The organism is Candidatus Borrelia fainii (assembly GCF_027925085.1).
Classification (GTDB): Bacteria; Spirochaetota; Spirochaetia; order Borreliales; family Borreliaceae; genus Borrelia; species Borrelia turicatae.
In genome coordinates this window covers 173,014-288,356 of record NZ_AP027070.1, presented here as the reverse complement: position 1 = coordinate 288,356, position 115,343 = coordinate 173,014, and the positions used below count along the sequence as shown (strand labels likewise).

Sequence of the window (115,343 nt, the reverse complement as noted above, 5' to 3'; positions counted from 1 at the left end):
TATGCAATTGGTGCTAGTAAGAAATATGTTAAAAATCCTGATATTAGTACTGAGAAAAGCGGGTAGGTTAAAACGGGATTAATACCACTTATTTTTGGTGGTATTATTTTTTTACTTATTGATTTTATTGCTAAAGTTACGTATCCTGCGATAAATCCTGCTAGGATCCCTCCTAAGAATCCTGCATTTCCTTTGCTCATCATTAATCCTGTAATCATTCCAGGTGCAAGTCCTGGACGTTCTGCTATGCTAAATGAAATATATCCAGCAAGTATTGGAAGCATTAGGAAAAAAGCATTATCACCGCCTATTTGCATTAAAATATCTGCTATCTTATTATAGCTTGGATCGTTTGGATCAAAAGCTTTAATGCCAAACATGAATGATATTGCAATAATTATTCCCCCAGACACTACGAATGGGAGCATGAAAGATACACCGTTCATTAAATGTTTATATGCACCACCTGGTTTTCGGATTGTTTTGCTTTCTCCTTGTACTGTTTTGCTCTTATAAATTTTTGCTTTGTTATCAAGAATATTTTGAATGAGTTCTTTTGCTTTGTGTATGCCATCTTTTACACCAACTTCAATTAGTGGTTTACCATTAAACCTGTCTTTATCGACAGTTTTGCCTGCTGCAATAATTATGCCTTTTGCTCTTTCTATCTCCTCTTCTTCTATTAGATTGTCAACACCACTAGAGCCATTAGTTTCTACTTTAAGCTCTACGTTTAGTTCAGCTGCTGCTCGTTTTAGGCTTTCAGCTGCCATGTATGTATGGGCAATTCCTGTAGGGCAAGCAGTTACTGCTAGAATGAAATTTTTGGAACTAGTGTCATTCATGATTATATCTTTGTTGCTATTTAAAAGAATTTCTAAAAATTTATTTGTATCATTTGTACTCATAATTTCTTGTCTTAAAATTTCATTATTAAATATATTATTAAGGTAAGATATTGTTTTAATATGAGTATTACCTGTAGTTTTTTCAGGTACAGCTATCATGAAAAATAGTTTTGAAGGTTGTAAGTCGGAAGCTTTAAAATCAAAGCCTTCTCCTTTAATTCGTAATATAGCTATTCCATGTTTTTTAACAAAATTACCTTTTGCATGTGGCATTGCAATATATTCTTCAAGACCTGTTCCACTTATTTCTTCTCGTTTTTTAATTTCTTTTATAAAATCTTCTTTGTTGTTCAAATATTTATTTTCATTGAGCATATCAGCCATTTTTTCAATTACATCATCTTTACTTTTGGCTTCATAGTTTAATAATATTAGTTTTTTGGAAAATAAATCTTGCATAGGAAACTCCTTGCTATACTATAGTATCCATATTATAATTATTATAAATATAATATGTAATGATTATAACATATAATAATTATATTATTTAATTATTATACTTAATTATAAAGGAGATTGGCTTGGTATATACGCTTACTCTTAATCCTGCTATTGATTATAAAATAGTTGTGGAGGGTTTTCATACAGGATGTCTTAATCATGTTGTTAGGAATAATTTTTTTGCTGGTGGGAAAGGAATAAATGTAAGTAATGTACTTAAGAATTTTGAAACTGAAAGTGTTGCTCTTGGATTTTTGGGTGGATTTACAGGTGATTATATAAGGTCTTATCTTGATTTGATGGGTATAAGACATGATTTTGTTAGCATATCTGATAATACTAGAATCAATATTAAAATGATGTCAGATGGAAAAGAAACAGAGATTAATGGAAAATCACCCGTAATTCTTGAGAGTGATTTTCAGTTTTTGATTTTGAAATTAAAAAATTTAGATAAAGATATGTTAATCATGTCTGGTAGTGTTCCAAGCTCGCTTGGGTATCAGGCTTATAATGAAATAGCCAAGAGTCTTACTAGTAATGTTAAGTTAATTATTGATACTAGTGGTCCTGCCTTGCAAGAGATTATAGGTCTTAGACCTTTTTTAATAAAGCCAAATATTAATGAACTTAAAGAACTTTTGGGTATGAATTTGACTTCTATTAGGGATCTAATTAGTGCTGGGTGTAAGCTTATGGAAAGGGGCGTGCAAAATATTATAGTCTCAATGGGAAATGAAGGGGCTGTTTTTATAAATAATAAAGATGCTTGTCTAGCTAGTGTCCCGCAAATTAATTCTTTAAGTACTATTGGTGCAGGAGATTCTGTAGTTGCTGGATTTGTATATGCTTATCAAAATGGGAATTCTCTTCTTGATTCTTTTAGGTTTGGAGTTGCGTCAGGTACCGCAACGGCACTTAGAGGGCAACTTTGTAGTCTTGATGATGTTAAAGATATTTTTGATAAAGTAAAACTTGAACATCTTTCTTTAATATAATTTGAACATTTATAAATATTAATAAATTTTCTGTTTTAGTGAGTTTTTTTGAAGATTTTTGTTTTATAACGCAACTTTAATAATAACTTTAATATGTTTTACAATTGATTTATGCTTTCATAATTACTTTTGAAATAAGATAAATACAAATAAAAAATTCTTGACTTTAAAGATTACTATCGGGAGAGACGGGACTCGAACCCGCGACCTCCTGCGTGACAGGCAGGCGTTCTAACCATCTGAACTACACCCCCAAATGCAATACCTTAAAATTATATTGTTTTTCTTTTTGTTTGTCAATTTATTTTAATGCATCTATATGATCTGAGATTTTTGAATCTCTCTTTATTGTTTTTAGGATGACATTTTTAATGATATCTTTGCTTGATATTATTTTTATGCTTTCCTTAGCTCTTGTTATTGCAGTGTAGAGTAGTTCTTTTGTTAAAAATGAGTGATCTTCTATGATTATTTGTACATGTTGATATTCAGAGCCTTGGCTTTTATGTATTGTTGTTGCAAAACTAAGTTCATATTTGTTTATTAAATTAAAGTTTATTCTTTTGTATTTTTCATCTTCTCTTTTAAATAAAGCGTAAATTTTAGAGTTTTCTCTAAAGAGAATACCCTTTTCTCCATTAAATAGATCGTTTTTATAATCATTTTGAGTAATTAAAATTATTTGTCCAAGTAAATTGCCATTGATTTTTTTCAAATGTGATTTTATTATTTCATTTATTATTTTTGTTCCAAATTTTCCAAAATTTTTTGAGCATAAAATAACATTGTTAAGTAAAGCATTAATTATTGATTCAATTTCTTTGTTGTTTAGTGAATTGAGATCAAAATTAGAGATATTTTTATATAAATCTTTTGTGTAATTTAATAATTCATTTTCAATATTGACTTTATTTATATCCTTTAAAATTATATTTTTGTTGGCATTAAGTTGAATATCAATTAGATTTATGTCTTCTTGATATATTGCTTTGGTTAATGAATGTATCTCATCGTTACTTCTGAAATTCTTTTTAAGTATTTCTACATTTTCATCACTTATTTCTTTTATTTGTGTCAGACTTGAATATACATTGCCTCCAGCTATTGATGGAAGTTGGTTTTTGTCCCCTGTTATTATGAGTTTTGTGCTTGTCTTGATTGCCTTTAACAATTTTAAGAAAGTGCTTGAATCTATCATAGATGCTTCATCAATTATTATTATTTCAAATTCTAGGGGGTTGGCTTCATCATATTTATTACTTTTATTGATAAATGACATTTTTAATAATTTTTGTACTGTGCTGTATTCTATTTTAAGATTTTTAAATGATTCTTTTAAACTTGATTTTAGTTTTTGACTTGCTTTTCCAGTTGGTGCTACAAGGGCTACCTTTTGTTTGACATTTAAGTGCATATCAATTGCTTTTAAAATATAATTTATAGTTGTTGTTTTGCCTGTGCCTGGACCACCACTGAGTATAAAGAAATTATTTTTTAAAGATTTTTTGATTGAATTGATTTGTTCTTCACTTAGGTCCTTAGTGTTTAAATTGTTCATGATATTTTGTATTCTTTGAATAGTTATTTCACTTTTGTTATCCTTAAGTCTTTGCTCTATTTTTTTTATTAGTTCTTCTTCTTCTCTAAAGTTTTTTTGAGTATAGATGTGAATATTATTTTCTAATATTAAAGGAGTTATGATTCTTTCATTTTGATTAAAATCTTTCATTATATTATTTTCTTTTAAATGTAAGATTATTTTGTGTATTTTTGTTGCTTGTGTAAGCTTTTCAAGTTCTTCTAGTATGTTGATTGATTTTTGGTAAAATTGATCTTTGTTTTCTATTCCAAGGAAAGCACAGTTGATTGTATTTTGAATATCTTTGATTAATAAATTAATATTAGCTCTTAAATGTCCTTTAGAGAAATAATTAAATAAAAATATTAAAAACATAGTAATTTCTTCATACTTTTCATCTTTGATTTTTTTTGTGAGTAAATGTGCTTTGTAGTAATTTTCTATGTTTATGTTTAAAGTTTCTATTATTTCATAAATTTTGAGTTCTGGATTCAAATAGTTTCTTTTGTGATCTTTTAAAAATTCTCTTAAGACTAAAAAATTTCTCATATTTTCCTTTTAATATTTTCATTGTAAATATATTTGTTCTAAATCTAATTCTTTGAAATTTGGTGTGGTGAAATAAATCCCATTTTGTGTTTTAGATTGTTTTTTAATATTTTTTTGAAATGCTCTTGTAAAGAGATATATTACTCCTCCAAAATATTTATTATATTCTTCTGGATTTTTAAAGAGTATTTTTTTTATTCCTAGTGCGTAAATTTTATATTGTAAGTCATATTTTTCTTGTTTTATCTTCTTTTTTAAGTTCGTTAAATTATAATCTTTTAAATTTTCTCCAAGATAATTTGTTTTATAGTCTAAAATATATACTTTATTATTTATCTTAAATATAAGATCAATGATTCCCTTTATATATCCGTCATTGAATGTTAAATCCAACTTGTCGTAATTTTTAAATAGAGATTGTTGTTTATAAATTTTTGTATCTATCTTGATTAAAAATTCCATTTCTTTTTGTAATTCTTGAATATCACACAGTCTTGCGTCAATAAATCTGATTTTTGTATTTAATATGTTATAAATCATTTTTATTAACATTTCTTGTATCTTTAGTGTATTTAGTTTTGAATTGAAATATTCGATTCTTTTTTGTATAAGATCAATATTAATTTTTTGAAAATTGTTGAAATTATCTTTTGCGTCGTTAAAATTTATATCTTTCATTATGGCATGTAAAATATTACCAATATCTTTACCCTTTGGGAGTGTTTCTTCAGTACAATTAGCATCATTGTCATAAGTTTCATCATCTCTTGTTTCTTGATTTGCATGGTAAGTAGATTTATAACTTGATGCAAGACTTGTGTAGCTATGTGTATATTCTTTTCTAAATAAATTTTTGTTTATTGGTGGTGGAGGGATTAATTTTATTTCTTTGTTATCATTTTTCTCTAATTTATTGAATTTATGGGTTTTAATTAGATTGTATACATTAAAGTCTAAGTTTATTTCATCGATTGTTTCTATTTTTGCTAGCTTGAACATTTCATTTATTATTGTGCCTTTATTGATAATAAATAGTGCGAATCTTGCTCGTGTTGTTCCTACATAAAAAATATTTTTCTCTTCATTTAAAGCCTTATTTTTGGCATATTTTTGATTTTCTTTTAATCTTAAAAAATCATATTCTATCTTATTTTCTAAGCAAAATTTATAAAATGTATCTGACTGTTTCGGTAAGCTACTATTTATGAGAAATACGATATTAACACTTAGTCCTTTTGATTTATGAATTGTCAGTATTTCTATAGATTGATCATCTTGGGTAGTGATTTGATCTTCATTTTGTTCAGTATCTTTATTGACTATTAGATCTTCTAGAGTGCATATTAATGATTCTATGTTTTTATCTTCATAGTAAATTTTGGAAATAAAGTCTAAACTTGTTTCGTAGTTTTTAAGTTCCTCAAATTTTTCCTCATTTATTAGGGTTTCCCTGTAGCTTTTTTTTGATTGTGCAAATTCAGTAAAAATAGTATTATTAAAAATTTTTGCCAAATTGAGCCATAAATCTTTCTTTGATATGATTTCGTCTATTGCTTTTATTAATGTTATTTCTTGATTTTCAAGTAAATATATTATGTCACTAATAGCTTCTTCTATGTATTTTATTTCATTTTTTTCAAGTAAGTTTAGGTATAACTCCCACGGAAGGTTTATTATTTTGCTAGTTAAGATATAGTTTAGAGTTTGAAAATTTTGTTTCCTGTCGAAACCTTTTATAAGGTAAAATATTTCGCTAAATTCTTTCGTTTCAAATAATGATTCTTCGATCTTATTCGTTTTTATATTTTGATTTTTAAGTTCCTTAGCTATTAAATCTATTTCACTCCTTTTTTTGCAAAGCACTTTTATGTCTGATTCTTTAATTTGTCTGAGTTTATTGTTATCATAAATTTTTCCGTTTGTTAGTAGATATTTTATTGTTATAGCTGTTTTTTGGAAAATATTTTCATCTTCTTCAGTTTTTATTATGTTTATTGCTTCTATTTCTTGATCATTTATAAAAATTTTATTTTCGTCATTCTTAGAGTCTGTTTTTGACTTGGTAAATTCTATTTGTTCGATTTTAGCTGTAGGGTTTTTATTATAGATATTATCAAACATAATATTTAAAGGTTCAACTAATTTTTTATTTGATCTATAATTTGTTAGTAAGGTTATTTTTGCGTCATCTTTTATTTGATCTTTTATGCCTTGGTTATAATATGATATATCAGCATTTCTAAACATATAAATTATTTGCTTAGGATCGGCTATAAATATTAGCTTTATTCCACAAGAGTTAAGTATTTTAAATATTTCTATTTGTATTAGGTCTAAATCTTGTGCTTCATCTATTAATATTATTTTATATTTGCTTTTTATTGAATTTAATAGTTTGTTATCACGAGATTCCAGGTGTTTTTTGAAGTTTAATATTATATGCTTTTGGTCTATTGTGTTTGTTGTATTAATGGTATTTTCAAGTTCTTTTTCTATATATTTAAGTATTTTATATTTGACTTTTAGGATAATAAATCTTTTAAGTGTGCTTTCGTCTTCTTCATCTGTATTTGTTTCATTGCTAAGGTTTCTTAAGTCGTCTTGTATTTTTTGTTCCTTAGGTAGGAGAGTAACATTTTTTTTAATATTAGATTTTATTATCTTCGAAAGAAATTTGTTGTTTACAAGTATTTCTGTTATTTTTACTATATCTTTTTCATTACTATATTTTATTTCTGATATTTTAATTCCTTGATTATATTTATTTAGGAAAGTTCTTTTTTCTTCCATAGTCATTTTGTTTAATGCTTCGACTATTAAGTTATACTTATGAATTAAGCTATCTTGATTTGTAAGCATTTCTTTAAAAATTGTTTGAGTTTTTATCCAATCTCCAAGTTCTTGTGTCTTGTCTATTTTATACCATTCTTTTATATCTTGAATCATTTCTTTTGTAGTTTTAAATTTAGACTTAAAGATTTCAAATTCATCATCTTTGATTGCTAATTCTTTTTTTAATGAATCTGCTTTTCTTAAAAATTCATAAACTATTTCGTCTATTTCTGATGTAAAATTTTCTTTTACACTGTATTTGACAAAGTTTTCTGTCTCAATTTGAAAATTGTTTAGGGACTGTAGTGCAAATTTGTTTATGGTTGATATAAATATTTTATTTGATTGTTCGTAAAAATTTTTTAAAGATTTATCTGTTTGTGAGTTTTGATATGCATTTTCAATTGATTTCAATATTCTAATATGCATCTCTTCTGTTGCTTTTTTTGTGAATGTTAGCACTAAAATTTCGCTTGGAGAGTACGTTTTATTTATGAGTAAGTTTGTAATAATATTTTCAAGTATGTAGGTCTTTCCAGTTCCTGCTGAAGACTCAATTAATATTTTTTCATTGTATTTGATTTTATCTATTATTTCTCTCATAGGATTAACTTTTTACCTTTATGAATTTAGCATAAAAATCTTGAAGTAATTTTTCTAAGTTGTCGTTTAAATCTAAATCGTGAGTGTCTTTAAATCTGTTATAATATGGACACCATGCTATGTCTTTTTGTTGAAAAATGAATTCCATACTTTTTTTAATATTAGTGTTTTTTTTTTGATATTTTATTTGTGTTTTTAGTACTGTTGGAAATTCGTTTATGTCTTTTATTTTATTTAAACTTTTTTGTATTAGATCCTTATAAATGGGAGTAGGATAGCTTGAAATATATGCTATTTGTTTTAATAAATTTGTAAGGTCTGTGTAATTTATCGTTTCATTTGTATATTGATTTTCAAGTGATAATTTAGAAGTTTCGTAAATTATTCTTATTTCTTGAATTGATTCTATATTTTCAATTGAGCTTTTTAACATTAATCCTATTATGTATAGGTTAATTTTTCTGATAATTTTGTCTTGACTATAATCTTCTTTCTCTAAATTGACGTAAAAATATCGATTATTTATTTTATATATGTTTTTGAGTTTTCCATTTAACTTAAATTCTATTGTTTCGCCTTCGAAGTTAATGAATATGCTTTTATTTAATGTGATGTCAATTTCCTGCATTTTGAAAAATTCCTGAAAATTGGTAACAATATTATTTTTGATTTCATTGAATTTTTCTATGAATTCTTCTTTGATGATTGTTTTTGGGATGTTCATGGGAATTATTCCCTTTTGAATCTGATTTTCAATTATATTATCTATTTTCTCTAATATATGTTCATTAGTTTCATTTTTTATATATTCATGTATTGGTATAAGATTATTCATTAGCTTATAATTAAAATTATCAATGTTGATAATCTGTTCTTCTTGTTTGTTCTTAATATCATTAATTTGGTTTATATCTTTAATGTATACATTTAATATTTCTTCATAAAAATATTTGTAAGGATTAGTTATAGCTTTATTTATGTCTTCTATCTTTAGTGTGATTTGTTTTTTTAATTTAAGTCTTTTCTGTTTAAAGTTTGGATGTTTGCCTTGTTGTAGTGATTTTGCAATATTAAAGGCTTCTGTATCATAGTTAATTAGGTAATTGACTTTTTTGTATTTGAAATATTCAAAATCGTAATTTTCACTTGGGTGTATTTCAATTTTTATTTCTTGTCCCATATCTTTTATGTAATTTATTATCTTATTTATTACTTTAGGTTTATTGATATCTAGATTTAGAGATTCGCTTAGTGAGTAATAGAAATAGAATTTGTTTGATGCTGCAAAGATTATTCTAATTAAATTTGAAATGTTATCTTGTTCCAGATTGACATAGTCATAATATTCATTTAATAAATTCATGTTATCAAAATGAATATTTGAGTTTAATTGATGAATTCCTAAAAAGTGAATTTCAGATTTTTTTAAATATTCTATTTTATCAAAGCTTGTAACAAGTATACCTGTATTTTGATTGTTTAATTGATATGCTTTTTGTTCGATACTCTCTTCAAACATTATTTTGAAAAGAGCAAATTCAACTTTTCTGTCTTTAATTTTTGCCATGTAATCTTTGTGAAAATTTTCATTAAGATCTTTTGAAAAGTTTTTAAAGTATTGTATTCTTGTGTTTATATATTCATCAATTTTGTTGTTATCTTCAAGCTTGATATATTTATCTATGAAAATATCTATTATTTCTGCCCATTCATATATTGTATATTTTTGTTCTTTAAAATACATTATGTCTTCATATAGGCTTTTTATTATGCTTATTAGTCTTACTATTGAATCTGGATCTTGAAAATTTATGCTCTCTAGACAATTATTGCATTCATATTTTTCATTAAACATTGTAGATGTTAGAAATCTATCAAAGCCATTTTCCCATGAATTTAAAAAATTCTTGTCATAAGATAAGCTTTCTTTATGAGTGTCATTCATTCCAAAATAAATATTTACTGCATCATTAAATTTTATTAGGTATTCTAATTCACTTATTGAGATGTTGAATTTATTCATTACTTTTGTGTTACTTAGAAATTCAATTATTTCTTTTCTATTAAAATTACTAATCGTTCCTTTGTTTGAAATGAAGAGTTTCATTAATTGATTTAATGCTATTGCACTTTTACTTTTTAAGACATCTTTATTAAAATCTAAAATAGTAAATTCAAGTTCATATTTATTTAAAAATTCATCTATGTATGGTAAGTATATGTCCATATCTTTTGGTAAGTAAGTTATTACAATATCGTTTATTTTTAGATGATTATTTTGTGTTGAATGTAAAATATTGTTTACTAGAATTTCTACCTCTCGTTTTTTTGTTTTTGCCTCTATTATTTTGAAACTGTTATCTAAGTTTGATAGAGGAGTACCTTTTATAATATTGTTTTTAAAACTTGCTAAAAAATTTTTCTCTTCAAATAATTGAATATCAGTTTCTTCTTCTATTTGTGTACTTGAATTATATTTTTTGATTTTTACTGGTACTAGTTCATCTATTAATGCAGATTTGATTTGAGTTATATCTTCAAGTATTAATTCGTATACTGTAATGTCGAAAATTTTTTGCAAACAATGTAAAATCTTTCTGTCAATTTCTCTAGTCTCTCCAATTATTATTATTCTTTTTGTTTCAATGCTTTGCTTAGTATCTGTTATTTCTTGTTCGATTTTTTCGTTCAAGTTAAAAAGGCTGATTTGATTTTCAAATAGTTTTTCAAACATTTCCTTTTGCATAGATTCGTAGTGAATTTTATTTTGATCTTCAAATAAAAATTTATTTTGTCTCCAATGATCAATCAAATTTGGAAACTTAAAGTAGTATTTGTGAAATAAAGTTATTATCTTTGATGCAAAGATATATCTGTTTTTTGTCGATTTAAATTGCTTGATATTTTTTATTTTATTGTCTTTTAATATGTGATACAAAATAAATTTTTCTGTTTCTGAGTCAAGAATCAATGTATTGTTTTTTAGAAATTTTTTTATATTGTTATTTTCCATTGAGAGATTATATATCGTTTTTATTATGTTTTGTTTTATATTGAGATTATATGAGACTTCATTTAGGGTTGCTAAATATTTTTTAATTTCTTCGCTTAAAATGTTACTTTTTGAAATGATGAAGGTTTCTTTTTTAAATATGTCATCATTTTTAATTAACTCTTTAATTTTATTATAAATCTTGCTTACTTTATTTGTTTTATATATCTTATACATATAATACACATATTATACATAGTGTTATGGTTTTTTGTTTTCTTTAATGAGTTTATTTCTTAAATTTTTTAATTTCTCTGTAATGCTTACTTTATATATGTGTGGATTTATGAGCCTTTTATGTGTATGATCGATCTTTTTAAGATCACTTTGAACCCTTGATCTTATATGTTCGAGACTTGGTTCGCAGGTTTGACAAATTTTGTTGTTTTCAAAAACTGTATTTATTAAGAATTCAAAACTTTCATATGTTTTTATTTCTTTGAATGTATTGTCTTGTATGGGGTGGAAAATTGTAAATTCCTTTTTTAAGTTTAACATTTTTTTTATTTCTTCTTCTTCTTCTTTTAAAAAAATTAGATCAAAAATCATTTGTTCATTTGAGTATATTCTGACAACTCCTTTTTGAGAGGGTAGTGTTGCTTTATTAATGTTATTTGACATTTTCATTTTAGGAATAAATTTGCCGTTTTGTTGAATTGATGTCATTTTGTACACTCCTGAGAGATTAGATTCTCCTTTTGCAGTAACTAGATTGGTTCCTACCCCCCAAAAGTCGATAGGCGCATGAATTGAGTTTAGGTACATAATAATTTCTTCATCAAGTTCGTTTGATATAATAATTTTTACTTCAGATAGCCCATTCTCATTAAGTGTTTTTCTAACTTGTTTGCTTAAGTATTCAAGATCACCACTATCAATTCTAACGGAAAAATTTTTGCTTCCTTTGTTTTTTAGTGCTTTGAAAACTTTTATTGCATTTTTAAGACCACTGTTAAGTGTATCATAAGTGTCAATTAACAAACTTACGTTATTTGGATATATTTTCGCATATTCCCAAAAGGCCTCTTCTTCATTTTTAAAACTCATTATCCAGCTGTGAGCCATTGTGCCAATGACAGGAATATTGTATTTATATCCTGCAAGTACATTGCTTGTAAAATTAGCACCTCCTATGTAAGCAGCTTTACTTGCTGAGAGTGCGCCATTAATTCCTTGCGCTCTTCTAAGACCAAATTCTGCTAGATTTTTAGCCCCGGCTTCTTTAATTCTTGCTGTTTTAGTTGCAATTAAGCTTTCAAAATTTATTGTATTTAGTACCAGGCCTTCTATGAGTAAAAGTTCAATTAAATTTCCTTCAATGATTAGTATGGGTTCATAAGGGAAAACGATTCTTCCTTCTTCTATTGAGCTTATTTTTATGTTTAATCTAAATGTCTTTAAGTATTTTAAAAATTTTTTGTCAAAATGCTGTAATTTGTCTAGATAGTTAATCTCTTCGTCTTTGAAATGTAATTCTTTTAAAGCATTAATTAATGTATGAATTCCTGCTAAAATTATGTATCCATTTTTAAATGGCGTTTTTCTGAAAAACATTTCAAATTTAACTTTTGGATTCATACTTTTTATGAAGTAAGCATTCATCATTGAAAGTTCATAAAAGTCTGTAAATAGTGATAAATTTTTCATTTTTATATATTATACACTATACTAATTATAACATTATATTTGTATTTAATTTTTAGAAATTTTGTGGCATTCGTTTTAAATCGTCATTGTTGTAATTAATTGTTGTGATTAAATTTAATGTAGGTATAGCTGTTATTTATAAAAGGATATTATGTCATAGTTTTTGATGCGACAATAATAGTATAATTATCTGTCGGAGATATTTTATGAGTGAAAAGAATGTATCTAATTTCGATGTTGTAATATTTGGTGTTACTGGCAATTTGTCTAGAAGAAAACTTATTCCTTCTCTTTTTAATTTGTATAAGGATGGTCATATTAATAATTTTAGAATTATTGGGTTTGCTAGAAAAATTTTTACTGATGATGAACTTAAGGTTTATATTAAAGATTCTTTGTGGCAAGAAGAGTCTACTGCTTTGGTTGATGATTTTTTGAAATTTTTTGTTTATTTATCAGGAGATTTTAGGGAAAGGGATACTTATGTAAAATTGTCATCTCTTTTAGATAATAGAGAGAGGATATATTATCTTTCAACATCACCTGAGTTTTATGAGGCAATAATTGAAAATTTAAAGCCATATTCATTTAGTGATACTTCTTATTTGTCTAAAATAATTCTTGAAAAGCCTTTTGGTAGTAGTCTTGATACAGCTAGGTGTTTAAACACTCTTCTTTATTCTGTGTTTAGGGAAGAACAAGTCTATAGGATTGATCATTATTTGGGCAAAGAAACCGTTCAAAATATTTTTACATTTAGGTTTGGGAATTCTATTTTTGAAAATATTTGGAACAATCGTTATGTGGATTTTATTCAAATTACCGTAGCAGAAGAGGCAGGTATTGATGGTAGGGCTGAGTATTATGATTCTGTTGGGGCTTTAAGAGATATGGTTCAAAATCATATCTTACAACTTTTAAGTTTAATTGCAATGGAACCTCCTATTGGATTTAGTGCTGACTTTATTCATGATGAAAAGGTTAAGGTTTTAAAAAGTTTAAGAAAATTAAGTAAAGAGACTATACAAAATCATATTGTCAAAGGACAATATATGTGTTCTCAGGTACAAGGGATTTTGAAAAAAGGATATAGAGAAGAAGCTAACTTTTTAAGTACTTCAGATACTGAAACTTATTTGGCTATGAAATTGTTTATTGATAACTGGCGTTGGTCTGGGGTACCTTTTTATATTAGGACGGGAAAAGCGCTTGTGAGGAAATTTTCAGAAATATATATTCAATTTAAAAAGCCTAATTTCACTATTTTTAATACTGGGTCGATTAATCTTTCAAATGCTTTGATTTTTAGAATTCAACCAAGAGATGGCATTGAAATTAAGTTTAATACTAAGCGACCGGGATATAATTATGATATTCAGGAAGCTAATATGGAATTTTCTTATCATGCTTCATTTGACAAATTTTTTAGTGAGTCTTATGAGAGATTACTTTTTGATGCTTTTTTGGGTGATAAAACTTTGTATGCTCGCAATGATGAGATTGATAATTCTTGGGAATTTGTATCGGATATTCTTGATAAATGGGAAAACATTAAAAATTGGGATTATGATTATGGATCAGAAGGACCAGTTGAAGCAAATATGATTTTAGAAAAGGACCATTTTTGGCGTAAGATGTAGTAGGTATTTAGGATATTAAATTTATATTTGTTAAGTTAATTAAGATAAAATTTATACTTATTTTATTTGTTGTTATAGGTCTTTACACTGTTTTAAGTGATTTTCTTATTTTATCTTGGTTAATTTAAGCAGAGTATTGTTTCATAGTTTTATTACAAAGTAATTATATGTAAGTTATTATTGCTTTAGAAAAATAATCTTTGTGTAATTTATAATTTTTTCTTTTTTATTCAATTTGAATTTATTTTTTTTAATAAAATTTTTAAAGATTGTATTTTGTGATATAATATTAAAGATACATATCCATATTTTAGACTTATAATTAATTAAGGTAATTTAGTTTACTGTTTTTTGTCTGTGGAATTTTGGTGAAAAATGTAATGAGTGTGAGATTAAATTTGATTTTGTTGTATTTTGCCCTTTATTGTTTCTTTACTGACAAGAGTTTTTTCTGTTTTTTGTAAAAGGATAAGTAATTTTGAAATCAGTTCAAGTATTAGTCTTAAAGTATGTTATTTTTGTATGAATTGTTTTTCATGAATATTATATATATTATGATAATATTCCTTCTCATAGAAGTTATTTGCTTATAGATATGTTTATTTGCGTTTTGGCAGGTCTTTAGGATGTAAGAGTATTGTTCCTTCCATAGGTAGTTATAGTTTTAATTTATTAACTATTTTTCTATTTTTTGTCTATGGTTAGCCTTGGTATAAAGGGATTTTTTAGATTATTGCTAAAAATAAATTGATTTGAGATTTCTTAAGTTAAATAAGAAAGCTAAGTAAATTAACTTATAAATGCGTGAATTGTAAGGGGGTTTAAAATGAACAAAGGTCATATACAGCCAAATTTTTTAGGGCTTGTTCCTTTTCTTGTTTTTATTGTTGTTTATGTAGGAACAGGAGTGATTTTAGAGATTCAAGGTATAGAGATGGCTTTTTATCAAATGCCACCAATAATTGCTATGTTATTAGCTGTTGTTACGGCATTCCTTTTATTTAAGGGTTCGTTTATAGATAAGATGAATGACTTTATTGAAGGAAGTTCACAGACTGATATTATATTTATATCTTTCATCTTTATGATTTCAGGTGCTTTTTCAGCTGTTTGTAAAGAAATAGGTAGCATTGAAGCCGTAGCAACTATTGGACTTAGGTATATACCCGCTAATTTGTTGATAGCAGGCATATTTTTAATATGCCTTTTTCTATCTACTGCAACTGGCAGTTTTCTTGGAACCGTTGTGGCTATTACTCCAATTGGATTTGAAATAGCAGGTAAAAGTGGTATCCCATTGCCAATAGTTGCAGGAGCTGTGCTTGGAGGTGGCGCTTTTGGTGATAGCATGTCTTTAATATCAGATACAACTATTATTGCAAGTCGTACGCAAGGAGTTAAAATTATAGATGTTTTTAGAAATGGTGCTTTTTTTACATTTCCTGCATCTATTTTATCAACTATAGCATTTGCTGTTTTAGGCTCTTATATTGGTGGTATTGGAGTTAATGTTGAGCTTGGTGAGATAAGTTATTTAAAGGTGATTCCTTACCTTTTTGTTATAATTTTTGCGTTTTTAGGAGTAGATGTATTTTTAGTTTTATTTTTTGGAATATTGATTGCCGGTGGTATTGGCATTTTTAATGGTGATTTGACTTTGCTTTTGATGTTTAAAAATATTAATGCTGGACTTTTAGATTTAAGTGAGATGTTTATTCTTGTTATTTTTACAGGAGGCGTTTCTTATATGACTATTAGGCATGGGGGTTTTGAGTGGATTTTAACTAAGTTGAAGTATTTTGCTAAGTGCAGAAGGAGTGCCGAGTTTACAATTACTTTTTTGATAATTATGGTGACAGGTTTTCTTTCAAATAGCGGTCTTGCAATTTTAGTTAATGGGACTGTTACTAAAGGTATATCTGAGGCAAACTCTGTATGTCCTAAGCGTTGTGCGGCATTGCTTTCAATTTCTTCGTGCGCGTTAATTGGTGCTTTGCCATATGGTATGCATATGATAAGTTTAATAAATATTGCAAAAGGTACCATATCTCCACTTGATATCATGCCATTTTTGTTTTATCAAGTATTTTTAGGCGTTATTATTATTTTGTCCATAGCTTTTTTTGGGTTAAAAAATCAGTTTTTAAATTCTGGTAAAGTTTGATTAAGATAAGGCACCTTTTATTTAAAAGGTGCCTTAGATTTTGGTTAAGATGATAATTCTACATATATTCTCATTTGTTCTTCTTTAACTTCTTTAGGTACTGTTTTAAATACTTCGTAGTTTGAAAAGTTTGTTGGAAAAAATTTTTCTTCTAAGTATATATTTATTTCAGGATTTTCCTTTGCTTCTTCCTGTAATCGATTCAATACATTTTTGTTTGGTGAATTATATTTTGTTTCTTTAAAGTTCGCATAAGATGCCTCATTTTCATAAAGAAAGTTTATGAATTTATAAGCAAGTTCTTTATGAGGTGCGTCTGATGGAATTGCCATGACATCAATCCAGATATTTGTACTATTAGGTACATAAAAGTCTAAATTTGGATCTTTAAGCATTGCATCTAGTGCTTCTCCGCTCCATGTTAGTTGGATTGATGATTCACCATTTAGTATTAGTGATTTTGCAGCAATATCTGAAAAATAACCTATTACCAAGGGAGATTGCTTTTTGAGTAGTTCTTCGGCTTCTTTGATTATTGATATATTGTGTTCATTAAAGGAATAACCAAGTTTTTTAAGTGCAACTCCAATATTTTCTTTTGGCGAGTCTAACATTGCGATTTCTTGTTTATATTTTTCGTTAAATAGTATATCAAATTCATTCATGTCGTTTATGTCAACTTTGGTTTTGTTGTAAAGTATTCCCATTACTCCCCAAAAGAGAGGTATAGAGTAAAAATTACCAAGGTCATGTTCTAGATTGTAAAATCTATCTAATATATTATTTTTTACATTTTGCAATTTTGAATAATCTAGCTTTTCAATTTTGTTTTCACTTATTAATTCTTCAATCAAATATTCTGATGGAACTATGATGTCATAATAACCTTTTGTGTTATTAAATTTTGCCATCATTTCTTCATTGTTATTGAAAGATTCATAATTGATTTTTACATTATTTTCTCTTTCAAATTGAGCTAATAATTTTTCATCAATATATTCTGCCCAGTTAAGGACATTAAGACTAATTTGTTTGTTTTGATTAAAACAAGAGGTGACTATTAAAATTATTGTTAATATTAAAAATTTTTTCAAAATTAAACTCCTTATTATTAAAATTATTAAATTTCTGTGTCTACTGTTAATTTTTTAATTCCTACACATTTATTTATAATAAATAGAAGGCTAAGTATTACAAAAAATAATATAGAAGAAATGGCGTTTATTATAGGTTTTATTCCTCTTTTAGTTAAAGAGTTTATGAGTATTGATAAATTATTAAATCCTTGGCCTGTTGTGAAAAATGATATTAAAAAATCGTCAACCGATAATGTAAATGCAATGAGGCCTCCTGTTACCACACTTCCAATTATTTCTGGACATATTATGTTTTTAAAAATTTGTATTTCTGATGCTCCAAGATCTCGAGCCGCATCAATAATGTTTTCTGAAAGAGAATATAATTTAGGCAAAATTATTATTATTATGTAAGGTGTTGAAAAAATTATGTGCGACATTAGCATTGTAGAAAAACCCAGCTGTATTTTTATCAAAGAAAAAAATGTCATTAAACTAATTCCTGTTACAATGTCAGGATTAATTATTGGTATTTTATTGATTGATAACAAGATGGTTTTTATTTTTTTGTTTTTTGTTTTGTAAATACTGTAAGCTCCAAGAACACCAATTACAATAGAAATTAAGGATGATACTATTGCTACTAATAAAGTATTATATATGACTATTTTTATTTGCTGTGATGCAAAGACTTCCTTATACCATTTTAGGCTAAATCCTTGAAAAAAAAATCCATTGTTCCCTGCATTAAAAGAATAAATTATTAAAATTAATATGGGTGCATAAACAAATCCAAGTGTTAGAAATAAAAAAGTATTTTTTAGTATTTTAAGCATATTAATATCCTTATTTTACGTTGTTTTTTTGCATTAATTTAAATATTATTAAGTTGAATATCAATATTACTATCATTACAATAAATGAAATAGCAGCTCCAGTATGCCAATCTTCTGCGAATAAGAATTGTTTTTCAATTAAATTGCCGATTAAAATTTGTTTAGCGCCACCTAATAGATCTGATATAATCAACACTGTGATTGAGGGTATGAATACCATTATTATTCCTGTGGCAAGATATGATAATGTTAATGGTAGTTTTATGTATAATAATATTTGCCACATTCTTGCACCAAGATCCCTTGCAGCTTCAATATATTCATATTTTATTTTTGAAAGTCCTATATATATTGGTAAGACCATAAATGGTAAAAAATTATATACCATACCAATTATTACAGCTTTTTCATTGTAGAGCAGTTCTATCGTTTTAAATCCCATGGCTTTAAGCAAGTTATTAATAATTCCATTTTTTCCTAATATTCTAATCCAAGCATAAGTTCTAAGTAAGGTATTGGTCCACATAGGGAGTATTATCATTATTATGAGCATATTTTGAACGCTTTTTTTTGACATGGATATAAACCATGCGGTGGGATATCCAATTAATGTACAAAATATGGTTGTAATTAAGGCAAAGTTCATGCTTCTTGAAAAAATTCTTAAGTAGCTTGGTTCTAATAATCTTATGAAATTTGCAAATGTGAGTTCATTTTGCTCATTGAAAAATCCTAAACCTATTATTATTACTAATGGAAAGATAATAAAGATTGATAAGAATAGAGTATATAGTATTAAAATTATTCTATTCATATTTACTATTCCTTGGACATTACATGAATATCATCAGGGCCTAATGAGATATCAACTTCTTCACCAACTTTTGTCAATTTTGTACTTTGAACTAACCAATTAGATTGTTGAATTTCTAGTGTCATTTCGTAGTGTACGCCCTGGAATACTGCTGAAGTAATTATTCCAGTTAAATGACCTTGACCTTTTGGTGATATTTTTACGTCTTCTGGTCGTATTACAAGGTCAACGGCTTCTTTATTTTTAAATCCTTTGTCAAGACATTTGAAATCTTTACCAAACATTTTAACTACAAATTCTTTTTCATACGTTCCTTCAAAAATATTGCTCTCACCAATAAAACTAGCTACAAATCTTGTTTTGGGTTCATTGTAGATTTCTTCTGGTGTTCCAATTTGAAGGATTATTCCTTCATTCATTACTACTATTCTGTCGCTCATTGTTAATGCTTCTTCTTGATCGTGTGTGACATAGATAAATGTTATTCCAAGCTTTCTTTGTATTTTTTTAAGTTCTTTTTGCATTTCTTGTCTCATCTTTAAGTCAAGAGCTGAAAGCGGTTCATCTAATAATAAAAGTTTAGGTTCCATAATTATTGCTCTTGCAATTGCGACTCTTTGTTTTTGTCCACCTGATAGTTCATTAATATTTCTGTAAGCATATTTTTGCATGCCAATTAAGGAAAGTGCGGCTTTTACTTTTTCTTGAATTAAATTTTTGTTTATCTTTTTCATTCTAAGTCCAAATGAGATATTGTCGAAAACATTCATGTGTGGGAAGAGAGCATAGTTTTGAAATACAGTGTTAATTTCTCTTTTATTAGGTGTAATTTTTGAAATCTCTTTTGATAGGAAATGAATTTTTCCTTTGTTTTGATTTAAAAAACCCCCTATTATTTTTATTAGTGTTGTTTTACCACATCCTGATGGACCAAGTAGGGTAATAAATTCATTTTTTTTAATTTTTAAATTAATTGTATCTAGAGTTTTATTATTACTATCAGTATAATAATGACTTAAGTCTTTAATCTCTAGGATGTAACTATTCAACTAATGGGACCTCCCTTTTTACATGTGTTGATTGAACCACATGAAACTAGATTATACTTTATATTAATGCTTATGTAAATGACTTGTATTTATTGTTATTATGACGTTTTATGTCAAGTATGATTTTTCCAAATTTTCCTTCCCTATATTCTTTTATTAATATTTTTGATGCCCGTTCAATGTCTAGTATATGTTTTTTATTTATAAATCCCCTTATTTTTGCAAATTCTTCTAAAATTTCAAGTGAATTTGTTGATAATATATTATATTTGTTTAGTAATTTGGTTTTGTTATTTATGTGCATTTCTTTAAGTAGATATAGCGCAAGTTCTGTATTATCTATTATTTCATTTTTTATCATGTCTAGTATTGCAAGTTTTTTTGCAATTTCTTGATCTTCTAAGTTGTGCCATAAGATTCCCGGCATGTCAAAGATATTAATTTTTTCGTTTATTTTTAATATTTGTATATTTTTTGTGTGTCCTGGTTTATTTGCAACACTTGTGCTTTTTTTTCCTACTAGTAGGTTAATTATTGATGATTTTCCAACATTTGGCACCCCTATTACTAATACTTTTATTTTTTCTTCGTAAGTTTTAATTTTTTTCACATTAGCTATTTTTATTATGTTGTCTATTATTTGTTTTCTCATCCCTTTTTTGTATATGTTTGTGATTAGTACATTATTTCCAAGTATTTTAAAATATTCTCTCCATTTCAGAATTTCTCCTTCTTGTGCAAGATCTGATTTGTTTAAAAGTATTATTTTATTCATATTTGGGTTTTTAATTATTTTTTCAGTTAGTGGATTTTTGCTACTAAGTGGAGCTCTAGCGTCAAGTATTTCTAATACAATATTTGTTCTTTGAAAATTTGCTTGGATTAAGTTTAATGCCCTTTTCATATGACCAGGGAACCAGTTAATTTTATTTGACATTGTTAAATTATAGCTTAATTTAAGCAGATATTAAATTTATGTTTTATGCACTTAATTTTGTGATGAATTGCATCTTTTTTAAAAATGGTATAGTTTGTAATTTTAAGATTGCTTTAAACGATTAAATCATAGGAGGTTTTATATCATTGAAAAAATTAAAAAAGGTCTAATTGTATCTTGCCAAGCTCTTGAGGAAGAGCCTCTACATAGTAGTTTTATTATGTCTAAGATGGCCTTAGCAGCAAAGATGGGTGGGGCAGTTGGAATTAGGGCCAATAGTGTTTTAGATATTCATCAAATCAAATCAGAAGTTGATTTGCCCATAATAGGTATTATTAAGAGAGTTTATAATGATTCTCCTGTTTTTATTACACCTACTATTAAAGAAGTCGATGAACTTTGTAGTGAAGGAGTTGATGTGATTGCTCTTGATGCTACTTTTAGAAAGCGTCCTGATGGTCTTTTGTTGTCTGAGTTTTTTAATAAGATTAAAGAAAAATATCCAAGTCAGCTCTTGATGGCAGATATTGCTTCTTTAGAAGAAGCTGTTAATGCAGATAAACTTGGATTTGAGTTTATTGGTACGACTTTACATGGATATACCAAGGATACTAAAGGGTGCAATATTGCAGATAATGATTTTGCCTTTTTAAAAAATTTACTTAAGTGTAATTTCAAATCAAAGTTAATAGTTGAAGGAAAAATTGATACTCCTCTTAAGGCTAAGAGAAGTTTTGAACTTGGGGTTTCTTTAGTTGTTGTAGGTGGAGCTATTACACGGCCTATGGAAATTACAAAAAAATTTGTTGATAAAATAAATGAGGTTAAAGAAATTTGAGAGTGTTTATAATATTTAATGTATTTTTTTTATAGACGTATAGGAGGGTTTTATGGGAAAATTTTTTGAAAGTGCCCAAAAATTTGGACGTTCTTTTATGTTGCCTATTGCTATTCTTCCTGTAGCAGGATTATTTTTGGGTATTGGAGGTGCTTTGTCTAATCCGGCAACTGTCAACGCATATTCTTTTTTAAATGTATTTTTTCTTCAGTCAGTGTTTAATATAATGCGTACCTCCGGTGCTATTATTTTTGTTAATTTGCCACCGATATTTGCAATTGGAGTTGCCGTTGGACTTGCAAAATCAGACAAGGGAACAGCAGGACTTGCTGCCTTTGTTGGATATCTTGTCTTGAATTCTACTATTGGTATTTTAGTTGATATGTTTGGTAACTCTGAAGAGATTTCAAAAGGATCTGTTGGATTAATACTTGGAATTAGGACTTTAGAAACAGGTGTTTTTGGAGGAGTTATTGTTGGTATTTTAACTTATTATCTTCATAATAAATTTAATAAAATTGAATTTCCAAAAGTTCTTGGATTTTTTTCAGGTTCTAGGTTTATACCAATAATAGTTTCTTTTTCAAATATTCTTCTTGCTGTATGTATGTTTATATTTTGGCCATTCATGCAAGCTGGGATTAGCAAAATGGGTGTATTAGTGGATGCAACAGGATACGTTGGTACCCTTATTTATGGAATTTTTTTACGAATGCTTGGTCCTTTTGGACTGCATCATATATTTTATTTGCCTTTCTGGACAACAGGTCTTGGTGGTTCTGAAATTATTAATGGTAAGTTAGTTGAAGGAACTCAGAATATCTTTTTTGCTGAACTTGCCTCTCATAGTACTGATAAATTTTTTATTGGAACTAGTCGTTTTATGAGTGGAAGATTTATTACTATGATGTTTGGGTTGCCAGGTGCTGCTCTTGCACTTTATCGTCTTGCAAAACCTAATCAAAAGACAAAGGTTTTTGGTCTTTTATTCTCATCAGCTTTAACTTCTTTTTTGACAGGAATTACAGAACCTCTTGAGTTTTCTTTTCTCTTTGTAGCACCAGTTCTTTATGTAATTCATGCAGTATTTGATGGTTTTTCATTTATGTTTGCTCATATTTTACAAATCACAATAGGACAGACTTTTTCTGGCGGATTTATTGATTTTATTCTTTTTGGAATTTTGCAGGGAAATGCAAGAACAAATTGGGTTTTAGTTCCATTGGTAGGTGTTTTTTGGTTTTTCCTGTATTATTTTAGTTTTGTTTTTTTAATATCTAAATTTAACTATAAAACTCCTGGAAGAGAAGATACTATAGATTCTAATGACACATTTCTTTCTGATGCAAATATCAAGAGAGATGATGCTGCATCTCAAGTAATTATGGGGCTTGGGGGTGGTGATAATATTATTGAACTTGATTGTTGTGCTACAAGGCTTAGAGTTACTGTGAAAGATTCTCTTAAAGTTTTAAAAAATACCTTAGAGGATACAGGAGCAAAGGGAATCCTTATCAAGGATAGTGGCGTGCAAGTGATTTATGGTCCTGGTGTTAGTGTGCTTAAGAATGAAATTGAAGAAATTCTTGGTAATTAATTCCAGGTTGAATTTTTTAAGCAAGTGTATGTATTTGTATATCACTTGCTTTTTATATTTTTGATAAAATCAACCGCATATTTTGTTAAATAAGATGTATTTTGAGCACTCCTGTAACTATGATTGCCTACAGGAACATGAGAGTGAATGCTTTCAACAAGGATCATTGATATTGTTTTTTTATATCCCCCATATTCACTTATGAATTTATTTATTGTTTGAGAATTTACTATAGGGTCATTTGGGGAATAAGCTATTGTTAGTGGAGTTTTTATTTCATTGAAACCATTATTATTAATTAATTTGACAAGACCCATCATTGCAATTATTGAATCGACTTGTCGTATTGGTGAATGGAATGGTGTGACTTCTTCATGTTCTATTCTTTTATTTTGTCTTATTTCAAGTTCATTATATCCACCTGTTATAAGGTAAGCAATTTGACGTCCCCAAGGATAGTAAATTAAACTTGTTCTTTTATCTTTAGGATAAATATTAGGTGATATTAAAACTGCAGAATATATTTTGTCTGGGTAGTTTTTTAATGCCCAAATAGCACAAGTTCCACCATTTGAGGTGCCAATGAGTATTAATTTTTCTCCTATTGATTGTCCAATTTGAATGGCTTCATCAATATCTCTTAACCAGTCTTTAGTTTTGACGTCTTTAAATGCGTTTTTGTCGTTAATTCCGTGTCCTTTGAGTCTTGTAAAAAAAATATTTGCGTTTAATGCTTTTGCTATGTTATTTGGGATAGGATAAATCTCATTTTTAGAAGCTCCAAATCCGTGAATATATATCACTGCGTATTCTGTTCTTTTTTGATCCCCGTTCCATGTGATTTCTTTTTTTGTATTTGCTTCTAAATTGAACTTGGATTCTTCAATTAGTAAGTATTGATCAATTTCTCCAAGTTTATTGGGAATTTTGGTTTTTTCAAATTCATTTTTAAATTTAATTCTTGGTCCTACTACGATTAAAAGAAGTAAGAATATCAAGATAAAAATTGTATTTTTTATATTCATATGTTGCTTTCCTTTAATTATTTTCATAATCAATATTAGATTTTTCTTTTTTAGATTGTTGATGACAATTGTTACATGATCCTGAGTAAATAATTTCAATAGATTTGGTTTTCCATTCTTCTCCAAGTTTGTCTTTCAGAATATCTTTAATGTCATCAAGTTGGATGGGATAGACTTGATTGCATTTGTTGCATTTAAAGTGAGCTATTGTAGAAGTCAAACTTAGATAGAATCTTGTTTCTTTTTGATCGGTTGTTTTTATATTTTTAAGAATATTACGTTCTTTTAAGATGTTTAATGTATTATACACTGTTGCTTTTGATAAACTTGGTATTTCTTTTATTAATTTATTGTAAATCTCTTTTGCTGTAAAATACTCTTTTGGATTTGAGGCAATGTGTAGAATGATTCTATTTCTTGAATGTGAGGCTTTCATGCCCAACTCTGTTGTTAATGATTTTAGCAAGATAGGGTCATTAGTAATTCCGACTTTTTCTAAAGTGGAATGTACCTCTATTGTATTGTTGTTCATATATAATACCCTTTATTATTTAAGATTAAGTACTTTAATGTCCTTATAGAAATAATTTTATAACGGTTTATTAATATTTTGCTACTGATAGCTATTTATTTTCATTTTTTTTTATATTTGGGTAAAAAAGTAAGGTTTTTATTTTTGAATTTATCTTGATTTTATTATCGAAATTGTTATTCATTGGGAGTAATAGCAAATTTAAACTCAAAGAATAATTTTTCAAATCTTCAGCTTTTATTGTATTGTAAGATCCTCCTATATTTAAGATAAACCATCTTTTAAAACCTCTTTTTGCGATTTTATAATTAATCGTGTATATAATATGTTTTTCGATATTTAAAAAACTTATGAAAAAATTACTGTTTTGATCGTTTCCCTTAGATATTAAGAATTCTGTACCATTAATGTATCCTTTTATGTCTTTTTTTGTTTCAATAATTTTTTCATAAGTATCAAAATCATTGTATTTTGCAGTAATTTTTAAATTTGTTCCTTTTTCAACTTCGAAAATGGGTATCTCTAAACTTGAATATTCAAGTAAATAATTTGTATTACTGAGCTTTAAGTTTTTATTATTACAAGTTATAACAGAAGGCCATGCTATTTTAATTGATATAAAAAAGCTTGCAAGGTTTTCGTCCAGGAAGAAATCAATTATTGATTTTTCTTTTGTATTGAAAGTTAAGTATTGCCTAATTCCTACAATTTTTTCATTTGAAAATGAAAATGAACTTTCAATAGTTGGTTCTATAATTATATCTTTTTGTGATAAGAGCTTAATGTAAGTTCTGCAAGAATCTAAAAATTCAGTTTTTCTCTCTTTATATTTGATTTTATTTAGTTTTCCTTCTTCAAACTTTACATGATATTTTTCATGAGATAGTGTAAAATTGCCTTCCATGTTATATTCAATATTTTTACTTGTAATAGGTTCTAGATTAGTTGAATGATATTCAAAATTTTTATTAACTAAAAATTTTTTTAAAGAAATTTCATTTATTTGATATTCTTTTAATCTTTTGTTTTGAAATTGTAGTATTATTTCTTGTTCTTTTAATGAGTTAAATTCTGGGATTTCTAAAAGCTCTGTGGTTATTTTTTTGCCTTCTAAATTTTGTATTTTAATACTGTAAAAATTTGCATCTAGTTCTTTTAAAGATAGTAAAAAGTTCTTTAATTCTTGATTGTTATAGATGTCTTTAATTTCATAAAAGTAAATAAGCGTATCAATATTTTGTTTTTGTGTTTCAGGTTCTTGAATTTCTGATAAAAATTGACAGTTATTTTTATAGAAAACTAAATATTTTTTATTATTTTTTGCAATTCTTATTCCTTCTATATAGTTAAAATTAAGCTTCCTATATAGTTCAAGTACTCTCTTTCTTAATTTTTCCATGTTGTATACGTAAAATGTATGTGGATTATCCTTAAATAAGTCTTTATATCCACTTTTAAATGGGTTTTTTAAAGCCCAGTATAGATCTACGTGTATTTCATCATGTAACATGTATTCATGGGGACTGCCGCTGTATGTACTTGGAATATAAATATCTTCATTATTTTTAAGTCTATTAAAGAACCATTCGTCTAATTCCGGATTTAATTTTAAAATTTCAAAAAAATATGTTGGGAAGGTCCAATGTATCTTATAGCTGAGATTTTTGTTTTCAATTAAATATTTAGTGTTTGATAAAATGGAATATAATTTGCTTTCAGCAAATGCAGTTATTGAAATGATAACAATATAAGTTCTTGAATTTCTAAATTTTCTAAACATCATAAAAAATCTTTACATAAGTATATATTAGATTAGTATAACTGGTATTGATTTTACAGTAAATTGCTGCAAAAAGGTTTCTTGATTTTTATGTTATTTTGTCTTGATTAATGAGTAAAAAAAATTTATATTTTTATAGTGATATGTATGAAGTTCATACTCACATTTATGATGTGATATTTAATTTAACTTTAAATTTTATGCTTAAAAGGAGTCAAATTTATGGCTAAGGACATATATTTTAATGAAGATGCTAGAAAAAGTTTATTAAGCGGTATTGAAAAGCTATCAAATGCTGTGAAAGTAACCCTTGGTCCTAAAGGGAGAAATGTTTTAATTGATAAAAAATTTGGGTCTCCTACTGTTACAAAAGATGGAGTAAGTGTTGCTCGTGAAATTGAGCTTGATAATGCGCTTGAAAATATGGGAGCACAACTTTTAAAAGAGGTTGCAATTAAAACAAATGATCTAGCTGGAGATGGGACTACTACTGCTACTGTACTTGCTTATGCAATTGCAAGAGAGGGACTTAAGAATGTTTCTTCTGGGATTAATCCGATTGGAATAAAAAAAGGGATAGAGCATGCTGTGGCTTTAGCTTCTGAAAAAATTCGTAAATCAGCTAAAAAAATCACTACTAAGGAAGAAATTGCTCAGGTAGCATCTATTTCTGCAAACAATGATACTTCCATAGGTGAAAAAATTGCTGAAGCAATGAACAAAGTTGGAAAAGATGGAGTTATTACTGTTGAGGAGTCAAAGACTTTTGATACTACGATCTCTTATGTTGAGGGCATGCAATTTGATAGAGGATATTTGTCTCCTTATTTTTCTACAAATAAAGAAAATATGAGTGTAAGCTTTGATGATGCTTATATCTTAATATGTGAAAAGAAGATTAGTACGATTAAAGAACTTTTGCCAGTGCTAGAAAAAGTTTTAAATACAAATAAGCCTTTGTTAATTATTGCTGAAGATATTGAGGGAGATGCTCTTGCTGCACTTGTTCTAAATAGTGTTCGCGGGGCTTTGAAGGTTTGTGCAATTAAAGCTCCTGGATTTGGTGATAGACGTAAGGCAATGCTTGAAGACATTGCAATACTTACTGGGGGAGTTTTTGTTAGTGAAGAATTGGGACTTACTCTTGAGAATGTTGAACTTGAGCAACTTGGTCAGGCTAAATCAGTAAAAGTTGATAAAGATAATACTACAATTATTAATACTGGAAATAAAGAGCAAATCAAAGAGCGTGCAGAGCTTATTAAAAAACAAATTGAAGAGACAAGTTCTGAATATGATAAAGAAAAACTCCAAGAACGTCTTGCAAAACTTGTTGGTGGAGTTGCTGTTATTAATGTTGGTGCTGTTACTGAGCTGGAACTTAAAGAAAAAAAACATAGAGTTGAGGATGCTTTATCTGCAACTCGTGCTGCTGTTGAAGAAGGTGTTGTTCCTGGTGGTGGGTCAACTCTTATTGAAGTTGCTATGTATCTTGATACAGTTGATACAAGTAAACTTAGTTATGAGGAGAAACAAGGTTTTGAGATTGTGAAGAGAAGTCTTGAAGAACCAATGAGACAAATAATTGCTAATGCTGGATTTGAGAGTTCTATTTATATTCATCAGATTAAAACTGACAAAAAAGGACTTGGTTTTGATGCAGCGAGTTTTAAATGGGTAAATATGATTGAGAGTGGTATAATTGACCCTGCTAAGGTTACAAGAAGTGCTCTTCAAAACGCGGCTTCAATTGCAGGATTGCTTTTGACAACAGAGTGTGCTATTACTGAAGTTAAAGAAGAAAAGAGTAATGCTGGTGGCGGCGGGTATCCTATGGATCCTGGAATGGGAATGATGTAAATTAGTTTTACACGAATTTTTCCTTGATTAGGATGTCTATTGCAGTAAGGAGCTAGATTTGAGTGAAAATGAGTTTGTCTTTTGTATAGGTTATGATGGTTCTAAGGCAATAGTAGATAAAGAGCTTTTAAGTCAGCATAAAGATAAAAGTGTAGAGGAGCTTTGCGAGCTTGGGTTTTATAGAAGTGCCTTTAGCAAGGCTCTTTATAAAAATGATGACACTCTTATTGAGTATTTAATTGACAGGTATAATAAGATTAGCAAATCTAGTTATAGTAAAAGAGAGGAGCTTGAGCTCCTCTTTGGGGTAGTTTATTCAGGTAATATTGCTAGTATAAAAGTTATTTATGTTTAAAAGTTAGGAAAGTTTATGTTTTTATTGCAAGATTTTAGCCATAGTAGTAGTTTTTTTAAGAGTTTATTGGTTTTTATTCCCGTGATTGCTATATTTTGGTTTTTAGTAATATCGCCTCAACGTAAAGAAGAGAAGAAAAAAAAGGATATGATCAAAAACCTTAAAAAGGGTGATAAGGTCTTAACTATAGGTGGAATTCTTGGTATTGTTAAAAAGGTTAATGATTCTGAAGTTGTGCTTGAACTTAGTCCAACTTCAGAGGTAAAGTTTATAAAAAATTCAGTTGAAAGAGTTATTTTTGACGAAATTAAAGATAAAAATTAAGGAATTAGAAGCGATTTAATATATAAGTATTAATTTGAATTTTCATTTAGCATGATATTTAAGTTAAATTAATGTAATAAGGGTGTTATTTATGAATAAAGTCTCTAAATTTATATTAATAGTATGTGTGACATCATTTGCTTATCTTTTAATATTTCCTACTTTAAAGTGGTATTTTTTTATTAATGATGAGGATAAAAAAATTAGTTCATATTCAAAAGAGGCTTTAAGGGATTATTCTAAAAATAAGGCATTGAATTCACTTATTGAACTTAAAAAGTTGTATCAAAAAAATCCTAATGCTCAAATTCCAGATGATTTGAAGTATTTAATTCCAATTGCTCAAAATAACTATAAAATTTATGGAAAAGAATTTCCCAAATCTTTTGATAATGTAAAAGTTTTAAGAGATGGGTTTTTAACAGATGCTGATATTGAAGAACTTAATCTTGAAATTTATAGGTATTATGAAGAGATAAAGAGGAATAAAAATAGAATAATACAACTTGGACTTGATTTGTCTGGAGGAATGAGTGTTACTATTTCTCTTGATTATTCAGGTCTTGAACAAAAATTGGGGAGAACTTTGAGTTTTCAAGAAAAGGAAGAAGCTTTTGAACGTACAATGCAAATACTTAAAGAGAGAGTAGACACCTTTGGGCTTACAGAGCCTAAGATTACAAGAGAAGCAAGTGGAAATAAGATTTTCTTAGATGTTCCAGGAGAAAGGGATGAAAAGCGTGTTGATTCTCTTTTAAGTGGTAGAGGAAATTTGATTTTTTATGTGGTTGATAATGAGGCTACTTCTATTCTTAATACTAAAATACTAGAAGCTGGATCTCTTTACTCAATTTCTGATATTAAAAATAGCATGATACTTGGAGATAATAAGAAAATTTTTCCTTGGTATGTTAAGGATTCTTATGGTATTGATGATGAATCTACAGTTCGTTATTATGTTGTTGATTCTAGTGTTGAGAGTTCGTTTGATGGTTCCCATATTAGTGATGCTGGGGTGTTAAACGATCACAAAACAGGTAGAGATATGGTTACATTTAATCTAGATAATGAGGGAAGTGAAAAATTTTTTGAATTTACCAAAAAAAATATTGGTAAGGCTTTAGCTGTAGTTATGGAAGGAAAAATTAAATCAGTGGCTAATATTAGTCATGCTATTGCTGGTGGAAATGTTTCGATTCAGGGGGATTCTTTTGATAAGCGCGAAGCTAGTGAGCTCGCACTTGTTTTTAAAACAGCAGCTTTTCCAGTTGAAATAAAAATAGATGATTTAAGAGTTATTGGACCTACTATTGGAGAGAAAACAGTTAAACTTGGAATAAAAGCATCTCTTTTTGCGCTTGTTTTGGTTTTCTTATTTATGTTGGTATATTATAAGATAAGTGGTTTTGTTGCGGGTTTTTCATTGGTTATTTATAATTTATTTTTAATATTGGCGATTTTATCAGCATTTAACTTTACTTTGACTCTTACAAGTATTGCAGGTCTTGTATTAACGATGGGTATGGCTGTTGATATTAACATAATTATTTATGAGCGGATTAAGGAAGAGATTAGAAATGGTCGAAAATTTGAAAGAGCATTTGATGATGGATTTAAAAAAGCTTTTTGGGCAATAATGGATTCAAATGTCACAACGTTTATTGCTGTGTTTTTTTTAACTCTTCTTGGAACCGGAACTATTCAAGGTTTTGCTTGGACTTTATCTATAGGAATTGTAGCATCACTTTTTAGTAGTTTGATCTTTTCAAGGTTTATTTTGGAACTTATGATGTCTTTTAGTAAAAGCAAATGTTTAGGTATATTTTGGAGTTCAAATTATGCAAAAGGTATTTAATTTTTTAAAAAATGGAAATAAAGTTATTATAGTTAGTTTTTGTATGATTTTATCAGGCTTTATTTATACTTTTATGTATCATGGTGGTTATAATTGGGGAATAGACTTTTCTTCAGGAGTTAATATTCATTTTGTAATAGATAAATCAGGTATTAAAGATTATGATATACAAAGAATACTCTCTTCAGTTTATAAAACATTTGATGTTAATAAAATTATTTCAAGTGATGAATCTAAGAGTCAGTTCTCTATTATAGTGAAGTCAGACGTTACTGATTATGCTTTAAAAAAAGAGATTCATAGTACATTAATTGATAAATTAAATATTGAATTTGGTGCTAATGTTGAAATTCTTGATTCTTATTTTATTGATTCAAATTTTTCATCTATTTTAAGGACAAAATCAATATTATTGGTTTGTTTAACATTTACATTTATTTTATTTTATGTGGCGTTGAGATTTAGGTTGAGTTATGCTGTTGCATCAATATTTGCAACGATACATGATATACTTTTTGTAGTTGCTTTTTTAGGGATATTTAGGATAGAAATAAATAGTTCAATAATCGTTTCTATATTGACAATTATTGGGTATTCTTTAAATGACACGATAATTATTTTTGATAGAATTAGGGAAAATTCTAGGAATATGGCAGATGCTTTATTTTTAAATATTTTAAATGTAAGTATTAAGCAAACTTTATCAAGAACTATTTTGACATCTATGACGACATTTGTTGCTGTGTTATCTATTTATGTGTTTACTGAGGGAGCTATTAAAGATTTTTCTTTAATATTTATGGTAGGTGTTGTTGTTGGTACTTATTCTTCAATTTTTATAGCTTCTCCTATTCTTTTAAGTTGTTATAAAAAAATTAAATAGATGTTTTGTTATAATATTATGATATGAAGTTTCTTGATTTTGGTTCATTAGGGTTTTATAGGTTTTTTGATTTTCAAAAACATTTAAATTTTAGTATTTTTAGATATAGTTTAATAAATTATTATTCTTATAAAGAACAGTCAAGTCTTATTAATGATGCTAATTTACTTAAAAGTAAGATTATTTTTTTAGATAAAGTTTATAAAGATATTGCTAAAGTTGTTAGTACTTCTTCAAAGTTGAATGATAGTTTAAATGTTAATAAGAAAATATTTTGTGATGCTTTGGTCACTATTAAAAATTTGATAAAAAAATATTATCCGTCATCAGAATTTCTAAATTTAGAATGTGCTGGACTTTTGAGTAATGAAGATGCTTTTAATAAATTTTTAGATAAACTTAGATATTTGAATTTTAGGGTAGATCTCAAGAAAAAGATTGAGGAATTTGATAAAAAAAATCAAACCCCATACTCTTGCATAAAAATTGCCACTTTTTTTATTAAAGAAGAGTTTTTGGAAAGATTGGCAAATACGATTGATTTCTTTTCTAATGAGGCTAATAATAATAGTCTTGATTTGATCAATAAGGAAATTGATGAGTATTGTGAAAAGGTGGAACAGGTTAAGGTAAGCGAGTATATTAAAGATACACATAAAAAATTTGTTATAGAGTATGCAAAAGAAAGAATATCAAGAATTATGAAAGATCATAGTCTTGATGTATCTAAGTTGCTTGTTAAAATTTCTTTATTAGATATTATTATTCAGTGTTTTGAGAGTTATTATTTGAATTTATTAGAGACTCTTAATATCCTTTTGTCTATAAGTAATATTATTGAGATTGGTCTAGGTGAATTGCCAGGTGCTATTTTTAATGAGTGGAATGAGTTTATTTATTTGCGTAGAAAAGAGTTTCAGAAACTTGTTTTAATATCAGATTGTGTTTTTCAGAAAAGGATAATATCTATTATAAATTCTGGATCTTGGAAGTTTACTTTCTTTAGTCTTTCTCCTCGTCAAGGTGATATTATTCAATTTTCAATAGATGTTAATAAAAGTTTTAATAATATTGAAGATGGAATTAAGGAATATGAATTTAAAATAGACAAACTTAATGATTTTAGGCTTGACTGGGAAAAAAGCTTGAAAAATTTTGAGCATTTATTTGTTTAAGATTTCTAATTATATATTTCTTTTAGTCGTTCATATATTTTTTTTACTTCATCGTTAATGATTTTAGGAACATCTACTATTAGTTTAACTCTAAGATTCCCTTTACTGGTATTTCCAAGTGCGGGCATGCCAAGACCTTTTAAACTTAGTATTTCTTCATTTTTTGTATCTTTTGGAATTTTTATCTTTATTTTTTTCCCTTCAATTGTTTCAAAGACTTTTTCACTACCCAAAGCCATTTCCCATGGATATACATTAATTTTTGTTTCTAAATTTCGTTCCTTTAAAGTAAAATTTTTATAACTTGATATTTCAAATTTGATAATTAAGTTACTTCTTTTCCCAGAAATTGGATTTATGTTTCCCTTGCCATTGAACTTTAATTTAGTAGTCTCAATTGTTCCCTTTGGAATATTAATGTCAATTTTTTCGTTGTTTATTAATATTGATTTCTTACCCCCCATATAAGCGTCATATAGTGAAATTTTAATAGTTATCTCTGTATCTTTAAGTGTGCCTCTTGTAGCTCCTCCAAAAATATCAGAAAATAAATCGAAACTTTCAAAATTATGAAAGTCAGTATTCTTAAATCCTTTACTAAACCCTTCTGTGTTGAAATTATTATTAAAATTTGCACTTCCAAAATTATCATAATTGGCTTTTTTTTGAGGAGATGAGAGAATTTCATAAGCCTCATTTATTTCTTTAAATTTTTCTTCGGCAAATTTGTTTCCTTTATTTTTGTCAGGGTGGTATTTTATGGCTAGTTTTTTATAGGCTTTTTTGATTTCTTCTGTTGTAGCGTTTTTGTGTATTCCAAGTATGTTGTAATAGTCTTTAGACATTCAACCCCCTTGTTTTTATTTTTAGTGTTATATTGAAGCTATTTAAATTCATTATAATTGATGCTATCATTATATATATTATAATTAAACTTAAATTTTTTAAAGGCTGTTTATAAAGTAGTGAATTTTTTGCGTTTAACGGATTTAAGTATTTATATTGATCTTACCAAGTGTTTTAGTTATGTTTTTTTTGATAAAATATTGCATGAGTTGTCTTATTATTTAAAGGTTTTGGGTTTTCCACAAATTAGGACTCTTTATGTTAAATACAAAACTTCAGGGCTTGGTAATAATTCTAATTTAGAATCTTTTTTAACTTCTCTATCTAAAAATTTTGATTTTGGTACATTGAATGAATTTACCTTTGAATTACATCCTTTAGAGATTACACCTTCACTGTTAGCAATTTTAAATGATTTTTCTGTTAGTAGGATTAGTCTTGATATAAAGAGTTTTTCTTCAAATTTTTTAAAAGTGATGGGTGTTTATGAGATATCTGTAGCTGAAATAAATGAGGCAGTAAATGGTATTCGTAAATTTGATTTTGATTTGAATATTGATTTAAATGTTAATATTCCTTATCAAGAAAAAATGCATCTTAGGAATGATTTAATAAAGTTAATTTCATATTCTCCTGAACATATTTGTCTTTCAGAAATTCTAGTTGATGAGGGGAATTGCATTATTGATCTTTTTAAAAATGTTTCTTTCAATTATAATGAGGCTAAGGCTGAAGATTTTTGGTTTTATGCTTTTGATTTTTTGGAATCTAATGGCTATATGAATTATGAGATTTCAAATTTTGCCTTAAGGGGACATAAGAGTGAACATAATTTGCGATATTGGGAACTTAAACCATATTTGGGTCTTGGAATAAATTCTGTTAGTTTGTTTGTTATTTCCAAAGGTGATGGTCTTCAGGCTGTAATTAGGATAGATGATAATTTTTTAGGTGGTGAAAAATCTACAGCAGCTTTTGAGATTTTGAGTGATTTGGATTTTTTTATTTGTCATTTTATTACAAATCTTGGGACTAAGAAGGGTCTTGATGTTTCTGTTTTAAAGCGTAGGTTTATATATAATCAGGAAGATTTTTGTAATTTTATTAATTATCTCTTGAGATTAAGTAAAGGAGTTGTTTTTAGCAATGATATTCTTTACTTGAATGGACATGAAAGATTTAAATTGGATTTTTATCTTCGGTTAATTAGAGAATATTTAGTTAGCAATTCTTTTAAAGTGAATTTTAAGTTTCTTTAATCTGTCCATTTTGATAGTATATGATCTTAGTGTTTTGATGGTTAAAAATACCAATTTCAAGTATTCCTGGGAGTAATTTAAAGTATTTTTCAGTCCCTTTAGGGTTTTCGATATTCATTTTTATATCTAAGATGTAGTTATTATTATCAGTTATTATTGGTCCTGCTTTAGACTTACAAGTCCTTAAAACAGGATTGAAATTCATGTCTTCTAGGTTTGCTGTAATAAATGCAAGAGCATCTGGAACAATTTCAATTGGTACAGATGTTCTTGTTCCTAAAGTTTGTACAATTTTTGTTTCATCTGTAATAATCAATAATTGATGAGAATTGTATGCCACTATTTTTTCCATTAGATGAGCTGATCCACCACCTTTTATTAGGGCTTTTGTTTCTAATAAAATTTCATCAGCTCCGTCTATTGTTATGTCTATATTTTTGCTTAGTTTTGTAAATTTGGACTCATATGTAATATTTTCTCTTGCAAGCAAATATTTTGTATCACTACTTGTTGGGTAAAGTTTTAGGTTTTTTAAGTCCCCAGATTTTATTTTTTCGCTTAAATATTTAATTGCATAAAAAACCGTTGTTCCTGTTCCAATTCCAAGGTGCATGTCGCTTTTTACATAATGATCAATTGCGTATTGTGAAACTAACTTTTTTTGTTCTTCCATTATGTATTATCCTTAATCATATAGATTTACTTATAGACTTATAGGGTAAATTATATCATTAAGAATAATATCATCAATAGTGTTATTTAGTAAAGTTTTTTAATGACTTATTGTATTTATGGCTGTGAGGGAATTTTTGAGTATTAACATTAGTTAAATTTTGTGTTAATTTATAATTGATAAAGTGTTATTAAAGTAATAAAAACATTTCTTAGGAGATTTTATGTATAAATTAGTTTTAGTGCGTCATGGTGAGAGTGAATGGAATAGGGAAAATCTTTTTACAGGCTGGACTGATGTTAAGCTTTCTGAGAAGGGTATTTCTGAAGCTTTAGAGGGCGGTAGAGTTCTTAAACAAGAAGGTTATTCTTTTGATATTGCTTTTAGCTCGGTATTGGTAAGAGCTAATGATACTTTAAATATTATTTTGCGTGAGTTGGGTCAATCTTATATTGATGTAGAGAAATCTTGGCGACTCAATGAAAGGCATTATGGAGCTTTGCAAGGATTAAATAAGGCTGAAACAGCTGAAAAATATGGAGAGGATAAGGTTTTAATGTGGAGACGTAGTTATGATATCCCTCCTATGCCTTTAGAAGAGTCTGATAAACGTCATCCAATGCATGACTTGAGATATAGAGGAATTCCTAAAAGTGAACTTCCTTCAACGGAATGTTTAAAGGATACTGTTGCAAGAGTTATACCGTACTGGACAGATAAGATTGCTAGAGCTATTATTGAGGGAAAAAAGGTTATTATTGCAGCTCATGGAAATTCTTTAAGAGCTCTTGTTAAATATCTTGATAATATGAGTGATGATGATATTTTAAAGCTTAATATTCCTACTGGTATTCCTTTAGTTTATGAACTTGATAGGGATTTAAGACCTGTTAGACATTACTACTTAGGTGATGAGGATAAGATTAAAGCAGCTATGGAATCTGTTGCTAATCAAGGAAAGAAAAAATAAAGAAGTTATAAAATACTATTGATAAAAAGAGATTGTTTAAATTAATAATCTCTTTTTATTTTATTTATAAGTCATTTATTATTAAAGCTCAATATAGTGTTTTACAATTTCTTCAAATTTTTGAATACCAATTGCTTTGATAAATCCTGCTAATTTTGGTCCTTTGTCTTTATTAATTAATATATTGTAAATTTGTTTAAAGAATAATGGGGGTTCAATGTTATTGTTTCTTGCGATATTATAAATTTCATCTTGAATTTCTTTTTCAGTTATATTGTTGAAATTTTTTTTTAAAAAATCTAGTAATTGTGTTACTCCTTGTTTGTTGCTACCCTTTAAGGGTTCAGTGTTATCGAATGTGGTTCTTAGTGAAAATTTAAATTCTTCAGGTGCAAATTTTTTGATCCAGTTAATGCAACACTCAATTTTGTTTATAAGTTTTTCTTTTTGGTTTTCTTTTACATCCTTTAAAAGTTTAAAAATTTTATCTTTGTCCCCTTCAAAAATTTGACAAATTACGCTTAAATGTCTAAAACCAATTTGATATGGAATTTCTTTATCTGGTGATTTTGGTTGAGAGAGTTCATAGATTCTTTTAAAAGCTTCTTTTTTATTTGCTTTAATATCGTCAATTCCATAATATACTCTTTCAAATTTATCGTAATCTTCATAAATTTTTATTACATCAAGATCGAATGATATTGAAAATTCTGTGTTGGGTTTTGTTGATGCAAATAAGAACCTTGTAACCTCAGGTGTGTATATTTCAAGGACATCTTTTAATGACACGACATCTCCAGATGATGAAGATATTTTTCCACCACGTCCTTTTATTGATATGAAATCATACTGAAATGTTATGGGCGGAATTCCTCCGAAAATTTTTACAATTTCTATTGAGGTGTCAAAACTTCCCCCACTACTATGATGATCTTTTCCAGCAGGTTCAAAATCAACATTTTCGTATTTCCATCGCATTGGCCAGTCGATTCTCCATGGAAGTTTTGCAGCCCATGTTTTTCTTAAATCGAGTGATTCCTTATTACCGCATTCGCAATGGTATTCAATGGAATAGCAATGATTATAATTTTTTACTGTTGTAGTATCTCTGTTGCATTTGGTGCAAAAAATGCTAATAGGGTACCAGTTGTCAGAGAGTTTTGTTGTTCTATATTGATTTAGGACTTTTGCTATTTCATCTTTATGATCTAGTGCAAACTTAATTTGATTTGAGTAATCGCTTGACATATATTTTAGACTTTGATTTATAAATTCTGGCTTAATACCTACAATAGTTAGATATTTTTCGAATTCCACTTCATTTGCTCTTGCATAGCTTGATTGATTAGTTTTGGTGTCAGGAACCCTTGTGATTGCTTTTCTTAAATGAGTTGTTAGTAATTCTTGATCAGGCATGTTTTTAGGTACTTTTCTAAATACATCATAGTTATCCCATGAGTATATAAATCTTACATTTTTGTTTGCATCTTTTAATGCTCTTGCTACAAGGTCGACGGAAATTACTTCTCTAAAGTTTCCAATATGCACAGTGCCTGATGGAGTAATGCCTGATGCAACTGTATATTGTTCCTTTTCACCTTTTTCTTCTATGATTTTCTTTGCATAAAAATCTGCCCAGTGTGTTGTTTTCATAAATATTACCCCTATTTAAAACTTGATTGTAGCATCCTATGTTTTTTGTTTCAAGATTTTAAAGAGATGTTTTAAGATGTTGTTGTGTTAATTGATTAAATTTTTAATTAGTTTAGGGTTTTTGTTCCAATTTTTTCTTGATTTTACTTGTAAGAATAAATCGCATTTTTTTTCGAATATTTCTGATATTATCTTTCTTGCTTCTTCTCCAATTGTTTTTATTCCTTTGCCTCCTTTGCCGACTATTATGCCTTTTTGACTCTCTACGGCTACTATAATATTTGCTTTAATAAAAAGTTTGTTCTTTCTATCTTCTAAGATTTCGATCTCTATATATAAAGAATATGGTAGTTCTTCTTTGAGGTTTTTAATCGTTACGCCTCTAATTATTTCACTAGTTCTTAAGTTCATTTCTTGATCTGTATAATATTCTTCTGGGTAATAAAGAGGTCCTTCTTGGAGATTTTCATAAATCTTATCTTTAATTTCTTCAATATTGATTTTTTGTTCAGCAGAAATTTTTATAATATTGTCTTTTTTTATTCCTTTTTCTTCTAAAAATATCATTATTTCTCTTTCTTTTGTTTTTTGAATATCAATTTTGTTGATGACTACTAAGAAATTAATTTTGGATTTACTGATAATTGTTAATATTTCATTCTCTTCAATGCCAGGTTCATCTTGAATATCAATTACATAAAGGATTAATTCTGTTTCTTTCATTGCAGAATGTACATTATGCATCAGTGCTATATTGAATTGCTTTTTACTTAAGTGAAAGCCCGGTGTATCTATGAAAATAATTTGCCCTCTTTTATCTGTAAATATTCCTTTTATTTTGTTTCTAGTTGTTTGTGGTATGGAGGAAATAATTGATATTTGGTGTTCACATATTGAATTTAAAAGTGTAGATTTCCCTGTTGAAGGTCTGCCTATTATTGATACAAATCCTGATTTCATTTTAGTCTTCCTATTTAAATATATTAATATATTTTATATGATAATTAATATATACAATGTTTAAGTATTGTGTTTAAAGGATTATAGTTTGAAAAAAGTTAATTTTGAGGTTTTTTGTGAACATTGTGGGGGGAAGGTTGAGCTTAATAAGTCTGTGTGTTTAAATTGTCACTCTAAACTAGGTGATCTTGAATGTCCAAATTGTGGATATGTAGGTATTGTTTCTGCATTTGAGAATGGTTGTCCAAAATGTGGTTATAGTCCTTTCGAAGAACAGTCTCAAGAGCATACTTTTAGAATGAGACAGGGATCAAGATTTAAGAGAGCTAGAACTAATAATGATTTTTTAAAGTCGAGATTTTATTTTGGATTTAATGTTAGTGTCATGCTTTATTTATTTGTGAGTTTTTTAATAGTTTTACTTTTTGTTTACATGCTGTTTTTCTAAGGATGAATTCATATGGGAATTACAGTTTTTTATTTGTTTTCTGTTTTTTTATCTTTTAAGCTTGGTGAAAATGTTAAATTTGTTGAGGATAATGTTCGTAAAACCTCTATTTTGTATTCTGATATTGAAGAAGTTGAATTTCCTTATGCTAAAACACAAATTTTAAAATTTAAAGGTAAAACTCCTATAAGGTATGCTTATTTTAGTTTTGATAACGATAGGCTTTATTCATATACTTTTGTTTTTGATAGAAAGTTGATTTCTCAATACTCTATTGTTCTTAGTGTTAGGGAAAAATTTGGCGATGCTACTGTTGTAACTCCTTTCAATTATATTTGGGATGTTGGTGATTTTATTATTGCTTTAAATAGTAATATTTTAAGGATGACATTAAAGCCTTATATTAATAAGGAGCGTTGATCTTGAGAGCTCTTTTTTCATTAATTTTTTATATATCGTGTGCCAATCATGTATATGATAAAGAAATTATTATTAATGATACTAATTTCTTTGTTAAGCTTGCACTTGATGAAGTTACTAGATCTAAAGGGTATATGGGAACTGAGAGTATAAATGAAAATAATGGTATGCTTTTTATTTTTAAAGAAGAAAAGCATTTATCTTTTTGGATGAAAGATACCCCTGTACCACTTGAGATTGCTTATATTAATTCTGTAGGTGTTATTAAGGAAATTTACAGTTTAGTTCCTTTTTCGCAAAGGGTTGTAAGTTCTAGGTATAAGGTCAAGTATGCTCTTGAGGTTCTGGAAGGTTCTTTTTCTAAATTTAAAATTAAGGTAGGTGATAGAGTGAAATTTAATTTTGATGTTAATTCTTTAAATGTGGAATAGTTACTCGGCTTTTATTTTTTGAAGCTCTTCTTCTGCATGATCTTTCATTTTTTCTTCATTATGTAAGCTATCATTATCAATTTCATTAGATTTATTTTTAATATTTACTTTTATCTCATTACCCTTTATTACCTTCTTGAAGATGGATATTGTTGCTGCGACTTCTTCAAGAGCATCTAGTAGAAAAGTTTCTTTTGCATTTTCTTCAGCTTTTACAATATATACTAAAGAATTGTTGCCTCTTTCAGGATCATGAATGATTTCCCATGATCCTAAAACTCGGTTATTGTAGCTATCACTCATTAGAGATTCTGATATTTCTTGAATTTTATTTGAATTAACATCAAATATTTCTACAATTCCAAATATTTCTCTTGTTTTTGAATTTTGATATGAATTTAGTTTTGATCTAACTATTATTTCTGTTTTTGTGTCATTGATGATTTTCAATACAATAAAATCATTTTCTTTGTCTATTTTGTATTCAATTTTGTTATTATCAAGTATTTTTTTTATTCTTTTGTCGTAGGTTACATTTTTATCTTTGCAACTTATCAATGTTATGAGTATTAAAACGACAATAACTATGTTATATTTTAGTTGATCGATGTTTAAAATACTTATTTTTAACATTTTAAAGCTTATCATATAGTTATTATAGTTTAATTATAAGGATTTTTGAAGTAAGTTTATGTATTTTAAGAGTAATGATTATTCTTATACAGTTATTCAGTCTAAAAGTAATTATGTACAAAGGTCAACTTTTGGAATTTCTTTTGTAATTTTAAATAGGGGTACAAAAATTTTTAGAGAAGATTTATTTGCTTCTCTTTCTAATTTTGATTTTATCAGAGAAATTATTTCTATTGAAAAGCAAAGTAATAGAAGTTCTCTTCAATTTATTTCAGAGAGTTATGATAAATTGAAATTTATTTTACTTTCTGATGATTTAAATTCTGGCGAGAAGGTCAATTTAGCTATGAAAGAATCTATTTGTAGTTTTGTTTTTGTGTTGCAAAGTGATATGTATTTGTTAAATCCTTTTTGGATTCCTAATATATTTGATGAAATAGTTAAAAAGAATGTTCTTCTTGTTGGTGGAGAGTTTTTTGACAAGGAAGAGGAAGTTGTTCCATCAGTCTTTATTCCCACTATTGATAAACAGCAGAAATTGAAGGTAATTTTGATAAATTCTGAGAGGGATTATGAGAAAAGTTTAATTACTATGGATTATTGTGGTCTTTACTCTAAAGAGAGGTTTGTTCAACTAGGGGGGTTTGATAGAAGAATTAAAAATGAATATTTTCAAAGACTAGATTTTGGACTTAGGGCTATTTATTTCGGGGAAAGTATCCATATCTATAGGAAACTTCGCATACAATATACCGTTTTAAATGTTCCAGAAGATTTGACAAAAAATAGAAGTTTTTTGATCTTTTTGCTTAAAAATTATGTTCCTATTTTTGTTGGAAATGGAATAAAATTTTCATTCTTTAGATTTTTGAAACTATGCTTAAGATATGGCATTAACCCTTTTAAATTTGGCAGGGAATTTAAAGAAATCAAACATGAAATTGCTAAAAATAGTTTAAGGTTTAAAGGTGACTTAAAAAGTGCAATTGAGCTTTGGGAAAATAATATTATTGATTAATTTAATCTCTGTCTATCTGTTTTTAGAAGCTCAGGAAATTGATTACATTAATATTCTGGATTCACTTGATAGTAAATTTTTTAAGTTTAACTTTAATATTGCAAATGATATTCTTACAATTGAGCATGAGAAGGGACATCTTAAGCTTAAAGTAGGCTTTGAATATGGTCTTTCATCTGTTGGTTATTATATTTATGTAGATCCTATCCTTTTAAAGAACGGAGAGATTTTGATAACCAAGAGGACTTTGATGCGGATTGAAAATCATTTTAAAGCTTTGCAAAACTACAGTAAGCCACGAATAACGTCTATAGTAATTGATCCTGGTCATGGTGGACATGATATAGGAGCTGTTGTAACTCATAAAATCAATGAACATGATATTACTCTTTTAGAGAAAGATTTTGCTTTAACTTATTCTGTTCATTTATATAAAATCTTGAGTAATTATTTTTTAGACAGAAACGTTTTATTAACACGTGTAGATGATGTTTTTGTGCCATTAAAAGATAGGTCTGAGCTTGCGAATGCAATTAAACCAGATTTTCCACATAATGTTATATTTTTATCAATACATGTAAATAATGCGCCAGATCCTGAAGCTAGGGGAATTGAATTTTGGTATCTTCCCCAAAATTCCAAAAGAGAAGTTGTAAAAAATTTTAAAGGATATGATATTAGAGGTAATAGATACTTGAAGGAGCTTAATGATATACTAGATATTAAGTATAAATATGAGTCAAAAAAATTAGCTGAGATTTTATATGAGACTTTTATTGATGTTTTATGTGAGACCAAAATTCGATCAATTAAAGAAGAACAGTGGTTTGTGATTAAAAATAGTAGTATGCCTGCTGTGTTAATTGAACTTGGGTTTTTATCTAACATTGCTGATGCTATGTTAATTTTGGATTACAATTATATGAATAAGATAAATATATTAGTACTTAAATCTTTAATTAGGTTTATTGAATTTTATGAAAAATAATTCTATTTATTGTAGTTTTTTTAGTCGTAATGGAGCAAAATATTCATTTGAGATATTAATTGCACTTTTATTGTTAAGTTTTCTATTTTCTTTATGTATGATTTTTTTAAATTATGAGAATATCTTCTTTAGGAAAGTTTTTTATTTTTATTGTGAAAATGAATTGATTGTTGATTTAAGATATTTAAAGGAGAAAAAAACTCTTAAAGAGAATTTGGATTTTTTAGTTAAAGATTTTCTATTGGGTAATAGTAAGGGTTTTTCTTTGCAATTTGACACAAAGAACGTAAAATTTTTGTATTCTTTTATAAGTAATGATGTATATTTTATAAATCTCTCAAAAGAGTTTTATAATTCTTTTAAAAATGGTGTTTATAATGACTCTGATAAACTGAGAGTAAATTTATTTGTTAAATCTTTAAAAGAAACGATTGATTTTAACTATCCTGGAAATGTTAGAAAAATTGTTATTTTTATTGAGGGATATGTTCTAAATGTTTAAGGCATTTTTAGGCAATCTCGGGTATACTGTAAGTAAAAATTAAAAATAAAAGCTATAAATTATTTTATAGAAGGAGTTAATTTTTATGTCTAAAGTAAAAAATATTGTTTTTGTTTTATTTTTTCTTATTTTCTTAAGTTCTCTTTTCGGACAAGAAGTGCCTGGAGCATCATCAGGTAATAATGTTGTGAAAAATGAACCTGGTGAGTTAGTTCTTGATTTTGCAGAACTTGCAAGAGATTCAAGCCCAACTAAGCTTGATCTTACAGATTATATTGAACTTGTGTATTCTGGGGCTTCAAATATTGTGAAGGCAGAAGATATGATCTTAGATCTTGGAATAAGTAATTGGACTGTTCTTTTAACCCCTTCATCTAGGATGCAGGCTTATGTAAAAAATTCTGTTGTTGCTCCAGCTGTTGTTAAGGGCGAATCTAAAAGATATGCGGGAGATACAATCTTAGGTGTAAGAGTATTATTTCCAAGTTATTCTCAATCTTCTGCAATGATTTTACCTCCATTTAAGATTCCTTTTTATGCTGGAGAAGACGGCAATCAATTTTTAGGTAAAGGTTTAATTGATAATGTTAAAACTATGAAAGAAGTTAAGGTTACTGTTTACAGTTTGGGTCATGAAGTCGATCTTGAAGTTTTGTTTGAAGATATGAGCAAGATGGAATATGTTTATCCTTTAGGTACCTTAAGATTTAAAGGTTGGGCAGATTTGGTGTGGTCAAATCCTAATTATCTTCCAGGCATAAGTGCTATGACAGGTAAAGATAATATTCCTAACTATCCTCTTCCTTCAAGTAAGATGAGATTTAAGGCATTTAGAGTTTCAAAGTCTCATAGCTCAAAAGATCAAAATTTGATTTTTTATGTTAAAGATGTAAGAGTTATTTATGATAAGTTAAGTGTTTCCTTGGATTCTGATATTGATAATGAATCTGTATTTAAGATTTATGAGACACGTGGAGCAGAATCACTTCGAAAATTAAAAGCACAGGAAGCTCTTAAGAAAGTTTTAAAAGTTAAAGAAAATGTGTCAATGCCAGATGAGTCTTTTCAAGATTTCTTAAAAAAAGGTAGTAATGATGAATCTGGAGCACGTACTAAAGAACAATAAATTTAATTCTTTAATAGGGCTGAATCTTTAAGATTTAGCCTCTATTAAGATAAAGTAGGAAAAATAAGCTAATGCTAGATTCAGAAAACAAAGAGCTTTTAGAGATTTTTTTTGAAGAAGCTCAGAATCTTGTAGATACTCTTGAAGAGAATATTATGTCATTAGAGGATGACCCTAATAATGCAGAGACTATTGATGAGATATTTAGGGCGGCACATACTCTTAAGGGCGGCTCAGCTTCTGTTGATATGATGGAACTTTCAGGTTTTACCCATGTTGTTGAAGATGTATTTGATGCTATTAGAGATAACAAATTAAAGATATGTAATGACCTTGTTGATTTACTTTTAAATGCACTTGATGTAATAAAATGCATGCTTGATACACGTCTTAATGGAGATGTTTATTTACAAGATGTAAGCGATCTTAAAAATAAATTAAGAAGGTTCTTAAGAGATGATCCTAAGACAGTTCCCGAGATATCTTTAGAGAATATAAATGATGATGAATTTTTGCTTTCTTCCCGTGACCTTAGTAATATGCGCGAAGTTGTTGGACTTGGGCAAAAAGTTTTAAAAGTTAGTATTTATTTTGATAAAGATAATCCTATGGCTGCAATTGCTGGTATACAGATGTTTCAGGCTTTAAAAGATTTAGGACCAATTTTGTATACGGTTCCTAATTATGAACAGCTTATTGAAGATAAATTTTTAAGAAGAGTAGATTATTATTTAATATCATTAAATAATGATAATATTGAGAAAAAAATCAAATTGTCTGATGTTGCTTTAAGTTATGCAATTGATGAATTTGATATTGATAATGAGTTGGCAAAAACAGAGGCAATTGAGAGAAATACTGTTGTTCATGATACTCTGTTTGAAGGAAAAATTCGACTTTCTAATGATGAGCTTATAAGTTTAAGGGAGCGTATTGGTGATGCTAAGTTATTTGAGGTAAAGTTAAATTTCAATAAAGATAATCCTATGTCAACAATTTCTGGATTTCAGATGTTACAGGCATTAAAAAGTTTAGGAGAAGTTTATAAATCTATTCCTGAAGATTTATTAGCTGATAAATTTTTTGATTTTATTGTATATTATTTAATATCAAATACCTCAGTAGATAGTATTTCTAAAAAGGTGGATTTGTCAGATGTTGTTATTAATTTTGATATTAACGAAATTGATTTAAAAAATATTAAAGATATAAATTTAAATACCGAAGTTGGTAGTTGTGCCTCTTTTAAGGAATCTAAAAAGACAGCTGTAAATGTTAATTTGATTAGAATTGATAGTAAAAGAATAGATTCCATATTAAACCTTGTAAGTGAAGCCGTTATAAGTAAGTCAACTTATAATCAAATAAATTCTGATATGATATCTTTTCTATATAGTTTTAATTATTTTTATGATTATCAAGAAAGTTTTCGCAATAGTTTTTTGGTAGATTTAAAGATGATTTTTAAGGATATGGATTTGGAATTGGAAAGATCTCTTGAGGACCAAATAGCAAATTTGGTGGAACATAAGCTTGATAGAACTTTACAGGATATGTTAGGTTTAAGAGATTTACTATTGAAAATTCTTCAAGATTTTAGATTTGCCTCTAATAGACTCTCTAGGATAATTACTGATTTGCATGAGAGTGTTTTAAAGACAAGAATGTTACCGGTCTCTAGTATCTTTTCAAGATTTGCAAGAGTGGTAAGAGACCTTTCAAAAAAGTTAGGCAAAATTGTAGAGCTTACTACTGAAGGAGAAGATACGGAAGTTGATAAATCTGTTATAGATGATCTTGTAGATCCTTTAATGCATTGTGTTAGAAATTCTATGGATCATGGTCTTGAAACTGCTGATGAGAGACTTAGCAAGGGTAAAGATAAAGCTGGTCATATAATTTTGCGTGCCAAGAATGAAGGTAATGTGATATCAATTGAAATTGAGGATGATGGAAGAGGTATAGATCCAGATATTATTAGGCAAAAATCAATTGAGAAAGGTTTAATAAAAGAAGATACAGTTTTATCTGAGAGTGAAATTTTGAACTTAATTTTTGAACCAGGATTTTCAACCGCTAGTCAAATTACAGATGTTTCTGGCAGAGGTGTAGGACTTGATGTTGTTAAAAATAATATTAAGAAATTAAATGGAACTATTGTTATAGATTCAAAAGTTAATGTTGGTACTACCTTTAAAATAAAGCTTCCTTTAACATTAGTGATTGTGCAAGGTCTTCTTGTAAAGTCAGGCAGTGAGATTTATGTTGTTCCTTTAAATAGTGTTCTTGAAACACATAGAGTTATTGAAGAAAATATTAAGCTTCTTGAAAATGATCATGAAGTTTATAATTTAAGGGAGGAAGTTATATCTGTACTTAGACTTGATGAGCTTTTTAATATAAAGAACGATCAAAACCTGTATGAGAAGTTTTTAATAGTCATTAACGTTAATGATAAAAAGGCTGGGATAGTTGTGGATTCTATTCTTGGAGAAGAAGATTTTGTTGTGAAACCTATTAAAGATAAATATGCTTCAAGTCCCGGAATAGTTGGAGCTACTACACTTGGGAATGGTAAGGTTGTCTTAATTATTGATGTGTTTAGGCTTTTTGACCTGAAAGATATTAAAGGATAGTCTTATGATGGAAATAAAAGAGATATGTTTAGGTGAGTATAATGTAATTAATCAGATTAAAGGATCTATTCCTGTTAATTTAGATTTAAAAGTAGTTTCTTTTAATATTGGAAATGATAGTTATCTTATAGATATTATGCAAGTTAAGGAAATTAGGAAATCTAGTAATTTTACATATGTCCCAAATGCTAAAAAATATGTGGTTGGTCTTGATAATTTAAGAGGAGAAATAATCTCTATTATTGATTTGAGGATAATGTTTAATTTGGAAGTCCGTAAGAGAGAGCTTGAAGATATTATGGTTCTTAGGAATGGTGATTTATTAATAGGAGTTATTGTTGATAAGGTTAATAATGTTTTTTCAATTGATTCTTCTTTAATTCAAGATCCTCATCCTGTTTTGTCTCAAGAAACACTTATACGTTACATAAAGGGAGTAGTTGAGTATGGTGAAAAATTGTATATTCTTCTTGATGTTGATAGGATTTTTGATTATGATAGGGAAGAAAAAATTTTATTGGAAGATAGTAGTAATGATGATGAGATAGATGCTTCTGGGAATGAGGATAAGTCATTGTCTGATAGCAATAATTTTTTAGAATTGTTAGAATCATCTGTTAGTGATTTTGCAACATCGTCTAAGGGTGATTTAGATGATTTAAAGGTTATTAAAGAAAATCTTTTTAAATATTCTTTCAATGCGTCTTTAGTAAATGATGAATTTTTAAAGAAAATTGGTATGCAATTAGATATTGCAAATATTAATGATTTGTCTTATGATAATTTTTTAGGGAAATTTTATTCAAAATCATCAGGATGCTTATGGGATGACAGATTTTTAAAGAAATTTCAGGATGAAATTGTTAAGCCATATGTTAATGATATGAGTGGTGTTGGTACTATTTTAAATATTTTTGAGATTGGATGTGGTGATGGAAAGGAGACAATATCTTTTGTGAATGTTTTATATGAGTTTTATAAAAATCCTTTTAAGGTAACAGCTATTGATAATAATTTAGTTAAAGTAATTGGCACTTCTAATTTAATTTTTTCAGAGTCTGATATTAATTTAAGCGAGATTTATAGAAAAAATTCCTTTGAGCAAAGTCCAGGAGTTTATAAATTCAAGCCAGAGATTATGAATAATATTTTATTTGAATATTCAGATGCTATTTTATCGGAATTTCCAGAAAATTTGGGAATTGTTTTTTTAAGGGATATTTTATGTTACTTGAATGATAATGAGCAAAATTTAATTCTGGATGCCATTGCAGAAAAATCTGTTAGCGGTGCTCTTTTAATTTTAGGAGATAATGAAGACCTTAAGAACAATGATATTTTTGTGAAAGATAGATCTGTTAAATATTTTAATTTGTATAAAAGGATCTAAAGGAGAAATTAATGAGAATAGATTATATAGAGCCATTTTTAGATGCTGCTTCTTCAGTTTTAAGAGATATGTTGCTTGTTGAAGATATTCATATGGGCAGCCCTGGACTTAAGTCAATAAATCAAAAAATAAAAGGGGTGTCTGTAATTGTAGGACTTGCAGGTTCTGTTGAAGGTAGTATTATTATTGATATGGATATTGATACTGCGCTTTTTGTTGCTTCAAAGTTGAATTTTGAGGAGTATGTTGATTTTGATGATGAAGAGACTAAAGAGATGGTAGCAGCAACTCTTACGGAAGTTGGTAATATTATTGCTGGTAATTTTGTTACTACTTTGCATGCTAAGGGTTTTGTATTTGATATAACCCCACCAGCTTTTATTTATGGAGAAAATATGAAAATAAGTAATAAAGGTTCTGAAGCATTAATAGTTCCCTTTACTTTACCAGATGGTAAAATTATCGAAGTTAATATTGCAATAAGAGAGAGGGTTTGATATGATTATGAAGTTGAAAGTACTTATTATGAAAGAAGAGGGTTTAGTATGATCCAGAAAACTACAATTGCTGTGGATTCTTCAAATAAACCAAAGGGGATCAATTATGACACTGGAGTTCCTTTTAATGTTTTGATTGTGGATGATTCAGTTTTTACTGTAAAGCAACTTACACAAATTTTTACTTCTGAAGGATTCAATATTATTGATACTGCTGCTGATGGTGAGGAAGCTGTGATTAAATATAAAAACCATTATCCTAATATTGATGTTGTTACTCTTGATATTACTATGCCCAAGATGGACGGGATAACTTGTCTTTCTAATATTATGGAATTTGATAAAAATGCTAAAGTAATAATGATTTCTGCTTTAGGAAAAGAACAGTTGGTGAAGGATTGTTTAATTAAAGGTGCAAAGACATTTATTGTAAAGCCTCTTGATAGAGCTAAGGTTCTTCAAAGAGTGATGTCTGTGTTTGTTAAATGAAATAGTATGTGCTTAATAGTTTAGTATTTTTTGTAAAAAATCATTGCATTACTTATTTCATTTAATTGTTTTGTGAAATATGACATGTTAAGATTAAAAATTTCTAATTTATTTTTATTATTGTTACCTATATGTAGCTCTAGCTTATAAAATCCCTTTTTGGTATATATTAGTGCTGAGGTTTTAAAAATTGAATTTATGGCTTTGATTTTGAATATTTTATATTTTGAAAAATCTTTGTCAACAATTTCACTTTGTAGTAAATATTTGTTGGCTTCTTTATAAGTTGGAGTTAATGCTTTGTAGTTAATTTTATCTTTTAAAATGCTCTTTATAAAATTTTCTGTTAATTCATATATTTGCATTTCATGTGTGTCTTTTGGATGTTTGGTATAATATTCTTCTTCTATTATTAAATTAAAAGCAGAATATTTTTTCATTGCTTCTGATGATCTTTTTTTAATTGAAGTTGTTATTAATCTTGAGTAAATTGATGTGTTAATAATTAATAACAGAAATATTTTTTTTATCATACATGTTCCTTATTGCTATTTATTATTCTTTTCACTTTTTCAATTTCTAAGGGAATTTTGCTTCTTCTTTTTGCATTTAGTTTGTCTTTTAATAAAACATTATTAAATATTTTTGCCATTTCATATACTTTTTCTTCGTTGAAATGGAATGGAATTTGAATTTTTCTATACTCAATTGGATTTTGTAATACTTTTTGCATTAGTATAATTGGATTTAGAAAACTTGCTTTAAAAAATTTATAAAAATTTGTTAAAAACAGCGCAAATGATATAAAAAGTGTAAATAAAAATATCCCAATTACAGAATCATTTTTTCTTTGCAGATACTTATCTATATAAAATTTTGTTTGATCTATTTCGATAATTTTGTATTCGCTGGGACTGTAGTAGAAAAATATATCATCAGATTTAGAATATATCGTTTTATTTGTATCTTTAATTATTAGTATAAAGGGATATTTTTCTTTGATATAGTTTTTTTCAGTTGTTATTGAGATGTTTTTTATGATATTAAATTCTTGCTTTTCTGGAATTATATTTGCAAAACCTGAACTTGAAAATATTATAAAAAATATGAATGGAATTAGTAAACTTATTGAAAATGTTCTGGCAAATGCAACTAAGATTAGATTTTTTTCTTTTGGATTATAATAAATTTCAATCATTAAGTCGTTAAATCTAAGGAGTCTTAAGAATCTTAATTTGAAAAGTGAAAGTACGATTGGACTTAGAATTGTTTCGTGAGGATTAATTATATTTTGGATTTGATGAGAGCTATAAAATATTAAGGGAATTAGGCAATGAATTAGATCAAAAAATAAATTATTTCTTATATATATTTGTAGTTTTTGTGAAAAATAAGCTTTTGAAATTTTGTATAAAAAAATCAAGATCAATATTATATCGAATAAAAATCCAATGAATATTAGAGCAAATCGGATCTTGTATGGCAAGAAAAGTATTATTGATAATTCTTCTATTAGGAATGCAAGTATTGATGCGATTAAAGTGGCCTTAAAAAAATTTGAAAGTATCTTTACCATTTATTTTTCCTAGCTATTTCTAGAAGTTCTTTAATAATTCTTGGATCATGCTCCTTTGAGCTTAATTGTTTTATTGAAAACCAGCTCTCGTCATAACCTATAAATCCCTTTATTCTATTATTTTTAATGTTTGGTATTCTGGTTCTGTTTGAAAAAATGGATATTAATGTTGCAATTGGCGATATGTTACTTAGATTTTCATACTTAAAGAGACTTTGAGTTATCAGACTAACTGTATTGTTATCTAAAAATTCAATTTCTTTGCTAACTAATTTTGCTGTATTTTCAATATTTCTTGGAATTAATTTTATTTCTTTTTCTAAATAAAATTTAATTATTAATACTCTTAATAAGAGTAGAATTTTTATGTAATTTTTTACAATTTTTGAAGAATCGAGCATATCATTTTCTTTTTTGATTAGGTGTGTTGTGTAAAAATTTTTGTCTTCAAAGAGTTTGTTTATATAAAATGTTATATGTCCGCTACTGATGGCATTAAAATCGTATAAAAATTCTTTTCTTAAGTAGGGATTTGCTTTAATAGAACTAAATATTAATTCTAGGTTATTTTTATTAAGCTCTTTGTTAAAGAGGTCTTTTACAATATTTAAATCAATAGATTCGATGTTTGATAAAACAATAGGAGTAATTATTATGTCGGTTTTTTCTTTAACGTATTGAATAAGTAAATCAGTATCAGATTTAAAATTTTCGTCTATAAATGTTGAAATAGTCTTTTTATTTTCTTCTAGATATTTGATTATTTCAATTTCTTTTTCAAAAACTGATAATCCCTTTATGCTTTCATGATTAAATAAATAATGATACAGGTGTGGAAAATATATTTTTGAATTCATTTGATTATATCCAAAAGTTCAGATGGACTATTTAAAATGTATTTTGCTCCGTTTTTTTTTAATTCTTTTATTGTTCTAAATCCCCATGAAACTCCTATGGGTAAAAATCCTGCATTTTGAGCAGTAATCATATCAACATCGCTGTCTCCGATGTATGCTATTTCCTTTGGTATGAGATTTAATTCTATTATCATGTCAAGTGCATTTGCAGGATCTGGTTTTGCCTCAAATCTTGGTGAGTAGCCTCTCACTTCAAAGAAGTTTATGTCTTTGAATATATCTTTTGATATTATTAATAGTTCTTCATGGTTTTTATTGCTTAAGATTCCAACAGGAATGTTAAGTGAATTTAGTTTTCTTAAAAGTTCTGGTATACCATCATATGCTCTTGTTAGGTAAGAAAGATTTTGATTGTATGCTTTTACAAATTCTTGATAAAGATTATCTTTGAGGTGTTTATCATTTAAGTTTACGTTAAGATGCTCTAAAGTGTTCTCTACTAATTTAGAATATCCTCTGCCAACAAGAGTGTTAAATTCATCTGTTTTAATTTCTGTATATCCTAATTTTTTTAGTGCCAAGTTCATTGAAAATGCAATATCCATGATGCTGTTTATTAAAGTTCCGTCCATGTCGAAAATGCAGGCTTTAATTCTCATATTTTAATCCTTTTGTCATTATCCTAATGTGCCTTCATTTTATCATTATTTTTTGCCTTTTATTAACTTTATTGCATGATTTTTGATATTTTACATTGTTTTTGATTTTTTTTCTGAAAATCTCTTGAAAATATTTGTTTTTAGTTTTAGCATGTCTGGTTAGGGTACAAATAAATGTTATTTACCTTTGTTAAATTTCAGGTTATCTTTAATGCAAGACATATTAATTTTAGATAAAGTTACTAAGCGATATGGTGATTTTATTGCTAATGATAATATTTGTATAAGATTTAAAAAGGGAGAAATACATGCAATTCTTGGTGAAAATGGTGCTGGCAAAACCACCTTAATGAAAATTATTTATGGAATTCACAAGCCCGATAGCGGGAAGATTTTTTTAAGAGGAAATGAACTAAAACTTAAAGATTCAAGCGAATCTATTCGAAGTGGTATTGGGATGGTTTTTCAACATTTTATGTTAATTCCAAAATTTACGGCTGTACAAAATATTATTTTAGGATATGAAGATTCAAAATTTGGATTTATTAATTATGATCGTGCAAAGAGGAGGATACTTAAACTTTCTGAAAGATATGGTTTAAAAATAGATACTGATAAGCCGATTGAGAATTTAAGTGTTGGGATGGGACAAAAAGTAGAAATACTCAAAGTTCTCTATAGAAATGCAGATATTATTATTTTTGATGAACCTACAGCGGTACTTACGCCTAATGAGATTGATGAATTTATGAATATTTTAAAAATATTGGCTGTAGAGGGGCATACTGTAATACTTATTACACATAAAATAAAAGAAATAAAGGCTGTGGCACAAAGGTGTACAATTATGCGTCTTGGGAAAGTAGTTGGGACTTTTGATATTACTAAGACTGATGAGGGGATGCTTACTAAATTAATGTTAGGCAAAGAAACTTTTCTTGATATTTCCAAGAGGCAGATTGTTGATCACACAAATGTTCTTGAGATTAGGGATTTAAGTGTTAAAGATGAACGAGGTGTTTTTAAAGTTAAGAATATTAGTTTTAATCTTAGAGAAGGTGAAATTTTTGGGATAGCTGGAGTTGAAGGCAGCGGTCAAGAAGAATTAGTCGAGGCGATTCTTGGGGTTAGAAATATCTTTAGCGGAGATATAATTAAGAGAGTTGATGGCAAATTTGAATCAATCAAGGGTCTTGGTGTTAAACAAATAATAGATAGGAAAATAGGCCATATTCCATCTGATAGACAAAAGCATGGTCTTATTTTAGATTTTAACATTTTGCAAAATATTGGAATTAAAAGTTTTGATGATGTGAATTATTTAAAAATGAAGAGTAGTGGTATAGGTAATGGTAAATTAAAGGTTAAGTTTTTAAATACTGTTAAAAAACAGTTTGTTAATTTTAATTTAACTCTTCTTAAGAAAATAAGTGAACAACTTGCAGCTTCATTTGATATTATACCAAGAGATATTTTAAGCAAAGTTAAAAATCTATCTGGAGGTAATCAACAAAAGGTTGTTGTTGCACGTGAAATTAATTTGAAACCCGATGTTCTCTTGGCAGTTCAACCTACAAGGGGACTTGATGTGGGTGCTATTGAAAATATTTATAAAAAATTTTTGGAGCAAAGGGATGAGGGTATGACAATTCTTCTTGTGTCTCTTGAGCTTGATGAGCTTGTGAGTATTTGTGATAGAATAGCTGTAATGTATGATGGTGGAATCGTCGGTGTTTTAGAGCATAATTTTGATTCTGGTGTTATTGGAAAAATGATGATGGGTATAGTTTGAATGAAAGTTAATAATTATAAATATAAAGAGGCAATTGCAGTATTTTTAGATTCATCGATATTTATTAATTTTTTTGCATTTTTTTTAGGGATTTTAATTCTTGGGTTAATAGTATTAATTCTTGGGTATTCTCCTTTGAGAATGTACTATATAATGATAGAGGTTATATTTTCTTCTCCTAAACATTTTGCGTATATTGTAAGCTATGCTACGCCATTGATTTTTACAGGCCTTTCGATTGGCATCGCTTTAAGAGTGGGACTTTTTAATATTGGTGTTGAGAGTCAATTTATGATTGGTTCAATTTCAGCTTTAATAGCTGGAATTTTTTTGGATTTTTCTCCTGTATTGCATGTAATTTGCATTTTCCTTTTTGCATCTTTAGTGTCAGGAATTTTAGGTGTTTTAATTGGATATTTAAAGATTAAATTTAACATAAATGAAGTAATTTCAGGGATAATGTTTAATTGGATTTTATTTCATTTGAATAATATAATTATAGATTTGCCCATTATTAAAAAGGATAATAGTGATTTATCTAAACCTATTCGAGAAAGCGCTTTTATTGATTTTTTTGGTTCTTGGAAACTTTCATCTGAGGGACTTGCTTATAGAGCAAAACATCCATTTATTAATGATTTATTAAAGGCCCCTCTTAATTTTGGGATAATTGTTGGGATTATTATTGCTATTTTAATGTGGTTTTTATTGAATAAGACGGTGATTGGGTTTAAAATAAGCTCTGTTGGACGTAATATTGTCGCTTCTTATCGTGTGGGAATTGATATTAAAAAGATTTTGATGTTTACCATGTTTCTTGCAGGTGCACTTGCGGGACTTGCGGGTGCTATACAGGTTATGGGTGTTAATAAGGCAATATTTAAGCTTACTTATATGGAAGGAACAGGTTTTAATGGTATAGCTGTTGCTTTGATAGGAAATAATTCTCCAATAGGAATAATATTTTCAAGTACTTTATTCTCAATTTTGTTTTATGGTAGTAGCAGAGTGCAAAGTTTAATGGGGTTGCCATCTTCAATTGTGTCTTTTATGATAGGGATAGTGGTGATTATGATTTCTGCTAGCCATTTTTTAAGTAAGATGTTTTTTAGGAGTATAAAAAGTGTCAAACGCACTAATATTTCTAATTAGTGAAACGCTCATAAATTCTCAAACCTTAATTTTGGCTGGTCTTGGAGGACTTATAAGTGAGAGATGTGGAATAATCAATATTGGTCTTGAGGGCACGATGGCTCTTGGGGCATTTGTTGGTGCTACAGTTGCATATTGTTATGGTAGTTCGTTATTTGCAATTTTTGCGGGAGGGCTTTCAGGGCTTGTTCTTTCAATTCTTCATGCTATTTTTACTGTTTTTCTTAAATCAGATCAGATAATAACTGGGATGGCTATTAATTTTTTAGGACCATCTGTTGCGATGTTGCTTGGGACTTTTATTTTTGGCTCTGCTTCAACTCCCCCAATAAATATTAAGTTACCTATACTTTTTGACGGAGTTTTGGATAAAAGGTCTCTTGTATTTCAGATTTTTGGTAAGAGATACTCACTCTATATTGCAATAACATGTGTTGTGCTTTTTCATGTTATGTTTAAATATACTAAAATTGGACTTAGGATTAAAGCTAGTGGTGAGGAACCAGAAGTTTTAGAATCTCTTGGAGTTAATGTATTTATGATTAGGTTTTTTTGTGTCCTTCTAAGTGGCTTATTTGCGGGAATTGCTGGAGCAGTTCTCTCTACTGTGATTGCTTCAAGTTATATGCAAGGAATTATTGGTGGGCAAGGTTTTATTGCCATTGTTATGGTGATTTTTGGGAATTGGCAACCTTTTGGAATTTTGATGGGTAGCTTTTTGTTTTCTTTTATAAGAACTTTAGTTGTTATGATATCGCAAGTTTCTTTCTTGTCTTTAATAATTCCTATTAAAATATTAATCATTTTACCTTATGTTGTAGTGATTTTGAGTCTTATGTTTTTTTCAAAAAGAAATTGTGCCCCTAAAGCTTTAGGTTTACCTTATAAAAAAGATTGATTTTTATGTTTATTTCTTTTAATATACAGGTGGAATTATTTAGGGTTTATTTGAGAATTATATTTTTTTGATATAAAGTTATGAGAGATATCTACTTAATTCTTATGTTTGTTAAATTAATTAGGTGAGTGATTAATTTACGAGGTAGGTTTATGTTAAAAATTAAGCACAGGTTTATTGGTTTTTTATTTTTATGTTTGTTGATAACCATATTGTTTTTTTCTTTAATTTTTAAGTTTATTTTGGGTAGTTATTTAGAACGTTATTATAAGCAACTTACAAGAGCTCAAATAAGACGGGCTGCTTTTGCTATGCAGGCTTTGTTAGATACATTTTATATCATAATTGATGGTGCAAGTTCTAATTTAGCTCTTGAGACTATGAGTGACTATTCGTTTATTAAGAATGGTGGTCATATTTTTTCAGAGGTCGAACTAGACAGTCTTAGAGAGAATTCTAAAATAGTTCTTGATGCTGTAAAGGGGAATAAAAAGTATCGAAATCGGGTATATGAAATATTGTTCAATTTAAAGCTTGATACTTTTTATGAAGAGTTTGCATTTCTTGATTTTGAAGGTAAAATAATTGTTTCTACGAGACATGCCAATAATATAGATTTTGGTCAGTCTGAGTCAAATACTGAGTATTTTAAAAAATCTGTAGAAGGATATAAAAAAAGTGAATTAAATTTTATTGGTTGGTATCCTGGTCTTACTGAAGGGATAGCAGGAGAGGTTGCTATTCGATCTCACTATAAAGATAAAAAAACTTCTGCCATAGTTGTTCCTGTATATTCAGCGGAAGATAAAGTGTTTCTTGGTTATTTGGTAGGTTATTTACTTGACGATGTGATAAGAGATAAGTTAGATAGATCTAGATTTGGTTTTTATAACAGAGGAAATTTATTTTATTTAGACCCGTACAATAATCTTGTTAATCCTTTAATAGAGTATAATGAGAGCTCTAAAGTTAGTGCTAAATTTATTAGTATTTTAAAGGATACATTGTCCAAGCCCCCTATGCAATCTCTTGTACCAGGTCAGATACCAGTTTATCAGATTGAAAGAGCGTATTTTCCTGAGATGAAGTTGTATAATTATTATGCCATATTGCCTATTAGCAGTGAACTTGGAAATAATAGTGGAATTCTTGTTGCCAGAATTCCTTATGAAGATATTTATGGGGTTATTGACAGTTTGACTTTTAAATTTATTGTATGTGCTATTTTAGGCATTGTTATATTGGTTGTTATTCTCTCAGTGAGGTTAGAGACAATTATTAGCTTTAGATTAAATTTGGTTAGAAATTTGGTAAAGGAAATAGTTCAAGGAAATTTAGATAAAAATTATGTTATTAATGATAAGTATTCTGATGAGCTTGGTTCATTGGGGTTACAAATTGTTAAAATGAGAGATGCTATTACGGATGCTATTACAAGTGTTCTTAAAAATATTAGTTATGTTAATAAGGCAAGTGTTGAAGTTGCTAATTCAAGTCAAAATTTAAGTTCTAGTGCTTTGCAGCAAGCTTCAACACTTGAAGAAATGTCAGCTAACATTGAACAGATATCATCTGGAGTTGAGATGAGTGTGAATAATTCCCGGGAAACAGAACGAATTGCCTTAATTACTAATGAAAATGCTCAAATAGGAGGTAGGGCTGTTGAAGAATCTGTTGTGGCTATGCAGTCTATTGTTGAGAAAGTCAGTGTTATTGAAGAGATAGCTAGAAAAACTAATTTACTTGCTTTAAATGCGGCTATTGAGGCTGCAAGAGCTGGGGATGAAGGCAAGGGGTTTGCTGTTGTAGCAAGTGAAATTAGAAAACTTGCTGATCTTAGCAAGGAGTCTGCACTTGAAATTGGTGAGTTAGTTGAAGGGAATTCTAGATTGGCAACGGAAGCTGGGTTGATATTTAAGGATATGTTACCTGAAATAGAAAAGACTACCAATCTTGTGAAGAAAATTTTTGAGGGAAGCTATAAGCAGAATGATCAAATTATACAATTTAAAGAAGCTCTTGATCAGGTTGGAGAAGTAGTTCAAGCTTCAGCATCAAGCAGTGAAGAGCTTTCAAGTATGGCTGATAGGATGCTTGAAAAGGCTAAAGAGCTCAAACAAGTAATATCTTTTTTCAAAGTTAAAGATTTTGAGGTTGATGCTTTTGATAAACTTAATGCTGGTGATGATGTTTTGATGACTGGAAACTTTACTTCTTTGAATATGGAGAGTAATTCACCTTTAGGAGATAGTCAAGATGATATACATGATAATTCAAAGGTAAGTTATGAGTCTATTAATAAGAGGGTAGATCCTAAGAAAGCCATTGATGTTATCGATAAAGATTTGGATTTTGATGATGACTTTTCAGATTTTTAGAATTTATTTTTGTAAGAGGTGGTTAACGTATGAAACTGAAAGTTAGGATATTACTTATTGTTAGTATTCTTATAGCAATTTTTATTTCTATATTGTTTTTCGTATTTGGGATGTTGATTAATTCTAGTTTAGTAGCTCAGCAGTTAGATCTTATGCAAAATCTTATTGGAAATGTAAAAAATTCTTTAACCCTTTATCTTTCTTCAATGGAAGAGAGAGTGAAAATTAACTCAATGTATTTAGACTCTTCATCTTTATTTGAATCCATTGCTAGAAGTAAGCCTAAGAGAATGGAAGCTATTTTAGATCAACTTGAGATCTTGGTTAAAACAGGCAAAGGTAGTAACCTGATGATAACCAATAAAAAAGGTGAAATAATATTTACTACTGCTGTCAAAGATAATAGTGATTATGGCATTTCTGTTGCAAATAAAGAATACTTTCTTAAGTTAAGGGGCACTAGTTCTATTTATAACTCTTCTGTGCTTTTAGCAGATTCTGGCTCGGTTGAAGAAGTTTTGATGAGAGATATTTCTGAGATAAGGAATAAATCAGGACAAATTCCTTATTTATTAATAGGTATTCCTTTAAGAGATCATAATACTAGTGATGTTTTTGGCTATTTTATGATCTTTTATGCTATCGATTACCTTTATAATTCATTTAAAGGTATTAGTTTTGGAGCATTGGGCAGCGGTCGTACTATGGTATTTGACCAAACGGGGTCATTTCTCATTCACCATACTTGGTTGCCTGGCGATAACTTAGTTAATGTTAATCCTTACTATGCTAGTGTAGTTAAGAGTACTTCTGAGGATTTAATTCAGAAGAATCAAGAAATTAGTTTTGGGCATTATGTTGACCTTCATGGGCAAAAATTTGTTGGGTTCGCTCAGAAAGTAAAATGCCATTTGTCTAATTTTTCTTTTATAGTATATCTAAGAGCTAATGCTAATGATTTTTATTATATGACTAGACTTACTACTTTTATTTTGGGAATAACTTTTGTAGTGACTTTAGTTATTCTTGGATTAGTTACTATTTATCTTGTAGGTAAACTCAGTGCTGTTTTAAATGGAATTTTGAGTTATTCTGGAAGACTTGCTTCTGGGGATTTTACTGTTTCAAGTTATTCTTTAGAATGGAAAACGTTAGAACTTCATGGCTTATATGAAGATTTGGAGCTTTTAAGGTCTAATTTTTCATCTATTGCCAGAGGAGTTATTGAAAACCTTGATTATCTTTATGAGAATGCAATTCAAATAGCAAATGCGAGTCAAAATTTAAGTTCTGGAGCAGTTGAACAAGCGTCTACATTAGAAGAAATGACAGCAAACATTGAGCAGATATCTCAAGGTGTTACTGAGAATACCGATAATGCTTCTACTACTGAGAGTATTGCTGTTAACACTAATGAGAAAACCAAGGAGGGACATGAATCTGTTACTAAAGCCATTGAGGCGATGGAGGTTATTACAGATAAAATAGGTGTTATTGATGAGATAACAAGGCAAACCAATTTACTTGCTCTCAATGCTTCTATTGAGGCTGCTAGAGTAGGGGATAAGGGTAAGGGATTCGAAGTTGTTGCTGCTGAGGTTAGAAAACTTGCTGATCAAAGCAAGGAATCTGCTAGAGAAATTATTGATATTGCACATAAAAGTTTGACTGTTGCAAGTAAAGCAGGTAATAATTTTGAGCAGATTGTTCCTGGAATGGAAAAAACGGCTGGACTTGTTAAAAATATTACTCGTGAAAGTTATAACCAAAGTAATCAAATTGGACAATTTAAGAATGCAATAGAACAAGTTAGTCAATTGGTTCAAACAACAGCATCAAGTAGTGAGGAACTTTCAGCAATGTCTGAGAGAATGTTAGATAGTGTTAAACATTTAAAAGAGTCAGTAGATTACTTTAAGATTGATAAGTAATTTATAGGGATATTAAATTATCCCTATAAATAATGATTTTAAAAATATATTATATTAGTGTTTTAAGGATTTTAGCTCCGCCTAAGCATTCGTCTTCTTGATAAAATATGCAAAATTGTCCCGGTGAAATTCCATAATCTTTTTCTTCTAGATCAACTTTTATGATATCATTTTTTAACATTTCTATTTTGCATTTTATTTTTTTCTCCCCATGTCTTATTTTGGCACTTAAGTTAGCATTGTTTAATGGTTTGTTTATCCAGTTTGTTTTGTGAACTAAAAATTGTTGCTTCCCTTGTTTCAGGTAATTTGTACTGTTTGAGATGTAAATGATGTTATTTTGAATATCCTTCTCTGTGACAAACCATGGGCCATGGCTGAGTTTGATACCTTTTCTTTGTCCAATTGTAAAAAACCAATACCCATTGTGTGTTCCAAGTATTTTGCCTGTTTCTTGTTCGATAATATTACCTTTAAGTTCTCCTAAATGATATTTTATAAATTCATCATATTTGATTTTACCAAGAAAACAGATTCCTTGACTATCTTTTCTATTTTTATTGGGCAAATCTATTTTTTGTGCTATTTGTCTTATTTCAGTTTTAAATAGGTCTCCTAATGGGAAATGCAGTTTTGATATTTGTTCTCTAGAAAGATGAGATAGAAAATAGCTTTGGTCTTTTATTTTATCTTTGGCTTGTTTAAGTATATAGTGATCATTTTTGTTTTCTGTTTTAGCATAGTGTCCTGTAACAATTAAATCATAATGTTCGTTTATCTTGTCAAAGAATGCACCAAATTTTATTCTTTGATTACAAAATATATCTGGACTTGGGGTATTACCAATTTTTAATTCTTCGATAGCATAAGTTACTACTCTCTTGTAATACTCGTCTTGTAAGCTGATAATTTCGTATGGTACATTAAATTTTTTACATACAGCCTCTACATAATTGATATCTTCTTTCCAAGGGCACTCTCCTATGTAGGAAAGTTCGTCTTCAAGCCAAATTTTTAGATAATAACACTTTATATTTTTATAACCTTTTTGTATCATTGTATAAAGGGCTACAGAGCTGTCTACTCCACCAGATAGAAGTACTGCTATTTGCATAATTTGCTTCTCCTTTCATCATAGCATATTGAACTTTGATGTTTTTATGATCTATAGTATATTACTTGGTAATTATTTTTTTAATCGGGGTAAATTGATGAAAGTAGGTATTAGTGATATTAGAGTTTTTTTGCCTTCAAATTGTTTAAGCTTACATGTTCTTTTAAACAATTCTTTGTATAATTCTGATGAAAATTTTTTTAAGAAATTTAATAGAGCAATTGATGCAACCCTGCAGAAAGCGTTTAGATTTACAAATCCTAATGAAGACAGTGTTACAATGGCTAGCTCTGCTGTTAAACTAATTTTTGATAATAATAATCTTGAGTTAGATAAAATGAGAGTATTTTTAGGTGGAACTGAGACAGGTGTAGATTATTCAAAGTCAATTTCATCTTATGTCTATGGAGCTTTGAAGTTAGCTGGTATTAATTTATCAAATAATTTCTTAACTTTTCAAGTTCAACATGCATGTGCAGGTTCTGCACTTTCTTTGCACAGTGCTGCAAGTATTTTAAGTTATTTAGATAAATCTGAATATGGAATAGTATTTTCTAGTGATATCGCACATTATAGTAATCTTACTACAGCAGAAATTACTCAAGGGGCTGGAGCAACAGCGGTTCTTATTGAGCAAAATCCAAAAGTTTTATCTATTAATTTGTCTGAGTTTGGAGTTTATACTGATGATGTTGATGATTTTTTTAGACCATTTGGAAGTCTTGAGGCTAAGGTAAAGGGACGTTATTCTATTGACTGTTATAATAAGGCGAATGAAGAGGCTTTAGCAAATTTTGCATATAAGAAAAATATGAGTATTAAGGATTTATTTTCTAAATATAGGTTTATTTTACATGTACCTTTTGCACAAATGCCTATAGATTCAATGCATTATGTTTTAAAGAAACATTATAGTGAAGATGAATCTGAGAGAAATGCTTATTTAGAATCAATAGACTTTTATGATTCTGTTGAGGCTTCTAAGGAGGTGGGAAATTTATATACAGGATCAATATTTTTATCTTTAATGTCTTATTTAAAGCGAGTATTTGCAAAAAAGGATATTAGTGGTGAGAGAATACTTTTTTGTTCCTATGGATCTGGTAATATTATGGTTATTTATGAGCTTACAGTTGAAGAGAATGCTCATTGTGTTGTTAAGACCTGGGATATTGATAAAATGTTTTCAGTAAGACATGATGCAAATTTTGATGAGTATAGAGATTTTTTTGAAAATAGGATTATTCCAGGTGAATCTCAAGGTTTTTATTTAAAGGAAATTAGAGAGGATGGATACCGGGTTTATGGGTATCGAGCCTAATATATTAGATAATAAAAAACGACAAATTGAAATTTGTTTAAATAAAGAGGATGTTAATAAAAGTGATAATCTTTTAAATTTTGTTAATTTAAAGCATGATGCACTTAGTGAGCTTAATTTTTGTGAGATAAATACGAGAGAGAGTATATTTGGCTATGATATTGCCATGCCTATTTTAATCTCATCAATGACAGGAGGCGTTAGAGAGGGTAATAGACTGAATAAGTCTCTTGTTAAGATTGCAAATGATTTAAGAATTCCAATGAGTCTGGGATCTTTTAAGCTTGTATTTAAATATCCTGAATATATTAAAGATTTTTCCTTAAAGAAGTATGCTTATAATATTCCTTTATTTTCAAATATTGGTGCTACTCAGTTAAGAGAATTTGGGATTTTTGAAATAATTGAAATGAATAAGAGACTTGAGGTTGATGCCATAATTGTACATTTAAATTCAGGTCAAGAATTAATGAATTTAAGAGGTGAGAGAAACTTTAGAGGAATTAAAGACTCAATTGAGAGGCTTTGCTCTGTATCAAATATTCCAGTTATTGTTAAAGAGACAGGCTTTGGAATTTCTCCCGATTCTGTTATCAGATTGCTAGAGCTTGGGGTTTCTTATGTTGATCTTGCTGGTAGTGGTGGAACTAACTGGGTTTTGGTTGAAGGAATTAAAGATGAAAATTTGGATATTGCGTCTTGTTTTGCTAATTGGGGCATATCGTCGGTTTTAACGTTACTTAGTATTAAAGATTTTTTTAAAGATAGAGTTTTTGCATCAGGAGGGTATGAGACTGGAATGGATATTGCCAAAGGCATTGCGCTTGGGGCTAAATTGGTAGGCATTGCAGCGGCCATTCTAAGGGTTTTTTATGCGGGGGGTGAGGATGCTTTATATAACCTTTTAAAAGGTTATGAATATGTTTTAAAGATGTCTATGCTTTTAAGTAATAGTAAAGATTTGTCACAGTTTAGGTTAAATAAATATTTTTTAAGTCATCCGTTGCCGTTTAATGTTAAGAGCTTTAAAGATTTTTATGAGACTTAGTAAAAATTTTAGAAGTAAAAGTATTTCAGATAAAAAACGAGAGATAAAGAGTCTTTTGAAAATGAATCTTTTTGATTTTTTTTATGATTCTGCTGATGAAGATTTTCTTTGTCACATGATAGAGAATTATGTTGGTTATTTATCCTTGCCCATTGGCATTGTAAAAAACTTAAAGGTAAATGGCAAATATTATACTGTACCTATTGCTACGGAAGAACCTTCAGTTATTGCCGCATTAAATTTTTCAGCTAAGATTCTTGAACATGCTAATTTAAGTTATTTTGTGGGTGAAGTGTTAGGAATTGCTCAAGTTTATATAAAGACAGATAAAGACTTAAGTGATATGTTTCTTAGTCTTTTTGAAAAGATTGATCTTTGGTCTAAGCCTCTTTTGCATAATATGGAACGTAGAGGTGGCGGCTTTAGGAAACTTTCAACTAAGTTTATTAAGGAAATTGGTATTCAAAAATTAAATATCTATGTAGATGTTTGTGATGCTATGGGTTCAAATTTGCTAAATTCAATAGCTGAGAGAGTGGCTCATCATATTACTCTAGAGTTTGGGTATGAGTGTGTTTTAAAAATTTTAAGTAATGATTCGAATGATTTTGCTATAAAAGCTAATTTTAAATTAAATATTAATGATTTGCTTAAAGATAATGCAGAATCTTTGGTTTTGGCTCAAAATATTTCACTTATTTCTAAGATAGGATTTTTTGAAGAGGAACGTGCTGTTACTAATAACAAAGGTATTATGAATGGCATAACAGGTTTATGTGTTGCGACACTTAATGATACAAGGGCTATTGAGGCATGCATACATAAATTTGCTTCAAGAAGTGGTGTATATTTACCTCTTAGTAAATTTTATATTTCTGATGAAAATTTGATTGGAGAGATTGAATTGCCTTTACAAGTTGGCATTAAAGGAGGTTCGGCTGGTTCTCATGAAGCGGCTATATTGAGCTTTAAGATTATGGAGATTGATTGCAAAAAAGAGTTTATGGGTGTTCTTTCTTGTGTTGGCCTTGCAAGTAATTTTGCGGCTTTAAGAGCACTTGCTTTTGATGGAATTCAGAGAGGACATATGAAGTTGCATGTTAATAAAATTTTATATCTTCTTGAAAGAGATTATACTATTTCTAGTGATGAGAGAGAAAAAATATTATTTAAAATGAGTGAGAGTGGGATTTATTCCCTTAATTTTGCTCTTAAAATTTTAGAGGATTTAAGAACATAGTGTGAAGATTAGATGTAAGGTAAATCCTAGTTTGGCATTAATTAAGTATTGGGGGAAGAGAGATAAATTTTTAAATATTCCAGCTACTTCAAGTATTGCTGTAAGTGTTGATAAATTTTATTCAATAAGTGAACTTGAATTGTCATGTAAGGATGAAATAATTTTAAATTCAAGGGCTGTTGTATTGAGCGAGAGAGAAATAAATTTTTTTAACCATGCAAGAAAAATCTTAAATAAGCCAAATGTTGGGTTTAGGGTAATTAGTGAAAATAATTTTCCAACAGCCGCAGGACTTGCAAGTTCAAGCTCTGGTTTTGCATCTATTGCTGCTTGTATTTTAAGATATTTTAATCAATATTCTCATCAAAAAGCTTCACAGCTTGCAAGAATAGGTTCAGCGTCGGCCTCAAGAGCTATTTATGGTGGATTTACCTTTTTAAAGGAAGGTGCAAGGAGTGCATTTCAGTTGGATAGTTTTAATTGTTTTAGTGATTTGTGCATAATATTTGCTATAGTTGATAGCAGAAAAAAAGAGATTTCTTCAAGGGTTGCCATGGAGATTTGCAAGCAAGAGAAATTTTATTGGGGTGCTTGGATTGAGTCCAGTCGTAATATATTTAAGGAAGCTTTGTATTTTTTTTTAAAGGGAGATTTTAATGGATTTGGTCTTAAAATTGTAAAGAGTTATCAGTGTATGTTTGCTTTAATGTTATCATCTTCCATTATTTATTTTAAAAGTAATACTATAGAATTAATCAAGTATATTGCCGATCTTAGAAGTAAAGGTATTCCTGTTTTTGAAACGATGGATGCTGGGCCACAGGTTAAGGTGTTGTGTTTAAAGAAAGATTTGGAATTAATTTTGACTAAACTTACTAGCAATTTTAGAGATGTTAATTTTATTGTTTCAAAAATTGGAAGTGGTTTAGAATGGATATAATTAGTTTTTCAGTGCCTGGTAATTTACTTTTAATGGGTGAATATTTTATTTTGGAAGAAGATGGTTTTGGACTTGCAATTGCAATAAAAGAAAGAGCTTATTTTTCTTTTAAACGAAGTGATGCTTGGCGTTTTTTTGCTAAAAAAACCAAAATTGATGATTTTACTTTAATAAAAAATAATGATGATTTTGTTTGTAGGATGTTTAGGTATTTAAAACAGAAATATTTTGCTAATTTAGAAGATTTTTCCTTTGATGTTTATATTGATACAAGTAATTTTTTTTTAAATAGTGGTGTAAAAAAAGGATTTGGTTCGAGTGCTGTTATTGCTGTTGGGCTTGTATGTGGAATCTTTTTGATTTTGAATAATAATTATTTTGTTAAAGATAAAATTTTTATGTATTGTCTAGAAGCTTATAGGTATGCTCAAGGAGGTATAGGTAGTGGATATGATATTGCTACTAGTCTTTTTGGTGGAGTTGTTCAGTTTAAGGGTGGAGATCTTCCTTCATATGAGCGTTTAGAGAATATATATTTTAATAATTTTTATTTAATGCGAGGTCCTAGTCCAGTTAAAACTACTAGTTCGATTATTAAATATTATGAACATAAGGATTCTTTAATGAGTTTTATAAAAGATATTAATATTGTAATGAAAAAAATTGTTCTTAATATTAGCAATTCTTCTGATTGTTTATTGTCTAGTTTGAAATTGGCAAAAAATATAGGATTAAACATTGGGGAAAAGATAGGCATTTCTGCTAATTTGCCTTTAAATCTTGCTTATCTTGAAAATGAATGTACTTTAATTAAGGCTTTGGGTGCTGGCAATGAAACTTTTTTAGTCTATGAGCCAAATTTTGAAGTTTTTGAACAATTTAATATTGAACCAATAAATCTAGATTTAGATGGTGTTAAATTTCAGTAAATGTTTATAATAAAAAAGCCTTCTAAAATACTGTTTTTAGGAGAACATAGTGCTGTATATGGTTTTCCAGTGATTGGTGCTACGATACCTCTTTATATGTACTTAGTTTATACATTTTCTGGTTCTTGGAAATATTTGGGAGTTCCTTCTTTAAAAATAGACGAGGTAATACATTTTATTAATAATAGATTTAATAAAGTCCGACCCATTGAATTTTTAATATTTTCCCAGATTCCAGTTGGATTAGGATTTGGTTCCTCTGCTAGTCTTAGTTTATGTTTTGCTGAATATATTGTAAGTCATGATGAATATCGTACTTACGATAAAATTTTGTTGGCAAGGGAAATTGAAAATATTTTTCATGGAAGATCTTCTGGGATGGATGTTTTTCTTGTTGAGTTAGATGGAACTTTTTATTTAGAGAGAAAAAATGGATCTTTCAGTTATAGAAGAATAGCATTTTGTAATTTTTATTTTCTGATTGGAGCAGTCAGAAGGGAATGTACAACAAATAAAATCATATCTGATTTGAATTACAGAATTTCTCTTGATAATAGTCAATTTGAAATTATTGAAAAACTTGGTTGTATTGTTAAGAATTCTTATGTTGCTTTTAATAAACGCGATATTCTTTCATTGACGAATAATATGAATGTTGCGAATAATTATTTAAATTCTTTGGGTTTATCTTCAGGTACGCTTGATTATGTAATAGAAAAAGGTAGACAATTTAAGGCTCTTTCTGGCAAATTGAGTGGTGCTGGTAGGGGTGGGGCTTTTATTTTGCTTTTCCAGGATAAAAATGATGCTAGCTTGTGCTTGGAGGAATTAAGTAAAGATTTAGATAGGAATAATATCAACTTGATCTTTCCACTTAAAATATTTAAGTTTTAATGCATAAAGACATATACGAAAAATGTTTTTAGAAGCTAATAAATTATATGTTATGTAGTGTTTTTTTAGTAACTTTATAGCAAACAGCATGCTTTAAATCCGCTTGAATAAAGTAATTTTGGGTTCAGAGGGATTCGAACCCCCGACATCCTGCTTGTAAGGCAGGCGCTCTGACCATCTGAGCTATGAACCCTTTTGATACTGGAAAACATTATATAAAATAAATTTGATTTATGTCAATTTATTCAGAATTTTTCTCCGAAAAGAACTACAAATATGTTTTTTTTATCTTTTGTTCGTAGTACACATCCTCCCATTTTACTTGTGTCTTTATTTAAAAGAGCTTTTTTGTGTTTTTTGCTTTTAAGCCAAGCTCCAGTTACATCTTTGACATCCATCCCTGCTGCTAAAATCTCTCTTATCCTACAAAAGTGTTTATCATATTTTTTGACTCTTTGCATGGGAGTTGTGCCAAAGAGTGTATGAGTTAATACTTTATTTTCATTAAGATTTATTGCATATTCTTTTGTCACTATCTCAAGAGTTTTATCTATTTCTAGCTTTTTTAAGTGTAGATCATTTCTTAATTGGTGAATTGATGAATAAAGAAATTCTAAGTCTTCATTTATACCTAAGAGTGTAAATTGACTTGTAAAAATTAAAATAATAGAAATAAATTTCTTTTGCATAATAAGCCTACTTGTACTAAAATAATGTCATTATAACATATATTTAATTATTTTAAGTAGGAGGATAATATGGCAAATCATTTAAATTATTTGAAGATAGATGATTTAGATAAAATAAATTTAAAACTTCAAGAATTGTTAGCAGGTCTCCATGTTTTTTATGCTAATTTGAGAGGTATTCATTGGAACATAAAAGATATTAATTTTTTTGTAATTCATAAAGAAGCCGAAAAACTTTATGATTATGTTGCAGAGGTTATCGATATTTTAGCTGAGCGATCTAGAGCACTTGGGTATGATTCTGAATTTAGATGTTCTGAATTCATTAAGAAATCATTTATTAATGAAATTAATTTAGATATCACTTCAAGTCTTGAACCTTCAATTAGAAGTATTGTTTGTAATCTTAATGACATTCTTGAAAATATGTCTAACACAAGGTGTTTTGTTGATAGCACATCTGATTATGGGACGGCTAATATTTTGGATGATATTATTGTTTCTTTTGAAAAGTATTTATGGATGTACAGAGCTTTGTTAAGTGATTGTAAGTGTTCATGTCATAAGAGAGAGTGCTGTAGTGAAAAACATTAATCTTGTGATATGATGTAAAAATGCTTTTTTATATTTATTTTGTATGTCTTAATTAAATATAATTATGATTTAATTGAAGAAAGCTATAGCAGGATCTATAGCTTTTATGGTGTTTGAGGACTTTATGGAAATTAGAAATATTGGGATTATGGCACATATTGATGCTGGCAAAACTACTACTACAGAAAGAATTATATATTATACTGGTAGAACTCATAAGATAGGCGATGTTGATTCTGGCAATACTATTACTGATTGGATGGCACAAGAACAAGATAGGGGTATTACAATTAGCTCTGCTGCTATTACTTGCTATTGGAAAAATCATCAGATAAATATTATTGATACTCCTGGGCATGTGGATTTTACAGCTGAGGTTGAAAGATCTCTTCGTGTTCTTGATGGAGGAATTGTTGTTTTTAGTGCTGTTGATGGAATTCAGGCACAAACTGAAACGGTTTGGAAACAGTCATCAAAGTATAGTATTCCAAGACTTGCTTACGTTAATAAGATGGATCGTGTAGGAGCGAATTTTTTTAAAGTAGTTGAGGACATAAAAAATAAATTTGGTATAGTTCCGATAGTTTTACAAATTCCAATTGGGAGTGAGAATAACTTTGAAGGAGTAATAGATATTATTCGCAATAAAGAATTGCATTTTGAATTTAGGGATGGCAAACCTATTGTGCTTGAGAGTGTGGTTCGTAAAGAATTTGTTGAAAATGTTAAAATTTTCAGGGAAAATTTAATAGATTCTATTAGTAATTTTAGTGACAAAATTACTAAACTTTTTCTTGAAAATTCTGTTATTGATGATTCGCTCATAATTGAAGAGATTAGAAGATGCACTATTAGTGGTTTTATTATTCCTGTTTTGATGGGAACTAGTCTTAAAAATATTGGTATAGAGCCTTTAATAGATGCAGTTGTAGATTATCTTCCAAGCCCTTTTGAAAAAGAAATTAGTGCTTATTCTTTAAAAACGGATAGAAGTGTATTAATTGATCCTAAAAATGAAAAAAGGTTATCTGCACTTGTGTTTAAGGTTCAATATTGTAGTGCAATTGCTGCGCATCTTTATTTTATTAGGGTCTATTCAGGGGCACTTAATTCGTCTAAAAGGATTGTTAATATTGCTAAAAATAAACGTGAAAAATTTACAAGGATTTTTCGGGTTTTTTCAAATAAAAATGAGCAAATTGATGAAGTCAAAGCAGGAGATATTGGGGCAGTTATTGGACTTAAATATTCTACAACGGGAGATACGCTTGTTGAGGAAAGTAATGAGGTTGTGCTTGAGCCTTTAGTATTTCCAGAACCAGTTGTCTTAATATCTATTGAGCCAGAGAAAGTATCTGATGATATTAGGCTTAAAGAAGCTCTTGAAATTATTGCTAAAGAAGACCCTACTTTTAGTTATAAAGAAAGTAAAGAAACAGGACAATTATTGGTATCTGGAATGGGTGAACTACATCTTGAAATTATTATTATGAGAATTAGAGATGATTTTAAGCTTAATGTTTATACAGGTAAACCCCAAGTAAGCTATAGGGAGAGTTTAAGTTCGACAGTTAATGATGTATTTGAGTTTGTTAATATATTTGCAGGTAAGGAACTGAATTTAAAAATTGGGATGATTGTTAGTCCTCTGGTGAGAGGTGAAGGAAATAAAATAGAATTTGAGTGCGATGTTGAGCCTTTGTTCAAGGCTGCAATATTAAAGGGTATAACTTCTTCCTTTGCAAGTGGTATTATTGGATATCCGATTATTGATGCAGGAATTAAGATTACTTCATTAAATTATGATAAGTCCAAAGTTAATGAATTTGTCATTGAGTCAATAGCGAGTCTTGCTTTTAATGAATTTTTTAAAAGGGCAAATCCTATTAAGCTTGAGCCAATAATGATGTTAGAAATTAGAACTCCTATTGAGTATACTGGGGAGGTTATTTCTACATTGAATTTTATTGGTGGAATGATTCATTCTATTAGCAACATTGAGAACTATGAGATAATCAAAGCCGAAGCGGCTTTTGAAAAACTTTTTGGGTATGCCTCGATTTTAAGAAGTGCTACTAAAGGTAGAGGGATTTTTACCATGGAATTTTCGTATTTTAAAGAAAAATGTGAGTGATCATTTTTTTTTAAATATTTATAAATCAATTTATGCATAAGTTTATGTCTTTAAATTATAAGGTACATGTTTATTTGATATTTTATTTTCTCTATTCTTTTAAAGTTTTAGCAGTTATGTCTTTTGGTTATGAGTTTTAAAATTTGTATTTTAATATTTTGTTGGATTGTTTCAATTATTAATAAATATAAGATATTTTTTATTCTTAAAAAAGATTTTTTTTGTCTTGTAAGTGCTACTAGAATATTAGAGTGATTTTTTGATATTATGTCTTATTATTAATATTTTTTTATTTTAAAAATAAAGGAGGTTGTGTTATGCAGGGTGAGAACATGGTTTCAATTAGAGGTGGTAATAGAAAAAAAATACTCCTTAGTTTAAAGAATATGCAATATTCAAGGACAGATTTGGCACGTAAATTATCATTGACAAATGCGGCTGTGACAATTCTTACTAATCATATGATTAAGGAGAATATTTTAGTTGAAGTTGGTTCAAAAGAATCAGGCATTAAAAAGCATGGACGAAAAGAAATACTTCTTGATATTAATAAAGATTTTGCATATTCGATGGGAGTAATTATTTCAAGTAATTATTTTCAAATAGGAATTGCAAACCTTAAATGTGAGGTTTTAATAAGTGAGACTTATTCTTTTGAACCACCAGTTAGCGCTTATGAGATTTTGGAAAAAATTAAAGATCATATGATTGAGATTATCTGGAAACATAATTTTTCAAGGGATAAATTTATTGGGTTGGGATTTAGTATTACTGGTATAATTAAGGATAAGGAATCTGGTATTGTTAATGATAGTCATGGTGCATGGATTGAGAAAGATGTGCCTGTTAAGGCTATATTAGAAGAATATTTTTCACTTACAGTGTATCTTGAAAGTTATGTTAAAAATCTTTCTCTTGCTGAATTTATGGGTAAGAATGTAGATAACATTATGTTTTTCGATTATACAGATACCGCAGAGCTTTCTATTTGGTCTGGTGGTAATGTTTATGCTGGTTTTAATAATAAATCTGGTATGGTTAGTCATATGGTAATTGATTATAGAGGGGAGAAAAATTGTCCTACATGTGGAAATAAGGGGTGTGTTAATATGTTGATATCTAATTTTGCACTTCAGCGTTTGATTTCAAAAGAGTTTATGAATGGAGAGATTCCTGAGCTTTATGACAAGTATGAGAGTAGGCTTAAAAAAGTTACGATATATGACATTTTTGCTCTTCATGATAAATATGAGTTTATATATAAAATAATGGAAAATACAGTAAAATACTTAGCAATAGTTATTATTAATATTCAAAGGGTTCTTGATTTTAATTATTTAGTGCTTTATGGACAAAGTTTTAAACTTAAGAGTTTTTTTGATTTATTAAAAAAAGAAATAAAAAAATTGAATAAAGAGAGTATAATATTAAAGCTTAGTTCTCTAGATACGGAAGTATCTGTTGTTGGTCCTGCTTCTAGTGTTATATTCAATAAATTCTATTTGACTGGAGGAGATATTGATTAATATTTTCTTTTTTTGTATTGTATATTTTGTAGGATTTTTTACAAATGAAGGTGATTTTTAGTGTTTGAGAATTTAGGTGCGGGTTTTAGAGATTTTGTAAAGTATATCTCTGGAAAATCTGTGATAAATGAGAAAAATATTGAAGCAGCCATTGATACTATTAAAAATGCCTTAATTGAAGCCGATGTTAATTTAAGAGTTGTAAGACGTTTTATAAATTCTGTAATCGAAGAGGCAAAGGGGATTAAGGTTTTAAGAAATATTGATCCTAAGTCTCAGTTTATTAAGATTGTTAATGATAATCTTATAGATTTCCTGGGCGATAAGCATTCTGAGCTCGTTTTAAATCCCATTAACAAATTATCATGCATTCTTATGCTTGGTCTTCAAGGTTCTGGAAAAACTACAACATGTGCAAAGCTTGCGATGCGACTTAAGTCAGAGAATCGAAAAGTTCTTCTTGTAGCTGCAGATACTTTTAGAGCTGCAGCGGTTAATCAGTTAAAGATTTTGGGTGTGCAAGTTGGTGTTTCTGTATTTTTTCTTGAGGGTGAGAGTGATCCTATTAAAGTTGTAAAAAAATCCATTGAATATGCTAAAACAGAGCTTTTTGATACTGTAATAATAGATACTAGAGGGCGTCTTGAGGTTGAAGATTTATTATTAAGAGAAATAATAAAGATAAGGGATATTGTGGCCCCTACGGAGACAATATTAGTTGCAGATGCAATGACGGGTCAGAGTGCTGTAAATATTGCTAAGGAATTTAATGATAGTGTTGGGATTACGGGTGTAATTTTTACAAAATTTGATTCTGATGCTAGAGGTGGTGCCATATTATCACTTAAGACTATTTGTGGAGCACCTATTAAATTTGTTGGAGTTGGAGAAAAACCTGAGGATCTTGATGTTTTTTATCCAGATAGAGTTGCTTCACGAATTCTTGGTATGGGAGATATTGTTAGTCTTGTTGAAAAAGCTCAAAGTGTTATAGATGAAGAAGAGGCCTTACGACTTGAGGAAAAATTTAAGAAAGACAACTTTAATTTTGAGGATTATTTAAATCAGTTTAAATATATGCGTAATATGGGTGGAATTTCTAGTTTGATAGGGATGCTTCCGGGTGTTTCATTAGAAATGTTAAATCGTGGTATTGATGAAAGAGAACTTAAAAGGGAAGAGGCCATCATTTTGTCTATGACTAAAAAAGAAAGGTTAAATCCTGTTGTTTTAAATAATCTTTCAAGGAAGAAAAGAATAGCTTTGGGAAGTGGGACAACAGTTTTCGAAGTAAACAAGCTTATGAAAAAATTTAGTCAGACCGTTTTGATGATGAAAAAAATGAAAAATAAGAGTTTTCAAAATAAGATAGCATCTCTTTTTGGAGATAAAGGAGGAATGGTAAATTGAGTGTTAGGATAAGATTAAAGAGGATGGGGGCAAAAAAGAGGCCTTATTATCGAATTGTAGTCATGGATTCTACTTCGCCTAGAGATGGACGAGCCATTGAAGAGCTTGGGTATTATCATCCTGTTGAAAAGCAAAATCAAGTCAAAATCAATGAGGATAAGTTTAAAGATTGGATAGGCAAAGGAGCTATTCCAAGTGATACGGTTAAAAAAATTTTGAATAAAAGTAATTTTAAAGTTGAGAATTAGGAGGACTTAATGAAAGAATACGGTAATGAAATTGAGCTTGTAGAATTTGTAGTCAAATCTCTTGTAGATAAAAGAGATGAGGTTAAGTTAAATGTAGTTGAAGGTGAAAAATCAACTATTTTAGAATTAAGAGTTTCTGCAAATGATGTTGGGAAAATAATTGGGAGAAGAGGACGCATTGCAAGGGCTATTAGGACACTCCTTAGTGCTTGTGCTGCAAAAACAAATAGGAGAGTTCAACTAGAAATTTTGGACTAATTTGTGTTTGTAAAAGGCATAATATTGTCATCTTATGGAATTAATGGATATGCTAAAGTTAAGAGCATATCCAATGGTTTTTATGATTTTTTTGATTTAAAGGGTAATAAATTAGTTTTAAAAAAGAAATGTTGCTCTTCAATTGAAGTTAAAGTTGAAGATGTATCTTTAATGAATCATTCATTGTTATTGAAATTTGAAGAATTTAATACTCCTGAGCCTATCAAGGGTTTAATCGGCTTTGAGTTATGGGTAAATGATGAATTTGCATCTAAATTAGAAGAAGGTGAGTATTACTTTAGCGAGTTTATTGGTTATAAGCTTGTTAATAATGGAAAAGAATTGGGAGTTGTTGTATCTTTTTTTGAGTGTGTTACGTCAATTCTTTTTGAAGTTAAAGTTGGAAGTAAATTATTTTTTGTTCCCTTTTTAGATATTTATCTTGGAGATATTGATCGAGAATTGAAAACTATTGAGCTTAAGGTATTAGATCTCTTAAAATGAAAATTACTATTCTCTCTTTATTTCCTTCAATCATTACTCCATTTTTTGAAAATTCAATAATGAAAAAAGTTATAACTAAAGGCATTATTACTTGTGAAGTCATATCTATTCGTGATTTTTCCGATGATAAACATAAAAGATGTGATGATATTCCTTATGGTGGAGGTGCTGGTATGGTTTTAAAAGCCCAACCTATCTCTGCTGCTCTTGATTATGTAAATGCAAAAGAAAAAACCACAATATTTGTAAGTCCGTCTGGATTGAAATATAATCAAAAATTGGCTTATGACTTGTCAAAGAAAAATGAACTTGTTATAATTTGTGGAAGATATGAAGGGATTGATCAACGTATAATTGATTTGTATGTTGATTTTGAAATTTCAGTTGGAGATTATGTATTATCTTCAGGTGAGGTTGCTGCTCTTGTCATAATAGATAGTATATATAGATTGTTAGAAGGTGTAATAAATCCGAATTCCTTGCTTGAGGAATCTTTCAGTTGTGAGTGTGGCTTGCTTGAGTATCCTCACTATACTAGACCTTATGAATTTAAGGGATTAGAAGTTCCTAATGTGCTTCTTTCAGGTCATCACGAGGAAATAAGAAAATGGCGATTTATGAAGTCTATTGAAAAAACAAAGAAAAATAGATATGATTTGTACCTTAAATATTTGGAAATGAGAGGAGAAAATGATGGATTTAATAAGAAAAATTGAGGCTAAAGGAAAGAGAATAGAAAATTTTGATTTTAGGGTAGGAGATACTATACGTGTTAGTTATAAAATAATTGAAGGCACTAATGAGAGAATTCAAAATTTTGAGGGTCTTGTTATATCTATTCAAAATAAAGGTATTGGACAAACTTTTTTAGTTAGAAAGATTTCTTCAGGAATTGGAGTTGAGAAAATTTTTCCTATGCATTCACCTATTATAGAAAAGGTTCAAGTGTTAAAGCGAGGGAAGGTAAGGCGAGCAAAACTTTACTACATGAGAGATAGAATTGGTAAAGCCGCTATGAAGGTGAAAGAGCGTCTTGATATTAATAGGCTTAAATAATACTTAAGTATTTAAAATTACTTTAAACAAAAAATGTCCTTTAAATGGAAAATTGGAAGTTATTAAGTCTTTTGGTGTTAATTAAGTGGCATGTATTTTTTTAGGCAGTTATTTTGAATTAAAGAGTAATTTTCCATTTAAAGTTGGTTTTAAGTATTTTGCTAAGATGGTTAGCACTTTAGGTAATTTTTTGATTCATGTTAATTATACATCTATATTTAGAGATTTAGATTTATTTGAGATTGATGATAAGTTTGTATTTAAACGAAGAGGTAATTCTTTCGATCAAAACACTAAAAAATTATTTAGGAATATTTTGCTAATATAAAAGATGAGTTTGTTTTAAAGTTTTTTTTAATTTTGTATAATCAAATTATAACAGAACATTATTTTATGCAAATTTATAATTGTTTTGGCAGTAAATTAAGAATAAGAGAGCATGATAATAAACTACTAATTTTTATTGAAAACGATAATAATTTTATTATTTCAATTTCCTTTAAATTTATGGAAGCTATTGGTTTGTTATTTTTATTTTTTTATAAAGATTTAGAAATGCTTTATAAGTGGAGTTTTGTTTGTTTTTTTGATGAACAAGAAAAAATTATTTGTAAGATTAATCACTTCGAATCTGGTTCTATATATAAGAATATATGCAGATTTTGATTTAAATAATATTGTTAGAGAGCTGAAAAGTTCTCTTTTTTGTTATAATATAACTGAGATAAAAATATTAGATTCAATTCAAAATTTGAAAATTTTGAATTGAGAAGTAATAGTAGCTAAGAGTATTAATTATAAGATATGAGATAAGATATGCATGGAGAAAAATTAGCTTTATGATTAAATATGATATTAAATTTTCAGCGTTTTCTATTTTAGCTAAGACTAGAGGAGAGAAGGTTGTACGTATAAAGGGGCTTGCTTAAGTGATAGGGTATTCCTATTGTGGAGGATAAATATTTATCTGAGAGCTTATTTTTGTTTGATGAGGATTATTTTATTGATTCTAAATATTTCAAAGTAGTTACACATATTTTATCTGTTGTTTATAAATTGAAGAGTGAGAAATTATGAATAGTAGACAAATTGGAAATCGTGGTGAGGTTTTTAATTAAAAATATTTGTTTGAAAATCTTAATAATTTTTATTTTGTAGAGGTAAAATCTTGAAATGTTTATCCATTTGAAAATTTAGAATATTCAATTAATGGAAAAAGATGACAACTATGGTGAGTATAGTATTAAAATATATCACATCTAGTGATTTGAGGTCATTTGTAATATTTTTTGACATTGTGTTTAATTTTAAGAGATTATTTATTTGTTTTATATAATTGAGGGAGATAGCATTGAAGTTTAATCTAAATAAAGCTTGTGGCAATGATTTTAGAAAGGTAAAGAAAGTTCCCTATTGGAAAATGAGAAAAGTAAAATCTGAGCTTAAGAAACAAAATGTTGTGGTTTTAAATACTAATGATAATAAATCTTTGGGTATTAACTTTAATGACCAAAAAAGTTATAAGGGTAATAAACAAAAAGGTTTTAGTAAAGACCGCAGATTGCGTATAAGGTTTAAAGAAGTATGTCCTATTTGTGAGAAACCTATCAGGGATATTATTTCTTGTATGTCTATGAAGTTGAATGGTGAAGATAAACCTATACATTTTGATTGTGCTATTGATAAATTGAAGTCTGAGAATGAGCTTTTTAAGAATGAAAGTTTATTGTATAGGGGTGTTGGTAAATTTTTTGTTATTGACAAGTCTGTTAGAGGAAATAGTTTGGCTTTTAAGATAGTCAGGGAAATTGATTTTGAAAATTTAGAAGGTTGTCCTAATTGGCGAAAAAAAATTCTTCAAGATATGAATAAAGGATTTAAATTTTATTAATTATGAGAGTAGCATTATTTCCTGGGTCATTTGATCCTATTACTTGGGGACATATTGATTTAGTAAAAAGAGCATCATTAATTTTTGATAAGGTTATTGTTCTTGTTGCTAATAATAGTGCTAAGAGTTATTTGCTTAGTGATGTTGAAAGATATGAACTTACTTTTGAGGTTATTGCATCTTTAGGATGGTCAAGAATTTTTGTAGATAGGTATGATGGAATTATTTTGGATTATGCTTTAAAAAATGATATTGGTTTTATTGTTAGGGGTGTTAGGGCTTTTCATGATTTTGAATTTGAATTTGAAAGATATGTTGTTAGTAGCAAGCTTAGTCCTTCAATAGACATAGTATTTTTGCCTAGTAGTGATAAATATCTGTTTGTAAGATCAGATCTTGTTAAAGAATTGATAAGGAACAAAAATTTTGATCTTTCAAGTTTTATCCCGGATCTAGTGCAAAAAAAGTTGAAATCTAAGTTTATTGACAAATTATCTTAATAATATATATATTATTAAGATATGTTTGTTTATGTTTAAGGAGACAAAGAGATGGCTGTTCCAAAATTTAAGCCTTCAAAGTCTAGAAGTAGGACGAGGCGCAGTATAAATATGAGGAAAAAAATACCTCAATTTCAAGAGTGTTCAAATTGTGGTATCCTTGCAGTAAGGCACAGAGTATGTGTGAAGTGTGGTTATTATAGAAATAGTCAATATTTAGAATTAGGATTGTAGTTTGAACGAGGAATGTTTGTTTATGGATCAAAGTGAGATTTTTAAAAAGGTTAGATCTATCATATCCGAGCAGCTTGATAAAAAAGAGGATGAAATTACTATGGAATCTAGGTTCGTTGAGGACCTTGGTGCAGACAGTCTTGATATTTATGAACTTTTATATCTACTTGAGGAAGCATTTGATGATAAGATTCCAGAAAATGAGGCTAGTGAATTTGAGACTATAGGTGATGTTGTTGCTTTTATTGAGAAAAAAAAGGATTAGATATCATGAGTTCTGCTGTAATTAAGTTGGATACAGATCGGAGAAAAAAGTTAGATGAGTTCTTAATGAGTTTGCATATTGATTTTAATGATATTGATTTGTTAAATATGTCTTTAAGTCATTCATCATATGCAAATGAATTTGACCAAAAATATGCTAATAATGAGAGATTAGAGTTTTTAGGAGATTCTGTTCTTAATCTTATTATTACAGATTATTTATATAGATTTTATCCTGAAAAGAGTGAAGGTGAGCTTAGTAAGGCTAGATCTTATATTGTTAGTGAAGAATCGCTCTCTAGTATCGCTCGAGAACTTAATCTTGGCAATTATATTTTGCTTGGTAAGGGTGAAGAGAATAATGATGGACGCAATAAGAAGGGTATTCTTGCAGATGCTATTGAGGCTTTTGTTGGTGCACTTTATCTTGATGGTGGGTTTTTAAAGGTTTTGGATTTTGTCATAGAGCTTTTTGAAGTTCACATAAGGTTAATGTTTAATCGTGGTGATTTTAAAGATTATAAGAGTCTTTTGCAAGAATATGTTCAAAAAAAATATAAAATTTCTCCCACTTATAAGTTGGCTAAAGAGTTAGGTCCTGATCATAATAAGGTTTTTTGTGTTGAACTTTATGTTAATGATAAATTTATATCTAATGGTAAGGGGAAGTCTAAGAAAGAGGCTGAGATGATAGCAGCTGAGATGGCACTTAAGAATATTGCACATATTGCTCTTTAATTTTTTTGATTAAAAGTTCTTTTTTATTTAATTTGGGATTGTTTAGTACCTCTCTTAATAAGTATTCAAGGATTTTTCCGATGTTTTTGTTTTCTGTTAATTTAAGGTTTTTGATGTCGTTGCCATTTATTTTTAGTTCTTTTAAAGACAAGGGATCTTTTAGTAATTTTTTGCTTCTTATTTTGTTTATTATAAATTTAAGTTTATGATCTTTTCCTTTAAGAGCCTTATATATGTCGAGTATTTCCTTATAGTTTTCTCTGGTGGCTTTGCTTAATAAGATTCTTATATCATGTAATTTTTTAATTTTTAAAGTGTTGATTTCATTAATAGCGATTTTATATATTAGTATTAATTTAATGTCTTTATTTGAAAATCGAAGTGATTTTAAATTTTCTATTAAACATGGTATATCTTTTTTTATTGTAAAAATAACTATTGCTTTTAAATAAAATTTATTTTTATTTAAAAGAGTAATTTTGTTTTTTAATTTTTTGTTTATTTCTGTGTTGAAAAAGTATTTAAAGAAATTTAATTTTTGTAGATAATTGATTCCTTTTATTGGATTTTTTCCTTCTAGAAGTTTAATAAATTCGTTGTTTATTCTTTCTTTTGATAGAGATAAGATATTTACTTTTTTATATTTCATGGAAATTAATGTATTTTTATCGATTGTGAAATTAAGTGTGGATGCAAATCTTGCAGCTCTTAGTATTCTAAGAGCATCTTCTTCAAATCTTTTGTTTGGGTTTCCTATACATCTTATTATTTTTTTGTTAAGGTCTTGTTTTCCTTTATAGTAATCTATTATTTTATAGTTAAGTATATCCATTGCGATTGAGTTTATTGTAAAATCTCTTCTTTGAAGATCTTCATTTAAGTTTTTTGTAAATTTTATGTTTTTAGGGGCTCTTTTGTTTTCGTAGTCTATATCTATTCTGTAAGTTGTGACTTCAAAAATTTTTTTATTAAAAATTATGCTTATTGTACCATGTTTTATTCCTGTTTGCACATTGTTTGGAAATAGTTTCATTATTTCTTCTGGAGTTGCATTTGTTGTAAAGTCAAAATCATAAGGTATCTTTTTAAGAAGTAAATCCCTTAAAGCACCTCCTACTAAGAAGAATTCATAATTATGATTATTAAAGATTTTACTAATTCTTATTATGTCTTTAGTATTAATACCTAGATTCATATAGAAATATATTATAGTTGAAATATTATTTTTTTTAAGGTTAAAATATAGTTTTAGTTTATTCTTAAAATATCATAAAATAATATTTGTTTGATGTATATTTAAACATTTATAAATGGGGTTTTATGAACAAGAGTAATGTTAGTATATATGATTCTATTGATAAGCTTTCAAAGGATTCAAGGTCTAAATTGATGAAAGAGATTAAAGAGAATTTAAGCCTAAATTCTCTATTGTTGTCTGAAGATAATTCTAATTACTTATATTCAGATGTTTCCATGCAAATTGATGATTTTTTGTCTGAAAAATTCATGGAAGAGTCATTTTGGGTAAAAATATGGGTGTATATCTTAAAATTTTTTCAAAAAGATAAAACTACAGAGGATATTTATAAAATGCATCTTTTAAAAAGATTAGAAGATCATGTTAATAATATGTATGAAAATCCTGTCATAGATTTTAAAAAAAGATATCTACGTATAGGGTTTATAGAAATGTTTTTTGAACTTTATTGCCATTTAGTTAAACTTAAAGGGTATTTTAAGATGTTAGAGAAAGGGAATATTGTTGAACAAACAATGTTTGAAGTTATTCACAGTAAAATTCCTAATTCTCAGTGCAAGGTAGAAGATTTTTTAGAACCTGAGGAGTATGAACAATTTTTAAAAAAATATAAAACCCAAGATGAAATAGAAAAGATTATTAAAATAAAGATTGGTAATTATATTACTTCAATTCCTTTACAAATTTATGCAATTGTAGAGGATATGTTTGAATTTTTTTATGTTCTAAATGGTATTGCATTTTTTCCTTATAGCTCTTTTTTTTCTTTTTTTAATGTTGAGCCTTTAGACGATATGGGTAATTTTGATGTTTCCGATCTTGATAAGACAGTTAGTACCAATTTTGAGAGTGTGAGTAAGTATTTTAAATGTTTTTTTGAGATTTTACATACATTAAAAGATATTGAAATAAATGAGGAGGTTCTTAAAATTATTGTTAAAAATTATTTTTTAATAATAAAATCAAATGCGAATGGCATTTTAAGTGAAGAGAGTCTTTTAGGAATTGATTCTATGTTTAAAGATCTTTTGGATATTATGACACAAATAGTTAGCTTATCAAAAACTTTGCCTTATTTAGATGTTTTTAAAATTTATTATGAAAATCCCGTTTTAAGGCCTAAAAATTATGTTCCTTGTTTTGATGTAAAAAGTTTTTATAAAAATATTTTATTTTTAAATGTTACTGAGCAGCTTGTTAAAAACTATGCTAAGTCTTTAACAATACTTGTGCATAGAGAACTTAAAAATTTAATTGAAAATTATAGTGTTATTATTAATCTAGATAGCATAATTTTTAAGGGAATGGAGCTTGAATGTTCACATTTTAAAAAACTCTACTTTCTCAATGAATTCTTTAAACATATTTATGACGTAAAAATAATAGAAATATTAAGGACCGTAAATAATGTAGTACTTGTCAATAATACCGACTTAAGAAGTTTGTATATTAAGCTTGAGAGAAATATAAGTATGCTGAGAAAAAAAGTTTATGATTTGTATTTTGAGCTTAATTATAAAAATGAGGAGTATGAACAATATAACAAAGATTATGATAGTGATGATTCTTATAGGGATAAAATTTTGGAATGGTGCTTGAAGAAAGTTGAGGCTGTTAAAGGTTTGATTTTTGAGTTTATGGGTTGTTTTATTGATCTTAAGGAGAAGTACATTGCTCTTTTAGACAATAATAATGCTTTTATACAAAGTACTCTTAATATTCCTCATAAACTGTCTACAGAAGATAGTACTAAAATCAGTTTAGGTTATGTTATTGCTAATGTGTTGTTTATAATTAAACAATCTCTTTTTATACTTGAAAATTTATAGGTTGTTATGAAAAACTTTCATGCAAACGATTTAAGGTTATTGTCAATTTTGATTAGAGTTTTAGTAATAATTTTATTTTTTAATTCTGTACTTAGTTTGTTTATGTTTTTAGCAGGTGCTTATAATGTTTTTAAGTATTCTTTTCAAAAATTTTCACTTGAATTTGCGATTGTATTGAGTACTATTTCTTTTGGACTTGAGGCTATGAGATTAATTTTTTCTTTCTTTAGAAGAAAGAGAATTAAACATTATATCATTTTGGTTTTTAGTTTTATTATTTGTTTTTGTGCTTTTTTTATAAAAATTTTTCTTTTTCTTGAAATATAATTTTAATTTGTTTATTTTAATCTTGCTCTTGACTAATATATTTTATTTTTATAAACTAACCATTAGCTTTATTATGCCGACTTAGCTCAGCTGGCTAGAGCAGCGGTCTTGTAAACCGCAGGTCGTCGGTTCGAGTCCGACAGTCGGCTTTTAAGGGGCGGTACCGAAGTGGTTAACCGGGGCAGACTGTAAATCTGTTGGCATTGCCTACGTGGGTTCGAATCCCACCCTCCCCAATTTGAAATTGAGATTTAGCTAAATATTTTGTGAGGTTTAATTTTTTTTGTTTGATTATTTGAAATATAATTTTAATATTGTGTTTTTTGAATATTTTCGTATTTATTATAATAAAATTTTAATTAATGTTTATAAATTATGTTTTGTAGGGATAATTGTGCTTTGTTGTTTCTTATTTAATTGAAAGTATGAAATCGTGATTTTCTTTTTTTAAAAGAGATTTTAAGTTTTTATGGCAATAAAAAAAAATTTCATTTCCCTTTTTGTGTTATTTATTATTTTTTTTCTCTTAGCATTTTTTTTGTATTTTTTAAATTCTTCTCCTTTTAAATCTGATTTAATATATGAGTTTGAAGTTCAAAAGGGATGGGGAGTAAAAAAAATTGCTTGGGAACTTAAGAAAAAAGGGTTGATTAGATCTGACAAATTATTGATAGCTATTTCTTATCTTTTTGGTAGTGATAAAAATTTTAGGGAAGGAAAATATTTAATCAATGGTCATTGTTCAACTTTTGATGTATATAGAGAATTTTTGAAAGGCAGACCTATACTTCCTATTAATATCACCATTCCTGAAGGGTATACTGGTAGAAGAATAGCTTTGAAGCTTTATGAATCGGGCATTATTAGTGATGCACAAAGTTTTGTTAATTTAATAAATGATGTTAAATTTATCAGTGCACTTGGACTTAGTTATGATTCTCTTGAAGGTTTTTTGTTTCCAGATACTTATAAATTTTATAAGGGTATGGATATGAAGGAAATAATTCGAATTTTTGTTGGTAATTTTTTTAGCAAACTTGATTCTATTGGGATAGAGCATAAATCTTATTCTAGTGGAGAGTTTTATAATAAAGTGATCGTTGCTTCTATTGTTGAGCGTGAGTATCGAGTTAAGAGTGAAGCACCAGTAATGGCATCTGTTTTTTATAATAGGATAAATTCTAATATGGCATTACAATCTTGTGCTACAATTGAGTATATTATTACCGAAGAGCTAAGAAAAACTCATCCTACAAGAATTTATTTTTCAGATTTAGAAATTGATTCTGCATATAATACCTATATTAATAAAGGTTATCCCCCAGGTCCAATTTCTAACGCTGGGATTGTATCTTTAAAGGCCGCTTTTTTTCCAGCTGACACAAAGTATTTATTTTTTGTTATAAAAGATCCTAAAGTTGGAACTCATAAATTTTCTTCAGTTTATAATGACCATCTCTTAGCTGTGAATAGTTATATTCATAATTTTATTACTAAGGATTAAGGAAGTATGGAGTATGCTAAAGTTATAGATTTAATTAAACAGAGAGTGGATATTGTATCTTTAATAAGTGAGCATGTTAGAGTAGTTAAATCAGGAGCATCTTATAAAGGGCTTTGTCCTTTTCACGCTGAAAAGACCCCTTCTTTTTTTATAATTCCTGCTCAGGGATTTTTTTATTGTTTTGGATGTAAGAAAGGTGGAGATGCCATCAAATTTTTGATGGATATTGAAAAATTTGATTATAATGGTGCTGTTAAGTCTTTGTGCAGTAGGATAGGTATTGCATATGATGATATTAAGAAAACCACTGTAGTTAAGAATAATACTAGGGATAAATCAATAATTTCAAAAATATATGATTTAAATGCTAAATTGATTAAGACTTTTGAATTTTTTTTAAATAATAATCAAAAAGTTTTAAATTATATTTTGCAAACGAGAAAGATATCTAAAGAGGTTATTGATTTATTTAATATTGGTTATTTGCGATTCGATATTCCAGGTAAGTTTAATTTTTATAATTTTTTGATTTCAAAAGGATATTCCGATGAAATTTTGAGTAAAAGTGGTTTCTTTTCAAAGAAGAAGGGAATATTTTCAATTTTATCTGGAAGATTGATTTTTCCAATCAGAGATTTTAAAGGAAATGTGGTAGGATTTGGAGGTAGATATTTAGGTAGAAATAATGGGCCTAAATATATTAATTTAAATGAAACAGAGGTTTTTAAAAAGAGAGAATTGCTTTATGGATTTTATGAAGGCTTTTCTGTTATTAAGGAAAGTAAATCTGTAATTTTAACAGAAGGGTATGTAGATGTTCTTTCTTTTTTTACAGCGGGTGTAAAAATTGCAGTTTCTACACTTGGTACTTCTTTTTCAAGAGAACATTTTGCTTTAATTAAGAGATATGCAGATAAAATAATCATGTGTTTTGATGATGATGCTGCTGGGCTTTTAGCTACCTTTAAGGCTTATCAGCTTTGTTTACCGTTTAATATTGATGTAAGTGTAATTAGGATGAAGTATGGAGTTGATCCTGCAGATGTTTTAAAGAATAAAGGTGCTTTTGCTTTAAAGGATATGATTAACGATAGCTGTGATGCTTTTGAGTATCTTTTGGAAAAATATTCAGGTAAATATGATTTAACTAAAACAACAGATTTAAATAGTATGATTGATATGTTTATAACTTTGATAAGTTTGTCAAGTACTAATATGCAAAGGGATCTTCTTTTAAAAAAGCTTGCAAGTAAGGTGGGTATTAACTTAGAAACCTTAAGAGAAGATTATTATAGTATAAGAGAGAGGGGTGTAATTGCAAGTTATAATAGGAATGCATATTCTTATGAGATAAATACCTATGATAGATATTTATTAGTTGCCTTATTGAAAGACTTTAATTATTTTACTATAATAAGGCGTAATATTAGTGATAGTGACTTGTATGATGTTAATGTAAAAAAAATTTTTATGTGCTTTGAATACCTATTTGAGAATAATGAAAGTTTTTCATTGCTTAATTTAAAAGAATTGCTAAAAGATAATAAATATAGTGTTAGTGAAGTTTTTTTTGAGGATATGCTACGAGTAGAGTTTGAAGTGGATGATGAGATGGTTAAACAAATTTTGTTTGCAATTAAAAAAAGGAAAGTGAGGAATCGAATTTTAGTATTTAAAAATATGAGAAAGGATAATGTTTCAATAGATGCTAAGGTCCAAATAAGGGAATTGATGTTTTTAAATATGCAGAGAGAAAACTTGAGGATATATTTGAATGAATAGTGTAGAGAATAAAGACTTGCAGGTTTTTAAGAAGAAGAATTCAAAAATAATAAAGGCCATCTTAAGTCATTTGGGAGACAAAAAAGCAATTACTTTTGAGGATTTATCTACTTTTTTGTCAGGGGATATGTTGGAACCTGACAATATTGATTATATTTATGGAGTCCTTGAGAATGAGGGAATAAGCTTGGTTAATGAAAAGATGGAGTCAGATATTTATGATATTGATGAATTTGATGAGGCCGATAAACTTGATAGTCAATGTATGGTGTTAGACGATTCTATTCAAAGTGATGATGAAATTGATGATAAATTGGATGAATTTGATGATGAAATTTTAGACAAAGAAGATTTTAGTTCAGGATATATTAAGAGTGGTTTATTAAAAGATAGTAATTCTGAAGATCCTATAAGGCTTTACTTAAAGGAAATAGGGAAAGAATTTTTGTTAACTGGGGATCAAGAGGTTGAGCTTGCAAAACAGATGGATTCTGGTGAGAGCATAATTGAGAATATTCTTAAAAATGAAGGACTAGTCATAGAAAATTATTATAATTTAGTTAATGCTATTTATTCAAGAGTAGATAAAGAAGAGTTTTTTAAGAAAGAAAGGGAAAGAGAAAAAGATAATAATTTCGATTATTATAACAAAAAAAAAAGGATCACTTCTTTTTATAAAACTTCATTAAGACCATTTCAGGAGCGTTTAATAAAATATATTGAGAGGAAACATAGCTTATATGAGCTTGGGGAAGATATTTTTGAAGAGAGTATTACTAGTGAGAGACTTCATATAAAAGAAATGCTTAAATCGGTGCCTTTATATCAAGAAGAGTTACGTATTTTTTCAGATGATTACATTGATTCTGCTAGCAAAATAAAGGATTTAAAGAGGCAACAAAAGTCTATATTGGATAGATTAAATATAGATAAGGTACGCAATCTGAGAATTTTGGGAAGAGACTTAGCTATTCCTGAAAGACGAGAGAGGATAGAAAAATCTTTAAATATACGAGAAGATCTAATTAAAGAACAAATTACAGAAGCTCAACTTGCTCAAAAAGAGCTTGAGAGAATTGAGATGTATTATGAATATCCAATGGATAAGATAATAAGCATGTCAGAGGAGATCCTTAAGGGCAAGCAGATGATGCAACATGCAAAAGATCAGTTAATTAAGGCTAACTTAAGACTTGTGGTAAGTATTGCTAAAAAGTATGCTAATAGAGGGTTACATTTCTTTGATCTTGTTCAAGAGGGCAATATTGGTTTAATTAAGGCGGTTGAAAAATTTGAGTATAAGAGAGGCTTTAAGTTTTCTACTTATGCTACATGGTGGATTCGTCAAGCAATAACAAGATCAATCTCAGATCAGGCGCGTACCATTCGTGTTCCTGTTCATATGATTGAGCAGATAAATAGGTTGAATAGAGAAACAAGATATTTGGTTCAAGTGTTAGGTAAAGATCCAACAGATGAGGAGTTGTCAGCTAGACTTGGGTGGGATCTTAAAAAAGTAAAGACTGTAAAAAATGTTTCAAGAGAGCCCGTTTCACTTGAAACACCAATTGGAGAAGAAGAAGATTCTGTTCTTAGTGATTTTATTGAAGATAAGGCTATAAAAAATCCAGCAAAACACACGTCTTTTGTGGTCTTGCAAGATCAAATAAGAGCAGTTCTTGGGACTCTTCCAGAAAGAGAGCAGGAAGTTGTTAAGATGAGATTTGGTCTTGAAGATGGATATTCTTTGACTTTGGAAGAAGTTGGATTGCATTTTAATGTTACAAGAGAGAGAATTAGACAGATTGAGTCTAAGGCTTTAAGGCGACTTAAAAATCCTAAAAAAACCCAAAAACTTAAAGATTATTTAGAAGATTTAAATTGAATAGGAGGCTTGATGGAAAGTAATATTGATGTATTAAAAAATCTTGAAGGCATATATAAAGCTAAGTTTGAACTTGAGGAAAGGCAAAAAAATATTCCTAAATATTTGCAAACTAAGAAGGCTAAAATTGATGAACTTATTGAAGCTCTTGCTGAATTACAGTTCAAATTTAAAGAATATCAAAAAGAAGATTCATCTTTGAAATTGGATATTCAAGACATTAATGTAAGAAAGGGCAAGGCAGAAGAGAAAATTGATAGCATTAAAACTCAAAGGGAATATGAGGCTCTTGAGAAAGAATTGCAGACTATTATAGATGATGAAGTTGCTATTAGAAAAAAAATGACACATATTACTGGACTTAAGACAAAAGTAGATAGGGAAATAGCAGATGTTAAGAGTAAGCTTGAGGTTGAGCAGGATGTGTATGCTACTGAGAGTAATGATCTTGAAAATGAGCTTTTAGAGATTATAAAAAAGCTTGATTTTATAAAAGGTGAAGAGGAAAAATATGCTTTTCGAATGGATGAGGATTTTTTGTTTAAATTTCAAAGAATTATTAGAAATAAATCTAATGGGGTTGTGCCTTTAATTGAAAATGTTTGTAAAGGTTGCCATATGATACTTCCTGTTGAGTTTGCAAATAAGGTGAGGCGTGAACCTGATGATGTTAAATTTTGTCCTTATTGTAGTAGGATACTTTATTATCAAGATAAATGTGAAGTTGGTTTAGAGATGGTTCCTGGTGGTTTAGCAGATCTTATAGAATAAGGGTTTTAATTTTATATTTTTTTAATAAGTTGATATCCCGTCATCGCTTAATATGCTATGTTGAGGTATGTTAAGAGGAAAGTCCGAGCTCCAATAAGAGCATGATGCTAGGTAATGCCTAGGAGTTTGAAACTTAAGAGAGTGTCACAGAAAATTACCGCCTTAGGGTAAGGGTGAAAAGGTGAGGTAAGAGCTCACCGCTTATTTAGTGATAAATAGGGTCAAGATAAACCTCATTAGGAGCAAAATCAAGTAAGCAAGCTTCCTTAGCTCTTGAGGGTATGCTTGTGGGTAGATTGCATGATTTTTCCAGTAATGGAAAAGCAAGATAGATGATGACATAATACAGAACTCGGCTTATGGATGTCAACTTTTATTTTTGTAGAGAGTTTTTATGGGAATCAATTATTTAAAATGTACTTTTTATTTGATTATAAGTTTGTCACTTTTATTCTTTATTTTTTATATTTTATCTTATTTTAAGACTTTTTCCAATTCTTATTTAAAGGCAGGTCCTACTGAGGTAAATTTACTTGTTCTTTGGGATAATAGGGAATATAAAGAAATAATAGATTATGCTGAAAATGGTCTTAAAGAAAATAAATTTGATTTTAATCTAAATTTGCTTCTTGGGTTTTCATATTTTTATTATTCATTAATGTTGAATGATAGTTATTTAAAAAATCAATTTTTAGACAATGCAATAGAAAGATTACGTTTTTTAATGTCAATTAATGATGATGTCCCTATGAGTTCGCTTTATTATATTTTGGGTAAAGCTTATTCTCATAAGGGTGAGTATTATAGTGATCTTTCTGTTAAGTATTTAAGTAAAGCTTTATATTCAAGTAGTTTTGACTTTATGAGTGTAAAGGAGGATATTTTTGAATATCTGGGATATTCTTATCAGATTTTAAAGGACTATAATTCTAGCTTAAAGTTTTTTGAAAAAGCTTATAAAGAGAATAAATCTGATCTTGTGCTTTGGAGTTTGGCATATGTGAATTATAAGATAGGCAATATTGATAAGAGTGTCGAATATATAAATAAATTTTTACAGGAAGAGAATGAATCATTAAAGAATGAGAAAAGTGATGATAATTTAATGCAAAAGGTATATTTATTGTACGGAAATATCTATTTGGATAGAGAGGCTTATGAGGATGCTTTAAATTGCTATGATAAAGTCTTGAAAATTAATAGTTTAAATCCCAATGTTTATGTTAAAATAGGAGACATATATAGAAAAAGAGATAAAGATTATCCTAAAGCTAGAAAATATTGGAGAGAAGCGTTAAGCATTAATCCTTATTTAGAAGAAGCAAGGGAGAGACTTAAAATTAGCTTAGAGGATTTTTAGGGGGGAACTTGATTTGAATTTTTTTAAATCTTTTTTGATAGATATTGGTATTGATCTTGGTACATGCAACACTTTAGTTTACATTAAAGATTATGGTGTAGTGATGAGTGAACCTTCGGTAGTTGCTATTGACGTTAATAAGAATAATAGGGTTGTAGCTGTTGGGCGCAATGCAAAGAAGATGCTTTGGAAAACACCGGAAAATATTAAGGCCGTAAGACCTCTTCGTGATGGTGTTATTGCTGACATTGAAAATACAGAGAAAATGATTAAATATTTTATAAGCCAAATTTTTTCTCGGAAAAAATTGTTTTTTAAACCTAGAATGGTAATAGGAGTACCAACTTGTATTACGGAAGTTGAAAGAAGAGCTGTAAAAGAGAGTGCAATGAATGCTGGTGCTCGTGAAGTTAAAGTTATTGAAGAATCTCTTGCAGCTGCTATTGGTTCTGATATTCCCATTTTTGAACCAACAGGCCATATGGTGTGTGATATTGGAGGGGGGACTACTGAAATATCGGTGATTTCTCTTGGTGGTATGGTGGTAAGTAGAGCTATTAGAACAGGTGGGGATGAGTTTGATGAGAGTATCATCAAGTATATGAGAAATGCTCATAATATTATTATTGGGCAACAAACAGCAGAAAAATTGAAAATTAAGATAGGTAATGTTTATCCAGATACTCATAATTTGAAGGTAGAGACAATAGATATTAAAGGGACAGATGCTGTTACGGGTCTTCCTAGAAAGCAAATTATTGATTCTATGGAAGTTCGAGAGTCTTTGCAAGAACCTATAGGTATTGTTGTTGATGAGGTTAAAAGAACGCTTGGATCAACTCCTCCAGAACTTGCAACAGATATTGTTGAGCGTGGAATCATATTAACGGGAGGTGGAGCTCTTCTTAAAGGACTTAGTAGGCTTTTGTCAAAAGAGACGGGAGTTCCAGTTTATGTTGCAGATAATCCTCTCTTATCTGTAGCTGTTGGAGCTGGTTTATTTTATGATTATGCTAATAGAATAGATATTAGTAAAAATATATATAGTTTTATTAATGAATAGATATGAAGTTTCTTGTTAATTTCAAGAATTTTATTAAGGTATTTAGTGTATTAATATTTGCTATCATTCTTATGTTCTATGATTCAAGTGCTTCTAAGGTCAATAAAAGAGATGATTTTTTTATTTTTGCTTTAAATTCATATATTCAACGAAATGTGTATGAGTTTTTTAATTTTATTTCTAGTATTTTTAAGGCGATAAATGAATATAAAGATTATGGTGAAACAATAGAAGCTTATAAGAAAAGAATACAGCAACTTGAGATAGTAACTCAGAATGTGCAAGTGTTAAGACAGGAAAATGCCAGGCTTAAAGAACAGCTTGGATTTTATTCAGTGCATTCTAATGATTTTATTTCAGCTGAAATAATTTATTTAAATTATGCAAATGTCTCATCTTTAATGGCTATTAATAAAGGCTACAATGATGGTGTTCAAAAAGATATGATAGCTGTTGCTTACCAAGATGGGTTTAGTGGTCTTGTTGGTAAGGTTGTAAAGGTTTATGCAGATACTGCTAGAGTTTTGCCTTTAACCAGTTATGAAAATTTTGTCTCTGCTAGAATTCAAAATAGCAAATTCATTGGTCTAGTTGAGGGTAAGGGATATGGTGAAGTTCTTGAGATGAATTATGTTAATAAGTTAGCCGAAAATACTTTAAAGATTGGAGACTCGGTTGTTACTGCTGGATTTAGTGATTATCCTAGTGGAATTTATATAGGAAAAATTATTCATTTTGATGTTCTTGAATATAACTCTCTTTTGAGTATTAAAATAGAACCTGTAATAGTTTTAGATAAGTTAGAATATGTTTTTTTAATTAAGAGTAATCAGAGGACAGAAAAGTGATATCTTTTATACTCTATTATATCGTTAGTATATTTTTGGGACAAATTTTTCAATATTATTGTGATATTAATTTTTCTTTTTCAATAGATATATTTTTAATTATTTTAATTTTTAATTCTCTAAACTTTATTTTTAATATAGGTTTAATTTCAAGTATTTTACATGGTTTTATTATGGAATATTTCAATGGTTTGCCACTTGGATTTTTTGTTTTTAGTTATGTTTTGATATTTTATCTTCTTGAAAAAGTTAAGTTGATTGTTCCAAAGAGCATGTTTAGTATAACAATATTTTTTATTTTTTCAAAATTTGTTATTTGGTTTGTAGCAATGACTTTTTCAGATTTCATTGATCTTAAAGGATTCAATTATTCGATATTTGATTTTAGTATTGTCGTAAATATAGTGTTTTTAAATTTTTTGTATCCAATTTTAAATTATTGTACAAGAAATCTTTATACTATTAAAGAGGAATATTAGAATGAAGGTTATTTTGAAGGACCGATATATTTTTGGCCTGTTGCTTCTATTTTTCGTTTTTTTTTATTATCTTTTCACTTTATTTAAAATGCAGATTGGAAAACACTTGTTTTATGATAGAGAAGCAACAGTTCTTTTATCTAGAGTTGAAAAAATCAAGGCTTCACGGGGTGAAATTTTAGATTCAAACTTTAATGTTCTTGCAAATAATCTTACAGCATTTGTTTTAAAGATTAGTTTGGAACAATATTATGGCATGTCTCTTGAGGATAGGGATGAGATGTTAAATTTTTTATCAAGTATTTTAGGTATTGAAAGAGAACTTATTTTATCTAAAATTGAGGCTCCTAGAGGATATTTGAAGGATGTAGAAATAATTGAACTTAGTCCAGAAATGTTGTTTAGAGTTGCTGAGAAGAGAAGTTATTATCCTGCATTTTTATGGACATATTCTTTTAAAAGGAATTATTTGGTAGATGATTCTTGTTCTCATCCTATTGGGTATGTTGGTAGGATTAATCAAAGGGAACTTCGTTCTTTTTATAATGTTAAAGGGTATGATAATAGTTCTACAATAGGAAAATTAGGCATTGAACAAATTTATGATAGTTATATCAGAGGGAAAGAAGGTTTAATTAAATATAGGGTAGATTCTAGAGAGAGAAAAATAGATAGTGGCTCTATTATAGAGCATATGACTCCTGGTAATAATATTGTTTTAAATATTAATAAGGATATTCAACTTCTTGCTAAGAACACTTTAGGTAAAAGGTATGGAACTGTGGTAGTGTTAAAACCCTCAACAGGCGGTGTGTTAGCACTGCATAATTATCCTTACTATTCAATGAATGATGTTTATAATAAACATTCTAAAGAAGATTATTCTTTTCTAAATAGGGCAATACAGTCAGTTTATCCCCCTGCATCTGTTTTTAAATTGGTTTTGACCACAGCGTTATTAGAAGAAAAGGTCCTTGATAGGGCTAGAAAAATTTATTGTCCGGGATATTTTAGAGTAGGCAATAGAATGTTTCATTGTTGGCAACGAGGTGGTCATGGTTATGTTGATTTGGAACATGCTGTTGTTCATTCATGTAATGTTTATTTTTATATATTGGGACTTAAGTATCTTGGTGTTGAGAAAATTTTTAAGTATGCAAAAGAGTATGGATTTGGTGAAAAAACCGGGATTGATTTGCCAAATGAGGTTTCAGGACTTCTTCCAAATCCTGAGTGGAAGGAAAAAATTTTTAATCAACCTTGGGTAGGTGGCGATACTGTTAATTTTTCAATAGGCCAAGGGTTTTTAAATGCTACCCCTATGCAGATTGCCAATATGATAGCTATGATTGCAAATGAAGGTGTTATTTATAAGCCAAGAATTGTTAATAGGATTTTAAATGGGAGTACTAATGAAGTTATTCTTGAAAATGTTCCTGAAGTCCTTAAAAAAACAGATATTATTAGTCGAAATACTTTTAAGTTTTTGAAAAAATATATGAGAAATGTTATAACTTATGGTACTGCTAAAAATTCAGTTCTTACAAAAGCTGTTGCGGTTGTAGGAAAGACTGGTACAGGCCAAACTGGTGTTACTGGACTTGAAAATAGTTCTTTTGTCGCTCTTGCTCCTTATAATGCTTTACCTAGCGAACAAGTTGTTATTTTTAGTTTGGTTGAAGGAAGAAGTAATACAGATAATATGTGGTCTGCTAAAACTGTAGATTTAATGATGCAAGGGATTTTTGCTAATCAAAGTTATGAAGATATTCTTAAAGAGTATAGACCATGGTATATTAGGTAAAGTAAATGGCTGTTTTTAGAAAAAGTTATGATAGTTTAACATTATTTAGTTTGGTAATAATATCTTTTATTGGGGTTTTGCTTATATATTCTAGTGATTATACTTCTAATGGTTCTTTGATGAAGATTGAATATATCAAACAAATTGTATGGATTTTTGGTGGATTTTGTATAATTTTTATAATAGGAAAATATGATCTTAAGATCATACATGGTATGATCTATCCTTTGTATTTTTTATTGATTGCTTCTTTAGTTTTTACTGCGCTTTTTGGTGTTACTGTTAATGGAGCTAAATCTTGGATTGGAATTTGGAAATTAGGTGGACAACCTTCAGAGTTTGGTAAGATTATTAGTATTTTGACTCTTGCTAAGTTCTATAGTAGTAAGAATGAATATCATAATTTTTTTGTTTTTCTTTTTGCTTTTATTTTAATTGTTCCTGTTATTTTATTTGTGTTTTTACAGCCTGATTTTGGTACTGCTGTAGTTTACTTGAATATGTTTATATTTATTTCCTTTTTTGCTGGCATAGATATACACTATATTTTGTATTTTGCATTAACGGGATTTTTTTCATTTCTTTTTGTGGTACTGCCTGTTTGGTATGAATACAAGGCAGATATGGGAAATGTATTGTATTTGATTTTTTCTAATAATTTTTATTTTCAATTAGCTTTTTTAGTATTGATTTTGGTATTTTTGTCTTCTGCTATAGGTTTTTTTGTTTCAAAGTATAATTTCAGTATTAGACTTGTTTATTTTTATATATTATTTATGAGTTCAATTTTACTAATTGCGGCTTTTTTTTCTAAATTTTTGTCAAAGTTCATGAAACCTTATCAAATTAAAAGATTTTTGGTTTTCTTAGATCCAAATATTGATCTTAAAGGGGCTGGTTGGAATTTAAATCAAGTAAAAATTGCTATTGGTTCTGGAGGTATGTTCGGTAAGGGATTTTTAAAAGGTCCTTACACTCATGCAAATTATGTTCCATCTCAAAGTACAGATTTTATTTTTTCAATTCTTGCTGAAGAATTTGGCTTTTTGGGAGTTAGTGTAGTTTTGATGTTATTTTTTTTTATTTTTTTTAGGATTTTAATAATAATGAATAAAAGTAAAGATAGATATATGTCTTTGGTACTTGCTGGTGTATTGGGTCTTTTGTTTTTTCATACCTCTTTTAATATTGGTATGTCTTTAGGGCTTTTGCCAATTACAGGCATTCCTTTGCCTTTTTTATCTTATGGTGGTTCATCTACTATTACTTTCTTTTTGGCTATGGCTCTTTATTTTAATATTGAGTCTATAGTTACTATGGATTAGGAAATTTTATTGCATTTTTTGTTTTGTCTGTTTTTTTACTAAATTTTTTTGTATATTGTATTGAGTAGATTCATTGTTTATCTATAACTGTGGTTAGTTCTTAAATTTATTATGATATTCTAATTTAGAATCTTAGATTTTGTAAGGTGTTATTATGAGTGAAAAATTAGATAAAGAGGATGTTCTTTATAAAAAAAGACATTCTATTGCACATGTTATGGCAGAAGCTGTAATTGAGTTATTTCCAAATACTAAGATTGCTATAGGCCCTCCGATTAAAGATGGGTTTTATTATGATTTTGATTTTGAAAAACATATTACAGAAGATGATCTTTTGTTAATAGAACAAAAGATGAGAGAGATTCTAAAGACAGGGAGTTATTTTGTAAAGGAAGTGATAACTAAAGAAGAGGCTTTAGTACTTTTCAAAGATGAACCTTATAAGATTGATTTAATTCAAGAACTTGATATTGCAGATGAGATTTCAATATATAAAAGTCATAATTTTACTGACCTTTGTAAAGGTCCTCATATTGATAATATGGGAAAAATTGATCCAAAGGCATTTAAGTTAATTAGTATTGCAGGTGCTTATTGGCGTGGCGATGAAAAAAATAAGATGCTTACTCGTATTTATGGGACTTTATGGAACAATGAAAAGGACTTAAGAGCATATCTTAAATTGCAAGAAGAGATAAAAAGACGAGATCATAGAAAACTTGGTCGAGAACTTAATTTGTTTTCTGTTCATGAAGCAATAGGACCTGGTCTTATATTTTTTCATCCAAATGGTGCTAGAATAAGAGCTTTAATAGAAGATTTTTGGAGAGAAGAGCATTTTAAGAATGGTTATGACATACTTTTTACGCCTCATGTTGGCAAATCTTGGCTTTGGGAAACTTCTGGGCATTTAGATTTTTATAAAGAAAGCATGTTTGAGAAAATGGAGATGGATAAGAGTAATTATTATGTTAAGCCTATGAATTGTCCATTTCATATTGCGATTTATAATACCGGTAGGCATTCTTATAGAGATTTGCCATTTAGGTGGGCTGAACTTGGTACGGTTTATCGTTATGAAAAGATAGGTGCTCTTCATGGTACTATGCGTGTTAGAGGATTTACCCAAGATGATGCACACATTATATGTACTTATGATCAAGTTAGGTTTGAGGTTCAGGAAGTTTTAAGATTTGCTCTTTATATGTGGAATAAATTTGGATTTACTACTTTAAAAGCATATCTCTCGACAAAGCCGAAAAAATCTGTAGGGGATGAGGATGATTGGATAATGTCTGTAGAAGTCTTAAAGGAAGCTTTGATTAATTTAAGTATTGATTATGATATTGATGAGGGAGGTGGAGCTTTTTATGGACCTAAGATTGATCTTAAAATAATAGATTCTCTTGGGAGAGAATGGCAGATGAGTACAATTCAATTTGATTTTAATCTTCCTGCAAGATTTAATATGACTTATATAGCAGAAGATGGTAGAGAGAGACAACCTTTTATGATTCATAGGGCTCTTTTTGGTTCTATTGAAAGATTTTTTGGAATTTTGGTAGAACATTATGGTGGTGCATTTCCTGTGTGGTTGGCACCTCTTCAAGTTGTAATTATTCCTGTAAACAATATTGTAGAAGAGTATGCGTTGGAGGTATTGTCTTGTTTTAAAAATGAAGGAATTAGAATAAAACTTGATAATGATTGCAATATGAGGATGAATGCAAAAATTAGACAATATCAATCTCAAAAAGTTCCTTATATGTTTATTGTGGGAAAAAAAGAGGTAGTAGAGAGAAAAATTTCGATTAGAACCAGGACAAATGAACAGATTAATGAACTTGAACTTAAAGAAGCACTTGAATTTGTGAAATTAAAGATATCTAATAAGGAGATTTTATAGTTTGAATAGTAAAAGTATAATAACTCCAAATAAAATAACTTTTTTTAGAATTATATTATCTTTTGTTATCTTATTTATATTATCTCTTGAAGATCTTTGGAATTCTTATTTATTTTTAATTCTTATTTGGTTTTTAATTATTTTTAATGAAATAACAGATGTTATTGATGGGTATATTGCTAGAAAATATAGTTTGGTTAGTGATGTAGGCAAGATTTTAGATCCTTATGCAGATGTGTTGCAACATTTAACATATTTTGCCTTTTTCTTTTATAAAGGGATTACACCATATTATTTTTTTATGATATTTATATACCGTGAGCTTTCTGTTGGTTTTGTTAGGAATTTAATTATTCAGTTTAATATAGTTCAACAAGCTAAATTTTTGGGTAAAATAAAGTCGTTATTTTATGCTGTTGCAACATTTACTAGTCTTTTTTTTTATAGTTTAAACAAGTTGAGAATTACTACATTGATTAATAATTTTATTAGTTCAATTTTAAATCTAGATTTTAATTTTTCTTTTATTGTTGGAATGATATATGCTATGTCTGCCTTTCTAACTGTCATATCATTAATTGATTATGTTGTGATATTTTTGTATCTTAGCAAGTATGAGAAGTAATGTATTATTAATATTTATTTGGTTACTAATTGGTTTTTATTCTCATGCTCAGTTAACGCAAATGTTAACAGAAGTTAAGCCTTTAAGCATTTCAAGTGAAAGTGGAAAGGGAAGTATTTATCTAAAGGTTAGCAAATCTTCTAACTACATTTTAACTTTTGATGTTTCTTCAGGTTCAAATTTTGTTTATATAGTATATGACATTTTTAATAAAAAATATATCACAGATAAGATAAGAAAAAAAGATGTCAAGCTTAAATTGAATAAAGATATTCTTTATGCTGTGATCTATGTCACATCTGAGGATGTAAATATTGATTTTGTCCTTACTGATTTAGATTTGCCTATAATAAGTGATAGCTCTTTAAGAGCTAAAATATCTGGTATAAATAAAAAAGATAAAATTTTTTTATTAAAAGATTTACCAACCTTTCAATTAGGCTCAAAGCTTAAAAGATATATTTTAAGGACTTATAATCGCAGTATTTATCTTGCTTATCAGATAGAAGGTAATGATGATATTAAGATTTCGTCATTTATTGAAAATATTGGTTGGTTTGATATAAGTAGTGCTGTTAATGATAATATTACTGATATTGCGTGTTTTGATTTTGCAATTAATTCTAAAGGAGAATTATACGTTGTATTTACGACTAAGAATACCAGTGATTTTTCTAGTGAACTTATAGTCAAGAAATTTAATAGTCGAAAGTGGATTGATATTAGTCCCAAATTTAGGGAGAATATTGGATTTTTGGTAAATATTAGCATTGATAAGAGAGATAATTTGTATGTAGCTTACTTGAAGAAAATTGGCAGTGAATATAAAGTAGACTTTGTTGCAAATAAAGGATATAGTAACATTTGGAATAGTGTCATGGATTCTTATGTGTCTAAAGGTAATGCTGATGTTGATGATGTTTCAAGTATTGGTATTATTTCTGAACCTTTTCTGGGGATTTTTTATAATTATAAAGTAAATGATTATGTTAATTTTGAGTTTATTATTAATAGTGGTAAGACTTGGAAAAATGCAAATATTCAGTCTGCAAATGTAGCAAATTCTGTCAAAATTCTTTCTAATTTTAACTTTGACCAAGTTGTTTTAAGTTATATAACAAAGGATAGACCTATTGTGAGTGTATCTACATTGCAATACGATAAGTGGCAAAATATAAGTCCAAATATTAAGGTTGATGGAATAACTAGTGATATTTTAAGTTATAGGAATGATTTGTTTTTAATTTTTGAAGATGGTAATGATATCAGGCTTATTTATTTTGATGATAATACTTGGTATTTTTTTAATGAATCTGAAATTTTTCAAAAATCTGTTTGTAATCCCCAGTTTGCAAAATATCAAGATAAAGGGTTTATATTGTCATATTTGAGCTTAGATTTTAAAGTTTTATACTTTAGATTGATTAGCTAGTATTAGTTCAAAATAGGATTTTTTTTCAATATTGTTTTGTAATTTGAATTCTTTTATTGTTTTGTAAATTTCTGTCTTGGCAAGATTTAATTCATTCTTATCATAAATTATTTTTTCGATTTCTAAAAAAAAACCAAGATTTTCAATTTCATTAATTTCTATGTTTAAATTTTCTTTTTTATAAATTAGACTTTTTTTTGTTTTTTTGTATAAAAATTTAAAATTCATTTCTTCTAGAAAAGATATAAAATTTTTGATTTGGTCTACTTTAAATTCAATTTCCTTGTTTATTTCTATGTCATTTTCTAAAAATTTAGTTTTAAAGGTTACAATTTCTTCAGAAGTGTTAAATTTTCTTATTCTAATTATTTTTTCTGTGTTACAGTAATAGGTATCATCTTTGATTTCTTCTTTGATAAATTTGAATTTTTGATTAGCCAATTTTAAAATTTCTTTAAGTTCATTTTTAGGAATAAAAGCTTTTAATTCAATTTCAAACATGTATTAAAAATAATAAAATTATGGTAATATTTCAATGATCTGTAATTTTGATGATGATAATCTTATATGCTTTGTTATATTTTATTTGTTTATGTTGAAATTTGAGTTTAGTGATAGGTTTTTTCTTTTCAGTTATTTTATTTTGATTATGTTCCTAGGCTCTCTATTATTGTCATTGCCTATTGCTTGGAATGGTGAAAAAAAATTAGAGTACATAGATGTTTTGTTTACATCTGTATCTGCTGTTAGTATTACAGGCCTTGTTACCGTTAATATGGAAAATTTTTCTACTTTTGGTTTTATCATCATAATGTTATTGATTCAGTTTGGGGGACTTGGTTTTATAACAATTGCTACTTTTTATTTGCTTATTCCTAAGCGTAAGTTGAACTTAGCCGATGCTCGGATAATTAAACAATATTCTCTTTCAAATATTGAGTATAATCCTGTTAAGATTTTGAAAAGTATACTTTTTGTAACTTTTTTAATTGAATTAATTGGGGTATTATTGATATTAGTGTGTTTTAAACTTCGAGGTGTTAATATTTCATTACTTGAAGCTTTATTTACAACAATTTCAGCTTTTTGTAATGCAGGATTTTCTATGCATTCTGAGAGTATTTATGCTTGGCGTGATGTTCCTGAGGCAATAGTTGTTATTGCTGTTTTGATTATTTGTGGAGGACTTGGGTTTATGGTATATCGTGATATTACGAATACTATTAAATATCGGAAAAAGTTGTCTCTTCATGCTAAAATTGTTTTTTTACTGAGTTTCTTTTTGATTATTTTAGGTACAATTTTATTTTTTTTCTCAGAAATGCATAAACTTAAGGAAGGTTATTCACTTGGGACTCTCATATTTAATTCAATATTTTATTCAATAAGCACAAGGACTGCTGGTTTTAATTATCTTGATAATTCTCTTATCACAAGTAGAACCCAAATGCTTTCGTTGCCATTCATGTTCATTGGTGGTGCTCCAGGTTCAACTGCTGGGGGTATTAAGATTACTACCTTTTTTTTAATTATTCTTGCGGTAATAAAATCGCAGGATGGTAATGGTTATATTATTGGTTCTTACAAAGTTTCAATTGATAGCATAAGATTTGCACTTTTATTTTTTGTAAGGGCTGTTTTTATTTTGTGTTTTTCATTTTTTGTTATTCTTGCTTCTGAGAGTGGTGGAAAATGGAGAGTTATTGATTTGGGATATGAAGTTTTTTCTGCCTTTGGTACTGTTGGTTTGTCAGTTGGTGTTACGCAGGATTTGTCATTTTTAGGTAAAGTAATTATAATTTTTACTATGTTTGCAGGTCGGATAGGACTTTTTTCTATGGCAATTTTTGTTTCACGAAAATCTCGTTTTGAAGAATTTACAAGACCAAGACAAGACATTTTGGTAGGTTAGGAAAGAATGAAAACGTTTGTTATTATTGGTCTTAGTAATTTAGGGATTCATGTTCTTGAAAATTTAAGTAAACTTGATTGCCAAATTATTATTGTTGACACTTCAAAGGAATTGGTTGAGGAATATGATGTTATTTCTACAGAAAGCTTTATTTTGGACCAATTTACTAAAAATACTTTGAAAAAAATTATACCTATAGATACTGATGCTGTTATTATTGATTTTGATAATGATCTTGGGAAGAGTGCTCTTGTTACTCATTATTGTAATCTTTTAGGTGTTAAAGAGATATGTGTTAAGACTGAAGATAGGGATGATGCTGAGATATTAAAAACTCTTGGTGCTACAAAAATTATATTTCCAAGTAAGGATGCTGCAAGAAGGTTAACTCCACTATTAGTATCGCCTAATCTTTCAACGTACAGTATTGTTGGTCATGATATCATTGTTGCTGAGACTATTATTCCTAAAGAGTATGTAGGAAAAACTCTTCTTGAGGCTGACTTGAGAAGGGAGAAGGGCATTACTGTTATTGCTGTTAGAAATTTAAGCAATTCTAGGTATGAGTTTGTAGATGGTGATTATTTTTTCTTAAAGGATGATAAAATTGTAATTTGTGGTAAGCCTGATAAAATTGAGAATTTTACAAATAATAAGGATTTAATTAAAGATTTAATATCAGTTTCTAAATCAGAGGATGCTTCTTACACGAAAAATTCCAAAAAATTAGGATTTTTAAGGTTTTTTAATTTCATGAAAAAGTTTAGTGAAGATAGGAAAGATGATTAATAGGATTTTGAGATGACTAAGATTATTCCTGTTGCAAGTGGAAAAGGAGGTGTTGGAAAAACATCTTTTGTTGCTAATATTGGTTATAAACTTTCATGTTTAGGTAAAACTGTAATACTTGTCGATCTTGACCTTGGTGGGTCTAATCTGCATACTTGTTTAGGAGTTAAGAATACTGGTGTTGGAATAGGGTCCTTTATTAATAAGCGTGGAAAAGATTTTTCAAGTTTAATTATTAAAACACCTTATAAAAAGCTTTATCTGGTTCCAGGAGATGCTCTTTATACGGGAACAGCCAATATTCCTTTTTCTATAAAAAAAAGAATAATAGACTCGATTCAAAGAGATCTTGTTGCTGATTTTGTTTTTATAGATTTAGGTTCAGGTACATCTTATAATACAGTGGATTTTTATTTATCAGCTTACAGTGGTATAATCGTTACTGTTCCAGAAACTCCTTCCATACTTAACGCTTATTCTTTTTTGAAAAATGCACTCTATCGGCTTTTATATCTGGGGTTCCCCCCAAAGAGTGCTGAACGTGAATATATTAGTAATTTTTTTAAAAATAAAATAGAAGGTACAAACGTTAAGTTTAAGGATTTAGTTACAGGAATTGAAGTCATATCTTTAAGTTCGTCACTTAAGATAAAAAAGATGATGAACAGTTTTTATCCTAGAGTTGTACTAAATAGGATAGAATCTAGTGAAGAAATAGCTATGTGTGAAAATTTAATCAATGTTGTTAAAAATAATATTAATATACCAGTAGAATTTATTGGTTTTATTCCGTTTGCAAAGAGTTTTAGAGAATCTGTTAATAATAGAATTCCATTTATTGATTTTGATAAGAATTCAAAGCTCAATAAGTATTTTGAGTTTATTGCAGGTAATTTAATTAAGTCTCCTGTTGAAGGTTCACCTTATATTTATGATGATATATACGATATGATTAAGGATCAAAGTCAATTTATTAGAAATTAATTTAATTATAACAATACTTATAATTATAATAATACTTATTGTGGAGGAGCAACTTAATGCATAGACTTAGGAATAAGAATTTAGATTTTAAAATAGAAAATTTAGGAGAATGTAAACAAGATAATCCTTTAATTAATTTTTATGCTGATGAGAGTCATATTCATTTTACTGCTGAGGCTAATAAAATTAGATTTAATATTTATAAAAATGAGGAGGCTTGGGATCAATATGAGAATATTTTTTTAGAAAAAGCTGGACCTAGACATAAAATTTATTTTATTCCAAAGCATGTTAAAGCGGCAATTACTACTTGTGGAGGTCTTTGTCCAGGTTTTAATGATGTTATTCGTTCAATTGTTAGAACTTTATGGAAAGTATATGGAGTGCATAATATTTATGGATTTAAATTTGGATATCAGGGACTTTTGTCAGAGTCTAATTTAAATTTTGTTAAACTAAATCCTGATGTAGTAGATGATATTAATCAACTTGGTGGTACAATACTTGGTTCATCAAGAGGAGGAATTAAACCTGTTGAAATAGTTGATACTTTGGAGAGAATGGGCATTAATATGCTCTTTAATATCGGTGGAGATGGGACACAAAAAGGTTCTGTTCTAATTGCTGAGGAAATAGAGAGAAGAAATTTGAGGATTGCTGTTGTAGGTATTCCAAAGACAATAGATAATGATTTTATGTTTGTTCAAAAATCTTTTGGATTTGAAACGGCTGTAGAGCAATCAGTTGCTGCAGTTGCTGGTGCTCACTTTGAGGCAAATAGTGCTTATAATGGAATTGGTCTTGTTAAAGTTATGGGTAGGGATTCTGGTTTTATTGCTGCTCATACAGCTTTATCTTCTAATGATGTTAATTTTTGTCTGATTCCAGAACTAGATTTTGATATTGAGGGGCCTAATGGGTTTCTTGAACATCTTGAAAGACGACTTTTGGCAAAAGAGAATTTGGATGAGATGCCCCATGCAGTAATATTAATAGCAGAGGGCGCAGGACAAAAGTATTTTGATCCTAGTAGCCGTAAAAAAGACGATTCTGGTAACTTACTTTATGAAGATATTGGACTTTATATTAAAGATAAGATTAATACGTATTTTAAATCTAAAAATATTTCAATTAATCTTAAGTATATTGATCCTAGTTATCTTGTGAGAAGTTCTCCAGCTAATGCTAGTGATTCTCTTTATTGTGCTCGTCTTGGTTCCAATGCTGTTCATGCTGCTATGGCAGGTAAGACAAAATTATTAATTAGCTTGTGGAGTACAAAATTTGTACATATTCCAATAAAAATGGCAGTAATTGCCAGAAATAAAGTCAATATAAATGGTTCTTTCTGGAGGGATGTTATTGCAAGTACTGGGCAGCCATTTAGTATGAAGAACAAAAAATAAAAAAGTAATTAAAGTGTTCTTTTATTCATTTTGCTGCATTGCCTGCAACATTTAATGCATCCCAAGTTTTTGAGAATGGTGGAGAATATGCAAAATCCATCATTCCAATTTCATTTGTTGTGAGTTTTGAATAAATTGCTAAGGATAATGCATGCATTCTTATTGCAGCTCCATTTTTACCAATTGTTTGTGCCCCAATGATTTCTTTTGTTTTTTCATTGTATATCAGTTTAATATACAAATCTTCTTGATTTGGGTAATAGTTTGTATGGTTTTTATCTTTTATAAATACTGTTTTATATTTAATTCCAAGTTTTAAAGCAGTTTCTTCTGTAAGACCAGCTCTTGCTGCTTCAAGCGATAAGACTTTAATTGATGCAGATCCTAGTGTTCCTTTAAAAGCAACGTGTCTTCCCGCTAAATTTTCACCAATTACTTTTCCTAATTTGTTAGCTGTTGTTGCAAGGGGGATATAATCATTTTTTTTACTTACAAGATTATAAATTGTGGCGCAATCCCCAGCAGAAAAAATGTTTTTTACACTGGTTTCTCCATATTTGTTAACAATGATTGCACCATTTTTTAAGGTCTCAAGTTGACCTTCTAAGAATTCAGTAGCAGGTTTGATACCGGTGGAAAGAATTACAAGATCCGCCTTATATTCGGATTTATTTGTAATGATTCCCTCAACTTTTTCTTTTCCTATTAAGCTTTTTGCAAATTCATCTGTGTGGAGTAGAACATTGTTTTCTATTAATTCTTTTTCCATTATGTTAGTAATTTCTCTGTCAAACGATTCTGTTAGTATTCGTTTATCTAGTTGAATTATTCTTATATTTTTTTCTAAAGCTTTAGCAGCTTCTACCATTTCAATTCCAATATATCCAGCTCCAATTATTACTATGTCTTTTATGTCTTTCTTCTTAAAAAGTTCTCTTATTTCTTTTCCATCTTGCATGTTTCTTAGAGTATAAAAGTTAGTTAGTTGGATATTGCTAATTGGTGGAATGACAGGATTGCCTCCAGTTGCAATCATTAATTTATCATAAGTATCATTGAATATCTGTTTTGTTTTAAGGTTTTTTACTTGAAGGGTATTATTTTTAATATCTACTCTCATAACTTCATGTTCAGTGAATACTGATATTCCATTTTGTTCAAATTCATAAGGTGTTCTAGCTATCATGTTGTTTGGTTTATCAAAGAATCCTCCAATGAAATATGGTAATCCACAAGCTCCAAAAGATGTAATATTTGTTTTTTCATAAATGGTGATATTCAATTCTTTATTTGTTCGTTTTGCTTTTGCAGCAGCACTAGTCCCTGCAGCAGTTCCCCCAATAATTATTATTTTCATAAAAATTCCTTATTTTTCTATTTCATTTTGATTGTTATAAATATTTCTGTCTAGTTGATTAAGGTTTTTGGCTGTTATTATTCCTGCAACCATTGAACCGCTGACATTGACAGATGTTCTACCCATATCAATTAAAGGTTCAATAGATATTACAAGTCCAACAAGTTCAACGGGTAGGTTCATTGATGAGAGAACCATTAAAGAAGATATTGTTGCGCCTCCTCCAGCTCCAGCTGCTCCAAATGAGGTTATTATTATTATTCCTATAAGTTGGAGTAGGAATAAAGGATCTATTGGGTTTATTCCTTGGGTAGGAGCAATCATTATTGCTAACATTGCAGGATGGAGTGCTGCACAACCATTTTGTCCAATAGATATCCCAAATGCACTTGCAAGGTTTGCAGTTCCCTCACTGACCCCTAATTTTTTAGTTTGTACTTCTACATTAACAGGTATTGTTGCTGCGCTAGAACGAGATATGAATGCAAATGTCAGAACCGGCCATGCTTTTTTAATGAAGATAATTGGATTTAGCCTATTAAGTGCAATTAATGTCATGTGCATTAAAATTGTAATGCCAATGGCAATATAGGAAGCAAGTGCAAATTTTCCAAGTTTCATTATGCTTGAAATATCACTTGTTGCTGATATTCTTGTAATCATTGCTAATATGGCATAAGGTGTTGATTTTAAAATTAAAATTATCATTCCAGAGGTCAAATCTTGTACTGTAGATATTATTTGTTTAAAAAATTCTATTGATTCTGGTTTTTTTTTGGCAACTTTAAGGGCAACGATTCCTATTAAGGCAGCAAATATTACTATTCCAATTGTTGAGTTTGATCTTGTTCCTGCCATATCTGCAAATATATTTTCAGGAATCAGTTCTGATAATTTTTGTGTAATTGGGGTTTTTTGTAGGCGTTCAAGACCTTGATTTAGTTTTTTTCCTTGTGTAATTTCATCTACTCCAGATTGAAGTCCTTCTGCTGTTAGATTAAAGAAGAGAGAGGTACCAATTCCAATTATTGCCGCAATTCCTGCTGTAAATATAAGCATAAGTATTACGGATAAGCTCATTTTCCAAATATCTTGGCTATTTGTTAGTTTTACTATTGCAGATATTATTGAAACAAGTATAAGTGGTATTACCATCATTTTAATGAGTCTTATATATCCTGTGCCTAAGATATTAATCCACTCAATAGTTTCTTTTAGTATTATTGATTCTGATTCATAACAATGTTTCATAGTTATACCAAAGGCTATTCCTAATCCTAAGGCTACTAATAGTCTTTTTGTAAATGAGATGTGTTTTTTATGTAGGAAATATAGAAGTCCTATTAATGTAAGCATGATTGTGATATTTAATAGTGTATATATTATTGTTGTGTTCATCCTTTTTGCCTCTTATTTATAAATTTTAATGTAATGAGCATGATTTTAATCATAAATTCTTGAATTAGCTTTGTTACTTTTTTATTATTGAAGTAGTCTATCATAAGATTTTATTATTTTATCTTTTAAGTTATTGTCCTTTAAAATCTTAGTCGCAATGACTTTCCCAAGTTGAACTCCCTCTTGGTCAAATGAATTTATATTTAGTAAAAATCCTTCAAACATTACTTTGTTTTCGTAGTGAGATAGTATTGCACCTACTGTATAAGGTGTAAGTTCTTTTGAATATATTAATGCAGAAGGTCTTTCACCTTCAAAGTTTTTATTTTTGTTTGTATCTTCTTTGCCATAAGAGAATGCAATTATTTGGGCTATTAGATTTGCTTTTAACTTATCGTTGTTTGATGTTCCCTCTAAGGTGCTATCCTTTTTTAGTTGAGATTCACTAAAACCTATTAGATCCATTGGAACTATATCTGTTCCTTGATGAAGCATTTGAAAGAATGAATGTTGAACGTCCGTTCCAATTCCTCCCCAAATTATTCTTACTGTTTTATAATCAATTTTTTCTCCAAATCTATTTACACTTTTCCCATTGCTTTCCATTTCAAGTTGCTGCAGATGAAGATAAAAGTTTTCCATTGCTTTTGAATATGCAATAATGCAGTTGCTACTGTAGTTAAGAATATTACTCTCATATACACTAATTAGTGCTGCTAAGAGAGGCGCATTTTCTCTTACGTTTTTATTTAATGCTTTTTTGTCAACCTCACAAGCTCCTTTTAATATTTCTTTTGTAACCTTTTCTGTAAAGCAAAGAGTAATTAAGGTAAGTCCAACAGCTGAGGTTGGTGAAAATCTTCCACCAATTGAATCGTGCATAAATAAGTATTCAAGATATCCCTGTTTAAGTGCTAACATACTTCCCTTTGATGTAATGATTATGATTTGTTTTTGGTATTCTTTGATACCATTATTTTCTAATTTTTTAATTAAAAATTGCATGTTAGCTGCTGTCTCTAGTGTGTTTCCGCTTTTTGATACTATAATAAATAAGGTTTCTTGAAGGTCTATTTCACTTAATACTTCATCTGTTTCATCTGGATCAACATTTGAAATAAAATAGGCTTTCATCAGGTGTAAATTTTTCTGCTTAGCGTAATTTTTGATTGCAGTATATAGTGCTTTTGGACCAAGACTTGAGCCACCAATTCCGATTTGTACCACATTTTTAAAGACTTTTCCACTTATGCTCTTAATTGATCCATTTTGGACTTGTTTTGCAAATTTAAAAATTCTTTTAAGTTCTCTTTCAAAAAATTCCCTCATATTTTCATTATTCTCTATGACGTCTGTTCCAAGTTGCCCTCTTGTTAAATGGTGCAGAACTTTTCTATTTTCACTAATGTTAATATGTTTTCCGTCGATTATTTCTTTATATTTTTCTATTAGATTTGCTTCATCGCTTAAATTTTGAAATATGTTTAAGTGAGTTTCGTTAATTTGTTTTGTAGCATAGTTATAATGTACTTGATGTCCTTCTATTTTGATGTCATATTTTTTTATTCTATCTTCACTTAGAGTCTTTTTGAGTTCTTCAGGATTGGTTTGTCTTAATTCTTGAAAATTTTTAAGCTTATTAAGGTTGATATATTTAAGCATAAAGGATCCTCCAATAGTTCTTATGTATTTAAGTTTTGTTTTGTTTTTTTCTTTTTAATATTTTTTTTATTTTAAGTATTATAAATTTAAAAAACCTGATTATTATGTTTTTTTCTGAATAATATTTTAATTGTTCTTCTCCTGTTTCTGATTCACTTTTTGTAAATGATTTTCTGACATTATTCTCATCAAGTTCAATTTTAAGTAAAATTTTTTTATCTTCTGTGGGGATTACCTTGACATCGATTTCTTTATATCCAAGTTCTTTTAATACTTGATATCTTCTAAAACCTGCTACTAGATTTTTGTTTTTATCTATTATTATTGGATAGATTAAACCATGTTTTTTGATGCTTTCTTTAAGAGTTGAGGTGTCTCCTATATTTTGTCTGATTCGTTTTTTTATTTTTATTTGTTCTAAATCTATTAACATTTTTATTAATCCAATTGAATATTTTCTCCATTTACATCTTTGTGCCCATTTTCGTCAATTTGTTCATTTTCATCAATGAGAGAATTTGCTTTAATTTCTGTATCTTTTTCTTTGTCTTTTTTGTCTATATTAGTATCATCTATGTTAATATTGTCATCATTATCGTCTATCCTTGTGTTTTTGATATTATTATCTAAGTTTATATCTGGTATGTCATAATTCACGTTCTCTTGATTATGTTCATTTTCTAAACTATTATCCAAATTATTATTGTTAGTTTCATTGATATCATTTTCAACTTCTGTTTTGTTTTCTATTTTATTTAATGGATGGAAATCATCTATAAGGTATTCAAATTCATTAACCTCGATGTTTAACTCATTATTGTCATCGATTTTATCGATTCCATAAACATTAAATTCCATTTTATTTAAAAATTCAGATTTATTTTCATAGTATTTTGACTTTTCAAATGGCTGAGTCCCTGCAATGAATATTTCATTTATTGTTGTTTCGTTAGGTACTCCTTCTGGTAATAGTCCTGTTTCTGATTGTACTTGTACATTAATTATGCCTTTAGGTCTTACGAAAACTTTCTTAGGTAAATTTTTATGGTATTCTGCCATAAATTTTCCCCAACTAGGACCAGCAAGTCCTGTGCCTGTTCCAGCAATTCCTAATGAATATCCCTTTTTATCAAAACCAACCCATAAAGCCGTTGTTATATAGGGTGAATATCCTATTGCCCATCCATCAGCCCAGTTTTGAGTAGTTCCTGATTTTCCCGCAATATCAGATTTAAAGTCTTTAAGATTTGTATGTTTTTGATTTGCTAAGGTTCCATATTGAATTGTTGATTTCATCATGTCTGTCATAATATAGGCAGTTTGAGGAGATACTATTTGTGCATTAGCCCCTTTGTTTTTAATTGCTGTTAGCGTTTCGGATTCTACATTTGCTATTACTTTTCCATTCCTATCTTCAATATATTTAATTCCATATGGTTCCACTTCTTTGCCATTATTTCCCAAAATTGCAAATGCTCTTGCCATTTGTATTGGAGATGTTGATATGATACCCAGTGCAAGAGGATATACTTTAGGAAATGTTTTGTTTATTTCATTTTGATCTTTTATTCCTAATAATTTAGCAGAATATTTAATTGCGTTTTCAAATCCTAATGTATCGAGTATTCTAAGAGAGGGAATATTTAGTGATAAAGCTAGTACTTTACGTGTTAATACATTGCCTCTCCATTTTCCTCCGTAGTTCTCAGGTGCATAAACTTCTCCTTCTTGATTAAAAAATGCTACTGGAGAGTCTGAAAACATCGTTGCAGCTGTGATTTTTTTAAGATCAATAGCTGCTGAAAAGTATAAGGCTTTAAATGCACTTCCAGGTTGTATTTTGGCTTGGGTTGCTCTATTAAATTCGCTTCCCTTTCTATATCCGCTTCCTCCAACCATTGCTTTTATTGCTCCTGTTGTGGTGTCTAGTGCTATGAATGCGCCTTCTGGTTGTATAATGAAATTTGGATTTGTTTTATTGTTTATTGTGTATTCTCTTGTTGCTTTGTCTATTTTATCAATGCCTAGTATTGCTGAGAAACTTGCAATTAAATCAATATTGTCTTCATAAAATTTTCTTGTTCTTAGTTTTTTGTATTGTTTTCCATTTACTCTAGTGCTTCTTATTCCAAACAGATCAGATATTGTATCAATTATGGGAACTATTTCTGAGTTAATTATCAGCGTCTCAGATGATTTAGTAGAATTATACATCTTTCTTGTTTTTATGATCATTTCTTGTGTAATTTCATCTGCATACTTTTGTGCATCAAGATCAAGTGTTGTGTATATTGAGTACCCGTCTTTGTATATGTTTGCTCCGGATGGAAGATGTTTAATTATTCTTTGCCTTATGTATTCTGAGAAATAAGGTGCATGATCTTCTTTATCAGAGATAGCTGATGTGTCTGCCATACGAGTCCAATCGTAATTTTCCCAGTATTCATTAAACTCTCTTTCAGCTAGTTCAGTACTTATAATTCCATTAGATACTACTTGATTTAATACTGCCTTTTGTATTTTTTTAGCGAATTCTGGATTGTAAAATGGTGAATAGAGTTTTGCGTTTGGTAGTTGTATAATCATTAAAACCGCTTCTGCAGTGTTAATATCTTTGACGCTTTTGTTGAAAAAAAATTTTGAGGCTGCTACTACTCCGTAATTTCCGTTTCCAAAATACACTTTGTTTAAATATTTTTCAAGTATTTCATATTTTGATAGTTTCTTTTCAAGTTGTATGGCCCACCAAATTTCATTTAGCTTTCTTAAGATTGATCGTCTTGCTTGATTGGTGTAAAGGAGTTTTGCCAATTGTTGTGTTAAAGTACTTCCCCCTGAAAAGTATCTTCCAATAGCAATATTAAAAGCAGCTCTGAAAATTCCCATAAGTGAGAAGCCTCTGTGAAAGAAAAAATTAAGATCTTCGCGTATTAAAAGCGTACTTATTAAGTTATTAGGTATTTCTCTTAAAGAGAGTAATTCTCTATTCTCATCGGATATAAATTGTGTTATTATTCTGCCATTTGTATCAAAAAGCTTTGAAGGTATAGCAGGGTTTATATCCCCAAAATTTTTGTCTCTTTGGATGTTTACAGTCTCAACTATTGCAATTGATAGTAAGATAATAGAGAAACTAATAGTAAAATATGTTAAATAGATGAGTAATTTAGCTTTTTTACTGAAGTTAAGATTTTTCAAATTATACCCTTCTAACATAATTATACTATAAATATGTTAAAATTAACATATTTTTATGAATTGTTATTAATGTGAAATTATTATTATAATTCCTTTTTATATATGCTGTGTGGATTTTGTAATGCAAATTGAGAAGCAATGATAATATGGATTTAAGTTAAGTTCAAGTAAGGGCTTCTCTTTTGTTAAGGCTTTTTTTTTTGTATTTTTGTTTATACAATTGATTTTACATTTTGATTTTATTTGGGGTGTTAATGTGATTTTCGTAGATATGTTGAATAAGTTATTGACTGTTGGTTGTATCTGATATTTTGGGATAAAATTATTTTAAAGTGTATGCATAACTTAAAAATTTTTGAATGTTATTACTTTAAAGTTCCTGAATGTCGATTTTAACATGTTTGTTAGATTTTAAAGGAGAGGTTTATGTTTTTGTCTAAGAAAATAAAAGCTTATGAAGCTAAATATAGAGGTAAAGAAATTAAGATGAGTACTGAAATCAACAGTTTTCTTAACATTAAAAATTTTGTTGGAATTAAAGTTGGTAATTATGTGAACCATGGTGTAATTTATTCTATTTCTATGAATGCTATTAAGATTCTTTTGCAAGAAGATAAAGTTTTACCTGTTTTTGCACAAAATGGAAATTCAGGCAATATTCAGCTTAAAAGTTTTGATAATGTTGGAGATGATTCTTTTTTTATTCCCTCTTTAGTTGTGAAGTTGGTAAATACATCTTCTTGTTCTGTTCAAGAGAAGGAGTATAATTTGCTGACTTTAGAGTTTTTATCTCCTATGCCAGAAGAAATTGCAATTAAGATTGGCAAATTGCTTGATTTAAAGCTTGGACAGAATCAAAGAATACATGAGCGTATTATTATTGATAAAGATTCGATTAGAAAACTTAATCTTAGTTCTGATAAAGCTTTTATTGAAGTTAAGGGTATTAAGCATAAATGCTTGATTAAAGACTTATCTTATGGGGGTGCACTTTTAATATCTTATTTTGATTATGAGGGAATAGATGAAAGTAATGTTGATTTAACTTTAAGTTTTGATATTGCAGATAAGGAAGTATCTATTGTTGGCAAGGCAAAAAATTTGAGTGTTATTCAAACTCCTAATGGGAAGGTTTTAGCTTTAGGCATTGCATTCTGCGAGGAAAAGATTTCCCTTGACTATACTATGTTAATTCATGATTATTTTAATTAGAGGATTTATGCTTAAAAATATTGTTTATATTTCTCTTCCAGAAGATTTTACAAGTCAAATTAAAGATTTTATATTTGATCCTAAGGTACTTTTACCCGTTGAGGTTGATGATGTTAAGCATTTTTCTCAAGATGAACTTAATTTTGAGGCTGTTATGTCTGCGA

General features: G+C 28.5%; 104 protein-coding genes, 4 tRNA genes and 1 other RNA gene (2 of these 109 only partly in view). 76 read left to right on the top strand and 33 right to left on the bottom strand.

From position 1 onward, the window contains the following. Positions 1–1,307, bottom strand: the 5' portion of a protein-coding gene (locus QMG63_RS01250) for a fructose-specific PTS transporter subunit EIIC (protein ID WP_281861014.1). Its footprint begins 541 nt before the window's first position; the window shows 1,307 of its 1,848 coding nt (coding positions 1–1,307); it begins with the start codon at positions 1,305–1,307; its stop codon lies off the left edge, out of view. Positions 1,308–1,429: 122 nt separating this feature from the next. Here QMG63_RS01250 and pfkB point away from each other — a divergent pair, with 122 nt between their 5' ends. Continuing rightward, positions 1,430–2,347 carry a 1-phosphofructokinase gene (gene pfkB, locus QMG63_RS01245; RefSeq protein ID WP_281861012.1) on the top strand — a complete coding sequence of 306 codons (918 nt, stop codon included), beginning with the start codon at positions 1,430–1,432 and terminating at the stop codon, positions 2,345–2,347. A 180-nt stretch (positions 2,348–2,527) separates the two neighbouring features. On the opposite strand, the gene QMG63_RS01240 is transcribed toward pfkB, so the two are convergent. The 5 genes from QMG63_RS01240 to QMG63_RS01220 all read right to left on the bottom strand — a co-directional run bounded on the left by QMG63_RS01240 (position 2,528) and on the right by QMG63_RS01220 (position 12,609). Further along, positions 2,528–2,601: transfer RNA gene (locus QMG63_RS01240), tRNA-Asp, on the bottom strand. 47 nt (positions 2,602–2,648) lie between these two features. Next, on the bottom strand, positions 2,649–4,475 hold the full coding sequence (gene recD, locus QMG63_RS01235; RefSeq protein ID WP_281861010.1) for an exodeoxyribonuclease V subunit alpha: 1,827 nt from the start codon (positions 4,473–4,475) through the stop codon (positions 2,649–2,651). Between the two features lie 18 nt (positions 4,476–4,493). Next, positions 4,494–7,910 carry an exodeoxyribonuclease V subunit beta gene (gene recB, locus QMG63_RS01230; RefSeq protein ID WP_281861008.1) on the bottom strand — a complete coding sequence of 1,139 codons (3,417 nt, stop codon included), beginning with the start codon at positions 7,908–7,910 and terminating at the stop codon, positions 4,494–4,496. A 4-nt stretch (positions 7,911–7,914) separates the two neighbouring features. After that, a complete protein-coding gene (locus tag QMG63_RS01225; protein ID WP_281861007.1) occupies positions 7,915–11,139 on the bottom strand; it encodes an exodeoxyribonuclease V subunit gamma in 3,225 nt (1,074 codons plus the stop codon). A gap of 24 nt (positions 11,140–11,163) precedes the next feature. Beyond that, the gene (locus QMG63_RS01220) at positions 11,164–12,609 is read right to left on the bottom strand and encodes a nicotinate phosphoribosyltransferase (RefSeq protein WP_281861005.1); all 1,446 of its coding nucleotides are present in this window, start codon (positions 12,607–12,609) and stop codon (positions 11,164–11,166) included. Between the two features lie 206 nt (positions 12,610–12,815). On the opposite strand from QMG63_RS01220, the gene zwf reads away from it, so the two are divergent. Beyond that, positions 12,816–14,249, top strand: coding sequence for a glucose-6-phosphate dehydrogenase (zwf, locus tag QMG63_RS01215; protein WP_281861004.1), 1,434 nt, complete (start codon positions 12,816–12,818; stop codon positions 14,247–14,249). A gap of 826 nt (positions 14,250–15,075) precedes the next feature. Then, positions 15,076–16,413: a Na+/H+ antiporter NhaC family protein gene (locus QMG63_RS01210; RefSeq protein ID WP_281861002.1), complete on the top strand. Its 1,338-nt coding sequence runs from the start codon at positions 15,076–15,078 to the stop codon at positions 16,411–16,413. A 44-nt stretch (positions 16,414–16,457) separates the two neighbouring features. Here the strand turns inward: QMG63_RS01210 and QMG63_RS01205 are convergent, their stop codons facing one another. The 5 genes from QMG63_RS01205 to ylqF all read right to left on the bottom strand — a co-directional run bounded on the left by QMG63_RS01205 (position 16,458) and on the right by ylqF (position 21,125). Continuing rightward, the gene (locus QMG63_RS01205; protein WP_425592795.1) at positions 16,458–17,507 is read right to left on the bottom strand and encodes an ABC transporter substrate-binding protein; all 1,050 of its coding nucleotides are present in this window, start codon (positions 17,505–17,507) and stop codon (positions 16,458–16,460) included. Positions 17,508–17,533: 26 nt separating this feature from the next. After that, positions 17,534–18,325, bottom strand: a complete 792-nt coding sequence (locus QMG63_RS01200; protein ID WP_281861000.1) for an ABC transporter permease — start codon at positions 18,323–18,325, stop codon at positions 17,534–17,536. 10 nt (positions 18,326–18,335) lie between these two features. Next, on the bottom strand, positions 18,336–19,139 hold the full coding sequence (locus tag QMG63_RS01195) for an ABC transporter permease (protein ID WP_281860998.1): 804 nt from the start codon (positions 19,137–19,139) through the stop codon (positions 18,336–18,338). A 5-nt stretch (positions 19,140–19,144) separates the two neighbouring features. Next, complete coding sequence (locus QMG63_RS01190) at positions 19,145–20,188, bottom strand: ABC transporter ATP-binding protein (RefSeq protein ID WP_281860996.1); 1,044 nt, start codon at positions 20,186–20,188, stop codon at positions 19,145–19,147. A 70-nt stretch (positions 20,189–20,258) separates the two neighbouring features. Beyond that, complete coding sequence (gene ylqF, locus QMG63_RS01185) at positions 20,259–21,125, bottom strand: ribosome biogenesis GTPase YlqF (RefSeq protein ID WP_281860994.1); 867 nt, start codon at positions 21,123–21,125, stop codon at positions 20,259–20,261. 142 nt (positions 21,126–21,267) lie between these two features. Here ylqF and QMG63_RS01180 point away from each other — a divergent pair, with 142 nt between their 5' ends. After that, a complete protein-coding gene (locus tag QMG63_RS01180) occupies positions 21,268–21,963 on the top strand; it encodes an N-acetylmannosamine-6-phosphate 2-epimerase (protein WP_281862067.1) in 696 nt (231 codons plus the stop codon). A 52-nt stretch (positions 21,964–22,015) separates the two neighbouring features. Further along, entirely contained in the window at positions 22,016–23,560 is a 1,545-nt protein-coding gene (locus QMG63_RS01175) for a PTS transporter subunit EIIC (RefSeq protein WP_281860992.1), read from the top strand. Between the two features lie 41 nt (positions 23,561–23,601). On the opposite strand, the gene QMG63_RS01170 is transcribed toward QMG63_RS01175, so the two are convergent. The 3 genes from QMG63_RS01170 to QMG63_RS01160 all read right to left on the bottom strand — a co-directional run bounded on the left by QMG63_RS01170 (position 23,602) and on the right by QMG63_RS01160 (position 26,897). Then, complete coding sequence (locus QMG63_RS01170; RefSeq protein ID WP_281860991.1) at positions 23,602–24,585, bottom strand: alpha/beta hydrolase; 984 nt, start codon at positions 24,583–24,585, stop codon at positions 23,602–23,604. Between the two features lie 13 nt (positions 24,586–24,598). Beyond that, positions 24,599–25,117, bottom strand: a complete 519-nt coding sequence (locus QMG63_RS01165; RefSeq protein ID WP_281860989.1) for a ferric uptake regulation protein — start codon at positions 25,115–25,117, stop codon at positions 24,599–24,601. Between the two features lie 91 nt (positions 25,118–25,208). Beyond that, positions 25,209–26,897, bottom strand: coding sequence for a histidine kinase (locus tag QMG63_RS01160; RefSeq protein WP_281862065.1), 1,689 nt, complete (start codon positions 26,895–26,897; stop codon positions 25,209–25,211). Between the two features lie 222 nt (positions 26,898–27,119). Between QMG63_RS01160 and groL the strand changes: the two genes are divergently transcribed. The 6 genes from groL to QMG63_RS01130 all read left to right on the top strand — a co-directional run bounded on the left by groL (position 27,120) and on the right by QMG63_RS01130 (position 33,349). Further along, positions 27,120–28,757: a chaperonin GroEL gene (gene groL / locus QMG63_RS01155; RefSeq protein WP_281860988.1), complete on the top strand. Its 1,638-nt coding sequence runs from the start codon at positions 27,120–27,122 to the stop codon at positions 28,755–28,757. Between the two features lie 58 nt (positions 28,758–28,815). Further along, the gene (locus QMG63_RS01150; protein ID WP_281860986.1) at positions 28,816–29,112 is read left to right on the top strand and encodes a hypothetical protein; all 297 of its coding nucleotides are present in this window, start codon (positions 28,816–28,818) and stop codon (positions 29,110–29,112) included. 15 nt (positions 29,113–29,127) lie between these two features. Beyond that, positions 29,128–29,436, top strand: coding sequence for a preprotein translocase subunit YajC (yajC, locus tag QMG63_RS01145; RefSeq protein WP_281860984.1), 309 nt, complete (start codon positions 29,128–29,130; stop codon positions 29,434–29,436). Positions 29,437–29,527: 91 nt separating this feature from the next. Continuing rightward, positions 29,528–31,291, top strand: coding sequence for a protein translocase subunit SecD (secD, locus tag QMG63_RS01140; protein WP_281860982.1), 1,764 nt, complete (start codon positions 29,528–29,530; stop codon positions 31,289–31,291). Further along, complete coding sequence (gene secF / locus QMG63_RS01135; protein ID WP_281860979.1) at positions 31,275–32,174, top strand: protein translocase subunit SecF; 900 nt, start codon at positions 31,275–31,277, stop codon at positions 32,172–32,174. The genes secD and secF overlap by 17 nt, the downstream gene beginning before the upstream one ends. Positions 32,175–32,197: 23 nt before the next feature. Further along, complete coding sequence (locus tag QMG63_RS01130; protein ID WP_281860977.1) at positions 32,198–33,349, top strand: hypothetical protein; 1,152 nt, start codon at positions 32,198–32,200, stop codon at positions 33,347–33,349. Between the two features lie 5 nt (positions 33,350–33,354). Here the strand turns inward: QMG63_RS01130 and QMG63_RS01125 are convergent, their stop codons facing one another. Further along, on the bottom strand, positions 33,355–34,194 hold the full coding sequence (locus tag QMG63_RS01125) for a J domain-containing protein (RefSeq protein ID WP_281860975.1): 840 nt from the start codon (positions 34,192–34,194) through the stop codon (positions 33,355–33,357). A gap of 120 nt (positions 34,195–34,314) precedes the next feature. Here QMG63_RS01125 and psgB point away from each other — a divergent pair, with 120 nt between their 5' ends. Next, positions 34,315–35,454, top strand: a complete 1,140-nt coding sequence (gene psgB / locus QMG63_RS01120) for a HemN-related non-iron pseudo-SAM protein PsgB (protein ID WP_281860974.1) — start codon at positions 34,315–34,317, stop codon at positions 35,452–35,454. Here the strand turns inward: psgB and rpiA are convergent. Further along, the gene (gene rpiA, locus QMG63_RS01115; protein ID WP_281860972.1) at positions 35,441–36,127 is read right to left on the bottom strand and encodes a ribose 5-phosphate isomerase A; all 687 of its coding nucleotides are present in this window, start codon (positions 36,125–36,127) and stop codon (positions 35,441–35,443) included. The genes psgB and rpiA overlap by 14 nt on opposite strands. 223 nt (positions 36,128–36,350) lie before the next feature. On the opposite strand from rpiA, the gene gpmA reads away from it, so the two are divergent. Next, a complete protein-coding gene (gene gpmA / locus QMG63_RS01110; RefSeq protein ID WP_281860971.1) occupies positions 36,351–37,097 on the top strand; it encodes a 2,3-diphosphoglycerate-dependent phosphoglycerate mutase in 747 nt (248 codons plus the stop codon). A gap of 81 nt (positions 37,098–37,178) precedes the next feature. Here the strand turns inward: gpmA and lysS are convergent, their stop codons facing one another. Both lysS and era read right to left on the bottom strand, forming a co-directional pair. Continuing rightward, positions 37,179–38,750 carry a lysine--tRNA ligase gene (gene lysS, locus QMG63_RS01105; protein ID WP_281860969.1) on the bottom strand — a complete coding sequence of 524 codons (1,572 nt, stop codon included), beginning with the start codon at positions 38,748–38,750 and terminating at the stop codon, positions 37,179–37,181. A gap of 87 nt (positions 38,751–38,837) precedes the next feature. Next, positions 38,838–39,710, bottom strand: a complete 873-nt coding sequence (gene era, locus QMG63_RS01100; protein WP_281860967.1) for a GTPase Era — start codon at positions 39,708–39,710, stop codon at positions 38,838–38,840. Positions 39,711–39,798: 88 nt separating this feature from the next. Between era and QMG63_RS01095 the strand changes: the two genes are divergently transcribed. Genes QMG63_RS01095 through QMG63_RS01085 form a run of 3 tightly spaced genes read left to right on the top strand, consistent with a single transcriptional unit; the run spans position 39,799 to position 41,009 of the window. Continuing rightward, positions 39,799–40,158, top strand: a complete 360-nt coding sequence (locus QMG63_RS01095) for a zinc ribbon domain-containing protein (protein ID WP_281860965.1) — start codon at positions 39,799–39,801, stop codon at positions 40,156–40,158. Positions 40,159–40,170: 12 nt separating this feature from the next. After that, complete coding sequence (locus QMG63_RS01090; protein WP_281860963.1) at positions 40,171–40,578, top strand: hypothetical protein; 408 nt, start codon at positions 40,171–40,173, stop codon at positions 40,576–40,578. Continuing rightward, positions 40,575–41,009: a DUF192 domain-containing protein gene (locus QMG63_RS01085; RefSeq protein ID WP_281860962.1), complete on the top strand. Its 435-nt coding sequence runs from the start codon at positions 40,575–40,577 to the stop codon at positions 41,007–41,009. The genes QMG63_RS01090 and QMG63_RS01085 overlap by 4 nt, the downstream gene beginning before the upstream one ends. On the opposite strand, the gene QMG63_RS01080 is transcribed toward QMG63_RS01085, so the two are convergent. Beyond that, complete coding sequence (locus QMG63_RS01080) at positions 41,010–41,642, bottom strand: hypothetical protein (RefSeq protein ID WP_281860960.1); 633 nt, start codon at positions 41,640–41,642, stop codon at positions 41,010–41,012. Positions 41,643–41,700: 58 nt separating this feature from the next. Between QMG63_RS01080 and QMG63_RS01075 the strand changes: the two genes are divergently transcribed. The 8 genes from QMG63_RS01075 (at position 41,701) to QMG63_RS01040 (ending at position 50,288) form a co-directional block, all read left to right on the top strand. Continuing rightward, positions 41,701–42,660, top strand: coding sequence for a glycosyltransferase family protein (locus QMG63_RS01075; protein ID WP_281860958.1), 960 nt, complete (start codon positions 41,701–41,703; stop codon positions 42,658–42,660). Then, on the top strand, positions 42,653–43,648 hold the full coding sequence (locus QMG63_RS01070) for an N-acetylmuramoyl-L-alanine amidase family protein (RefSeq protein ID WP_281860956.1): 996 nt from the start codon (positions 42,653–42,655) through the stop codon (positions 43,646–43,648). The genes QMG63_RS01075 and QMG63_RS01070 overlap by 8 nt, the downstream gene beginning before the upstream one ends. Then, positions 43,638–44,150 carry a flagellar filament outsheath protein gene (locus QMG63_RS01065; RefSeq protein WP_281860955.1) on the top strand — a complete coding sequence of 171 codons (513 nt, stop codon included), beginning with the start codon at positions 43,638–43,640 and terminating at the stop codon, positions 44,148–44,150. The genes QMG63_RS01070 and QMG63_RS01065 overlap by 11 nt, the downstream gene beginning before the upstream one ends. 85 nt (positions 44,151–44,235) lie before the next feature. Continuing rightward, positions 44,236–45,276 carry a flagellar filament outer layer protein FlaA gene (locus QMG63_RS01060; protein WP_281860953.1) on the top strand — a complete coding sequence of 347 codons (1,041 nt, stop codon included), beginning with the start codon at positions 44,236–44,238 and terminating at the stop codon, positions 45,274–45,276. A 71-nt stretch (positions 45,277–45,347) separates the two neighbouring features. Next, positions 45,348–47,912 carry a chemotaxis protein CheA gene (locus tag QMG63_RS01055; protein ID WP_281860951.1) on the top strand — a complete coding sequence of 855 codons (2,565 nt, stop codon included), beginning with the start codon at positions 45,348–45,350 and terminating at the stop codon, positions 47,910–47,912. A gap of 7 nt (positions 47,913–47,919) precedes the next feature. Continuing rightward, positions 47,920–49,302 carry a CheR family methyltransferase gene (locus tag QMG63_RS01050; protein WP_281862063.1) on the top strand — a complete coding sequence of 461 codons (1,383 nt, stop codon included), beginning with the start codon at positions 47,920–47,922 and terminating at the stop codon, positions 49,300–49,302. A gap of 11 nt (positions 49,303–49,313) precedes the next feature. Beyond that, a complete protein-coding gene (locus QMG63_RS01045) occupies positions 49,314–49,799 on the top strand; it encodes a chemotaxis protein CheX (protein WP_025408255.1) in 486 nt (161 codons plus the stop codon). Positions 49,800–49,847: 48 nt separating this feature from the next. Beyond that, a complete protein-coding gene (locus tag QMG63_RS01040) occupies positions 49,848–50,288 on the top strand; it encodes a response regulator (protein ID WP_011772607.1) in 441 nt (146 codons plus the stop codon). A gap of 20 nt (positions 50,289–50,308) precedes the next feature. Here the strand turns inward: QMG63_RS01040 and QMG63_RS01035 are convergent, their stop codons facing one another. Genes QMG63_RS01035 through QMG63_RS01020 form a run of 4 tightly spaced genes read right to left on the bottom strand, consistent with a single transcriptional unit; the run spans position 50,309 to position 53,380 of the window. Continuing rightward, positions 50,309–50,821, bottom strand: a complete 513-nt coding sequence (locus QMG63_RS01035) for a hypothetical protein (RefSeq protein WP_281860946.1) — start codon at positions 50,819–50,821, stop codon at positions 50,309–50,311. Then, positions 50,818–51,864: a hypothetical protein gene (locus QMG63_RS01030; RefSeq protein WP_281860944.1), complete on the bottom strand. Its 1,047-nt coding sequence runs from the start codon at positions 51,862–51,864 to the stop codon at positions 50,818–50,820. Before QMG63_RS01030 ends, QMG63_RS01035 begins: the two co-directional genes overlap by 4 nt. Next, complete coding sequence (locus QMG63_RS01025; RefSeq protein WP_281860942.1) at positions 51,858–52,721, bottom strand: hypothetical protein; 864 nt, start codon at positions 52,719–52,721, stop codon at positions 51,858–51,860. Before QMG63_RS01025 ends, QMG63_RS01030 begins: the two co-directional genes overlap by 7 nt. Beyond that, complete coding sequence (locus tag QMG63_RS01020) at positions 52,718–53,380, bottom strand: HAD family hydrolase (protein ID WP_281860940.1); 663 nt, start codon at positions 53,378–53,380, stop codon at positions 52,718–52,720. Before QMG63_RS01020 ends, QMG63_RS01025 begins: the two co-directional genes overlap by 4 nt. A 211-nt stretch (positions 53,381–53,591) precedes the next feature. On the opposite strand from QMG63_RS01020, the gene QMG63_RS01015 reads away from it, so the two are divergent. The 5 genes from QMG63_RS01015 (at position 53,592) to QMG63_RS00995 (ending at position 61,531) form a co-directional block, all read left to right on the top strand. Next, entirely contained in the window at positions 53,592–55,172 is a 1,581-nt protein-coding gene (locus QMG63_RS01015; RefSeq protein WP_281860939.1) for an ABC transporter ATP-binding protein, read from the top strand. After that, the gene (locus QMG63_RS01010) at positions 55,173–56,324 is read left to right on the top strand and encodes an ABC transporter permease (protein WP_281860938.1); all 1,152 of its coding nucleotides are present in this window, start codon (positions 55,173–55,175) and stop codon (positions 56,322–56,324) included. Then, positions 56,296–57,222, top strand: a complete 927-nt coding sequence (locus QMG63_RS01005; RefSeq protein ID WP_281860936.1) for an ABC transporter permease — start codon at positions 56,296–56,298, stop codon at positions 57,220–57,222. The genes QMG63_RS01010 and QMG63_RS01005 overlap by 29 nt, the downstream gene beginning before the upstream one ends. 152 nt (positions 57,223–57,374) lie before the next feature. Then, positions 57,375–59,600 carry a methyl-accepting chemotaxis protein gene (locus QMG63_RS01000; RefSeq protein ID WP_281860934.1) on the top strand — a complete coding sequence of 742 codons (2,226 nt, stop codon included), beginning with the start codon at positions 57,375–57,377 and terminating at the stop codon, positions 59,598–59,600. A gap of 29 nt (positions 59,601–59,629) precedes the next feature. Beyond that, positions 59,630–61,531, top strand: a complete 1,902-nt coding sequence (locus tag QMG63_RS00995; protein WP_281860932.1) for a methyl-accepting chemotaxis protein — start codon at positions 59,630–59,632, stop codon at positions 61,529–61,531. 49 nt (positions 61,532–61,580) lie between these two features. Here QMG63_RS00995 and mnmA read toward each other — a convergent pair whose 3' ends face one another. Next, positions 61,581–62,645 (bottom strand): tRNA 2-thiouridine(34) synthase MnmA, encoded by a 1,065-nt coding sequence (gene mnmA / locus QMG63_RS00990; protein WP_281860930.1) that lies wholly within the window; start codon positions 62,643–62,645, stop codon positions 61,581–61,583. Between the two features lie 97 nt (positions 62,646–62,742). Between mnmA and QMG63_RS00985 the strand changes: the two genes are divergently transcribed. The 6 genes from QMG63_RS00985 to mvk are packed head-to-tail and all read left to right on the top strand — an operon-like array spanning position 62,743 to position 69,017. Further along, a complete protein-coding gene (locus QMG63_RS00985) occupies positions 62,743–63,966 on the top strand; it encodes a hydroxymethylglutaryl-CoA synthase (protein WP_281862061.1) in 1,224 nt (407 codons plus the stop codon). After that, on the top strand, positions 63,950–65,014 hold the full coding sequence (fni, locus tag QMG63_RS00980) for a type 2 isopentenyl-diphosphate Delta-isomerase (RefSeq protein WP_281862060.1): 1,065 nt from the start codon (positions 63,950–63,952) through the stop codon (positions 65,012–65,014). The genes QMG63_RS00985 and fni overlap by 17 nt, the downstream gene beginning before the upstream one ends. Then, positions 65,004–66,254: a hydroxymethylglutaryl-CoA reductase, degradative gene (locus QMG63_RS00975; protein WP_281860928.1), complete on the top strand. Its 1,251-nt coding sequence runs from the start codon at positions 65,004–65,006 to the stop codon at positions 66,252–66,254. Before fni ends, QMG63_RS00975 begins: the two co-directional genes overlap by 11 nt. 1 nt (position 66,255) lies before the next feature. Further along, the gene (mvaD, locus tag QMG63_RS00970) at positions 66,256–67,194 is read left to right on the top strand and encodes a diphosphomevalonate decarboxylase (protein ID WP_281860926.1); all 939 of its coding nucleotides are present in this window, start codon (positions 66,256–66,258) and stop codon (positions 67,192–67,194) included. Continuing rightward, on the top strand, positions 67,185–68,123 hold the full coding sequence (locus QMG63_RS00965) for a GHMP family kinase ATP-binding protein (protein ID WP_281860924.1): 939 nt from the start codon (positions 67,185–67,187) through the stop codon (positions 68,121–68,123). Before mvaD ends, QMG63_RS00965 begins: the two co-directional genes overlap by 10 nt. Then, positions 68,124–69,017, top strand: a complete 894-nt coding sequence (gene mvk, locus QMG63_RS00960; protein WP_281860922.1) for a mevalonate kinase — start codon at positions 68,124–68,126, stop codon at positions 69,015–69,017. A 119-nt stretch (positions 69,018–69,136) separates the two neighbouring features. Here the strand turns inward: mvk and QMG63_RS00955 are convergent. After that, positions 69,137–69,210 (bottom strand) — tRNA-Val (locus tag QMG63_RS00955). Between the two features lie 52 nt (positions 69,211–69,262). Continuing rightward, positions 69,263–69,706 (bottom strand): CAP domain-containing protein, encoded by a 444-nt coding sequence (locus QMG63_RS00950; protein ID WP_281860920.1) that lies wholly within the window; start codon positions 69,704–69,706, stop codon positions 69,263–69,265. A 69-nt stretch (positions 69,707–69,775) separates the two neighbouring features. On the opposite strand from QMG63_RS00950, the gene QMG63_RS00945 reads away from it, so the two are divergent. The 17 genes from QMG63_RS00945 to rnc all read left to right on the top strand — a co-directional run bounded on the left by QMG63_RS00945 (position 69,776) and on the right by rnc (position 81,063). Next, positions 69,776–70,300 (top strand): Dps family protein, encoded by a 525-nt coding sequence (locus QMG63_RS00945; protein WP_281860919.1) that lies wholly within the window; start codon positions 69,776–69,778, stop codon positions 70,298–70,300. Between the two features lie 124 nt (positions 70,301–70,424). Beyond that, positions 70,425–72,434, top strand: a complete 2,010-nt coding sequence (fusA, locus tag QMG63_RS00940; protein WP_281860917.1) for an elongation factor G — start codon at positions 70,425–70,427, stop codon at positions 72,432–72,434. Between the two features lie 317 nt (positions 72,435–72,751). Next, complete coding sequence (badR, locus tag QMG63_RS00935) at positions 72,752–73,960, top strand: host adaptation transcriptional regulator BadR (RefSeq protein WP_281860914.1); 1,209 nt, start codon at positions 72,752–72,754, stop codon at positions 73,958–73,960. Between the two features lie 60 nt (positions 73,961–74,020). Further along, positions 74,021–75,370 carry a signal recognition particle protein gene (gene ffh, locus QMG63_RS00930; RefSeq protein ID WP_281860912.1) on the top strand — a complete coding sequence of 450 codons (1,350 nt, stop codon included), beginning with the start codon at positions 74,021–74,023 and terminating at the stop codon, positions 75,368–75,370. Beyond that, on the top strand, positions 75,367–75,618 hold the full coding sequence (gene rpsP, locus QMG63_RS00925) for a 30S ribosomal protein S16 (protein WP_281860910.1): 252 nt from the start codon (positions 75,367–75,369) through the stop codon (positions 75,616–75,618). Before ffh ends, rpsP begins: the two co-directional genes overlap by 4 nt. 9 nt (positions 75,619–75,627) lie before the next feature. Further along, positions 75,628–75,876, top strand: a complete 249-nt coding sequence (locus tag QMG63_RS00920) for a KH domain-containing protein (RefSeq protein ID WP_281860908.1) — start codon at positions 75,628–75,630, stop codon at positions 75,874–75,876. A 3-nt stretch (positions 75,877–75,879) separates the two neighbouring features. Continuing rightward, positions 75,880–76,380 (top strand): ribosome maturation factor RimM, encoded by a 501-nt coding sequence (gene rimM / locus QMG63_RS00915; RefSeq protein WP_281860907.1) that lies wholly within the window; start codon positions 75,880–75,882, stop codon positions 76,378–76,380. Then, positions 76,377–77,096: a tRNA (guanosine(37)-N1)-methyltransferase TrmD gene (gene trmD / locus QMG63_RS00910; RefSeq protein ID WP_281860905.1), complete on the top strand. Its 720-nt coding sequence runs from the start codon at positions 76,377–76,379 to the stop codon at positions 77,094–77,096. The genes rimM and trmD overlap by 4 nt, the downstream gene beginning before the upstream one ends. Then, positions 77,074–77,436 carry a 50S ribosomal protein L19 gene (gene rplS / locus QMG63_RS00905; protein WP_281860903.1) on the top strand — a complete coding sequence of 121 codons (363 nt, stop codon included), beginning with the start codon at positions 77,074–77,076 and terminating at the stop codon, positions 77,434–77,436. The genes trmD and rplS overlap by 23 nt, the downstream gene beginning before the upstream one ends. Positions 77,437–77,521: 85 nt before the next feature. After that, positions 77,522–77,764, top strand: coding sequence for a hypothetical protein (locus QMG63_RS00900; RefSeq protein ID WP_281860901.1), 243 nt, complete (start codon positions 77,522–77,524; stop codon positions 77,762–77,764). A 65-nt stretch (positions 77,765–77,829) separates the two neighbouring features. Then, entirely contained in the window at positions 77,830–78,102 is a 273-nt protein-coding gene (locus QMG63_RS00895; protein WP_281860899.1) for a hypothetical protein, read from the top strand. 282 nt (positions 78,103–78,384) lie between these two features. Next, complete coding sequence (locus QMG63_RS00890) at positions 78,385–78,513, top strand: hypothetical protein (protein WP_281860898.1); 129 nt, start codon at positions 78,385–78,387, stop codon at positions 78,511–78,513. A gap of 274 nt (positions 78,514–78,787) precedes the next feature. Then, on the top strand, positions 78,788–79,327 hold the full coding sequence (locus QMG63_RS00885) for a hypothetical protein (RefSeq protein WP_281860897.1): 540 nt from the start codon (positions 78,788–78,790) through the stop codon (positions 79,325–79,327). A 2-nt stretch (positions 79,328–79,329) separates the two neighbouring features. Beyond that, on the top strand, positions 79,330–79,827 hold the full coding sequence (gene coaD / locus QMG63_RS00880; protein ID WP_281860895.1) for a pantetheine-phosphate adenylyltransferase: 498 nt from the start codon (positions 79,330–79,332) through the stop codon (positions 79,825–79,827). 51 nt (positions 79,828–79,878) lie between these two features. Next, complete coding sequence (gene rpmF, locus QMG63_RS00875; protein ID WP_281860893.1) at positions 79,879–80,061, top strand: 50S ribosomal protein L32; 183 nt, start codon at positions 79,879–79,881, stop codon at positions 80,059–80,061. A gap of 22 nt (positions 80,062–80,083) precedes the next feature. Continuing rightward, entirely contained in the window at positions 80,084–80,326 is a 243-nt protein-coding gene (gene acpP / locus QMG63_RS00870; protein WP_025443510.1) for an acyl carrier protein, read from the top strand. Positions 80,327–80,331: 5 nt separating this feature from the next. Then, complete coding sequence (gene rnc, locus QMG63_RS00865; RefSeq protein WP_281860891.1) at positions 80,332–81,063, top strand: ribonuclease III; 732 nt, start codon at positions 80,332–80,334, stop codon at positions 81,061–81,063. Here rnc and QMG63_RS00860 read toward each other — a convergent pair. Then, positions 81,035–82,258 carry a CCA tRNA nucleotidyltransferase gene (locus QMG63_RS00860; RefSeq protein ID WP_281860889.1) on the bottom strand — a complete coding sequence of 408 codons (1,224 nt, stop codon included), beginning with the start codon at positions 82,256–82,258 and terminating at the stop codon, positions 81,035–81,037. The two genes, rnc and QMG63_RS00860, sit on opposite strands and share 29 nt — an antisense overlap. Positions 82,259–82,383: 125 nt before the next feature. Between QMG63_RS00860 and QMG63_RS00855 the strand changes: the two genes are divergently transcribed. The 18 genes from QMG63_RS00855 (at position 82,384) to QMG63_RS00770 (ending at position 101,261) form a co-directional block, all read left to right on the top strand. Then, complete coding sequence (locus tag QMG63_RS00855; RefSeq protein ID WP_281860887.1) at positions 82,384–84,150, top strand: hypothetical protein; 1,767 nt, start codon at positions 82,384–82,386, stop codon at positions 84,148–84,150. A gap of 6 nt (positions 84,151–84,156) precedes the next feature. Next, on the top strand, positions 84,157–84,477 hold the full coding sequence (locus QMG63_RS00850) for a hypothetical protein (RefSeq protein ID WP_281860886.1): 321 nt from the start codon (positions 84,157–84,159) through the stop codon (positions 84,475–84,477). A 75-nt stretch (positions 84,478–84,552) separates the two neighbouring features. After that, a tRNA-Thr gene (locus tag QMG63_RS00845) sits at positions 84,553–84,626 on the top strand. Positions 84,627–84,631: 5 nt separating this feature from the next. Then, positions 84,632–84,713: transfer RNA gene (locus QMG63_RS00840), tRNA-Tyr, on the top strand. Positions 84,714–84,946: 233 nt separating this feature from the next. Then, on the top strand, positions 84,947–85,981 hold the full coding sequence (mltG, locus tag QMG63_RS00835) for an endolytic transglycosylase MltG (RefSeq protein ID WP_281860884.1): 1,035 nt from the start codon (positions 84,947–84,949) through the stop codon (positions 85,979–85,981). 6 nt (positions 85,982–85,987) lie between these two features. Beyond that, positions 85,988–87,763 (top strand): DNA primase, encoded by a 1,776-nt coding sequence (dnaG, locus tag QMG63_RS00830; RefSeq protein ID WP_281860883.1) that lies wholly within the window; start codon positions 85,988–85,990, stop codon positions 87,761–87,763. Next, positions 87,756–89,648, top strand: a complete 1,893-nt coding sequence (rpoD, locus tag QMG63_RS00825; protein ID WP_425592794.1) for an RNA polymerase sigma factor RpoD — start codon at positions 87,756–87,758, stop codon at positions 89,646–89,648. The genes dnaG and rpoD overlap by 8 nt, the downstream gene beginning before the upstream one ends. Positions 89,649–89,660: 12 nt before the next feature. Next, the gene (locus QMG63_RS00820) at positions 89,661–90,419 is read left to right on the top strand and encodes a zinc ribbon domain-containing protein (RefSeq protein WP_281860882.1); all 759 of its coding nucleotides are present in this window, start codon (positions 89,661–89,663) and stop codon (positions 90,417–90,419) included. A gap of 27 nt (positions 90,420–90,446) precedes the next feature. Then, positions 90,447–90,795, top strand: an RNA gene (gene rnpB, locus QMG63_RS00815) — RNase P RNA component class A. Between the two features lie 18 nt (positions 90,796–90,813). Then, the gene (locus QMG63_RS00810) at positions 90,814–91,779 is read left to right on the top strand and encodes a tetratricopeptide repeat protein (RefSeq protein WP_281860880.1); all 966 of its coding nucleotides are present in this window, start codon (positions 90,814–90,816) and stop codon (positions 91,777–91,779) included. Between the two features lie 13 nt (positions 91,780–91,792). Next, positions 91,793–92,842 carry a rod shape-determining protein gene (locus QMG63_RS00805; RefSeq protein WP_281860879.1) on the top strand — a complete coding sequence of 350 codons (1,050 nt, stop codon included), beginning with the start codon at positions 91,793–91,795 and terminating at the stop codon, positions 92,840–92,842. 2 nt (positions 92,843–92,844) lie between these two features. Further along, on the top strand, positions 92,845–93,690 hold the full coding sequence (gene mreC / locus QMG63_RS00800) for a rod shape-determining protein MreC (RefSeq protein ID WP_281860877.1): 846 nt from the start codon (positions 92,845–92,847) through the stop codon (positions 93,688–93,690). Then, on the top strand, positions 93,687–94,169 hold the full coding sequence (locus QMG63_RS00795; protein ID WP_281860876.1) for a rod shape-determining protein MreD: 483 nt from the start codon (positions 93,687–93,689) through the stop codon (positions 94,167–94,169). The genes mreC and QMG63_RS00795 overlap by 4 nt, the downstream gene beginning before the upstream one ends. A 1-nt stretch (position 94,170) precedes the next feature. Further along, complete coding sequence (mrdA, locus tag QMG63_RS00790; protein ID WP_281860874.1) at positions 94,171–95,973, top strand: penicillin-binding protein 2; 1,803 nt, start codon at positions 94,171–94,173, stop codon at positions 95,971–95,973. Between the two features lie 5 nt (positions 95,974–95,978). Continuing rightward, positions 95,979–97,298, top strand: coding sequence for a rod shape-determining protein RodA (rodA, locus tag QMG63_RS00785; RefSeq protein WP_281860872.1), 1,320 nt, complete (start codon positions 95,979–95,981; stop codon positions 97,296–97,298). A gap of 154 nt (positions 97,299–97,452) precedes the next feature. Further along, on the top strand, positions 97,453–99,204 hold the full coding sequence (gene thrS / locus QMG63_RS00780; protein WP_281860870.1) for a threonine--tRNA ligase: 1,752 nt from the start codon (positions 97,453–97,455) through the stop codon (positions 99,202–99,204). 1 nt (position 99,205) lies between these two features. Next, entirely contained in the window at positions 99,206–99,829 is a 624-nt protein-coding gene (gene pgsA, locus QMG63_RS00775; RefSeq protein ID WP_281860869.1) for a CDP-diacylglycerol--glycerol-3-phosphate 3-phosphatidyltransferase, read from the top strand. Next, positions 99,819–101,261 (top strand): hypothetical protein, encoded by a 1,443-nt coding sequence (locus QMG63_RS00770; protein ID WP_281860866.1) that lies wholly within the window; start codon positions 99,819–99,821, stop codon positions 101,259–101,261. The genes pgsA and QMG63_RS00770 overlap by 11 nt, the downstream gene beginning before the upstream one ends. Here the strand turns inward: QMG63_RS00770 and cyaB are convergent. Next, positions 101,238–101,762 (bottom strand): class IV adenylate cyclase, encoded by a 525-nt coding sequence (cyaB, locus tag QMG63_RS00765; protein WP_281860864.1) that lies wholly within the window; start codon positions 101,760–101,762, stop codon positions 101,238–101,240. The two genes, QMG63_RS00770 and cyaB, sit on opposite strands and share 24 nt — an antisense overlap. Positions 101,763–101,853: 91 nt before the next feature. Here cyaB and QMG63_RS00760 point away from each other — a divergent pair, with 91 nt between their 5' ends. From QMG63_RS00760 to QMG63_RS00745, 4 genes are read left to right on the top strand one after another with little or no spacing between them, the layout of a single operon-like run. After that, positions 101,854–103,173, top strand: coding sequence for a TrkH family potassium uptake protein (locus tag QMG63_RS00760; protein WP_281862057.1), 1,320 nt, complete (start codon positions 101,854–101,856; stop codon positions 103,171–103,173). Between the two features lie 6 nt (positions 103,174–103,179). After that, positions 103,180–103,962 carry a potassium channel family protein gene (locus tag QMG63_RS00755; protein WP_281860862.1) on the top strand — a complete coding sequence of 261 codons (783 nt, stop codon included), beginning with the start codon at positions 103,180–103,182 and terminating at the stop codon, positions 103,960–103,962. A 12-nt stretch (positions 103,963–103,974) separates the two neighbouring features. Next, positions 103,975–104,946, top strand: coding sequence for a nucleotide-binding protein (locus QMG63_RS00750; protein ID WP_281860859.1), 972 nt, complete (start codon positions 103,975–103,977; stop codon positions 104,944–104,946). A gap of 56 nt (positions 104,947–105,002) precedes the next feature. Continuing rightward, positions 105,003–106,352 (top strand): ATP-dependent 6-phosphofructokinase, encoded by a 1,350-nt coding sequence (locus tag QMG63_RS00745; RefSeq protein ID WP_281860857.1) that lies wholly within the window; start codon positions 105,003–105,005, stop codon positions 106,350–106,352. Between the two features lie 25 nt (positions 106,353–106,377). Here the strand turns inward: QMG63_RS00745 and QMG63_RS00740 are convergent, their stop codons facing one another. The 5 genes from QMG63_RS00740 to QMG63_RS00720 form a co-directional block, all read right to left on the bottom strand. Then, a complete protein-coding gene (locus tag QMG63_RS00740; RefSeq protein WP_281860855.1) occupies positions 106,378–107,709 on the bottom strand; it encodes a CoA-disulfide reductase in 1,332 nt (443 codons plus the stop codon). Positions 107,710–107,718: 9 nt separating this feature from the next. Next, a complete protein-coding gene (locus tag QMG63_RS00735) occupies positions 107,719–109,107 on the bottom strand; it encodes an L-cystine transporter (protein WP_281860853.1) in 1,389 nt (462 codons plus the stop codon). A gap of 84 nt (positions 109,108–109,191) precedes the next feature. Continuing rightward, positions 109,192–110,769 carry a glucose-6-phosphate isomerase gene (locus QMG63_RS00730; protein WP_281860851.1) on the bottom strand — a complete coding sequence of 526 codons (1,578 nt, stop codon included), beginning with the start codon at positions 110,767–110,769 and terminating at the stop codon, positions 109,192–109,194. A gap of 28 nt (positions 110,770–110,797) precedes the next feature. After that, positions 110,798–111,202 (bottom strand): ParB N-terminal domain-containing protein, encoded by a 405-nt coding sequence (locus QMG63_RS00725; protein WP_281860849.1) that lies wholly within the window; start codon positions 111,200–111,202, stop codon positions 110,798–110,800. Positions 111,203–111,207: 5 nt separating this feature from the next. Next, entirely contained in the window at positions 111,208–113,985 is a 2,778-nt protein-coding gene (locus tag QMG63_RS00720) for a penicillin-binding protein 1A (protein ID WP_281860847.1), read from the bottom strand. Between the two features lie 408 nt (positions 113,986–114,393). Between QMG63_RS00720 and plzA the strand changes: the two genes are divergently transcribed. Both plzA and QMG63_RS00710 read left to right on the top strand, forming a co-directional pair. Then, positions 114,394–115,179: a c-di-GMP-binding receptor PlzA gene (plzA, locus tag QMG63_RS00715; protein ID WP_281860846.1), complete on the top strand. Its 786-nt coding sequence runs from the start codon at positions 114,394–114,396 to the stop codon at positions 115,177–115,179. A gap of 7 nt (positions 115,180–115,186) precedes the next feature. Then, positions 115,187–115,343: the 5' end (the start) of a tetratricopeptide repeat protein gene (locus QMG63_RS00710; protein WP_281860843.1), read on the top strand. 938 nt of this gene lie beyond the right edge of the window; the window shows 157 of its 1,095 coding nt (coding positions 1–157); the start codon lies at positions 115,187–115,189; the stop codon falls past the right edge of the window.

Bases quoted from the DNA above. Each gene is read 5' to 3' on its own strand.
- recD (WP_281861010.1), bottom strand. From the start codon at position 4,475: ATGAGAAATTTTTTAGTCTTAAGAGAATTTTTAAAAGATCACAAAAGA.
- recB (WP_281861008.1), bottom strand. From the start codon at position 7,910: ATGAGAGAAATAATAGATAAAATCAAATACAATGAAAAAATATTAATT.
- QMG63_RS01225 (WP_281861007.1), bottom strand. From the start codon at position 11,139: ATGTATAAGATATATAAAACAAATAAAGTAAGCAAGATTTATAATAAA.
- QMG63_RS01220 (WP_281861005.1), bottom strand. From the start codon at position 12,609: ATGAAAAATTTATCACTATTTACAGACTTTTATGAACTTTCAATGATG.
- zwf (WP_281861004.1), top strand. From the start codon at position 12,816: ATGAGTGAAAAGAATGTATCTAATTTCGATGTTGTAATATTTGGTGTT.
- QMG63_RS01210 (WP_281861002.1), top strand. From the start codon at position 15,076: ATGAACAAAGGTCATATACAGCCAAATTTTTTAGGGCTTGTTCCTTTT.
- QMG63_RS01200 (WP_281861000.1), bottom strand. From the start codon at position 18,325: ATGCTTAAAATACTAAAAAATACTTTTTTATTTCTAACACTTGGATTT.
- QMG63_RS01195 (WP_281860998.1), bottom strand. From the start codon at position 19,139: ATGAATAGAATAATTTTAATACTATATACTCTATTCTTATCAATCTTT.
- ylqF (WP_281860994.1), bottom strand. From the start codon at position 21,125: ATGTCAAATAAAATTAACTGGTTCCCTGGTCATATGAAAAGGGCATTA.
- QMG63_RS01175 (WP_281860992.1), top strand. From the start codon at position 22,016: ATGGGAAAATTTTTTGAAAGTGCCCAAAAATTTGGACGTTCTTTTATG.
- QMG63_RS01170 (WP_281860991.1), bottom strand. From the start codon at position 24,585: ATGAATATAAAAAATACAATTTTTATCTTGATATTCTTACTTCTTTTA.
- QMG63_RS01165 (WP_281860989.1), bottom strand. From the start codon at position 25,117: ATGAACAACAATACAATAGAGGTACATTCCACTTTAGAAAAAGTCGGA.
- QMG63_RS01160 (WP_281862065.1), bottom strand. From the start codon at position 26,897: ATGTTTAGAAAATTTAGAAATTCAAGAACTTATATTGTTATCATTTCA.
- groL (WP_281860988.1), top strand. From the start codon at position 27,120: ATGGCTAAGGACATATATTTTAATGAAGATGCTAGAAAAAGTTTATTA.
- yajC (WP_281860984.1), top strand. From the start codon at position 29,128: ATGTTTTTATTGCAAGATTTTAGCCATAGTAGTAGTTTTTTTAAGAGT.
- secD (WP_281860982.1), top strand. From the start codon at position 29,528: ATGAATAAAGTCTCTAAATTTATATTAATAGTATGTGTGACATCATTT.
- secF (WP_281860979.1), top strand. From the start codon at position 31,275: ATGCAAAAGGTATTTAATTTTTTAAAAAATGGAAATAAAGTTATTATA.
- QMG63_RS01130 (WP_281860977.1), top strand. From the start codon at position 32,198: ATGAAGTTTCTTGATTTTGGTTCATTAGGGTTTTATAGGTTTTTTGAT.
- QMG63_RS01125 (WP_281860975.1), bottom strand. From the start codon at position 34,194: ATGTCTAAAGACTATTACAACATACTTGGAATACACAAAAACGCTACA.
- rpiA (WP_281860972.1), bottom strand. From the start codon at position 36,127: ATGGAAGAACAAAAAAAGTTAGTTTCACAATACGCAATTGATCATTAT.
- gpmA (WP_281860971.1), top strand. From the start codon at position 36,351: ATGTATAAATTAGTTTTAGTGCGTCATGGTGAGAGTGAATGGAATAGG.
- lysS (WP_281860969.1), bottom strand. From the start codon at position 38,750: ATGAAAACAACACACTGGGCAGATTTTTATGCAAAGAAAATCATAGAA.
- era (WP_281860967.1), bottom strand. From the start codon at position 39,710: ATGAAATCAGGATTTGTATCAATAATAGGCAGACCTTCAACAGGGAAA.
- QMG63_RS01090 (WP_281860963.1), top strand. From the start codon at position 40,171: ATGGGAATTACAGTTTTTTATTTGTTTTCTGTTTTTTTATCTTTTAAG.
- QMG63_RS01080 (WP_281860960.1), bottom strand. From the start codon at position 41,642: ATGTTAAAAATAAGTATTTTAAACATCGATCAACTAAAATATAACATA.
- QMG63_RS01075 (WP_281860958.1), top strand. From the start codon at position 41,701: ATGTATTTTAAGAGTAATGATTATTCTTATACAGTTATTCAGTCTAAA.
- QMG63_RS01065 (WP_281860955.1), top strand. From the start codon at position 43,638: ATGAAAAATAATTCTATTTATTGTAGTTTTTTTAGTCGTAATGGAGCA.
- QMG63_RS01060 (WP_281860953.1), top strand. From the start codon at position 44,236: ATGTCTAAAGTAAAAAATATTGTTTTTGTTTTATTTTTTCTTATTTTC.
- QMG63_RS01055 (WP_281860951.1), top strand. From the start codon at position 45,348: ATGCTAGATTCAGAAAACAAAGAGCTTTTAGAGATTTTTTTTGAAGAA.
- QMG63_RS01050 (WP_281862063.1), top strand. From the start codon at position 47,920: ATGGAAATAAAAGAGATATGTTTAGGTGAGTATAATGTAATTAATCAG.
- QMG63_RS01045 (WP_025408255.1), top strand. From the start codon at position 49,314: ATGAGAATAGATTATATAGAGCCATTTTTAGATGCTGCTTCTTCAGTT.
- QMG63_RS01040 (WP_011772607.1), top strand. From the start codon at position 49,848: ATGATCCAGAAAACTACAATTGCTGTGGATTCTTCAAATAAACCAAAG.
- QMG63_RS01035 (WP_281860946.1), bottom strand. From the start codon at position 50,821: ATGATAAAAAAAATATTTCTGTTATTAATTATTAACACATCAATTTAC.
- QMG63_RS01030 (WP_281860944.1), bottom strand. From the start codon at position 51,864: ATGGTAAAGATACTTTCAAATTTTTTTAAGGCCACTTTAATCGCATCA.
- QMG63_RS01025 (WP_281860942.1), bottom strand. From the start codon at position 52,721: ATGAATTCAAAAATATATTTTCCACACCTGTATCATTATTTATTTAAT.
- QMG63_RS01020 (WP_281860940.1), bottom strand. From the start codon at position 53,380: ATGAGAATTAAAGCCTGCATTTTCGACATGGACGGAACTTTAATAAAC.
- QMG63_RS01015 (WP_281860939.1), top strand. From the start codon at position 53,592: ATGCAAGACATATTAATTTTAGATAAAGTTACTAAGCGATATGGTGAT.
- QMG63_RS01010 (WP_281860938.1), top strand. From the start codon at position 55,173: ATGAAAGTTAATAATTATAAATATAAAGAGGCAATTGCAGTATTTTTA.
- QMG63_RS01000 (WP_281860934.1), top strand. From the start codon at position 57,375: ATGTTAAAAATTAAGCACAGGTTTATTGGTTTTTTATTTTTATGTTTG.
- QMG63_RS00995 (WP_281860932.1), top strand. From the start codon at position 59,630: ATGAAACTGAAAGTTAGGATATTACTTATTGTTAGTATTCTTATAGCA.
- mnmA (WP_281860930.1), bottom strand. From the start codon at position 62,645: ATGCAAATAGCAGTACTTCTATCTGGTGGAGTAGACAGCTCTGTAGCC.
- QMG63_RS00985 (WP_281862061.1), top strand. From the start codon at position 62,743: ATGAAAGTAGGTATTAGTGATATTAGAGTTTTTTTGCCTTCAAATTGT.
- fni (WP_281862060.1), top strand. From the start codon at position 63,950: ATGGGTATCGAGCCTAATATATTAGATAATAAAAAACGACAAATTGAA.
- QMG63_RS00975 (WP_281860928.1), top strand. From the start codon at position 65,004: ATGAGACTTAGTAAAAATTTTAGAAGTAAAAGTATTTCAGATAAAAAA.
- QMG63_RS00965 (WP_281860924.1), top strand. From the start codon at position 67,185: ATGGATATAATTAGTTTTTCAGTGCCTGGTAATTTACTTTTAATGGGT.
- mvk (WP_281860922.1), top strand. From the start codon at position 68,124: ATGTTTATAATAAAAAAGCCTTCTAAAATACTGTTTTTAGGAGAACAT.
- QMG63_RS00950 (WP_281860920.1), bottom strand. From the start codon at position 69,706: ATGCAAAAGAAATTTATTTCTATTATTTTAATTTTTACAAGTCAATTT.
- QMG63_RS00945 (WP_281860919.1), top strand. From the start codon at position 69,776: ATGGCAAATCATTTAAATTATTTGAAGATAGATGATTTAGATAAAATA.
- fusA (WP_281860917.1), top strand. From the start codon at position 70,425: ATGGAAATTAGAAATATTGGGATTATGGCACATATTGATGCTGGCAAA.
- badR (WP_281860914.1), top strand. From the start codon at position 72,752: ATGCAGGGTGAGAACATGGTTTCAATTAGAGGTGGTAATAGAAAAAAA.
- QMG63_RS00920 (WP_281860908.1), top strand. From the start codon at position 75,628: ATGAAAGAATACGGTAATGAAATTGAGCTTGTAGAATTTGTAGTCAAA.
- trmD (WP_281860905.1), top strand. From the start codon at position 76,377: ATGAAAATTACTATTCTCTCTTTATTTCCTTCAATCATTACTCCATTT.
- rplS (WP_281860903.1), top strand. From the start codon at position 77,074: ATGGATTTAATAAGAAAAATTGAGGCTAAAGGAAAGAGAATAGAAAAT.
- QMG63_RS00895 (WP_281860899.1), top strand. From the start codon at position 77,830: ATGCAAATTTATAATTGTTTTGGCAGTAAATTAAGAATAAGAGAGCAT.
- coaD (WP_281860895.1), top strand. From the start codon at position 79,330: ATGAGAGTAGCATTATTTCCTGGGTCATTTGATCCTATTACTTGGGGA.
- rpmF (WP_281860893.1), top strand. From the start codon at position 79,879: ATGGCTGTTCCAAAATTTAAGCCTTCAAAGTCTAGAAGTAGGACGAGG.
- acpP (WP_025443510.1), top strand. From the start codon at position 80,084: ATGGATCAAAGTGAGATTTTTAAAAAGGTTAGATCTATCATATCCGAG.
- rnc (WP_281860891.1), top strand. From the start codon at position 80,332: ATGAGTTCTGCTGTAATTAAGTTGGATACAGATCGGAGAAAAAAGTTA.
- QMG63_RS00860 (WP_281860889.1), bottom strand. From the start codon at position 82,258: ATGAATCTAGGTATTAATACTAAAGACATAATAAGAATTAGTAAAATC.
- QMG63_RS00855 (WP_281860887.1), top strand. From the start codon at position 82,384: ATGAACAAGAGTAATGTTAGTATATATGATTCTATTGATAAGCTTTCA.
- QMG63_RS00850 (WP_281860886.1), top strand. From the start codon at position 84,157: ATGAAAAACTTTCATGCAAACGATTTAAGGTTATTGTCAATTTTGATT.
- mltG (WP_281860884.1), top strand. From the start codon at position 84,947: ATGGCAATAAAAAAAAATTTCATTTCCCTTTTTGTGTTATTTATTATT.
- dnaG (WP_281860883.1), top strand. From the start codon at position 85,988: ATGGAGTATGCTAAAGTTATAGATTTAATTAAACAGAGAGTGGATATT.
- rpoD (WP_425592794.1), top strand. From the start codon at position 87,756: ATGAATAGTGTAGAGAATAAAGACTTGCAGGTTTTTAAGAAGAAGAAT.
- QMG63_RS00820 (WP_281860882.1), top strand. From the start codon at position 89,661: ATGGAAAGTAATATTGATGTATTAAAAAATCTTGAAGGCATATATAAA.
- QMG63_RS00810 (WP_281860880.1), top strand. From the start codon at position 90,814: ATGGGAATCAATTATTTAAAATGTACTTTTTATTTGATTATAAGTTTG.
- mreC (WP_281860877.1), top strand. From the start codon at position 92,845: ATGAAGTTTCTTGTTAATTTCAAGAATTTTATTAAGGTATTTAGTGTA.
- mrdA (WP_281860874.1), top strand. From the start codon at position 94,171: ATGAAGGTTATTTTGAAGGACCGATATATTTTTGGCCTGTTGCTTCTA.
- rodA (WP_281860872.1), top strand. From the start codon at position 95,979: ATGGCTGTTTTTAGAAAAAGTTATGATAGTTTAACATTATTTAGTTTG.
- thrS (WP_281860870.1), top strand. From the start codon at position 97,453: ATGAGTGAAAAATTAGATAAAGAGGATGTTCTTTATAAAAAAAGACAT.
- QMG63_RS00770 (WP_281860866.1), top strand. From the start codon at position 99,819: ATGAGAAGTAATGTATTATTAATATTTATTTGGTTACTAATTGGTTTT.
- cyaB (WP_281860864.1), bottom strand. From the start codon at position 101,762: ATGTTTGAAATTGAATTAAAAGCTTTTATTCCTAAAAATGAACTTAAA.
- QMG63_RS00760 (WP_281862057.1), top strand. From the start codon at position 101,854: ATGTTGAAATTTGAGTTTAGTGATAGGTTTTTTCTTTTCAGTTATTTT.
- QMG63_RS00755 (WP_281860862.1), top strand. From the start codon at position 103,180: ATGAAAACGTTTGTTATTATTGGTCTTAGTAATTTAGGGATTCATGTT.
- QMG63_RS00750 (WP_281860859.1), top strand. From the start codon at position 103,975: ATGACTAAGATTATTCCTGTTGCAAGTGGAAAAGGAGGTGTTGGAAAA.
- QMG63_RS00745 (WP_281860857.1), top strand. From the start codon at position 105,003: ATGCATAGACTTAGGAATAAGAATTTAGATTTTAAAATAGAAAATTTA.
- QMG63_RS00740 (WP_281860855.1), bottom strand. From the start codon at position 107,709: ATGAAAATAATAATTATTGGGGGAACTGCTGCAGGGACTAGTGCTGCT.
- QMG63_RS00735 (WP_281860853.1), bottom strand. From the start codon at position 109,107: ATGAACACAACAATAATATATACACTATTAAATATCACAATCATGCTT.
- QMG63_RS00730 (WP_281860851.1), bottom strand. From the start codon at position 110,769: ATGCTTAAATATATCAACCTTAATAAGCTTAAAAATTTTCAAGAATTA.
- QMG63_RS00725 (WP_281860849.1), bottom strand. From the start codon at position 111,202: ATGTTAATAGATTTAGAACAAATAAAAATAAAAAAACGAATCAGACAA.
- QMG63_RS00720 (WP_281860847.1), bottom strand. From the start codon at position 113,985: ATGTTAGAAGGGTATAATTTGAAAAATCTTAACTTCAGTAAAAAAGCT.
- plzA (WP_281860846.1), top strand. From the start codon at position 114,394: ATGTTTTTGTCTAAGAAAATAAAAGCTTATGAAGCTAAATATAGAGGT.